This window comes from Polaromonas sp. P1_A2, assembly GCF_056406895.1.
The window spans coordinates 165,052-278,227 of sequence record NZ_JBFTZI010000005.1 but is presented as its reverse complement, the minus strand read 5'-3'; the positions used below and the strand labels follow the sequence as shown (position 1 = coordinate 278,227).

The following is a 113,176-nucleotide window of genomic DNA, read 5'->3' as shown; positions in this document are numbered from 1 at the left end:
AGCAGCGGTGCCCGGGCGCCGCGCCGCGTGGCCGGGCGCATACTGCCGGCCAGCCGCGAAGACCGGGTGCTCAGGCTGCTGCTGACCGAGGCCCAGACCTGGGACAGGCTCAGCACCGAAGAACACCATTTGCTGGTCGAGCTGCCCGAGCCCCATGGCCCCCTGTTTGTCTGGCTGGAGAGCCAGTTGCATGAACACGGCCCCCAGCCCTGGGCGGCCCTGCGCGAGGGACTGCGCGGCCATGCCTATGAAAGGCATGCCACCGCCCAGATCGCGCAGATTCCCGAAGGCATAGAAAGCGACTGGACCGAGGTTCGCAGCATCCTGGACCAGCTGCTGCGCCTGCGCCGCCAGCAGGAGATGAGCGAGCTGGCCGTCCGCGCCGCCACCGACCCGGACGCCCGCCAGCGTTACCTGGAACTGCTTGCCAGCCTCAAAACCCCGGTCGATACGGCCCGCTAGGCCGGCCCGGGACCTGAAAAATAGCTGTTTTGGCGGGTAAAAAACCGCCCAAAAAACAGGCAACAGGGTATAATCCGATTTTCGACGGCAAGCGCGACAGCAGCACCTCCGGCCCGGCCACCCCGCAACTTCGGGGAACTCACAGATGAGACGGCCACTTCCCCCAGGGAATACCGCAAGGACTGCACACCAAATGTTCGCCCAAACAGCTTGCCCGGAAAAATAAACCGAAACGCGCCCTGGCGCTGACCGGCCTGTTTTTCCGTCCTCTTGTTCCTGACTCTGAATCCTTGCCACCGTGCCTGTGCTTTGCGCAGGCGCCAAGGCGCATTTTTGTTTACTGGTAGCCGATAGATATTTAGAACAATTTTTCCGACAACTGGAGGTCCCATGCCTACTGCCAAGCCGAAGAAGCCGAGCACGTCCAAGAAGCCGCAAAGCGCGCAGCCTAAAGCCGCCGCCAAGCCCAAAGCCAAGACAGCGCCCAAAGCCGCTGCCCGGCCCGCAGGCAAGCCTCCAGTCAAAGCAGCCGCAAAGCCTGCCGCCAAGAGCGGCAAGGTTGAAAAGCCCGGAAAAACCACCATATCTGTCAAACCCAGCAAACCCAATGCCCCGGTGAGCAAAGCCCCCCTGAAAACCGCGAAATCCGCGATTTCCGATTTGCCCCTGAAGAAAGCTCCTGCCGTGCCGACCAAGTCCAGCCCTGAATCCAAGCCTCTCGCCGCACCCGCCGATGTGCCCGTGAAAAAGAAACCCGGCCGCCCGCCGAAGAACCCGGCGGCCGACGGCAGCGCGCCTGCCGCCACCACCGGCGCCAAGCGCGGCCGCAAGCCCAAGAGCGCCACCGCCGCGCCCAAGGACGGCGAAGACCTGGACCTCTCCGACATTGAGGACGACCTGGTCGGTGAACCCGTGGCGGAAACGACCGAGAAGGTCAAACCGCTGCGCATGAAGATCAGCAAGGCGAAGGAACGCGCCCTGATGAAGGAATTCGGCCTGGACGAAACCGTCCTCTCCGAAGAAGACATGCTCAAGCGGCGCCTGCGCCTGAAGACCCTGATCAAGCTCGGCAAGACGCGCGGCTACCTCACGCACGGCGAAATCTCCGACCACCTTCCCGACAAGCTGGTCGACGCTGAAACGCTGGAAGTCGTGGTCAACATGCTCAACGACATGGGCGTGGCCGTGTACGAGCAGGCCCCCGATGCCGAAACCCTGCTGCTGAACAACACCGGCCCCACGGTCGCGACCGAAGAGGAAGCCGAGGAAGAAGCCGAAGCGGCGCTGTCCACCGTCGACAGCGAATTCGGCCGCACCACCGACCCGGTCCGCATGTACATGCGTGAAATGGGCACGGTCGAGCTGCTCACGCGCGAAGGCGAAATCGAGATCGCCAAGCGCATCGAAGGCGGCCTCATGAAGATGATGGAAGCCATCTCGGAAAGCCCGGCCACCATCGCTGAAATCATGCGCCTGGGCGAGGAAATCCGCGAAGGCAAGATCGTCATCTCCACCGTGGTCGACGGCTTCTCCAACCCCAACGAGGCCGACGACTATGTGGCCGAGGAAGACTTCGACGAATTCGACGAGGAAGACGACGACGACGGCAAGGGCGGCTCCAAGGCCCTGACCAAAAAACTCGAGGAACTCAAGAAAGAAGCGCTCAGCCGCTTCGACAAAATCGCCGCCCTGTTCGAGAAGGTCCACAAGACCTACGACAAGGAAGGCTACGGCACGCCCACCTATGTGAAGGCGCAAAAAGCCCTGAGCGACGAGCTGATGACCGTGCGCTTCACCGCCAAGACCATCGAAAAGCTCTGCGACATGCTGCGCGGCCAGGTGCTGGACGTGCGCAAGAAGGAGCGCGAGCTGCGCCGCATCATCGTCGAGAAGTGCGGCATGCCCCAGGAAGTCTTCATCAAGGACTTCCCGCCCAACCTGCTGAACCTGAAGTGGGTCGAGAAGCAGGTCGCCGCCGGCAAGCCCTGGTCGGTGGTGATGGCCCGCAACGTGCCGCCCATCCAGGAACTGCAAACCAAGCTGGCCGAACTGCAGGCCCGCGTGGTGGTGCCGCTGGCCCAGCTCAAGGACATCAACAAGCGCATGAACGAAGGCGAGTCCAACTCGCGCGACGCCAAGAAAGAGATGATCGAGGCCAATTTGCGCCTGGTGATCTCGATCGCGAAGAAGTACACCAACCGCGGCCTGCAGTTCCTCGATTTGATCCAGGAAGGCAACATCGGCCTGATGAAGGCCGTGGACAAGTTCGAATACCGCCGCGGCTACAAGTTCTCGACCTACGCCACCTGGTGGATTCGCCAGGCGATCACTCGCTCCATCGCCGACCAGGCGCGGACCATCCGCATCCCGGTGCACATGATCGAGACCATCAACAAGATGAACCGCCTGTCGCGCCAGCACTTGCAGGAATTCGGCTTCGAGCCGGACGCCAGCATCCTGGCCGCCAAGATGGAGATCCCGGAAGACAAGATCCGCAAGATCATGAAGATCGCCAAGGAGCCCATCTCGATGGAAACGCCGATCGGTGACGACGACGATTCGCACCTGGGCGACTTCATCGAGGACAGCGCCAACACGGCGCCGCTGGAAGCCGCGATGCAGGCCGGCCTGCGCGATGTGGTGAAAGACATCCTCGACAGCCTGACGCCGCGCGAAGCCAAGGTGCTGCGCATGCGCTTCGGTATCGAAATGTCCACCGACCACACGCTCGAAGAAGTCGGCAAGCAGTTCGACGTGACGCGCGAGCGCATCCGCCAGATCGAAGCCAAGGCGCTGCGCAAGCTCAAGCACCCTTCGCGTTCGGACAAGCTGCGCAGCTTTATCGACACGCTGTAAACGCGCTTTCTCCCAAAAGCCCGGCCCCGCAAGGCGCCGGGCTTTTTTATGCCTGCGAGGATCTCAGGGCGCTGTCAGCCCTATCTTGCGCACAAATGCATCCAGCGGAACCGACCACATCTTGCCGCCATAGGTCAGCAATGAATGCCCGTCGTGCCCCGCAAGCGCCCCGGTCTGGACGAACTGCGTGTCACTGCCACCTGCCTTGAAGGCCTCGTGCCACTGGCGCGGCGCCTCGGCGCCCCAGAACTGGTCGTTTTCTGCATAGAGCCACAGATTGGGAACCTTGACCAGCTTGCCGAGCTCGCCGTAGGTCTTGCGCATATTGTCCGGGCTGCAGCTTTTGGTGGGTGACGTTTCGGGATTGCCGCCCGAGCCACCCGCGAAATTGACAGCGCCGACAACGCCCGGCAGGTTGAGCGCGGCCACCGACACCGTGGTCATGCCACCCACCGACTGCCCTTCCAGCAGCAGCCTGTCCTTGCGCACCCAGGGTTGCTGCAGCGCCCAATGATGCAGCGCGACCACAGTCTGCCCGGCCCGACTGGCGACACCCGTGAAATCGGGGCTTCCGCTGCAGACGCTGCCGCTCCAGCGCGCACCTGAGTCTTCCCGGTCAAAGCCGCCCGTGTCACCGTAGCCGGGCCGCACCGGGGCAATCACGGCCACCCCTTTGCGCAGCCAGTAATTCGCGTGCCCCACCAGCACCGGGTATTCGAGCTTGGCCCTGTCGACGCGCGACGGCGCGCGCCCATGGGAAAAAATCACCAGCGGAAACGGGCCTTCGCCTTCGGGTTTGTAGAGATGGGTGACGACCTCAAGCTGCTTGCCGTCGACAAGCAATGGCAGCTTGACGATCTGCGGCGGCACACGTTCGGGCTGCTGCGCCCAAGCAGGCCAGGCGGCGAGCTGCGCCACCCACAAGACCCCCAGCATCCACCCCAGCTTCAACCACCGCATGTTCATGTTCGGCTCCCTGCTTGTTGCCGGAGCATTCTGACACGCGCAAGCCGTCTGCGGTTATGAAGTGCTGAAGCGGTACAAGGTGTGGCTCTGGCGGGGCTGGCCCGGCTGGTAGACCGCAGAAGGGAAAGCAGGTATGTTGGGCGCATTCGGGTAGCCCTGCGGTTCAAAGCACAGGCTTTGCTGCTGCACGTAGCGCCTGCCGCCCTTGCCCGGGCCGCCGGCCAGGGGTTCGCCGGCCAGCATGCCGGTGTAGAACTGCATGGTGGGCTCGCTCGACCAGACTTCCATCACGCGGCCGCTGGCAGGCGCGCTCACCCGCGCGCAGAGCGCCAGTTCACCAGCCGTGGCCGCATCGCGGTCTATCGCAAAGCAGTCGTCGTAGCCGGCGACCCCGCCCTCGGCTGGCGATTTGCCCACGCGTGTATCGAGCGCCGCGGGCTGGCGCAGGTCAAACGGCGTGCCTTCCACCGGCAGCAACTTGCCCGTGGCGATCAGTTCGGGCGTCATCTCGAAATAGCGGCTCGCGCAAATCGTGACTTCATGCCCCAGCGCGCTGGCGCTGCGCGTGCTGTTCACGCCCTCGAGGTTAAAAAAAGCATGGGTGGTGAAGTTGGCCACGGTGGGCACATCCAGCGCCACGGCCTCGTAATCGAGCGCCAGCTCGTTGGCCTCGGTCACGCGGTACAGCAGGCACAAGGCCAGCGCCCCGGGAAAGCCCTCCTCGCCGTCGGCAAACACATAACGCATTTCCACGCTGGAGGCATCATGTTGCACCGCATCGAAAACCTGGAAGCGCGAACCCCGCAGCCCGCCATGCAGGCAGTGCGGGCCGTTGTTGGCCGCCAGCTGGTGCTCTATGCCGCTCAGCATGAAGCGCGCGTTTTCTATGCGCCCCGCATAGCGCCCGACAAAAGCGCCCACGGAGGGCGCGCCGCCCACCACACCTTCAATGCTGTCGTAACCCAGCACCACGTCGTCCCACTGGCCATCGCGGTCCGGCACCAGCAGCTGCTCTATCTTGGCGCCGTAGTTGGTCACGCAGACCGCCATGCCGCGCTGGTTGCGCAGGGTGAACAGCCTGACGGGCTTGCCGTCGATCTCGCGCGCGAAACGCGCGGGATCGAGCAAAAGGCTAGGGTCCGGGCCGCTCACTTGGCAATAATCGTCAGCAGTTCTTCGCGCGTGGTCGGGTCGGCCATGTACTTGCCGTACAACGGCCCCATGCGCCTGACCATGGGCGATACGTCCTTGACCTTGACGAACTGCGAGCCCTGCTTGGTCGTGGCCTCCAGGGCAGCGGCGACGCGCTTGTTCCACAGCTCGCGCATCAGGATCGCGGATTTGGCGCCGGCCTCGGCGAAGGCGGCCTTGTCTTCCTTGCTGAGCTTGTCCCAGAGTTTGGTGGACACCACCAGCGCCTCGGGCGAGATCACGTGGTTGGTCACATAGACGTTTTTGGCCACCTTGTAATGCCCCGTGGACTCATAGGAAGGCAGGTTGTTCTCGGCGCAATCGACCTTGCCCTGCTCCAGCGCGCCTAGCACGTCCTTGAAGGGCAAGGCCACCGGCTTGGCTTCCATGAGCTTGACCATCTCGATGTAGACCTCGGACTGCTGCACGCGGATGTTCATGCCGGCCAGGTCGCGCAGGTTGTTGACGGGCTTGACGCAGTAAAACGAACGGCCGCCGCCGTCGTACCAGCCCAGCACCACAAAGCCGGCGGCTTTCAGGTTGGCGGAAAACCGCTCGCCCAGCTTGCCGTCCAGGTGGCGGAACATATGGGCCGAATCGGTGAACAGGAAAGGCAGGTTCAGCACCTTGATGCCCGGCACCGCGTCCGACAAGGGACCCGAGCTGAACTCGGCCACGTCGATCTCGCCGCTCTTGAGCATCTGCACCGCCTTGGGCTGGTCGCCGAGCGTGCCGCCGTTAAAAAGCTCAATGTTGTAGCGTCCACCGGTGCTTTTGGCGACCTGCTCCACGAAACTCTTCATGGCTTCGGAAACCGGGTAGCCCTCGGGGTGGATGTTCCAGGCCCTCAGCTTGGCCTGGGCCATCGCGGCGCTCGCGCACAGCGCGAAAGAGAGGCATAAAAGCCCCTTGAAAGATCTACGCATTTTTTGTCTCCTGGATGTAAGGCTCTACGGCTACCTCTGGCGGGCAGTCTCGTGTTTTTTGGTGGTCAATCCCTGAGGGGATGTTCGCACGGATGACTCGCCCTCATCAGAAGATATAGAGCGATATCACCACTAATTCACGCAAGCCGTTTTCAATCGAGCTTGATGTTGCCTTCCGTCACGACCTTGGCCCAGCGGCTGCGCTCCTGGTTGAAGAAGCCGTCCTGCTGCGCCGGCGTCATGGTCACGACTTCCGCGCCCTGCCCCGCGAGCTTGGCGCGTATGTCGGGGCTGCGGATGATCTTGATGAGTTCGGTGTTCAGGCGGTTGATGATGGCCGGCGGCGTGCCGTTGGCCACCAGCAGGCCTTGCCAGGTGCCGGATTCGAAGTTGGCCAGGCCTTGCTCCGCAAGCGTCGGCACATTGCCGATCAGCGGCATGCGCGTGCTCTTGGAAACGCCCAGAACCTTGAGCTTGCCGCTTTGCACATGCGGCAAGGTGGCCAGCATGCCGTTCATCAGAATCTGCGTTTGCCCCGCGATGGTGTCGCTGACGGCCTGGGAGCCGCCCTTGTAGGGGATGTACTGCCACTTGGCCTTGCTGGCCCGCTCGACCGCCACGCCGGCCAGGTGCGGCGCGCTGCCCATGGCTGTCACCGCGAAGTTCAGCTCGGTCTTGTGCGACAAGGCCACGAGTTCCTTGAGGTTGCTCGCGGGCACCGAGGGATGGACCACCAGCAAGTGCGGCGAATAAGCGAGCATGGTGACGCCGCGCAAGTCCTTGGACGGGTCGAACCCCAGCTTGGGATAGACCGAGGGGCTGATGGCCAGCGCGCCGGTGTCGCACAGCAGCAGCGTGTAGCCGTCGGGCGCGGACTTGGCCACGATGTCTGCGCCCAGGTTGCCGTTGGCGCCGGCCTTGTTGTCCACGATGACCGACTGCTTGAGCGCCTCGGCGAGCGGCTGCGATATGGCGCGCGCGATGATGTCCGAAGAGCCGCCCGGCGGATAAGGCACCACCAGGCGTATCGGTTTGGACGGCCATCCGGCCTGGGCATTTGCGGCGCCGCTTGCGGCACCCACGCCCATAGCCAATGAAGCCGCGATAAGTTCTCGTCGATTGATCGTCATGTCTGTCTCCTGAATGTTCTCAAAAACGGGGTTAGCCCTCCGCCGCGCCGGGAGCCTCTTTCGGGCTCCTCGAACGCGCCTGTTTGCTTTATGCCGATTTCGCGACTTCGTGATTGCCCAGCAATTCCAGCGCCCGCACCAGGGCGGAATGGTCCAGGTCCTGCATGCCGTTGGCGGCGCAGGCCTGCATCAGCTGGGCGGCGCCCGCCGTTTGCGGCAAGGCCAGACCCAGGGTGCGCGCGCCGCTGAGCGCGAGGTTCAGGTCCTTCTGGTGCAGGCCGATGCGAAAACCCGGCGCGAAAGTGCGCTTGATCATGCGCTCGCCATGCACTTCCAGGATGCGCGAGGAGGCAAAGCCGCCCATCAGCGCCTGGCGCACCTTGGCCGGGTCGGCGCCGGCCTTGCTGGCGAACAGCAGGGCTTCGCCCACGGCCGCGATGTTCAGCGCCACGATGATCTGGTTGGCCACCTTGCAGGTCTGGCCGTCGCCGTTGCCGCCCACCAGCGTGATGTTCTTGCCCATCAGCTCAAACAGCGGCTTGACGAGATCGAAGGCCGCCTGCGGGCCGCCCACCATGATGGTGAGGCTGGCCGCCTTGGCGCCGACTTCACCGCCCGACACCGGGGCGTCCAGGTAGTCGCAGCCCAGGGCGTTGATCTTTTTAGCGAACTCCTTGGTGTCCATGGGCGAGATGGAACTCATGTCCACCACCGTCTTGCCCTTGGTCAGCGCGCCGGCCACGCCGCCTTCGCCGAACAGCACCTTGGCCACGTCGGGCGTGTCGGGCAACATCAGGAAGATGATGTCCGCCTGCTTGACGACGTCGGTGATGGAATCGCAGGCCTTGCCCTTGCCGGTCAACAGTTCCGCGGGCACCTTGCCCAGCGTGTTCATGAAAACTTCATGCCCTGCCGCGATCAAGTGCGCCGCCATGGGGCTGCCCATGATGCCCAGGCCGATAAATCCAAGCTTGCTCATTCAAATACTCCAGTCAAAAATTCAGTCAGAAAAATACTTCGCCCATCAGGCGCGGTAACGGTCGTGCAGGGCTTGCGTGGCGGAGCGGAACACGCCCAGGTCGCTGCCCACGGCCACAAAGGTGGCACCCATCTCCATGTAGCGCCGCGCATCGGCTTCCACCGGCGCGAGGATGCCTGTGGGCTTGCCGCAGGCTTTGGCATCGGCGAACACGCCGACGATGGCTTTCTGCACATCGGCATGGCCCGCGTTGCCCAGGTGGCCCAGGCCGGCGGCCAGGTCCGAGGGGCCGACAAAAATGCAGTCCACACCCTCTGTTTCGGCAATCGCGCGCGCGGCCGCGACACCGGCGCTGCTTTCAATCTGAACCGCCACGCAGATCTGGTCGTTGATGCCTTTGAAATAGTCAGGCACGGTCCCGTAGCGGTTGCTGCGCTGCGAGACCGACACGCCGCGCACGCCCTGCGGCGGGTAGCGCGTGGCAGCCACCGCGCGCCGCGCTTCGTCGGCGCTTTCGACAAAGGGCACCAGGAAGTTGTAGAAGCCGGCATCGAGCAGGCGCTTGATCTCGACCTCGTTGTTGCTGGTGGGGCGCACAAAGGGCGCGCTCGGGCTGTCCTTGAGCGCCATCAGCTGGGGAATGAAGGTGCCCACGTCGTTGGGCGAATGTTCTCCGTCCAGCAAAATCCAGTCGAAGCCGGCCACGCCCAGCACCTCGGTGGTGATGGCGTTGGCCAGCGAGGACCAGCAGCCTATCAGTTTTTTGCCGGCCAGCAGGTCTCGCTTGAAGCTGTTGGGAAAGGATTGGTAGGGAGTTGCTTGTGTCATGGTGGTTTGCTTCTACGATGTCTGTTGCTTCGGTTTGCGGTCAGCCGGGCTTTATTCGGCCTTGATGTTCGCGGCCTTGATGACCTGCGCCCACTTGGCCACTTCCGCGCGCTGGAACGCGGCGATCTGGGCCGTCGTCATGTTGGCCGGCTCCATGCCGAAGCCCTTGAGTTTTCCCTGCATCTCGGGTTCCGCCAGGATGCGGCCGATTTCCTTGTGCAGGCGATCAACCATGAGAGCGGGCGTTCCCGCCGGCGCAAAAATCGCCTGCCAGGACAGCACCTCGAAATTGGCCAGGCCCGGCAGGCCGGATTCGGCCACCGTCGGCACGTCCGGCATGGATGGCAACCGGCTGGCGGACGTCACCGCAATCGCACGCAGCTTGCCGCTTTGCACATGCGGCGCCGCCACGACGCTGGTGTCGAACATCATGTCGACCTGCCCGCCTATCACGTCCTGGATGGCCGGGCCGCTGCCCTTGTAAGGCACGTGCGTGAACTTCACGCCGGAACGGAAGGCCAGCAGCTCCAGCGAAAGGTGCTGCGAAGTGCCGGTGCCGGCCGAGGCCGACGACAGGCCGCCGCTTTTGCCCTTGCTGGCCTCAATCACGTCCTTCAGGGTTTTGTAGGGGCTGGCCTGGTTGACCACCAGCACCAGCGGGTTGGTGCCTATGAGCGTGACGGGCACAAAGGACTTGATCGGGTCGTAGCCGATCTTGGGATACAGGCTCACGTTGATCGCATGCGAGCTGACCGTGCCGCCCACCAGGGTGTAGCCGTCCGGCGCGGCGCGCGAGCCGACTTCCGAACCGACGCTGCCGCCGGCCCCGGGCTTGTTGTCGACGATGATGGTGGTGCCAAGCGCGGTGCCCAGCTTCTGCCCGATCAGCCGGCCCAGCACGTCGGTGGTGCCGCCCGCGGCAAATGGCACCAGGTAAGTGATGGGCTTGCCGGTCGGCCAGTTGCCCTGCGCGAATGCGGGAAGCGTTGAAAAACCGCCGGCCATGGCGGCCAGCGCGGTATTGAGCAGGGTACGGCGTTGCATCATGATGAGTCCTTAATATGTGTCAGAAAAAATTGCCCGGCGCTTCGCGCGCTCAGGGCATCTCGACAATTTCAATCCAGTTCGGGTTCTTGCCGACGGGCAGGCGCTTGGGCGCGCCCAGCGCGCCGGTGGCGGCATCAATGGCGTACACGGACACACTGTGCGAATCCTGGCCCGCCGCGATCAGGTAGCGTCCCTGCGCATCGATGGCGAAACCGCGCGGGGTCTTTTCAGTGGGCGTCTGTCCTAGAGGCTCCAGCAGGCCGGTGGCGGCGTCGACGCGAAAGGCCGACAGCGTGCTGGAGGTCCGCTCCGATGCATACAGGTAGCGGCCGTCTGGCGTGAGGTGCAGGTCGGCGGCCCAGGGTTTTTCGGTAAAGCCGGCCGGCAGCGTGGTCCGGGTCTGCAGCAGCTTGAGCGTGCCGCGCGCGCCGTCCCAGGCGAAGACCTGAAGTTGCGCGTCCAGCTCATTGAGCAGGTAGGCAAAACGCTGCGCCTTGTCCCAGACAAAATGGCGCGGGCCGGATTTCGCCGCGCTGGCAGTCAGCGCGGGGTCGTTGGGCGAGAGCACGCCGGTGGCGGCATCAAAGCGCCAGCTCGAGACGTTGTCGTTGCCCAGGCTCGTGGCCAGCACAAAGCGGTTGGCCGAGTCCGCATGAATGGCGTGCGCATTCGCGATCCCGGGAATCAGTTGCTGGATGGCGCCGACCTTGCCTTCCTTGTCGATGCCATTGACGGTGATCTTGTGGCCGGGATAGGACGCCGCGAAGAGCCAGCGGCCCGTCAGGTCGGTGTCGATGTTGGCCATGCTGTCGGCCAGGGGCGCCTCGCCCAGCTTGCGCAACTTGCCGCTGGCGCCGTCGATGGCGAAGCTCACGGCGCGAAAAGGCTGCGAGCGCAGCGCCGCATAGAGAAAACGCTTGTCCGGGCTCACGGCCATGGGCATCACGGTGCCGCCCACGTTCACGGTCTCCACCGGCCTGAGCGTGCCCTGGGCGCGGTCCAGCTCGAGCACCGAAATCTCCTGGCTGTCGGCATTCGACACATAGACCCAGGTAGCGGCCGAAGCCGCGCCGGCAGCTAGCGTAAAACCGGCCGCCGCCGTCAATTGCAAGGCCAGGCGCAGCGCGCGCAGGCCGGATGGAACGATGGTCATGCTCTGTCTCCTTCTGTTTGTGTTGTGGATGCGGTTCAGGCTCAGGTGACGGGCGCCGGGTTGAACAGCACCAGCGCGTTGTGCAGCTTCCAGTGCTCGGCCCAGGTTTTTTTGCGTCCACTGGCCACGTCCAGCATGAAGCGGAACAGCTCCCAGCCGACCTCTTCAATCGTGGCGTCGCCGTCGGCGATGCGCCCGGCGTTGATGTCCATCAGGTCGTGCCAGCGCCGCGCCAGGTCGCTGCGCGTGGCCACCTTGATGACCGGCACTTCGGCCAGGCCGTAAGGCGTGCCGCGGCCGGTGGTGAACACATGGATGTTGATGCCCGCGGCCAGCTGCAGCGTGCCGCAAATAAAGTCGCTGGCGGGCGTCGCGGCGTAGATCAGGCCTTTCTGTTTGACCTTCTCGCCGGGCGAGAGCACGCCGCTGATGGGCGCGCTGCCCGATTTCACGATGGAGCCCATGGCCTTTTCCACAATGTTGGAAAGGCCGCCTTTTTTGTTGCCCGGCGTGGTGTTGGCGCTGCGGTCCACCTGCCCTTTTTTGAGGTAGGCGTCGTACCAGGCCATTTCGCGGATCATGGCCTCGGCCACCTCCGGCGTACTGGCCCGCGAGGTCAGCTGGTCTATACCGTCGCGCACTTCGGTGGTTTCGGAGAACATCACCGTCGCGCCGGCGCGCACCAGCAGGTCGGTGGCAAAGCCCACCGCCGGGTTCGCCGTCACGCCGGAAAACGCGTCGCTGCCGCCGCACTGCACGCCCACCACCAGCTCGCTGGCAGGGACCGTCTCGCGCTTGCGCGCATTGAGCCGCTCCAGGTGCAGCAAGGCGGTCTGCATGATGGAGTCGATCATGGACATGAAACCGACGTGGTTCTCGGACTGCAGGCAGACCACGTCCAGCACGGCTTCGGCGCTGGTGCCCACGTCGGCCACATTGCGTTCGTCGATGATCTGTATGCTGCCAGGCGGCAGCAGGCGCTCGGGTTGCAGCTTCTCGCAGCCCAGGCTCACCACCATGACCTCGCCGCCGAAGTTGGGGTTCAGGCTGATGTTGCGCAGGGTGCGAATGGGGATGATGGCGTCGGGCGCGTCAATCGCCACGCCGCAGCCGTAGGTGTGCTCCAGCCCCACCACGTCGTCGACATTGGGAAAACGCGGCAGCAGCTCGGCCTTGATGCGCTGGACGGCGAAGTCCACCACGCCGGCCACGCATTGCACCGTGGTGGTGACGGCCAGGATGTTGCGGCTGCCGACCGAGCCGTCCGGGTTGCGAAAGCCTTCGAAGGTATAGCCTTCCAGCGCCGGCAGCGGCTCGGGCCGCACCGTGGCCTTGGGCAGGTTGTCCAGCGTGCGCGCGTCGGGCATCTCCAGCAGCCGCTCATGCACCCAGCTGCCTGCCGGGATGTCTTTCAGCGCGTAGCCAATAGGCACGTTATAGCGCAGCACCGCCGTGCCCTTGGGCAGGTCCACCAGCGCCACCTTGTGGCCCTGGGGCACACGCTCCACCAGCCGCAAGCCGCCCTCAAAAACGCTGCCCTCGGGCAGTCCTCCGTCGTTGGCGACGATCGCGACGTTGTCGCGAGGATGCATGCGGATGTGAAGGGGTGCGGCCATGGCGTGCGATTTCCTTATTGACCGACCGTCATGTAGAGGCTGGGCAGCCACATGGAGAAAGCCGGAATGAACGTGACCAGTGCCAGCGCGAAAATCAGCGCGCCGTAGAAAGGCCAGATGGTGCGCATCACCGTGCCCACGGACACCCCGCCTATGGCGCAGCCCACGAACTGGGTGGTGCCCACGGGCGGCGTGTTCAGGCCCAGCGCGCAGTTGATCAGCAGCACGATGCCGAACTGCACCGAGCTCATGCCGTAATGCTGGGCAATCGGCAGGAAGATAGGGGTGCACAGCAGGATGGTGGCCGCCATGTCCAGGAAGGTGCCCAGCACGAACAGGATGATGTTGATCAGCAGGAAGATCACCCACGGCGTGGTGGTGACCTGCGACAGCATTTGCCCCGTCAGTTCCGCGACACCGTACAGGCTGATGAGGTAGCCGAAGGTGCTGGAAATGCCGATCAGCAGCAGGATGACGCCGGTCGTCTTGACGGCCTTGGAGGCAGCCTTGATGAAGTGCTCCCACTTGAGCGTGCGGTAGACGAAGATGGTCAGCGCCAGCGCATACAGAACCGCCACGGCGGCCGATTCGGTGGCAGTGAAGATGCCCGACAGAATGCCGCCGAGAATCAGCACCACAATCATCAGGCCCGGCAGCGCCGCGGCGAGCGAACGCGCCACGATCGCCCACCCCGGGAAGCTGCCGGCCGGATAGCCGCGTTTCACGGCGACCAGGTAGGCAGCCGCCAGGTTGCAGACGGTCAGGATGGCGGCAGGCAGCAGCGCCGCCAGGATCAGCGCGGCAATGGAAACCTTGCCGCCGGCAGCCAGCGAATAAATGATCAGGTTGTGGCTGGTCGGCATCAGGGCGCCCACCAGTGCGGCATGCGTCGTCACGTTGACGGCGTAGTCGGCGTGGTAGCCCTCTTTCTTCATCATCGGGATCATCACGGCGCCCATGGCCGACACATCCGCCACGGGAGAGCCGGAAACGCCGCCGAACAAGGTGCAGGCCACCACGTTGGACATGCCCAGGCCGCCGCGCACATGGCCGACCAGGTTGCGGGCCAGGTTCACGATGCGGTCGGCGATACCGCCGTACAACATCAGCTCACCGGCGAAGATGAAAAACGGGATCGCGAGAAAGGAAAAAATCCCCATGCCCGAGGTCATCTGCTGGAAACCGACCGCCAGCGGCAAACCTTCATAGAGCAGTGTGGCGAGCGCCGACAGGCCGATGGAAAACGCCACCGGCACGCCCAGCAAAAGAAAGAGCGTGAAGGAAATACAAAGTATCAACAATGGGATAGTCATGATTTTTTTAGCCCCAGGCGGGTTCGACTTCTTGGCCCTTGGCGAGCGCGATGATGTGTTCGATGGAGAACATCACAATGAGAACGCCCGCAATGGTTGCGGGAACATAGCGCCATCCCTCGGAAATCCACAGGGTGGGCAAACGATAGCTCCACACGGACTGGGCCAGTGAGGCGCAGTTGTAGGCCATGGCAGCGCCGAACAGCAACACCAGCGCGTGGATCAGGTATTCCATCTTCAGGCGAATGCTTTCCGGCGCGAGAACCAGAAAGGATTCCAGCCCGATGTGGCCGGCGTCGCGAACGCCCACGGCCGTGCCGAACATCGTGACATACAGCACCAGCAGCAAGGCCAGGCTCTCCGCCCAGGTGGGGGTGTTATTCAGGACATAACGGCCGAAGACCTGCCAGCTGACGGCGCAAATCACCGCCACAAGGCCGAAAATGCCCAGCCACATGCAAGTCCGGGCGAGCCCACGACAAATTTTTGTGTACATAAATAAAGTGCGGAGGTGAAGGCCGCCCCAGAGAAGTTTTTCCAAGCGGCAGGAATGCCGTAAAACGCGCCGGCCGCAAACAGGCCGGCGCGGGATCAGGACTTACTTGGTGTCCTGGATGCGTTTGACGAGGCTCTTGAGCGCCGCGTCGGTGATGAACTTGTCATAAACGGGCTTCATGGCGTTCTGGAAAGACACCTTGTCAACCTGGATAATTTCTGCGCCGCCAGCTTTGACGGTAGCCAGCGATTTTTCCTCGCGCTCATCCCACAGCTTGCGCATGTAAGGCACCGACTCCTTGGCCGCCTGGCGAATCGCCTTCTGGTCGTCAGCGCTCAGGCCGTCCCAGGTGCGCTTGGAGAACAGCAGCATCTCGGGCGCCATCGAATGCTCGGTGATCGAGTAGAACTTGGCCACTTCAAAGTGGCGCGAGCTTTCATACGATGGGTAGTTGTTTTCGGCGGCGTCGACCAGGCCGGTCTTCAGCGCGGTGTAGACCTCGCCGAAGGGCATGGGCGTCGCGTTGGCGCCCATGGCTTCGAGCAGCGAGACCCAGAGGTCCGACTGCTGGACGCGCACTTTCAGGCCTTTCGCATCGGCAAGCGAGCGAACCGGCTTTTTGACCGTGTACAGGTTGCGCGCGCCGCTGTCGTAGTACGCCAGGCCGATAAAGCCCTGGGGCGCGCACGAAGCCAGGATCTGCTCGCCGATCGGGCCGTCAAGCACGTGACGCATGTGATCCTTGGAGCGGAACAGGAAAGGCATGGTCGGGACCTGCGTTTCGGGGCAGATGTTGTTCATAGGCGCGATGTTCACGCGCGTCATCGCCAGGGCGCCGATCTTGGTCTGCTCGATCGTGTCTTTCTCGCTGCCGAGCGCGCTGTTGTTGAACACCTTGATGCTGTGCTTGCCGTTGGTCAGCACCTTCAGGCGCTCACCCATGAACTTGACGGCCTCAACCGTGGGGTAGCCGTCGGGGTGAATATCCGACGAACGGAATTCCGTGGCAAAACCGGCCAGCGGCATTACCGCCAGGGCGGCAGCGACGGCGAACAGTGTTTTTTTAATCTTCATGTCTCATCCTCTAGGTTGGTGGTGGAAACGGGAACGGAAACTTTTTTGGTGCTTTTAATACAGGCACGCCGGCTCGGGCAGCCCACGCACGCCGGGGCGCAACGCGAACACACCACCGGCCAGCGGCTGGTCAGATAAATCGACACCTTCGGGGCGTATCGACGTCACGAACAGGGTATCCAGCCCGGCGCCGCCGAAGGCGCACATGGCGGGCTTCTTCACAGGAACGGCCAGGGAGCGATCCAGCTTGCCGGCGGGCGTGAAGCGGTGAATGAGGCCGGCGTCATTGCCGCAGATCCAGTAGCAGCCGTCGGCGTCGACGGCCGCGCCGTCGGGCCGCCCGGGCAGCGGGTTCATGTCGATGAAAAGGCGGCGGTTCGACGGCGTGCCGGTTGTGGTGTCGTAGTCGAAGGCCCAGACCGACTGCACCGAAGGATGCGAGTCGGACAGGTACATGGTGCGGCCGTCGGGGCTGAAGGCCATGCCGTTGGGCGTGATGAAACCCTCCAGCAGCACCTTGAGGCTGTCGCCCTGGTAGCTGTAGATGCTGCCGACGCGCGCGCCGGCCGCCATGTTCATCTGCATGGTGCCGGCCAGGAAGCGCCCCTGCCGGTCGCAGCGGCCGTCGTTAAAACGCATGCCGGCCTGCGCATGGCTCACGCCGGCAAGCCGCTGAAAACCCAGCTGGCCGCCTGCCCCGGGGCTCAGGCGAAAGACACCGCTCTCGGCGCCGGCGATCCAGTCCCGCGTATTACCCAGGCGGGCGATGCAGGCGGGCATTTCAGGGGCCAGCCACTCGGTCAGCGCGGCGTTCGCCACGTTCCAGCGGCACAAACGGCGCGCCGGGATATCGACCCAATACAGCGCCTGCTCGGCAGCGTCCCAGACCGGGCTTTCGCCCACGCCGTTGCGCGCATCCAGAACCAGTTCGGCCTGCAATTCGTTCATGCCGTGCCTGCCGCTTAGTCGCCGAAAGGGCCGGCCACGACAAAGCCGCCGCCCTGGTACTGGGCCACCGGGTCCTTCAGGTCGGGCGCGGGTGTGCGGGCGTAGATGGCCTCGCGAAAGATGTCGGAGCTGTCCTTGGGCACATAGCCGATGTGGCGGGCGCGGCTGTTGTCCCACCAGGTCACGGCGTTGTCGGACATGCCGAACACAATGCTGTGGCCCAGCACCGGCGTGGTGAGGCAGGCGGTGATCAGGCGGTGCAGGTCGTCAAAGCTCAGCCAGGTGGCCAGCATGCGGCGGTCCTTGGGCTCGGCAAAGGAGGATCCTATGCGCACGCAGGCGGTTTCAATGCCGTAGCGGTCGAAATACAGGCGCGAGAGGTCTTCGCCGAAGGCCTTGCTCAGGCCGTACAGGCCGTCGGGGCGCGGCGGGTGGTCGGCATTGATGGTCTGGTCCTGCCGGTAAAAGCCGGTGACGTGGTTGGAGCTGGCAAAAACAATGCGCTTGACGCCGTGCTTGCGCGCCGCCTCATATAAGTTATAGGCACCCAGGATGTTGGCCTGCAGGATGGGGCCGAAAGGCCCCTCCACCGAGACGCCGCCCAGGTGGACGATGGCGTCCACGCCCTGGACCATGGTGTGCACCGCGGCGGAGTCCGCCAGGTCGGCCAGGACGACCTCTTCGCCGGCCGCGGCGGCGCCGAAGGGCTGGACGTCCGACAGGCGCAGCACCGAGCAGTTGGCCTTCAGGCGCTCGCGCAGGGCCTTGCCCAAACCGCCGGCCGCGCCGGTCAGCAACAGCTTTTCATGAACTTTGATGGTCATTTTTTACGTCCGGGTCCGGTGCCGCGATAAACGCCGACAAACACTGGACTTTTTTTCGGAGTTTGTTAAAGTCAAGCTACAAATGCATCAGTCATAGGTTGTCTGATGACTCGGAATTCTCGGTTTCGCCCCCTAGCTTGTCAATGGTTTTTTAATGGACTCAAGGAAAACCCCTAGTCGCCCGGAAGCAGGCCTTACGCCTGCCTTTCACGAGGAGCTGCCGCGCGTGCGCCGGCCCCGCGGGCTGGTGGGCGAGATCGTTGAAAGCCTGGCCAGCAGCATCCGCGAGGGCCGCCTGCAGCCCGGCGAGAAACTCCCCACCGAAGCCGAAATCATGGCCCGCTTCGACGTCAGCCGCACCGTGGTGCGCGAGTCGCTGTCCAAGCTGCAGGCCTCGGGCCTGGTGGAAACCCGCCACGGCATCGGCACTTTTGTGCTGCAGCCGCAGAACGCCGGCAACTTCAAGATCACCGCCGAGGACTTCGCCACCGTGGCCGACGTGATCTCGGTGCTGGAGCTGCGCATCAGCCTGGAAACCGAGGCCGCGGGCCTGGCCGCCCAGAGGCGGACGCCGGAAAATCTCAAGGCCATGGAGGCCGCCCTGCGCGCCTTCCACGACTCCATCAGCCTGGACTCCGACGCGGTGCCGCCCGACTTCCAGTTCCACATGGAAGTGGCCCGCTCGACCGGCAACCGGCACTTCGCCGACCTGATGACCTACCTGGGCACCATGATCATCCCGCGCACCCGCGTGAACACGGCGCACAGCGCGCCCGAGGGCCGCTTCAACTACCTGCAGCGCGTCAACAGCGAGCACGAAAGCATTTACAACGCCATCCGCAACCAGGACGCCGAGGCGGCGCGCGCCGCCATGCGCACCCACCTGTCCAACAGCCGCGAGCGGCTGCGCCGGGGCAATAACGCGCACACCATGCAGCCGCCCGGGGAGCCCGCGGACACACCGGCCGCCCAGACCCTGGGTACAAACCTGGTTGCATAAATAATCAGCGAGTTGTACGATAACTGATAAATCAGCTTTATCAACCCACTACAACACGCCCGGTATGCCCGCTTCCCAAGCCACCCAAGCCTCTCCCGTTTCCCCACCCGCCGCTTCACAAACGCCCCGCATCACCCGCGTCCAGGTGATTCCCGTGGCCGGCCAGGACAGCATGCTGCTGAACCTGAGCGGTGCGCACGGCCCCTTCTTCACCCGCAACATCCTGATCCTGACCGACAGCTCCGGCCGCACCGGCGTGGGCGAGGTTCCGGGCGGCGAGAAGATACGCAAGACCCTCAACGATGCCGCCCCCCTCATCGAAGGCCAGTCCATAGGCGACTGGAACCGCATCCTCAACACGCTGCGCACCGCCTTCGCCGACCGCGACAGCGGCGGCCGCGGCAACCAGACCTTTGACCTGCGCGTGGCCATCCACGCCGTGACCGCCGTGGAAAGCGCCCTGCTCGACCTGCTGGGCCAGTTCCTGGGTGTGCCGGTCGCGGCCCTGCTGGGCGAAGGCCAGCAACGCGACTCGGTGGCCATGCTGGGCTACCTGTTTTATGTCGCCGACCGCAAGAAGACCGACCTGGCCTACGCGTCGGCGCCCGACGCCCAGGACGACTGGCTGCGCTTGCGCCATGAGGCCGCCATGGACGCCAAGGGCATCGTCGCGCTGGCCGAAGCCGCCTACCAACGCTACGGTTTCAAGGACTTCAAGCTCAAGGGCGGCGTGCTGCGCGGCGAGGAAGAAATGGAAGCCATCGTCGCGCTGTCCGAGCGTTTTCCCGAGGCGCGCATCACGCTGGACCCGAACGGCGGCTGGCTGCTCAAGGACGCCATCCGCATCTGCAAGGACCGCCACAAGGAACTGGCTTACGCCGAAGACCCCTGCGGCGCCGAAGGCGTATTCTCGGGCCGTGAAGTGATGGCGGAATTCCGCCGCGCCACCGGCCTTCCTACCGCCACCAACATGATCGCCACCGACTGGCGTGAGCTCTCGCACACCATCCACCTGCAGTCGGTGGACATCCCCCTGGCCGACCCGCACTTCTGGACCATGCAGGGTTCGGTGCGCGTGGCGCAGGTCTGCCAGACCTGGGGGCTGACCTGGGGCTCGCACTCCAACAACCACTTCGACATTTCGCTGGCCATGTTCACCCACGTGGCCGCAGCCGCGCCGGGCAAGGTCACTGCGATCGACACGCACTGGATCTGGCAGGACGGCCAGCGCCTGACCAAGGCGCCGCTGCAAATCGTCAATGGCGAGGTCGCCGTGCCCAAGCAGCCCGGCCTGGGCGTGGAGCTGGACATGGCCGAGGTCGAAAAAGCCCACCAGCTCTACCTCAAGCACGGCCTGGGCGCGCGCGACGATGCCGTGGCCATGCAATACCTGATCCCGGGCTGGGCCTTCAACAACAAGATGCCCTGCATGGTGCGCTAAACACAGCGGGCTTGCGGGAAGTTAGAGGCTCCTGCAGGTCTTTTTTTGTTTTTGCCATTGGGCGTGGACGTAGCCCAGTCGGGCACCGGGGGCGGTATACCCCGGCGCCTTTTCCACCAGCGATACCCACCCACAACCATAGCAATATCAGGAGACAAGACATGAAACGCAGAACCCTCTGCAGCCTTGCGGGCGCGACCTTGCTGGCCCTGGCCGGCACGCTGGGCGCGGGCAGCGCGGCGGCACAGACCAAACTCAAATGGGCACACGTCTACGAGACGTCCGAGTCCTTTCACAAGCAGGCCGTCTGGGCCGCCGATGAAATCAAGAAGAAAACCAATGGCCGCTATGTGGTCGAGGTCTTCCCGGCCTCATCGCTGGGCAAGGAAACCGAGATCAACCAGGGCCTGACACTGGGCACGGTGGACATCATCTACACCGGCGCCGCCTTTGCCGGCCGCGCCTACCCGCCGCTGTCGATTGCCGCCGCGCCTTTTGTGTTCCGCGACTACAACCACTTCCAGGCTTTCCGCAACGGCCCCATCTTCCAGGAACTGGCCCAGGGTTATGCAAGCAAGACCGGCGGCCAGCACATCGCGGGCTACACCTATTACGGCCTGCGCCACATGACCTCTAACAAGGTCATCTTCAAGCCCGAGGACATGAAGGGCCTCAAGCTGCGTGTGCCCGATGCGCCGCTGTTCGTGATGTTCCCCAAGGCGGTCGGCGCCAACCCCACGCCCATCGCCTTTGCCGAGGTCTACCTGGCACTGCAGAACGGCACCGTCGATGCGCAGGAAAACCCGTTGCCGACCATCGAGGCCAAGAAGTTTTATGAAGTGCAGAAGTACATCACGCTGACGGGCCACATCACCGAATCGCTGGTGACCGCCGTCTCGGGCTCGGTCTGGTCCAAGCTCAGCGACGCCGACAAGAAGATATTCGACCAAGTGCTGTGGGAAGCGTCCAGCCGCGCCAGCCAGGACATCGTCGACGCGGAAAACCGCTTGGTTGCCGAGTTCGAGAAAAAGGGCAAGACCGTCAACAAGGTGGACCGCGCGCCTTTCGCGGCCGCCGTGCTGCCTTCGCTGACCGCCGCCGACGCACCTTGGCCCAAGAGCCTGTACGAGCGCATCCAGGCCATCAAGTAGGCGGGAAGGAAGCCCCATGAAACGCCGTTCCCTTATCCAGTCCATGCTGGCCGGCGCCGCCCTGCCCGCCTGGGCCCAAGGCGCATGGCCTTCGGCCAAGCCCGTGGTCATCGTCGTGCCCTTTCCCGCGGGCGGCTCCACCGACATGGTGGCGCGTGCACTCGCGCTGCAGCTGCAGGCCAGGCTGGGCGGTAGCTTCGTCGTCGACAACCGGCCGGGCGCTACCGGCACCATAGGCGCCGGCCAGGTCAAGCGCGCGCCCGCCGACGGCTACACGCTGCTGGTGTCCTCGCTGGGCGCTTTTGTCGTCGCGCCGCACCTGCTCAAGGGCGTGCCCTATGACGCCACCAAGGACTTCGACTACATCAGCGTGCCGGTGCAGGCGCCCAATGTGCTGGTCGCCAATGCCGCGCGGCCCGAACGCAGCCTGGACGATGTGCTGGCGCTGCTGCGCAAAACGCCGGGCAAGGTCTCGTTCGCGAGTTCGGGCAACGGTTCGTCCGACCACCTGTCGGCCGAGCTCTTCTGGCAGCAGTCCAAAACCGAAGGCGTGCACGTGCCCTACAAGGGCGGCGCCCCGGCGGTCAACAACCTGCTGGGCAACCAGGTCGACTTCTCGTTCCAGAACGTCAATGCCGTGCTGCCGCACATACGCGCGGGCAAGCTGCGCGCCATCGCCGTCACCGGCGACAAACGCTCGCCCGTGCTGCCCGACGTGCCGACCCTGGCCGAGGCCGGCGTGAAGGGTGCCGAGGTGTATTCGTGGCAAGGCATGGCCGCGCCCAAAGGCTTGCCTGCCGCTACCAAGAAGGCACTTAGCGACGCGGTGGTTGCCGCCATGCAGGACCCTGAACTCAAAAAACGCATGCTGGACCAGGGACTGGAAGTCGTCGCCAGCACGCCCGAAGAATTCACCGCCTTCCAGCTGCGCGAATGGGCGCGCTGGAAGACCTTGATAGAGACCCGCCGCATCACCGCCGATTGAGGCGCCGGGCCCTGGCCCCAAAAACCATGTCCTCACCTTCTCCCCGGCGGCTGCGCATCGCCGCCATAGGCGCGGGCCTCGGGTCCGCGCCGCATTTCCACAGCCTGCGGGACCTGGCCGGCGAAGCCGAGCTGGTTTATGTTTATGGCCGCAGCGCCGAACGGCTGGTGGGTGTGCAAGTGCCCACCGGCACGCGCAAGACCACGCGGCTGGAAGACATCCTCGAAGATTCCGACCTTGAAGCCGTGCTGGTGCTGACGCCGCCCAACACGCATCTTGAGATCGTGCGGCGCGCCGCGCGCGCGGGCAAACATGTGCTGGTCGAAAAGCCGCTGGAGATAGACCTGAACCGCGCCAACGCACTGGTCGAGTGCTGCGAGCAGGCCGGCGTCACGCTGGCCGTGATGCTGCAGCACCGCCTGCGCGAAGCGGCGGTAGCGCTGCGCGCCTTGATGGCTTCGGGCGAGCTGGGACAGCTCGTGAGCGCCAGCGCAACTGTGCGCTGGTGGCGGCCGCAAAGTTACTACGACGAACCCGGGCGCGGCACGCTGGCGCGTGACGGCGGCGGCGTGCTGATCACGCAGGCCATACACACGCTGGATCTGCTGCTGGATTTGATCGGCATGCCGGCACGCGTGACCGGCACAGCGAGCACCAGTGCCGTGCACCGCATGGAAGGCGAGGACACGGCCGCCGCGCTGCTGCATTACCAAAGCGGCGCGGTGGCGGTGCTGCAAGCCACGACGGCGGCCTACCCGGGCTTTCCCGAGCGCATCGAACTCAACTTCACGCGCGGCACGGCGACGCTCGAAGGTGGCGAAATGCGGGCCGCTTTCCAGGACGGCAGGAGCGTGAGCGCCGGCGGTCGCCAGGCTTCGGGCGGCGGCGCGGACCCCATGGCCTTCGACCACGCCGCGCACAAAACCGTGCTGCAGGATTTCATACGCGCGGTGAAAACCGGCACGACGCCCGCCGTCAGCGGACGCTCCGCACTGGGTGTGCAACAAGTGATAGAAGCCGTCATGGCATCGTCACGATCCGGCGCCGCGGAGGCCTTGCATTCGCAAGCAATTCTTCCCATGATGTAGCTGCGGGGCCGTCGTCCAGACGTGGCGGGCATGTGCAGCTATAAAACTCGTAGCAGTCAGGAAATTGCGTTATATTTGGTCCCGACGATAGAAGCTTTTTGCTTAACGACTACCTGTGACCGGATTGTGACCGAGGAGATGAGCTGATGAGCGCCAAAGAAAATGCAGCGGTAGGCCAGCTACTTGAATTGCTGGAAGCACGCTACGCATTGCGCGTGTTGTGGGCGCTCAAAGACGGCCATCCCCAGACCTTTCGCCTGCTGCAGGACAGCGTCGGCAACATCACGCCCAACACCTTGAACACCCGCATCAAGGAATTGCGCGCGGCCGGCCTGATCGGCCACGGCAATGAAGGCTACATCGTCACCACGCTGGGCGCCGACCTGCTCAAGCGCCTGAATGACCTGCAGGCCTTCGCCGGCAAATGGGTGCTCAGCCAGGCCAAAAAACCCAAGCCCTGAACTTCGCCGGTTCCACAAAAAAGCGGCCACCTGGTCGCTTTTTTCATGGCGGGCTGCGCCCTCCCCCTAGTCCACCGCGGCGCCCGACCGCCTCACCGCATCGCCCCACAGCGTCATATTGCTCGCGATGTGTTTGGCCAATTCTTCCGGCGTGCCGGGCGCGACCTCGGCGCCGCGCGACTGCAATTGCGCGCGCAACTCGGGATCGGCCAGTGCCTTGTGGATCGCGTCATTCAGCCGGTTGACGATGGGGCGCGGCGTTCCGGCCGGCACAAAAATCGCGTCCCATGCGCTGACGTCGAAGCCTGGCAGGCCCGACTCCGCGATGGTGGGCAGCTCGGGCCAGCCCGCGACGCGCGTGGCCGTGGTCACCGCCAGCGGCTTGACGCGCCCGCCCTTGGCCTGGGGCGCGGCATTGGGCATCACCTCGATCATCATGTCGACCTGCCCGCCCATCAGGTCGGTCATGGCCTGCGCGCCGCCGCGGTAGGGAATGTGCACCACCGCCAGGCCCGCGCGCGACTTGTAGATCTCGCCGGCCAGGTGCGAAGTCGTGCCGTTGCCGGCCGAGCCGAAGGTGTATTTGCCCGGATTGGCCTTGAGCAGTTTGGTGAGCTCGGCCATGGAGTTGACCTGCAGCGTGGGCCGCACCACCACCATGGCCGCGATGCGCGTGAGCTGGCTCACCGGTTCGAAGTCGCGCACGCTGAAACCCGGCGACTTGTAGATCGCATGGTTGATGGCATGCGTGCCGTTGGTGCCGTAGAGCAAGGTGTAGCCGTCGGCCGGCGCCTTGGCCGCGGCCGCGCTGCCCACGTTGCCGCCGGCACCGCCCAGGTTTTCCACCACGATGGGCTGGCCCAGTTCCTTGGCCGCGCGCAGCATCACCAGGCGCGCCAGTGTGTCGCCACCGCCGCCGGCCGGAAAGGGCACGACCAGCTTGATGGGTTTGTTGGGATAAGTCACTGCCGGCTGGGCCTGGGCGGCAGGTGCCATCAGGGCCAGCGCGGCCACTACGGCGGCATGAGCCAGCAGCAGGCGGCGAAGCCAAAAAGCCGACGGCGGCGAGCAATGGGGCATATGGCAGAGCAGCAAATTCATCGTGTCTCCTGGGAAATATGTACGCCGGGACAAGGCATAAAATTCTTAGTTATCTTATTTTATTGCACGCAATGACATCAACAAATAGCTAGTTAACCCTAATTAACGCAACTTTTGCATGCAATAATTTGAAAACCATTCCACCAGAATCCCCGCATGTCCTCACAGATTGACTACACCACCCACGAATTGAGGCGAAGAATCCTCAGCGGCCAGGCAGCGCCCGGCGAACGCATGGTGGAACTCGAGCTTTCCGCCCAGCTGGCAGTGTCTCGCACCCCCATACGCATCGCACTCGGCGAACTTGAAAAAGAAGGCCTGCTGGAGCGCCTGCCGACGCGCGGTTTCCGCGTGCGGCAGTTCAGTGTGGACGAGATCGCCAACGCTGTCGATGTGCGCGGCGTGCTCGAAGGCATGGCGGCGCGGCAGGCGGCCGAGCGCGGCATCGGCGCCGAGACCCGGGCCGAACTGCAGGCCTGCATAGATGAGGGCCGGCTGTTGCTGGAAAAAGCCGCAGCCGCCGGCCATGTGATCGACGCGGCCCGCTGGGTACCCATGAATGCGCGCTTTCACGCCGCGCTGGTGGACGCCGCCGGCAACAGCACGCTGGTCTCGGCCCTCGCGCATGTCAGCAAAACACCCATGGCCGGCGCCGGCGCGCTAAGCCTGAACGGCTCGCTGCCGCTACTGGAGTTCGGCTTCATCCAGCGCGCCCAGAGCGACCATGAAGACGTGCTGGCCGCCCTGCTGGCCGGCGAAGGCGCGCGCGCCGAGGCGCTGATGCGCGAACACGCCCACCGCAGCCGGGACAACAAGCGCGAACTCATGGCGCGCCTGCAAAAACGCGCGGCAGCGTAAGTCATCCCCTCGCCGGCCAGCGTGCCGCCCAGGGCTCCAGCGGCACGCGTGCCGCATTGCACACATAGCTGATCGCGTGGTACCAGCCGGCCAGCATCAGCAGTTCTATGAGCTGGGGCGGCGACCACAGGCCTGCCAGCTCCTGCCATAGCGCATCGCTCACCGTGCTGCTGTCGTGCAACTCATCGACCAGTTGCAGCAAGAGCCTGTCGCGCTGCGCCAGGCCCCGGCCACCGGAGGCCGGATCGGCAATCGCGGCCGTGTCCGCGTCGCTGAAGCCCGCCGTCCGGCCGAAGGCGCTGACATGCACACCCCATTCATACTCGGCCCCGCAGCGCGCGCAGACGCGGTTGATCACCAGCTCGCGGTCGCGCAGGGACAGGCTGGCGCTGGTGCCGAGCAGATACCCGCCCCATGAAGGCATGCGCTCCAGCAGTTTGGGGTTGACGGCCAGCACACGAAACAACGCCAGCACGTTGGGCGCGGCGGGCGGCGTGATTTTCTTGAGCAGCGCGTCCTGCTCCGGGGTGTAAGGCGGCTCCAGCGGCGCGATGCGCGGCGGGGCTGCGGTGGCGTTTGTCATTTGGGCCATGGTGATAGGTTTCCTGTTGTGTAGAGGGATCAGGGCTTCAATTCGCTACGGATTTCGTAGCGTGTGACAACTATATCGCTACGCATTCCGTAGCAACCGTCGCGAACACGACAGGTGCAGCCCCTACAATCCGGGGCATGACTTCCACGCTACCCCTTCCCGGCAAACCGGTCCGCGGCTCCGCCACGGGCCGGCCCGTGATGGCGCTGCTGGACCTGCTGGGCCGCCGCGGCACGCTGCGGCTGCTGTGGGAGCTGCGCGACGGGCAGGCGCAAAATTTCCGGCAATTGGCAGCAAGCGCCGGAAACATGTCGCCTTCGGTCATGAACGACCGGCTCAAGGAGTTGCGCGAAGCGCGGCTGGTCGAACTCGGGAGCGGCGGCTACGGCCTCACCGCCACGGGCAGCGGCCTGCTGCACAAGCTCAAACCGCTCCACCAGTGGGCAGAAGAATGGGCCGCCCAGGACGCATAAGCCAAGCCGGCCGCCCTGCCCCCCGGCGGCCAAAACTTTCGTAGCCAAAACTGAAGCCCTTGTCTTGAAAAGGGCTTTGCCATCCCCAGTTGGGAACCTTACCAACACCAACCCTGTTGCCTCGCATGTCTGAAAACACACAACCCGAACAAAATCAAAACCTTAGCGGTGAACCCAGCCCTGAAGAACTGGAAGCGGCGCAGGCCGCCAACGAGTTTGACGCGCTGACCGTGGCCCAGGCCGAAGTCGCCACGCTGCAGGCCAAAAACACCGAGCTGGCCGACAGCTACCTGCGCGCCAAGGCCGAGACCGAAAACGCCCGCCGCCGTGCCGACGAGGACGTGGCCAAGGCCCGCAAGTTCGCGCTGGAGAGTTTTGCCGAAAGCCTGCTGCCGGTGGCCGACAGCCTGGAAGCCGGCCTGGCCATCAAGGAAGCCACGCCCGAGCAGATCCGCGAAGGCGCCGAAGCCACGCTCAAGCAGCTCAAGAGCGCGCTCGAGCGCAACAAGGTGGTGGCCATAGATCCCCCCGCCGGCACCAAGTTCGACCCCGCCCAGCACCAGGCCATCAGCATGGTGCCGGCCGACCAGGAAGCCAACACCGTGGTCAGCGTGCTGCAAAAAGGCTATCTAATCGCCGAGCGCGTGCTGCGCCCCGCGCTGGTCACGGTGGCAGCCCCCAAATAAACAAACGAATGCAAAAACATGTTGAGGCCCTTGAAGCCCATCAACTTACCCACAAGTTATCAACATAGTCATTCACAGCGGCCAGGAAGAAACCCCGGCCACACCACTTTTCATCTTCACGAATCAAAAAAGCAGGAGTAAATATCATGGGAAGAATCATCGGCATTGACCTGGGCACCACCAACAGCTGCGTGTCCATCATGGAGGGCAACACGCCCCGCGTGATCGAGAACTCGGAAGGCGTGCGCACCACCCCTTCCATCGTGGCTTACCAGGAAGACGGCGAAGTGCTGGTCGGTGCGTCCGCCAAGCGCCAGGCCGTGACCAACCCCAAGAACACGCTGTACGCCGTCAAGCGCCTGATCGGCCGCAAGTTCAGCGAAAAAGAAGTCCAGAAGGACATCTCCTTGATGCCTTATTCCATCGTGGCCGCCGACAACGGTGACGCCTGGGTGGAAGTACGCGGCAAGAAGATCTCGGCCCAGCAAGTCAGCGCCGATATCCTGCGCAAGATGAAGAAGACCGCCGAAGACTACCTCGGCGAACCGGTCACCGACGCCGTGATCACCGTCCCCGCCTACTTCAACGACGCGCAGCGCCAGGCCACCAAGGACGCCGGCCGCATCGCCGGCCTGGACGTCAAGCGCATCATTAACGAGCCCACCGCCGCTGCATTGGCCTTCGGCCTGGACAAGCAGGAAAAGGGCGACCGCAAGATCGCCGTGTATGACCTGGGCGGCGGTACCTTCGACATCTCCATCATCGAGATCGCAGACGTCGATGGTGAAAAGCAGTTCGAAGTGCTGTCCACCAACGGCGACACCTTCCTGGGCGGCGAGGACTTCGACCAGCGCGTCATCGACTACATCGTGGCCGAGTTCAAGAAAGACAGCGGCATCGACCTGTCCAAGGACGTGGTCGCCCTGCAGCGCCTGAAGGACTCCGCCGAAAAAGCCAAGATCGAGCTGTCCAACAGCCCGCAGACCGAAGTCAACATTCCCTACATCGCGCACGACCCCGCGACCGGCCCCAAGCACCTGCTGGTCAAGCTGACCCGCGCCAAGCTCGAAAGCCTGGTCGACGAGCTGATCGAGCGCACCATTGCCCCTTGCCGCGTGGCCATGAAGGATGCAGGCGTCAGCGCCTCCGACATCCATGACGTGATCCTGGTCGGCGGCCAGACCCGCATGCCCAAGGTGCAGGAAAAGGTCAAGGAGCTGTTCGGCAAGGAGCCGCGCAAGGACGTGAACCCCGACGAAGCCGTGGCCGTGGGCGCCGCCATCCAGGGCCAGGTGCTGTCCGGCGACCGCACCGACGTGCTGCTGCTCGACGTCACCCCGCTGTCCCTGGGCATTGAAACCATGGGCGGCGTGATGACCAAGATGATCAAGAAGAACACGACCATCCCGACCAAGTTCGCGCAGACCTTCTCGACCGCCGAGGACAACCAGCCAGCCGTGACCATCAAGGTGTTCCAGGGCGAACGCGAAATCGCCTCGGGCAACAAGGCGCTGGGCGAGTTCAACCTCGAGGGCATCCCGCCGGCCGCGCGCGGCACGCCGCAGATCGAAGTGTCTTTCGACATCGACGCCAACGGCATCCTGCACGTGGGCGCCAAGGACAAGGGCACCGGCAAGGAAAACAAGATCACCATCAAGGCCAACTCCGGTTTGTCCGAAGCTGAAATCCAGCAGATGGTGAAGGATGCCGAGCTCAACGCCGAAGAAGACAAGAAGAAGGTCGAGTTCGTGACCGCCAAGAACAACGCCGAAGCCATGGTGCACAGCGTGAAAAAATCGCTGGGCGAATACGGCGACAAGCTCGAAGCCGGCGAGAAGGAAAAGATCGAGACCGCCATCAAGGACATGGAAGAGGCGCTCAAGGGCGACGACAAGGCCGCCATCGACGCCAAGAACACGGCCCTGATGGAAGCCAGCCAGAAGCTCGGCGAAAAAATGTATGCCGACATGCAGGCTTCGCAAGCGGCCGCTGGTGGCGACGCGGGCGCGGCAGGCGCGGCGCAGGCGGAAGCCAAGCCGGCCGACGACAATGTCGTGGACGCTGAAGTCAAGGAAGTCAAAAAAGGCTGAGCGCCCTAAGGCAACAAGCCCCGCATTGGCGCGATAACTGCATGCAAAGGCAGGCGGCACAGGCGGATGCAAAAGGCGGAAACCAGGAGCAATCCCGGCTTTCCGCTTTTGCGCATCTGCCGCCACCCGCGAATGCCCGGATGGACCGCCTGCCTGACGAGACCGATCAACGAAGACCCTGAGCTGCCATGGCCACCAAAAAAGACTATTACGACGTACTGGGCGTTCCCAAGAACGCCAGTGACGAGGACATCAAGAAAGCGTATCGCAAGCTCGCGATGAAGCACCACCCCGACCGCAACCAGGGGGACGCATCCAAGGTCGCCGAGGAAAAATTCAAGGAGGCCAAAGAGGCCTACGAGATGCTCTCCGACGAGAACAAACGCGCGGCCTACGACCAGTACGGCCACGCGGGCGTGGACCCGAATATGCGCGGCGGCCCCGGGGCGGAAGGCTTCGGCGGTTTTGCCGAGGCCTTTGGCGACATCTTCGGCGACGTGTTCGGCGGCCAGCGCGGCGGCCAGCAGCGCGGCGGGCGCCAGGTCTACCGCGGCGGCGACCTCAGCTACGCCATGGAAATCACGCTCGAGGAAGCGGCCCACGGCAAGGAAGCGCAGATCCGCATCCCGAGCTGGGACGACTGCAACACCTGCCACGGCAGCGGCGCCAAGCCCGGCACCAAGGTGGTGACCTGCACCACCTGCCACGGCCACGGCGTGGTGCAGATGCGCCAGGGCTTTTTCAGCGTGCAGCAGACCTGCCCGCAGTGCAAGGGCACGGGCAAGCTGATCCCCGAACCCTGCGTGAGCTGCCACGGCGTGGGCAAGACCAAGAACAACAAGACGCTGGAAGTGAAAATTCCCGCGGGCATAGACGACGGCATGCGCATACGCTCGACCGGCAACGGCGAGCCCGGCACCAATGGCGGCCCGCCCGGCGACCTCTACATCGAGATCCGCCTGAAGAAGCACGACATCTTCGAGCGCGACGGCGACGACCTGCATTGTGCCGTGCCCATCAGCTTCACCACGGCCGCGCTGGGCGGCGAGATCGAAGTGCCGACCCTGGCCGGCAAGGCCGCCATCGACATCCCCGAAGGCACCCAGGCCGCCAAGCAGTTCCGCCTGCGCGGCAAGGGCATCAAGGGCGTGCGCTCCAGCTATCCCGGCGACCTGTACTGCCACATCACCGTGGAAACGCCGGTCAAGCTGACCGAGCACCAGCGCAAGCTGCTCAAGGAGCTCGACGAGTCGCTGAAAAAAGGCGGCGCCAAACATTCGCCCAGCGAAGAAGGCTGGGCCGACAAACTGAAGAGCTTCTTCAGCGCCTGAACTTTTTTTGCTCAACCCCCAAAATGCCGGACCTGTTCCGGCATTTTTTATGCCCGGCCGAAAAGACGCGGGTGTTGTTTTTGCCAACAAGACGCACACCCTGTCACAGGCCTGTCGTCATCACGCGCCTACGATCAGCCTTTTTAACTCAGGAAAATAAAATGACCGTCTCGACCCGCAAGGCCTTCAGCTTCAAGCAAGGTAGCTTGCTCGCCCTCGTCTGCAGCAGCGTGCTGCTGGCCGCCTGCTCCTCTTCGGGCACGCCCTCGCAAGCCGGCCTCGCCACACTCGACGGCAAGGCACCGCTGGTCATCGCCCACCGCGGCGCTTCAGGCTACATCCCTGAAGAAACGCTGGAAGCCTATGTGCGCGCCATCGAGCTCGGCGCCGACGTGATCGAGATGGACCTGATCGTGACCAAGGACGGCGTGCTGATGATGCGCCACGACCCCAACCTGGCCATCAGCACCGACGTGGCCAAACACCCCGAATTCGCCGCGCGCAAGAAGACCATCAAGGTCGACGGCGAGACCCAGACCGGCTGGTTCAGCGACGACTTCACGCTGGCTGAAATCCGCACCCTGGGCGCGGTCTCGACCGATGCCGAGCGCCCCCAGCAGTTCAACGGCCAGTACAAGGTGCCGACCTTCCAGGAAGTCGTGGACCTGGCCAAGGCGCAGTCCATCAAGACCGGCCGCACCATTGCCATCTACCCGGAAACCAAGAACCCGACCTACTTCCGCGAGCGCGGCCTGCCAATGGAAGACAAGCTGATCGCCATCATCAATGCCGCCGGCTGGAACAGCAAGACCGCACCCATCTACGTGCAGTCCTTTGAACCGGGCAGCCTCAAGTACATGAAGAGCAAGGGCCTGAACACACGCCTGATCCAGCTCATAGACGGCGACGGCATAGACCCCAAGACCGGCAATGTGACCTTTGCCCTGCCCAGCGACCGTCCCTATGACTGGACCCTGGCCGGCGACAAGCGCTTCTTCGACGCCATGGTCACACCCGCGGGCCTGGCCGAAATCAAGACTTATGCCGACGGCATTGGCCCCTGGAAGCGCTACATCATCAGCACCAAGGGCACGATAGGCGCCGACGGCAAGCAGGTCGACATCAACGGCGACGGCAAGCTCAACGACGCCGACTCGACCTCGCTGCCCGCGACCAGCCTGGTGGCTGACGCGCACAAGGCGGGCCTGTTTGTCCACCCCTTCACCTTCCGCAATGAGCGCCGCCGCCTGGCCGCCGACTACCAGGGCGACCCCAAGGCCGAGTACCTGGCCTTCTACCGCGCCGGCGTGGACGGCGTGTTCACCGACTTCACCGACACCGCCATCGCTGCGCGCACGCAGTACCTGAAGGAAGCCGGCCGCTAAGCCCCCCTTATACGACGCGAGCCGCCTGCGCTCCCTTTGGGGGCCGGGCGGCTTTTTCTTTGGGGCCGCACTACCCCGGGGTTCCCGGGGTTTTCTCAAAATGAAACATCTTGCGAGCCGGGGCCCAGGGTGACTGGCTTATAGTGCCTTACGCAGCGCAACGCGCCTTCGCCCACCTCCAACACAAGCCCTCTCACCATGAAAACCAAAGCCGCCGTCGCCTGGAAATCAGGCCAGCCCCTGACCATTGAAACCGTGGACCTGCAAGGCCCCAAGTTCGGCGAAGTGCTCGTCGAGATCAAGGCCACCGGCATCTGCCACACCGACTACTACACGCTCTCGGGCGCCGACCCCGAAGGCATCTTCCCGGCCATCCTGGGCCATGAAGGCGCGGGCATCGTGGTCGACGTCGGCCCCGGCGTGACCACGCTCAAAAAAGGCGACCACGTCATCCCGCTCTACACACCCGAATGCCGGCAGTGCAAGTTCTGCCTCTCGCGCAAGACCAATTTGTGCCAGCTGATACGCGGCACCCAGGGCAAGGGCCTGATGCCCGACGCCACCAGCCGCTTCAGCCTGGACGGCAAGCCCATCTTCCATTACATGGGCACATCCACCTTCAGCAACTACACGGTCGCGCCCGAAATCTCGCTGGCCAAAATCCGTGAAGATGCGCCCTTTGACAAGGTCTGCTACATCGGCTGCGGCGTCACCACCGGCATAGGCGCGGTGCTCTTCACCGCCAAGGTCGAAGCCGGCGCCAACGTGGTGGTGTTCGGCCTGGGCGGCATAGGCCTCAATGTGATCCAGGGCGCGAAGATGGTGGGCGCCGACAAGATCATTGGCGTCGACATCAACCCCGCGCGGCAAGAGATGGCGCGCAAATTCGGCATGACGCACTTCATCAACCCCAAGGACACCGAGAACGTCGTCGACGCCATCGTGCAGCTGACCGATGGCGGCGCCGACTACAGCTTTGAATGCATAGGCAACACCAAGGTCATGCGCCAGGCGCTGGAATGCACCCACAAGGGCTGGGGCCGCAGCATCATCATCGGCGTGGCCGAAGCCGGCGCCGAGATCAGCACCCGGCCCTTCCAGCTGGTCACCGGCCGCAAATGGGAAGGCTCGGCCTTCGGCGGCGCGCGCGGCCGCACCGATGTGCCCAAGATCGTCGACTGGTACATGGAAGGCAAGATCAACATCGACGACCTGATCACCCACACCATGCCGCTGGAGGACATCAACAAGGGCTTTGATTTGATGAAAAGCGGCGAGTCCATCCGCGGCGTGGTCCTGTATTAAGGTAAGCCCCCACGGTCGCTCACTTCGTGTAGCTCCCTGCCCCCCGAGGGGGCCGCTGCGCCTGCGGTCTGGCAAAGCCAGTCCCGCGGCCCCTGCTTGAAAAGAAGAAGATGACCACACAACCTGAACTCCTCAGCGAACACGGCAGCTTCGGCGGCCTGCAGCGCTTTTACCAGCACGGCTCGCGCGAGATCGGCCTGCCCATGCGCTTTTCGGTCTTCCTGCCGCCGCAGGCCCTGGCCGGCAACAAGGTGCCCTTCCTGGTCTACCTCGCCGGCCTGACCTGCACCGAAGAGACCTTCATGATCAAAGCGGGTGCCCAGCGCCTGGCGGCCGAACTGGGCCTGGCCCTGGTCGCGCCCGACACCAGCCCGCGCGGGGCAGGCATTGCCGGCGAGGCCGAGAGCTGGGACTTTGGCGTGGGCGCAGGCTTTTACCTCGATGCCACGCAAGCACCGTGGTCACGGCACTACCGCATGGAGAGCTATATCACGGCAGAGCTGCTGCCGCTGCTGGCCGACGCCCTGCCGCTGGATGCGGGCCGCGTCGGCCTCTTTGGCCATTCCATGGGCGGCCACGGCGCGCTGACACTCGCGCTCAGGTATCCCGACCTGTTCAAATCGGTCTCGGCCTTTGCGCCCATCTGCGCACCCAGCCAGTGCCCCTGGGGGCGCAAGGCCTTCACTGGCTATCTCGGCAGCGACGAATCAAACTGGATCGCGCATGACGCCACCGCCTTGATGAAGCTCATGCCCGCGACACCCTACCCTGGAGGCATACGCATAGACCAGGGCCTGGCCGACAAATTCCTCGCCGAACAGCTGTACCCCGAACTGTTTGAAGCCGCCTGCGCCAAGGCCGGCCAGCCGCTGGAACTGCACCGCCATGCGGGCTACGACCACGGCTATTACTTCATCGCGAGCTTCATGGCCGAACACCTGAACCACCATGCACGGCAGCTGGGTTTGGCTGCCCAGGCTTAAGGACCGCATAAGCCCACGACCCATACAATGCAGCGCTATGCCGCTGCAACCCGCGCCCACCTCCCAGCCTCTCGCATCTCCCAACCAGCACAGCCGCGGCATGCGACCGCTGTGGCTGGTGGTGCTGGCCAGCATCTGGATCGCCACCGTGTGCAACGTGGCGCTGTGGCGCGAGCTGTCCCGCCTGCCGGGCCTCAGCGGCGGCCAGGCCGCCGTCATCAGCATCGCGCTGGTGCTGGTGATCACGCTGGCCACCACCGCCCTGCTCAGCCTGCTGGCCTGGCGCTGGACGCTCAAGCCGGCCATCACCCTGTTCCTGCTCTCGGCGGCCTTTGGCGCCTACTTCATGATGGCCTACGGCGTGGTCATCGACAAGACCATGATGGTCAACACCTTGCAGACCGACCTGCGCGAAACCCGCGACCTGCTGAACTGGCGGCTGCTGGCCACGGTGCTGGTGCTGGCGGTGCTGCCGCTGGTGCTGCTGTGGCGGCAAAAAGTCAGGCGGGCCAGCGCCGCGCGGCAGCTGCTGGGCAACTTCGCCACGCTGGCCGGCGCCTCTGTGCTGTTGGTGCTGGTGGTGTTCCTGTTTTTCCAGAGCATTGCCTCGGTCATGCGCAACTACACCCATGTGCGCTACCTGATCAACCCGCTCAATTCCTTTTACGCGCTGGGCTCCATCGCGGCCAAGCCTTTCCAGCGCGATGAATCCGTGGTGTTGCCGCTGGGCGAAGACGCCAAACTGGGCGCCAGCTACAGCGCGCAAACCAGGCCGCCGCTGTTGCTGCTGGTGCTGGGCGAGACGGCGCGCAGTGGCAATTTTTCGCTCAACGGCTACAGCCGCCCCACCAACCCGCTGCTGGCCAAAGAGAACGTGGTGAGCCAGCGCAACGCCTGGTCCTGCGGCACCAGCACGGCCGCCTCCGTGCCCTGCATGTTTTCCCATTTCGGGCGCGAGGCCTATGACTCGCGGCCGGCCAACTACGAAGGCCTGCTCGACGTGCTGCAGCGCGCGGGCCTGGCCGTGCTCTGGATAGACAACCAGTCGGGTTGCAAGGGCGTGTGCGACCGGGTGCCCAACGTCAACACGGTGCAGCTCCAGATACCCGGCCTGTGCGACAGCGGCGAATGTTTTGACGAGGTGATGCTGCGAGGCATTGACGAGCGCATCGCCGCGCTGCCGGCCGAACGCCGCGCCAGGGGCGTGGTGGTGGTGATGCACCAGATGGGTGGCCACGGCCCGGCCTATTACAAACGCTCGCCGCAGGCCGTCAAAAAATTCCTGCCCGAGTGTGCCGACAACGCGCTGCAAAGCTGCAGCAAGGAAGGCCTCGTCAATGCCTACGACAACAGCGTCGTCTACACCGACCAGCTGCTGGCCTCGTCCATCCAGTGGCTCAAGGCGCAGGAAGCGCGCAGCGCGCCCGCCCTGCTCTACCTGGCCGACCACGGCGAATCGCTGGGCGAGAACAACCTCTACCTGCACGGCATGCCCTACGGCATCGCGCCCGACGTGCAAAAGCGCGTGCCCTGGATCACCTGGCTGTCGCCCGGCTTCGAGCAGCGCAGCAAGCTGAGCACGGCCTGCCTCAAGCAGCAACTCGATGCGCCTGTCAGCCACGACAACTACTTTCATTCGGTGCTGGGCCTGATGAACGTGCAAACCAGCGTCTACAAGCCCGCGCTCGACATCTACGCACACTGCACCAAACCCTGAGCACTTTCTCAGCACCGTTCAACCATCACCGGATGCCATGTAGGGCTTTAAAGGCCCGCCATGCAAGCGCTTGGTGACGGGCCTAATATTCACATTTCATCTCAATAACAATTCTCTTATGCAAGGGTTGAATATGAATATTCGCAAGGCCGTCGCCTCCGCACTCCTTCTCACACTCGCTTTCGGCGCCAGCGCCGCCGACCTGCTGGACACCGTCAAGCAGCGCGGCACGCTCAAGGTGGCCCTCGAAGGCACTTATCCTCCGTTCAACTTCAAGGAAGGCGGCCAGCTTGCCGGCTTTGAAGTCGAGCTGGCCAATGCCCTGGCGCAAAAGCTGGGCGTGAAGGCTGAGTTCTCGACCAGCGAATGGAGCGCCATCCTGGCCGGCCTGCAGGCCGGCAAGTACGACGTGGTGATCAACCAGGTCGGTATCACCGACAAACGCAAAGAGACTTTTGATTTCTCCGAGCCTTACACCATCTCCGCGCCGCAGCTGATCATCCGCAAGGATGAAAAGCGCGAGTTCAAGTCGCTGGCCGACCTCAAGGGCAAAAAGCTGGGCCTGGGCCAGGGCACCAACTACGCCGACATCGCCAAAAAGGTGGGCGGCATAGACGTCAAGACCTATCCCGGCGCGCAAGAGTATTTGCAGGACCTGGCACTGGGCCGCATCGACGCGGCGCTCAACGACAGCCTCTTGATCCCCTACATCGTCAAGCAAACCAAGCTGCCGCTCAAGCCCGGTGCGCCTGTGGGCGATCTGGAAAAATCCGGCATCCCCTTTGTCAAGAACAACCCCAAGTTCAAGGCCGCCATCGACAAGGCGCTGGCCGACCTGCAGGCCGACGGCAGCTTCGCCAAAATTTCGACGAAGTGGTTTGACCGCGACGTGAGCAAGCCGCCTGTCGCAAAGTAATCGAAGTAACATCGATCCAGCCGCGCGCCGCTATCGGCAGGCGCCTGACACCCCGGCTCGCGAGCCGGGGTTTTTATTTGTGGAGACTTCCCATGGATTTATCTGGCTTGACCGCCCTGCTGCGCGACGCCTTGCCGCTGATGCTCAAGGGCGCGGGATGGACGTTGCTGCTGGCTGTGGCTTCGATTTTTTTCGGCGCCATCGTCGGTACCTTTGTGGCCATCACGCGGCTGGCCAAGGTGCCGGGGCTGTCGCAGTTCGCGGCGCTGTATGTCAGCTGCATGCGCGGCACACCGCTGCTGGTGCAGCTCTTTGTCATTTACTTCGGCCTGCCCAGCATAGGCATACAGTTCGACCCCATCACGGCCGGCATCCTGGGCCTGAGCCTGAACGTAGGCGCCTACCTGTCGGAAACAATTCGCGGCGCGATCAACGGCGTGGAGCACGGCCAGTGGAACGCGGCCCGCAGCCTGGGCCTCACGCAGGTGCAAACCCTGCGTTACGTGATTGGCCCGCAGGCCTTGAGGCTGGCCGTGCCCAGCCTGTCCAACAGCTTGATCAGCCTGATCAAGGACACCTCCCTGGTCTCGGTGATCGCCGTCGGCGAACTGATGCTCGCGACCAAGGAAGTGATCGCCACCACCTTCCAGCCCTTTCCGCTCTACCTGGCGGCCGCGGGCATTTACTGGGCCATGAGCGCGTCATTTGAAAAGCTGCAGAGCAAACTTGAAGTGCGGCTGAACCGCAGTTATTTGCGCTAGACTCGTCCCCTCTCCCCCTGGGAGAGGGCTAGGGTGAGGGCCGGCTGCGTCAATCAAACCAGCGAACAATCCATCGCCGCCAGCCCCCATCCCTACCTTCCCCCAGAGGGGGAAGGAGCAAAACCAATTCAGCTCTCGCTGATCAGCCCGCTCTGCAGCGCCTGCTCCTGGTTCTTGAAGATCGCCATCGCCGTCAGCATGCGTCTGAAACCCAGCTTGCGGTAAAACGGCTCCTTGCCGGCCACCGCATAGAGGATGATCTTCTTGTGCCCCTTTGAGAGGCCGACCAGCGAGGCAACGATCTCCTTGCCCAGGCCAACCCCCTGGTGCTCCGGGTGCACCGCGATGTCGCAGATATACGAGCAGTCCATGCCGTCGGCCAGCGCCCGGCCGGCGCCAACCAGCTGGCCGCCCTCGTACACAAAACTTTTGAACAGGCTGTTGGAGAACACAACTTTCAGGTCCGCCGGTTTTTTCTCGCCCAAAGGGGCAATCCGGTAGAGATGCGAGAGCGCGTCCCAATCCACGTCCCCCGATGAATGCTTCCATTCGAATGCCAAGATGAACTCCTTCAATGTTGGGCTTGCACTATAGCCCTCGCGCCCCCAACCTGCCGGGCCGTCAGAACAGGCTGCCCTGCCCCGCAGCACCCGGCGGCCTGAAGCGGCTCAAGTCCAGCTCCATGCGCTGCCGGTTAAAGCCCAGGCGGTTGCAGCATTTCTCAAAGCGCTGCTTGATCAGGTCGGCCCACAGGCCGTAGCCCTTCATGCGCGAGGCGAAATCGCTGTCGTAGTCCTTGCCCCCGCGCATCTCCTGGATGCGCGCCATGATGCGCGCGGCGCGCTGCGGATAGTGCAGCTCCAGCCATTCCTTGAAAAGAGGCGCCACTTCCCAGGGCAGGCGGATCACCGTGTAAAACGCCGAACGCGCGCCGGCCTCCCAGGCCGCCTCCAGCACCTGCTCCATGTCCTCGTTCACAAAGGGAATCTGCGGCGCCACGCTCACGCCCACAGGAACGCCGTGCTCGGCCAGCGTGCGCAGGGTACGCAGGCGGCGGTGCGGCGCCGCGGCGCGCGGCTCCAGCTTGCGCGCGAGCTCGCCGTCCAACGTGGTGATGGTGATGTACACGGCGGCCAGCTTGTCGGCCGCCAGCGGGGCGATCAGGTCCAGGTCGCGCTCCACGCCGCTGGATTTGGTGATCAAGGAAAACGGGTGGCAGGTATCACGCATCACCTCGATCAGCCCGCGCGTGAGCCGCAGCTCGCGCTCGGCCGGCTGGTAACAGTCGGTGCCCGAGCCTATGTTGAGCAGTCGCGGCACATAGCTGCGCTTGCCCAGGTCGGCGCGCAAGGCCTCGGCGATATTGCGCTTGGCGATGATCTTGGTTTCAAAGTCCAGGCCCGGCGAAAGATTCAGGTAACTGTGCGTGGGCCGCGCATAACAGTACACACAGCCATGCTCGCAGCCCCGGTAGGGATTGATGCTGTAGTCAAAAAAGATGTCGGGCGAATCGTTGCGCACAATGGCGCTGCGAGCCTCTTCCAGGGTGACCGTGGTTTCCAGCCGCGGCGCCTCGCCCGCCAGCCCCTCTTCCAGCGTGCCCCAGCCATCGTCCCAGGCCGTGCGCACGTCCTTCTCAAACCGGTGCGCGATGCGCGTGGCGGTGCCGCGGCCTTTGATGGCGTGCAGGGGGATGATGGCGTCGGACACGGGATTCAACCTGGCCTTGAAAGGGGTGAATAAATACTGTACATAAATACAGTATATTGAGGCAAAACCCCTTTGGCAAACGCTTTCAGGACCAGCCGCAATAATGAGCACCCATGCCCGATACCATTCAGCGCCCCCGGAACATCCACAGCCACTACCACGCCCACATCTACTTCGGACCGGACACCGTGGAGCAGGCACGCGCCCTGGCAAGCCGGGCCGGTGAGTTGTTCCATGTGGGTGTGGGCCGCGTGCATGAGCGCGAAGTGGGGCCGCACCCGCGCTGGAGCTGCCAGCTCTCGTTCGACAGTGCGGAGTTCGACCGCATCATCCCCTGGCTGGAGAGCGAGCGCCAAGGCCTGGATGTGTTTGTGCACGGGGTTACGGGCGACGACCTCGCGGACCACACCACGCATGCCTCATGGCTGGGCGAGCCGGCCGAGCTGAAGCTGGAGATGTTCAGGCGCTGAGCTTGCGCGCCGGGGTAAACGGCAGGGGCACTGACTCCACCCAGCGGTACAGCGCCTGCCCCGCGAGCAAGGACAGCGCGAACGCCAGCAGCATGCCCAGCGCATTCGCGGCCAGTTGCGTGGGCCAGAAGTGGCTGACCATGGCATTGACCAGCAGGCACACCGGGAAGTGGATCAGGAACACCGAGTACGAGATACGGCCCAAGTGCACGAGTGAGCGCTTCTGCAGCCAGCGCAACGGCCAGTCATCTTGCGGCACGCGGCTGAGCCACACCAGGACCAGTGCAGTCACCACCGCCACCACCAGCCGCCCCCGGAAGTCCAGCGCCAGGGCCAGCGCGCCCAGGACGGCGATGGCAGCCAGCCAGAATCCGCGGCGCGCACCCGCCTCGCGCGAGGCCCAGAAAGCCAGCATGCCCAGCGCATAGGCGCCGAAGAAATACAGCGCGGTGATGTCAAAAGACGGTTGCCGGTTGAACACCAGCAAGGACAGCAGCGCGATCAGCAAGACGGCCATGGCGCCCGCCGACACCGCCATGCTGGCGCGCAAGCGCCGCGAGGCGGCAAACACCAGCACGGCCATCGCATACAGCTGCAGGTCCATCGCCACATACCAGACACCGGCCGACAGCGACTCCTGGCCCAGCAGGTCCTGCAGCAGCAGGCCATGGGCCAGCAACTGGAGCAGCGTGGGCGCCGCGGGCACCGAAGAATGGTCAAACCAGGGCCTGAGCAGTGCGGCCACCAGCACGCTGGCGGCCAGCGCCACCAGATAGGGCTTCACCAGGCGGCCATAACGGCGCAGGATCAACGGCCCGGCGGACTCAAAGACGGCCGTGCCCTTTGGCGCCAGCGATGCGGCGGCCAGGAAGCCACCCACCACCAGGAAGAGCTGCACCGCCATGCGGCCGTAGTCATAAAGCCAGTCCATGAGCCCGGGTGCATAGCCATACACCACGTCCGACATGGGCCCGTAAAAAGCCAGGTGGTGCCAGACGATGAGCACGCAGGCCAGGCCTTTGAGGGCATCAAGGCCCTGAAGGCGCTGGGGTGTCGTCATACAGTCGCTGCCAGCCTGCTAGGCGCAGACACGCTCACGCGCGGCAAAGTATTCGCGCTTGAGCTGCTCCACAAAGGCCGCGGCGCTTTGCACCTTGCTGACGGCGCCTATGCCCTGGCCGCAGCCCCAGATGTCTTTCCAGGCCTTGGACTTGCTGCCTTCGCCGCCGCTGAAGTTCATGGTCTTGACGTCGCCCTCGGGCAGGTTTTCGGGGTCCATGCCGGCCGCGCGTATCGAGGGCGCGAGGTAGTTGCCGTGCACGCCGGTGAACAGGCTGCTGTAGACGATGTCGTCGGAGCTGCCGTCGACGATGGCCTGCTTGTAAGCGTCGGCGGCGCGCGCTTCGTCGGTGGCGATAAAAGCCGAGCCTATGTAGGCAAAGTCGGCGCCCATGGCCTGCGCGGCCAGCACCGCGCCGCCGGTGGAGATCGCGCCCGACAGCGCCAGCGGGCCGTCGAACCACTGGCGGATTTCCTGGATCAGCGCGAAGGGGCTTTTGACACCCGCATGGCCGCCCGCGCCGGCGGCCACGGCCACCAGGCCGTCCGCGCCTTTTTCAATCGCCTTGCGCGCGAACTTGTTGTTGATGATGTCGTGCAGCACCACGCCGCCGTAGCTGTGCGCGGCCGCGTTGATGTCCTCGCGCGCGCCCAGGCTGGTGATGTAGATGGGCACCTTGTACTTCACGCACAGTTCCATGTCGTGCTCCAGCCTGTCGTTGGACTTGTGCACGATCTGGTTGATGGCAAAGGGCGCGGCCGGCTTGTCGGGGTTGGCCTTGTTGTGGGCGGCCAGCCCTTCGGTGATTTCAGCGAGCCACTCATCGAGCTGCGATGCCGGGCGCGCATTGAGCGCGGGCATGGCGCCCACCACGCCGGCCTTGCATTGCGCGATGACCAGCTTGGGGTTGCTGATGATGAAGAGCGGCGAGCCGATGATGGGCAAGGGCAGCTGGTTCAATGCGCCGGGCAGTCTGGACATGGTGGCTCCGTGGGTATCAAAGCAAAGACAGGGGGATTCAGGAAAACAGGCTGCCGCCAATGAGTGGCGGCCGCCCCGTCAGAACGCGTCCAGCGCCAGCGCGGTCACGCTGTCCGCACCTTCGACAATGCTGTCGCGCAGGCCGGGGGCCTTGGTCAGCAGGTGGTCGGCGTAAAAACGCGCGGTGGTGACCTTGGCCTGCATGAAGGCCACGTCGGTTCCCTGCGCGATCTGCTCCTGCGCGACCAGCAGCGAACGCGCCATCTGCCAGCCGGCGACCACATTGCCCGCCAGCATCAGGTAGGGCACGCTGCCCGCGAACACGGCATTGGGGCTGGCCTTGGTGTTGCCGGCCACAAAGTCGACCACATCGACAAAGGCTTCACGCGCGGCCTTCAGGCGCTTGGCCACGGCCACGGCATCCGCATTGCCCTGCTTCACAAGTTGTTTTTCGGTGGCCTCGATCTGGCCGGCGATGGCCTTGGCCACCTGGCCACCGTCGCGCGAGGTCTTGCGGCCTATCAGGTCGTTGGCCTGGATGGCGGTCGTGCCCTCGTAAATCGTCAGGATCTTGGCGTCGCGGTAATACTGGGCCGCGCCGGTTTCCTCGATAAAGCCCATGCCGCCGTGCACCTGCACGCCCAGCGAAGTGACTTCCAGGCTCATCTCGGTGCTGTAGCCCTTGACCAGCGGCACCATGAATTCATAAAAGGCCTGGTTCTGTTTGCGCACCTCGGCATCGGGATGGTGGTGGGCCGCGTCGTAAGCGGCGGCGGCCACGGAAGCCATGGCGCGGCAGCCTTCGGTGTAGGCACGCATGGTCATCAGCATGCGCTTGACGTCGGGGTGGTGAATGATGGGCGCGCTGGCCTTGATGGAGCCGTCGACGGGCCGGCTCTGCACGCGGTCTTTCGAAAAAGCCACGGCCTTCTGGTAAGCGCGCTCGGCAATCGCGATGCCCTGCATGCCGACGGCATAACGCGCCGAGTTCATCATGATGAACATGTATTCGAGGCCGCGGTTTTCCTCGCCGACGATGTAGCCTACAGCGCCGCCATGGTCGCCGTACTGCAGCACGGCGGTGGGCGAGGCCTTGATGCCCATCTTGTGTTCGATGCTCACGCAGTGCACGTCGTTGCGCGCGCCCAGGGCGCCGTCCTTGCCGACCATGAACTTGGGCACGACAAACAGGCTGATGCCCTTGACGCCTTCGGGCGCACCCGTCACGCGGGCCAGCACCAGGTGCACGATGTTCTCGGCCATGTCGTGTTCACCGTAGGTGATGAAGATCTTGGTGCCGAAAATCTTGTAGGTACCGTCGGGCTGCGGCTCGGCACGGCTGCGCACCATGGCCAGGTCCGACCCGGCCTGCGGCTCGGTCAGGTTCATGGTGCCTGTCCACTGGCCGCTCACGAGTTTTTCGAGGTAGACCGCCTTGAGCTCATCGGAGCCGGCCGTCAGCAGCGCCTCGATGGCGCCGTCGCTGAGCAGCGGGCACAGCGCGAAGCTCATGTTGGCCGAATTGAGCATTTCACCGCAGGCCGCGCCTATGGTCTTGGGCAGGCCCTGGCCGCCGAAATCGGCCGGGTGCTGCAGGCCCTGCCAGCCGCCTTGGACGTATTGCCTGAACGCTTCCTTGAAGCCCGGCGTGGTGGTGACTTCACCGTTCTTCCAGCTCGAGGGGTTGATGTCGCCGTCACGGTTCAGCGGCGCGAGCACGCCTTCGTTGAATTTGGCGCATTCCTCGAGCACCGCCTGCGCGGTGTCCAGGCCGGCTTCCTCAAAGCCCGGGATTTTTGCGATCTGTTCGATATTGGCCAGGTGCTGGATATCAAACAGCATGTCCTTGACGGGGGCGGTGTAGCTCATTTTTGTCTCCGGGGTACTTACTCCTTCCCCCTCTGGGGGAAGGTTGGGATGGGGGCCTGCGGCCATGGCAAAAGCGCTTGCTCAATCGCAGCCGGCCCCCACCCCTGCCCTCCCCCAAAGGGGGAGGGAGTTTTTACAGTGCCGCAACCAGCTCAGGCACAGCCGTGAACAGGTCGGCTTCCAGGCCGTAGTCGGCCACGCTGAAGATGGGCGCTTCGGGGTCCTTGTTGATCGCCACGATGACCTTGCTGTCCTTCATGCCGGCCAGGTGCTGGATCGCGCCGCTGATGCCGGCGGCGATGTAGAGCTGCGGCGCCACGATCTTGCCGGTCTGGCCCACCTGCCAGTCGTTGGGGGCGTAACCCGCATCGACGGCGGCACGAGAGGCGCCGAGTGCCGCGCCCAGCTTGTCGGCCAGCGGCGTGAGCACTTCGCTGAACTTCTCGCTGGAGCCCAGCGCGCGCCCGCCCGAGACGATGATCTTGGCGGCCGTCAGCTCGGGGCGGTCGCTCTTGGCGATCTCCGAACCCAGGAAGCTCGACTTGCCGCTGTCGGCCACGCCGGCCGGCGTTTCAGTCGCGGCCGAGCCACCGCTGGCGGCTGCCGCGTCAAAGCCCGTGGTGCGCACGGTGATGACTTTGGTCGCGTCCAGGCTTTGCACGATGGCAATCGCGTTGCCGGCGTAAATCGGGCGCTCGAAGGTGTCTGCGGCATCAACCTTGGTGATGTCGGAGATCTGGCCCACGTCCAGCGTCGCGGCCACGCGCGGGGCGATGTTCTTGCCCGAGGCGGTGGCCGGAAACAGGATGTGCGAGTAGTTGCCGGCAATGGCCACCACCTGGGCGGCCATGTTCTCGGCCAGGCCGTGGGCGAAGTGCTCGCCTTCGACGTGGATGACCTTGGCCACGCCGGCAATCGCGGCGGCGGCCTTGGCGGCGGCTTCGGCGCCCTTGCCGGCCACCAGCACGTGGACCTCACCGCCGCACTGGGCGGCAGCCGTCACGGTGTTGAGGGTCGCTGGCTTGATGCTGGCGTTGTCGTGTTCAGCAATAACGAGTGCGGTCATGTCATCGGTCCTTAAATTACTTTGGCTTCATTCTTGAGCTTGTCCACCAGGGCGGCCACGTCGGCCACCTTGACGCCGGCGCTGCGCTTGGGCGGCTCGCTGACCTTCAGGGTCTTGATGCGCGGCTTGACGTCGACACCGAGGTCTTCGGGCTTGAGGCTGTCGAGCTGCTTTTTCTTGGCCTTCATGATGTTGGGCAGGGTGACGTAGCGCGGCTCGTTGAGGCGCAGGTCGGTGGTGATGATGGCCGGCAGCGTGAGCGAGAGGGTTTCCAGGCCGCCGTCGACTTCGCGCGTGACCTTGGCGGTGCCGCCTTCGACTTCGACCTTGGAGGCAAAGGTGGCCTGGGGCCAGCCCAGCAGCGCGGCCAGCATCTGGCCGGTCTGGTTGCAGTCGTCGTCGATGGCCTGCTTGCCCAGGATGACGAGCTGGGGTTGTTCTTTCTCGACCAGGGCCTTGAGCAGCTTGGCCACGGCCAGGGGCTGCAGCTCCTCGGCGGTTTCGACCAGGATGGCGCGGTCGGCGCCTATGGCCATGGCGGTGCGCAGGGTTTCCTGGCACTGGGCGACGCCGCAGCTGACGGCGATGACTTCGGTGACCACGCCTTTTTCTTTCAGGCGGGTAGCCTCTTCGACGGCGATCTCGTCAAACGGGTTCATGCTCATCTTGACGTTGGCGATGTCGACACCGCTGCCATCGGATTTGACGCGGACTTTCACGTTGTAGTCGACTACACGTTTGACGGGGACCAAGACCTTCATGACAGGGCTCCAGAGTTGTTGATTGGCGGATATGACGTATCGATTGACGTTGACGTAAACGTAAGCTTTGCATTCTATGCTGCGGCATGCCGGGTGCGGGCTGCGTGGACGGCGGCCTGAGGGTATCCAGGGGTGCCGGGCAGAAAAAGAACGGTCGTTCTATTTTTCATTATAGAGGGAGGGACAGGGGGAATTAGAGCATCCTGCCCAACCGTTGTCCTAAAGGTGTCTTTCAGGCGTCAATTGGGTACCGGCCGGGGGACGGCGCGCCGGCTCAGGAGGGCTTGGCGGGGTTCTTTTCGTCCGCCACGACGCGGGTGTGCACCACGCGCTGCGGATAGGGAATGTCGATGTTGTGCGCGCGCAGGGATTCCAGGATGGACAGGTTGATACGGGAGCGCAGGTTTTGCTGGCCGTTTTCCGGGTCCGCCATCCAGTAGTTGAGCGTGAACTCCAGCCCGTCAGGGCCGAAGTTCGTCAGGTTGGTGCCGGGCCCCGGGTCGCGCAGCACGCGGTCCTGCTTGAGTGCCGCCTCGTTCAACAAGCGCATCACCAGTTCCACGTCGCTGTCGTAGCCCACCGAGACCACGGTGGACTGGAGCACCTGCGGGTCGCTCAGCGACAGGTTTTCGATGCGGGTGCTGATGAACATCTCGTTGGGCACGATGGACTCGCGCCCCGAGGGCGCGCGCACCACGGTGTAGCGCGCGTTGATGTCGGTGATACGGCCCTCGAAGGTGTCCACCCGCACGTTGTCACCTATGCGCACGCTGCGCTCGGCCAGCATGACAAAGCCGCTCACGTAGTTGGCGGCCAGTTTCTGCAAGCCGAAACCCACGCCCACGCCAACCGCACCGCCCAGCACCGACAGCGCCGTGAGGTCTATGCCCACCGAGGACAGCGCCAGCAGCAGGCCGACAAACATCAGCACGGCGCGCACCGCATTGGCCACCGCCTTGCGCAGGGACAACTCGTTGCCGGTGGCCGATCGCAGCAGGCGCGCCTCTATGGCCGAGGAGATCCACAGCGTGATCAACAGCACCACGCCGGCCGTCACCGCGCCTTCGAGCATGGTGCGCACCGACAGGTTGCTGTTGCCTATCTTCCACTTGATGCCGTCGAGCTCATCGAGCACCACGGGCAGCAGGCCGCTGACCCACAGCACCATGGCGATCCAGGCCAGCCAGGAAATCGTGCGCTCCAGCGCGCGCACCAGCGGCGCGTCCTTGAAGGCCACCTGCAGCACCTTGACGCCAAGGCGTATTGCGGCCAGTGACACCAGCACGGGAATCGCCACCTTGAAGAGCGCCAGCGGGAACAGGCGCTCCAGCAAGGCCTGGGCCGCGTAAGCCAGGAACAGCAGCAGCAGCGGAAACAGCACGCCGTCGATCACGCGGCGCCCGAACAGGATGGAAGTGTTGTCGACCGCCATGCGCGCGCGGCCCGCCACGCGCACCACCAGCCAGGCCAGCATCGCGCAGGCCACCAGCGCGGCGAGCTCCGTCAGGGCCGTGGGCTGGGTCAGCGCGGCAAACCAGGCGTCCAGGCTGTCGATACGGGCGGGGGGACGGGTCGTTACGGCGCCGGCCATTGGGGTTTCCTTTTCTCGATGAAGGCTTGCACGCCCTCCTGTGCAACGGCATGGGCCATGTTGCGGGCCATGGACTGGCCCGCGAGCTGGTAGGCGGCCTCTATGCCGGTTTCACGTTGTTGATAGAACAGCGCCTTGCCCATGGCCAGCGCCTCGCGCGGCTTGGACAGCAGCGACTGCAGCAATTTCTCGATCTCGGCGTCCAGCGCCTCAAGCGGCACGACGCGGTTGACCAGCCCGCGGGCACGCGCTTCATCAGCCGTGATGAACTCGCCGGTCAGCAGCATTTCCATGGCCTGCTTGGCCGGCATGTTGCGCACCAGCGGCACACTGGGCGTGGCGCAAAAGAGGCCTACATCAATGCCATTGACGCCGAAGCTCGCGCCCTCGGCCGCCACGGCCAGGTCGCACTGCGCCACCAGCTGGCAGCCGGCCGCGGTGGCCAGGCCCTGTACCCGCGCGATCACCGGCACCGGCAGCTTCTGGATGCCCAGCATCATGCGCGTGCACTGGGCAAACAGCTTCTGGTAATAGGCCAGATCAGGCTGCGCGCGCATTTCCTTGAGGTTGTGGCCGGCGCAAAAGGCCTTGCCCTCGGCCGCAATGACCAGCGCGCGTGCCGAGCCGTCAGCGGCGATGGCATCAAGCGCGGCCTGCAGCGCGGCCAGCACGTCCTCGCCCAGGGTGTTGAAAGTGTTCGGGCGGTTCAGCACCAGGCGGTGCACGCCGCGCACGTCCTGGCTGTGCAGCACGGGGGCCGAAAGGCCGGCGGCGGATGCGGCGCTCATCAACAAAACTCCTACAGGTCGGCCAGCACGCGGATGTGGGCCTCCACGCTGCGCGCCAGTGCGTTCAGGTTGTAGCCGCCTTCGAGCGAGGAGACGATGCGGCCCAGCGCATGGCGCCTGGCGACATCCTTGATGCGCTGGGTGATCCAGGCGTAGTCCTGCTCGACCAGGCCCATCTGGCCCAGGTCATCGTCGCGGTGGGCGTCGAAGCCGGCGCTGATAAAAATCATCTCGGGCCTGAATTCCTCCAGGCGCGGTATCCACATCATCTCGATCAGCTCGCGCACGTCCATACCCTTGGTATAGGCCGGCACCGGCAGATTGAGCATATTGCCGGCGTGGCCCTCGGTGCCGCTGTAGGGATAGAGCGGATGCTGGAAGAAGCTCACCATCAGTACGCGCTCGTCGCCGCTCAGGATGTCCTCGGTGCCGTTGCCGTGGTGCACGTCGAAGTCGACGATCGCCACGCGCTTCAAGCCGTGGCGCTCCAGCGCATAGCGGGCGGCGATGGCGATGTTGTTGAAAAAGCAGAAACCCATGGCCTTGTCGTGGCAGGCATGGTGGCCGGGCGGGCGCACGGCGCAAAACGCGTTTTCGAGTTCGCCCGACAGCACCGCATCGGTGGCGGCCAGCGCGGCGCCGGCGGCGCGCAAGGCGGCGTTCCAGGTGTGCACATTGAGGGCGGTGTCGGGGTCTATCTGGGCATAGGCCGGCCCGCCCGCCTTGATGTCGTCGGCCAGCCGGTCGCTCAGGCCGCGCAGCGCCGCCACCATCATGCGGTCGTGCGCGAGCTCGATGTCGCCCAGGGCCGCCCGCGGCGCCTCGCGGGTGTCCAGCGCGTCCTTGACGCCGGTCGCCAGCAGCCAGTCGTCGATGGCATCGAGCCGCTCGGGGCATTCCGGGTGCCCGGCGCCCATTTCGTGCCTGCGGCAGTCGGGATGGCTGAAATAACCAGTCGCGTTCATCGGGAAATCATCGGCAAATGTTTTACGAAAAATTACGGTATGGTTGGCGGCATGAATGCCACAGAAAAACTCCAAGCGCTCCTGAATCAGCTTAACACGGTCATTGTCGGCAAACCGGCCCAGGTGCAGGACTGCGTGGCCTGTCTGCTGGCCGGCGGCCACCTGCTGATCGAGGACGTTCCCGGCGTCGGCAAGACCACGCTGGCCCACGCGCTGTCGCGCTCCTTCGGCCTGCAATTCTCGCGGGTGCAGTTCACCGCCGACCTGATGCCCAGCGACCTGTCGGGCGTGTCGATTTACGAGCGGCAAAAGGAAAGTTTTGTGTTCCACCCCGGGCCGGTGTTCGCCCAGGTGCTGCTGGCTGACGAGATCAACCGCGCCAGCCCCAAGACCCAGAGCGCCCTGCTGGAAGCCATGGAAGAAAAACAGGTCACGGTCGAAGGCGAGACCCGCCCCCTGCCCCTGCCCTTTTTTGTGATCGCCACGCAAAACCCGCACGACCAGCTCGGCACCTACGCCCTGCCCGAATCGCAGCTGGACCGCTTTCACATGCGGATTTCCCTGGGCTACCCCGACCGCGCCGCCGAGCGCGAGCTGCTGCGCGGCGCCGACCGGCGCGAGATGGTCGAGCAGCTGCCGGCCCTGCTGGCGCCGCACGACCTGCTGGAGCTGCAGCAGCTGGTGGCCAATGTCCACGCCTCGGAAGCCCTGCTCAACTACCTGCAGGACCTGGTCGCCGCCACACGCTCCGGCCGCTGGTTTCTGCAGGGCCTGAGCCCGCGTGCCGGCATCGCCATCATGCGGGCCGCCAGGGCCCAGGCCTTTTTGAGCAAACGCGACTACGTGGCGCCCGACGACATCGCCGCCGTGCTGCCGCAGACCGCGGCGCACCGGCTGATTCCCGTCAGCGACGCGGGCCGCGGCGCGGTGGAGCAGGTGCGCGCCATGCTGGACGCCGTGCCCCTGCCCTGAACACGAGCCGAGCGAAACCGCTTTTCCCATGGCCGCGCTGATCGCCCTCCCCAATCCCGCGGCCCTTGTCCGCGCCCGCTTCCAGGCCTGGTGGCTCAGCAGGCTGTCCTTCACCGACAGCGTGACCCTGACCCAGGGCAACGTGTACATCCTTCCCACCCGCCCGGGCTGGATGATGGGCGTCACCCTGCTGGTGCTGCTGGTGGCCTCCATCAATTACCAGTTGAGCCTGGGCTACCTGCTGACCTTTTTGCTCGCCGGTAGCGCGCTGGTCGGCATGCATGTCTGCCACGGCACGCTGCGCGGCCTGTCCATGAACCTCGCCGCGCCGCATGCCCAGTACGTGGGGACCACCGCCGCCTTTGAGGTCAAGCTGACCAACACCCGGCGCTCCACGCGCCATGGCATAGGCCTGAGCGTGCTCAACCCGCAGGACGTGGACACCGAAAAAGGCCGCGAACGGCACTGGGCCTGGACCGACGTGCCCGCGCAGGGCAGCAGCACGGTGCAGGTGGCGTTCACCCCGCGGCGGCGCGGGCTGCACAGGCTGCCCACGCTGACCGCCGAAACCCGCTTTCCGCTGGGCACTTTTCGCGTCTGGACCATCTGGCGGCCCGCCGCGCAGGTCCTGGTCTATCCCGCCCCCGAAGCCCACCCGCCGCCCCTGCCGCCCGGCGAACCGCGCTCCGGCGGCGCCGCCGCCGCCCTGCGCGCGCAAAGCAGCGGCGAATTCGACGGCGTGCGCGGCTACCGCCGCGGCGACCCGATGAAACTGGTGATCTGGAAAAAAGCCGCCAAAGACGACGGCCAAGGCAACAGCCTGGTGGTGCGCGACACCCAGCAGGCCCAGCGGCACGAGCTCTGGCTGGATTTCGCCCAGGCCGGCTCGGCCGGCGCCGAACAGAAACTCTCCAGGCTGTGTGCGTGGGTTCTATTGGCTGACAAGCTGTCGCTGGACTATGGGTTGCGTTTGCCCTCTCTGGAGGTCAAGCCTGGCAGTGGGGAGGCACACAAGCGGCTGTGCCTGGAGGCGCTGGCGGTATGTTGAGGATTTCTGTTTCTGCGTCTTCCCGACGGGTGGGCTCTTTGCTGAGACCGCTGGCCGGGTCTCGCCCCGGCGGGCGAGGCACTTTTCTTTGCTTCGCCAAAGAAAAGTACCCAAAAGAAAGGCGACCCTGGTTCCTGCGTCCCTCCGCTTCGCTGCGGGCAACCTGCGGTGCTCGGTCCAGCCGGGGTCAAAAACAACTCGCTTCGCTCAAACAAGTTTTTGCCCTTATCCGTCTGGCCCTGCGCTCCTCGGCGCATCCACAAGGGGCAGTCAGGAGCGGGGACAAATACCAACAAGGACACGCCACGGCGTGTCCTTGTGGTTCTCGGGATTCGGGTTTCTATCTTCGGCTGTTTGGTCTTCCTATCCCCACCCCCTTGTGTATGCGCCGAGGAGCGGAGGTTCAGGCGGATCAGGGATCGCGTTGTCTGAGCGAAGCGCAGCGTAGCGAGTTTAGCGAGACCCCGCCTGAACCGAGCACCGCAGGTTGCCCCGGAGCGAAGCGCAGGGGACGCAGACACCAGGGTCGCCTTTTCTTTGCTTACTTTCTTTTGGCGAAGCAAAAGAAAGTGAGTTGCCGCCGGGCAACCCCGGCCAGCAAGCCTATGCAACGGGCAAGAGCGCGCAAGCCGGAGCAAGACCCGGCGGAGACATCATGCTGAGCCGCCTCCAATCCCTTCCTCGCGACGCCCGCGACACCCTCTTCCTGCTGGCGGTCATCGCCTGGGTATTGCTGCCGCAAGTGAACGAACTCCCCCTCTGGTGCAGCGCCGTGGCCGGCGCGGTACTGCTGTGGCGCGGCTGGCTGGCCGTGAAGGCGCGGCCGCTGCCGGGCAAGCGATGGCTGCTGCTGTTGATGGTGCTCACCCTGGCCGCGACCTGGCTCACGCACCGCACGCTGCTGGGACGCGACGCGGGGGTGACGCTGCTGGTGGTGTTGCTGACCCTCAAGACGCTGGAACTTCGCGCCAAGCGCGATGCCTTTGTGATTTTTTTCCTCGGCTTTTTTTGCATGCTGAGCAACTTCTTTTACTCGCAGTCCCTGCTGACGGCCTTCAGCATGCTGCTGGGCCTGCTGGGTTTGCTGACCATGCTGGTCAATGCGCACATGCCGGTGGGCAGGCCGCCGCTGTCGCAGGCCGCCAAAACCGCCGGCTGGATGGCCCTGCTGGGCACGCCCATCATGCTGGTGCTGTTCCTGCTGTTCCCGCGGCTGGCGCCCCTGTGGGGTGTGCCCAGCGACACGCCGGCCGGGCGCAGCGGCCTGAGTTCCAGCATGCAGGTCGGCACCATCGCCAGCCTGGCGCTGGACGAAAGCGTGGCCCTGCGCATCAAGTTTGATGGCGCGCCGCCGCGCAAGCAGGACATGTACTTTCGCGGCCCGGTGCTGGCCAGCTTCGACGGGCGTGAATGGCGGCCCTCGCGGCTGAACACTTCCGCGCGCTACGGCGTGACGGCCGACCTTGCCGTCTCCGGCACGCCGGTCAGCTACGAGGTCACGATGGAGCCCACCAACCGGCCCTGGCTGTTCGTGATGGAAGCGGCGGCCGAAAGCCCCGCGCTGCCGTCAGGCTTCCAGGGCGTAATGCAGCCCGACCTGCAATGGCTGGCGAACCGTCCCGTCACCGACCTGCTTCGCTACAAGGCCCAGAGCTACCCAAGCTTTCAGCACGGCCCGCTGCAAAGCGTGCCGGGCCTGCAGGAGTTCATCGACCTGCCGTCCGGCTCCAACCCGCGCACGCGGGCCCTTGCCAGCGAGATACGCAACACGCCCCGCCTGGCGCGCGCCGGCACCGCGGCGCTCGTGGAAGAGGTCATGAACCGCCTGCGCACGGGCGGCTACAGCTACACGCTGGAGCCCGGGGTTTACGGCCAGCACAGCGCCGACGAATTCTGGTTCGACCGCAAGCAGGGTTTTTGTGAACACATCGCCTCGGCCTTTGTCATCCTGATGCGCGCCATGGACGTCCCCGCGCGCATCGTCACCGGCTACCAGGGCGGCGAGCTCAATACCCTGGATGGCTTCTGGGTGGTACGCCAGAGCAGCGCCCATGCCTGGGCCGAAGTCTGGGAAGCCGGCCGCGGCTGGGTGCGCGTGGACCCGACCTCAGTGGTCGCCCCCTCGCGCATCGGCGAATTTGAACGGCTGGTGGTGCCACAAGGCGCGGTGGCGCGGGCACTCGGTGCGTTCAGCCCGACGCTCATGACCCAGTTGCGCCTGTTTTGGGAAGCGGCCAATAACAACTGGAACCAATGGGTGCTCAACTACACCCAGGGCAGCCAGCTCAACCTGCTGAAAAACCTCGGCTTTGAATCGCCGAGCTGGGAAGACCTCAGCTACATCCTGATCGCCATCCTGGTGGCGGCCGCGCTGCTGGGCGCGGGCTGGAGCTGGTGGGACCGCAGCCAGCACGACCCCTGGGTGCGCTTGCTCATGCGTGCGCGCCACCGCCTGGACAAGGCCGGCATTCCCAGCACACCGGCCACCTCGCCGCGCCAGCTCGCCCAGGAGGTGCTGGCCCGCTACGGCCGACAGCCGGGCAGCGCCGCGCAGGCCCTGGCCGACTGGCTGCTGCGCCTGGAGCAGCAGCGCTACGCAGCCGTGCCGGCCGGCGCGGGCAAAGCGGCCCCGCAACTGCATGCGCTCAAGCAAGAGTTCAGCCGCCTGAGCTGGCCTGCTTAAAATCGGGATTGGCTCCGCTGCCCCTTTCTCGTCTCTCCCACCTCACCCACCACCCCCGCTCATGCCCTTTCACCGTTCCGGATTTGCCGTTTGCCTGATTGCCGCGCTGGCCTGTTCCGCCTGGGCTGGTGACGCCAAACCCTTACGGAAAAAGGTGGCCGCGCCGGCGCAGACCCAGGGGCCGCTGTATTCGACCCGTCCCGAGGCCATGCAGTTTGCCGACGACCTGGCCGCGCGCCGCGACCTGGACCCGGACTGGGTGCGCGACGCCATAGGCCAGTCGCGCTACAACGCCACCGTCGTGCGCCTCATGCAGCCGCCCACCAAAACCTTTGTCAAGAACTGGCGCGTCTACCGCAGCCGCTTCATAGACCCGGTGCGCATAGAGGCCGGCCGGCGTTTCTGGCTGGAGAACCAGGCGGCGCTGGAGCGCGCCGAAAAGGAATATGGCGTGCCCGCCGAAATCATCGTCGGCATCATAGGCGTGGAAACCATTTACGGCCGCGACACCGGCAACTTTCGCGTGATGGACGCGCTCACCACACTGGCCTTCGACTTCCCCGCCAGCCACCCGCGCGCGAAAGAACGCAGCGAATTCTTCAAGGGCGAGATCGAGCAATTCCTGACCCTGCAGAACCGGCTGGCAGCCAACCCCTTCGACGCGCGCGGCAGTTTTGCCGGCGCCATGGGCATGCCGCAGTTCATGCCCTCGAGCTGGATCAAGTACGCCGTCGACTTCGACGGCGACGGAACGGTGGACCTCTGGAACAGCAAGGCCGACGTGATCGGCTCCGTCGCAAGTTATTTCAAGGCCTTCAACTGGCAGCCCGGCATGCCGACGCACTACCCCGTGAGCTTCGACAAAAGCCGCCTCGACATGGACGCGCTGATGGCGCCCGACATCCTGCCGACCTTCAGCGTGGCCAGCTTCACCGAAAAAGGCGCAGTGCTCGAAGGCCCGGCCCTTCAGCACCAGGGGCCGCTCGCCCTGGTCGAACTGTTGAACGGGCAGGACGCCCCGCAATACGTGGCCGGCACCGAGAACTTTTACGCTATCACGCGCTACAACTGGAGCAGCTACTACGCCATGGCCGTGATTGAGCTGGGACGGGAAGTGGCGGCGCGGGTAAGGCCGTAGGCGGAAGAACCGGCCGCCTAGCGGCAGGGCGCCCCCGCCAGCGTTCTGGCCGCCGTTAAAAAATCACCGGGCGCAACCCAGCTGACGTTCCAATTCCCCGCAACGGGGACCTGGCGCTTGTGGGCAATCACCATCTGGCGCTTGGGCACGACAAGAATGTACTGGCCATGCACGCCCCAGGCCATGTAGGCACCCTGGAGCGGGGAATCCGATGGCTCCTCGAGTACCCACCACAGGTAGCCATAGCCAAAGTGGCGCCTGGCCGTTCGGGGCGGATGCATCTCCACGGCAGGGGTCACGGCAGCAGTGGTCTCGGCAACCCAGCGCTGCGGAATGAGCGTCTGTCCGCGCCAGTTGCCTTGCTGAAGCATCAGATAGCCCAGGCGTGCCATGTCCCGGGTGGATAGAAAGAAGTGGTAGGCGGCGTGCTCCGACTTCGTGAGGTCGCCGGTGCGGCGATGGCGCTCCAGATGAAAGTCCTCAAGTTGCAAAGGGGCGGCGAGGTCATCGGCAAATGCACGGTAGATGCTCTTCCCCGTCAGCGATTCAAATGCCGTGCCGGCGGCATTGAAATCCCAGTTGTTGTAAAGAAAGTAAGCGCCGGGCACTTGCGAGCCCCGCGCCGGGGCGGACGCGAGGTCGTCGCCGCCGTTGGCGGCCGGATGGTACACACCGGAACGCGCCGTCAGCAAATGCCTGAGTCTGGCCTGCCGCTCAATGGGCAGGAGCCCACCTACATCGTCGATACCAAGATCGGCCAGGGTTTTCTCGAGATCAATCGTTCCGTCCGCCACATACTTGCCGTAAAGCATGGACAGAATGCTTTTGCGGGCCGAGAACAAAATGCTGACGAGCTCGGTCGGGCCATAGCTAAACAATACCTTCCCCTGCTGCACCGCCATCAGCGACGTTGTGTCCAGGGTCCGCAGGTAGCCGCGTGCCAGGTCGAGCTGCGTACGGCATTCGGAACTCAGGGACGAGGGGGCTATCGTCTCCCATGATTTTCCGGGGTAAACCGGAGCATCATCGGCTGGTGTTTGGGCCGCTCCCGCTGCCGACGGCATCAGCAGTGAGGCGCAGAGGAAAAGTGGGGCAAGGTGACTCAGCATTTTTTTAGGGGGGCAGACGATGACGGCGATTGAGTTGGAGAGGGAAATAGCAGCGCGAGTAAAACAATGATGCCAACAACCATCGTCGGCTTCCAAAACTCTAATCACGCGCCATCCACGGGTACACGCAACCAGTAGCACTCGCCGACACCCGCGACTTCACGAACGGCAAAACCCTTTCTTTCAAGAACACGGCGCAGCTTGAGATTCGGCACAGCGCAATGAACCGCGTGGACACGCCACTCCACGAATAAAAGGCCCTCGCGCCTCGCAAAACGGCTCGCCAGTGCCGCCAGGCTGGGCAAAGCGCCTTCGCCGCCTCCATCAACGTGCGCCAGTTCCATCAACAGCGAATCGCCCTGAACCTTGAATTTTCCGAGCATGTTGGCGCTGCCGGCCTTGAACACTATCGGTTCATCGCGAAGCACGATGGCCTGGAGCTCCTCGGTCGGCAGGTTCAGCACCTCATCGACCGTGTACCCCTCGAGCAGGACTTGTGGCATCGCAGTTCCTTGAATAATCCAGGTCGAAGTTATCCGCCGGCGTGGCAGCCTGGTTTGAGTGGCCCGTCAATTGTCATCGCAAACCCTGGATCTGAATATCGGCAACGCAAGCGGAACACCATCACCGGACTGGAGAATTCCAGCGAAAGTCTTCTTCGAGGACTGCCTCAAGCACAACGCCCAGATTCCACCCGGTCTTGCACCTGGAATTTGAGGCTGTCAAATTTTTTTGTTCTCTCTCTTCGATTTCGCGGTAATTTTTACTTGTTATGTGCGGGTCGCCTGGCTACCGTAGCTATTCAGGTGCCAAGGGCTGATAACAACACAAGATGGGGAGGGACCGCCATGCGCGTCAGGAATTTTCTATCAGGGACAAGTTTTGCCGTCATTTTTGCAAGTCTTGCAGGCTGCACCACCACGGGAGGTCTTATCACCTCGCTTGAGGACTTGACCACCGAGTCGACCGCTGAAGGGTTTTTCAAAATCCCTCAGGAAAGGGTGGCTTCGATCCCTGGGTGGCTCCCATTCGCCGACGTTGGCGGCTTGTATTTCTACAAAGCAAAAAGAAAACCTGCGGCTGCGATAGGGCTAAGCCCGGGCGACAGTTTCGAATTGGTCAGCGAAATTCCCGGCCAATGCAACGACGACTGCCTTCTAAAAATACGTGACAACATCACCGAGTTGGATATTGACGCTCAGACGCTAGTTCAAGCGCGGGTCGATCTATCCGCAAGGCAATCCAATGCTCACGCAGATGCCAAGACGGTAGAAGAAGCAAAAACCAACTACAAAAAAGCGCAAGACAACTTCAATGATTCCTATAAGAAAGTGGTTCTGGCGATCAGAAAAAATGGTGTACTTATTTATCGATGGGCCACAAATTCCAGTCAATCAGAAGAATTGAACGCGGGCAGTTTTTTGAACACTTCTTCCAAACAAGAGCAAAAGCGCAACGGCTTCGCCCTTGTTAACGGCATAAGAACCAAAACCCTTTTTATTGGCGAAGACATGAAGAAGGAGGGGTGGAAAAAACTTGACGCCAGCACACGTTTTGCCAACCGATTTTTAATCACGACTTACGTCATGCAGACAAAAAACATTCTGTATGGTTCAGTCGCGGATCTGAGTACCTTTGCCCATGCAAAAGTACAGGCTTCTTACCAGGACCTCAAGAATGCTCCCGAGCTTTTTAAGCTCACCCAAATTGAAATCGAAATGACACTGGCAAAGATATCCAATCTTTCCAATATCGGAATGATGGGAAACATGTCACGTAAAACCAACCCCGTGAAGTGGGATGAAGGGGCCGACCTGAGAAAAAGATTCGAGGAAGATACGTGGCTTACTTTTTACAGCGTTGAATCAGACTACACCGACCTGCTGGATCTTTTGAAACAAAAGCAGGCCCAGTAAAGCATTTACCCATTCAGATACGCGCTTGAGAACGCGCCCCTTCAGCAAGCTCGGCATGAACGGTAGTCGCTTGCTTGGGAAGCGACTCCACAAATCGGAACGGCCCTACTCAGGCTTGATATTCGCACTCTTGACCAGCTTGCCCCAGCGATCGGCCTCCGACTTGATCAAGGCGGCGAACTGCTCGGGTGTGCCGCCACCGAGTTCGTTGCCCTGGCCCAGCATCTGCTCCTTGATGGTCGGGTCGGCGAGTGCCTTGTTGACGGTTTCATTGAGCAGCTTAATGAGGGCCGCGGGTGTGCCGGCCGGCGCCACCAGGCCTTGCCAGTTCTGGACCTCGAAGCCCGGCACGCCGGCCTCGGCCATGGTGGGCAGATCGGGAAACAGCGGGGAACGCGTCTTGCTGGTGATGGCCAGCGCGCGCAGCTTTCCGGCGCGGATCGAGGGCGCGGCCGAATACATCTGCTCAAACATCATGTCCACCTGTCCGCCCATCAGGTCGGTCGTGGCGGGCGCGCCGCCCTTGTAGGGAATGTGGGTGATGGACAGGCCGGCCAGCGACTTGAACATCTCGCCCGACAAATGGTGCGAGCCGCCCAAACCACCCGAAGCGAAGGACAGCTTGCCGGGACTGGCCTTGGCGGCGGCGATGATGTCCTTGACGCTCTTGAACGGCGAGCTCGCGGGCACCATCAGCACCAGCGGCCCTTTCTCGATCAGGCAGACCGGCGCAAGATCCTTGGCCGGGTCGAAGTTCAGCTTCTTGAACATGGTGGGATTGACCGCCAGCGGCGCGAAATTTCCCATGCCGATGACATAGCCGTCCGGCTTGGCGTGGGCCACGGCGTCGGTGCCGATGTTGCCGCCCGCGCCCGGCTTGTTGTCCACGAGCACCGGCTGGCCCAGCGCCGTGGAGAGGAAACGGCCGATCTGGCGCGAGCGCTGGTCGGCATTGCCGCCCGCCGAATAAGGGCAGATGAAAGTGATGGGCTTGCTCGGGTATTTGTCCTGGGCCCAGGCCAGCGAGGGCAAAGCGATGGCAACCGAAGTGGCTTGCAGGAGGTGGCGGCGTTTCATGTCGGGTCCTTGTTGTGATGGGTGTCCCGCAACATTAATGCGCGTAGCTGTCAATCCGCTGGCACAGCGACCCGTGCTTTCCCCTACGCGGGTGGCCATCTGCGCCAGACATCGAAAGCAGAATGAAAGATATGGCCCAACACGGCCCTGAGGCGAAGAGTCAGGCTGTCTTTTGCGGAGGCCAGCGATAGGCCAGCACATTGGCCAACGGATAAAAATGCTCACGCACCTCATCGAGCTGGTTGCCGCCCCACAAATACACAAACTCCGTATCCGCGCGAAGAAAAAAACCGACATGGCCCTTCCAGCCGTCCGGGTCTTCGCGCGACAGCACGGCAATGCAGCCGGGCACGGGCTCATCGAGCGACTCACCCCAGTCCAGCCATGAACGCGCCAGCGCGGATCCGGTGCCGGGAATGCCGACCTGGGCCAGCGACCAGTTCACGAACGAAGAACACCACGAGGCTTTGTCGTCATAGCCGCGGATATTGGTGAGTGCGTGGTATTCGGTGACCCGGGGATTGCTCTGGCCCGGGGGGAATGTGCGAACGCCGGCTTCGGCGCGGGCGATGGGCATCCAGAGTGGTTGCGGCATGGGCATGGAAGATGGGTCAGCCGTCAGCCCACACGCGGGGCCCGGTCTTCATCGGGCTGGCTGCAAACAAACTTCACACCCGCTATGCCGCGAATGGTGGGGACGGCAATCAATGAAACCGGCGCCGCAAGCGCTGCCGCCTGGATTCCGGTCCAGGCACCGTTTTCCCAAATGGAAATCGCCTCCAGTTGGTCAAGCCCTGCGTTGTAGCTGGCGGAGCCAATCACGCCACTCCCCTCGACGCGAAGCGTAATGACCGGCTCGGTCATGGCATCTGTGACATCCGAGGTGTCCAAGACCGGGCACTGCCAGGTCTCATCTTCCACCTCGCCCTCCAGCCCGGCCTCCCAGGCCCACAACCAGATGGGATGGGCCTCAACGTCCTGCGCCGAGATATCGTCCAGCGCCTTGGGTGTTCCAACCTTGAATTTCATGAACTGCTTTCTTGCCGACTGGCCGGGGCATCAGGCGGGCTGCTTTTGGACGTGTACTTCAGGCGTGATGGGTTCCAGAAGGCGAATCGATTTCCGTTTCTGGCCATCTCCAGCGCAGGCGCTCCGCCCAGCTCTTCCATGACTTGCGACACCTCGTCCTCGTCATCCGGGTCGTCGAACTCGACGGCAAACGCCCTCTCGACCACGTCTTCGTAGTGCTTCATGGTGTTCTCCATGGCAACCTCCTCATCAACGCGGCCCGCAATGCAATGCGTATGGATGTCCTGGTCCACGGAAAAGGTCTTGATGCGCCAGGTCTCGTTGTCCGAGAACCACCACTGAACCGTGTCGAAGCGCTCATCATCGGCATCCCTCTCGATGTTGTCGATATAGGAGCTCTGAATCGAAAGCTGGAAGACAAGTAGTTTTTTCATGATGGTGTCCGACATTCGATGCAAGCGAATCGCTGCAGGCGAGGCCGCTTAAAGAAGAAAGGGTGAGGTCTTACTTTGGAAACAGGGCGTCATACCTGGCCTGGTCCCAGGCATTGGCAAGCGGGCTTGTTTTGGACACTGCTTTCGAATACCCGAATTTCTCCGCCATCGAGGCGAAGGCAAGAGGCGCGCCGTTTCGCAGGATTGCAACCGAGTTTCCGTCCGGTGACCATTTGAACGAGAACTCGCGTTCAACGGGCTTTTCTATCACCGCGGCCGGGCTGGCAAGGTCTTTCAGCAGCATCGGGGTTCCACGGGACTTCTTCGCGGCCTCCCACTCGGCACGGCTGATGGGCTGGATTCGCATGTACGCAATCGCGTCCCTCTCGGGCTGCGGAGTGCCCGGCCTGGTGAGATAAAGATAGGCAACACGCGCATCATCTTCGAACACTGCCAGGCGATTCGAGACGGGATTTCGCGACTGAAGAAAGAGTTCTTGAGCCATGGAGGGCGCGCCTGAGGCGAGAAAGAACAGTGCGATGAGCAAGCGCATGTAAGAACTGCCATCGAAGAACTGTTTGCGATTTTGCATATACGCGCTGGTGTTACGGATCTTCTGGAGCGTGAACATTTCGCTCGCCAGCATACCTGTACGGCTGTGATTTTTCGCTGAATCTCGAAGAAATTCACACCGGCTGTATCGTGATCTCCACAGTCATGGACTCTTTCCCACCGCCCTGGCGCACGCCCTTGATGGGCGGACAGGCGTTGTAGTCGGTGCCCATGGCCAGGCGCACATGGCGCTGGTCGATCAGGCAGCTGTGGGTCACGTCTATGCTGGCCCAGCGGCGCGTGGCGACGTCCAGGCAGACGTCGCACCAGGCATGGCTGGCCAGGTCGGGTTCGTTGGCGGCGTAGAAGTAGCCGCTGACATAACGCGCCGGGTAGCCCAGGCTGCGGCAGATGGCGACCATCACATGGGCCTGGTCCTGGCAGACGCCCGCGCCGGACTTGAAGGCCTCGAGCGCGGTGGTGGTCACGCTGGTGCTGTTCTTGCGGTAGCTCACCGCATCGGCCACGCCCCGGCTCAGGGCCAGCAAGGACTGCAGGCTGGCCGTGCCGTCCAGGCTTTGCGGGATAAAGCGGCGGCCGAACTCGGCGAGTTCCCAGTGCGGCTCGGCCAGGTGGGTGGCGCGCAGAAAAAAGTAGGGATGCGGCAGGGTTTCGTCATCGTTGAACTCGGCCACGCCCAAGGTTTCGACCTCGCCGGCCGCATTGACCAGGCTCCAGCGCACGTTGTCGGCCTCCTTGCCGACAAAGGTGTAGGCGCTCACGGTGTTGCCGAAAGCGTCGCGCTGGGTGAACAGCTTTTCGGGCGCGCCCAGGCTCCAGTAGTTCACGGTCTGCGCCGGGCCGGACTGCGGCGTGAGCCACAGCGTCTGCAGCGCGTAGCGCAGCGGCTCGGTGTACCGGTAGTCGGTGGTATGCCGGACGTGTAGTTTCATGGGTGGCCAATTCCCACGTACAACGCGGCGCCTGTGGTGCTCAGTGGGTGGCCGGCACAAGAAACTCGCGGCTGATGTGCGCGCCTATCTCGTTGACGCGGTCCAGGAACTGGGTCAGGAAGGCGTGCAGGCCGGTGGCGAGGATCTCGTCGATACGGGCGTACTGCAGGTCGGCGCGCAGCTTGCCGGCGCGGCGTTGCGTTTCGCTGGCCGCGTCGCTGGTCACCATGGCGAGGTTGCCCATGAGCTCGTTGAGGCAGGCGAGCAGAGAACGCGGCATGTCGGGCCGCAGGATCAGCAGCTCGGCCACGCGCTCGGGCTTGATCACGTCGCGATACACCTTGCGGTAGACCTCGAAGCCGGAGACGCTGCGCAGGATCGCGCTCCAGTGGTAGAAGTCGTACTCCTGGTCCTTCTCGCCGTCGCTGCCCAGGAAGTCGTTTTGCACCGCGTGGAATTTCACGTCCACCAGGCGGGCCGTGTTGTCGGCGCGCTCCAGGAAGGTGCCCAGGCGCAGAAAGTGGAAGGCCTCGTCCTGCAGCATGGTGCCGGCCGTGACGCCGCGCGAGAGGTGCGAGCGGAACTTGACCCATTCAAAAAACTGGCCGGGGTCGCGCTCGAAGTCGCCGTTGCGCAGCATGCGGACCACTTCGAGGTAGGTCTGGTTCTGGGTTTCCCAGACTTCGGTGGTCAGGGTGCCGCGAACGGCGCGCGCGTTCTCGCGGGCATTCTTCAGGCACGAGACGATGCTCGAGGAGTTCTGCTCGTCGCGCACCATGAAGTCCATGACTTCGCGCGGGTTGATGCTGTCGCCGTATTTGGCGGCATAGGAAGGCTTGAGCTCGCTGATGCTCAGCAGGCTTTGCCAGCCGCCCTGCACCACGGCAGCCGATTGCGGCAGCAGCGAGGTCTGGTAGTTGACGTCCAGCATCCGGGCTGTGTTTTCGGCGCGTTCGGTGTAGCGCGACATCCAGAAAAGGTGATCAGCAGTGCGAGATAACATTTTTTCTCCTTCCTAAGCCTCAAACACCGAAAGCGCTGACGCGCTTTGCGTGTTTTGGTGATGACATCACAAGCGCTTCGCGCAATTGATGAGTCATCCCCGCGAATGCCTGCGGCATGTCGCCCGCACGCTCGGTATAGCGCGACATCCAGAAAAGGTGATGGGCAGTACGAGACAACATGATTATTTCCCTCCCACTTGGACTTGGGTCTGCGACTGCAATTGAGACTGCGATTGAGACTGGAACCCCACGGGCGACGACGGCCCCTCCAGAATCCAGGTGTCCTTGGTGCCGCCGCCCTGCGAAGAGTTGACCACCAGCGAGCCGTCTTTCAGCGCCACGCGCGTGAGGCCGCCGGGCACCATCTGCACTTCCTTGCCGCTGAGCACAAAAGGCCGCAAATCGATGTGGCGCGGCGCGATGCCGCTTTCGACATAGGTCGGGCAGGTGGAAAGGCTGAGCGTGGGCTGGGCGATATAACCCGAGGGGTTGGCCAGCAAGGCGGCGCGGAACTCCTCGATCTCGGCCTTGGTGGCGGCCGGGCCGACCAGCATGCCGTAGCCGCCCGCGCCGTGCACTTCCTTGACGACCAGGTCCTTGAGGTTGGCCAGGGTGTACTGCAGGTCCTCGTTGTTGCGGCACATATAGGTGGGCACGTTCTTGAGGATGGGTTTTTCGCCGAGGTAGAACTCGATCATCTTGGGCACATAGGGGTAGATGGACTTGTCGTCGGCCACGCCCGTGCCTATGGCATTGCACAGCGAGACATTGCCGCTGCGGTAGACATTGAGCAGGCCCGCGCAGCCCAGCGTGGAATTGGGGCGGAAGGCCAGCGGGTCCAGGAAGTCGTCGTCGACGCGGCGGTAGATCACGTCGACGCGGCGCGGGCCGCGCGTGGTGCGCATGTAGACGAAGTTGTCCTTCACGAACAAGTCCTGGCCCTCGACCAGTTCCACGCCCATCTGCTGCGCGAGGAAGGCATGCTCGAAGTAGGCCGAGTTGTACATGCCGGGCGTGAGCACCACCACCGTGGGCTCGGCCGTGGCCGGCGGCGCCATGGCGCGCAGGGTTTCCAGCAGCAAATCGGGGTAGTGCGCGACCGGCGCGACGCGGTTTTCGCTGAAGAGCTCGGGGAACAGCCGCATCATCATCTTGCGGTCTTCCAGCATATAACTCACGCCGCTGGGCACGCGCAGGTTGTCTTCGAGCACGTAGTACTCACCCTCGCCCTGGGCATTGGGCGCGCGCACGATGTCGATGCCGCTGATGTGCGAATAGATGTTGCCGGGAACGTCCACGCCCATCATCTCGGGACGGAACTGCGCGTTCTGGAAAATCTGCTCCGACGGGATGACACCGGCCTTGATGATCTCCTGGCCGTGGTAAACGTCGTGGATGAAGCGGTTCAGCGCCGTGACACGCTGGACCAGGCCTTTTTCCATGCTGGCCCACTCGTGGGCGGGAATGATGCGGGGGATCAGGTCGAAGGGGATCAGGCGTTCGGTCCCGGCGCCGTCCTCGTCCTTGGCGCCGTAGACGGCAAAGGTGATGCCGACGCGGCGGAAAATCATCTCGGCTTCGGCGCGGCGCGCCTCCATCACGTCGGCCGGCTGTTTCGCCAGCCAGCGCTGGTAGCCCTGGTAGTGTTCACGGACGCTGGATCCCGTGGCATTCATTTCATCAAACATCGGTCGGCTCATTGGCTTGATCTCCAGCAAGTTATGCGCAGGGCACTGTTTTGACATAGCTTAGCAAGTTATGCGCCAAGGCGGCGCACACCCGCCTTATTTTTAACGTGCAGGCACATGATGCCAGTAGCGTTTGCCCTCCTCCCGCTGGCAGCGCACAGCCTCGGCATGCTGGCTGTCCCATGTCGCCGCCCCGCATGTCGCGGATTTGACAAGGCTGATGCCGCGCGCCTCGTAGCGCGCCACCACCGGCTCAGCCGGGTGGCCGAAGCGGTTGCGGTAGCCGGCCTGCGCCATGGCCAGTTGCGGCTGGACGGCGTCCAGGAAGGCCGCGCTTGAGGATGTCTTGCTGCCGTGGTGCGGCACCAGCAGAAAGTCGGCTTGGAGGCGTGTCGGATCGCCGGCGGCCAGGGCCGCTTCCTGCGGCGCTTCGATGTCGCCCACCAGCAGGGCCGTGCGGCTGCCGTTGGAGATACGCAGCACGCAGCTCATGGCATTGGGCTTGGCCACCGTGCCATAGGCCGCGGCAGGCGGGTGCAGCAGCTCGAACTGCACGCCGTCCCATTCCCAATGCTGGCCGGCCGTGCAGCGTTCGGCCTTGCGCAAGGCCTGCAGCGGATGCGTGTCCTCAATCGAGCTGAGCAGCCGCGCCCCAGGCTGCATGGCCAGCACCGCGGCCGCCCCGCCTATGTGGTCTATGTCGCGGTGGCTGACCATCAGGACATCCACCCGCTCGCCCAGCGCGCGCAGCAGCGGCACCAGCACACGGTGGCCGGCATCGCTTTCGCGCGAAAAACGCGGCCCCGCGTCGTAGAGCAGGCTGTGGCCCGCGGTGCGCACCAGTACTGCATTGCCCTGGCCGATGTCGGCCGCCAGCAGCTCAAACTGCCCGGGCGCGACCCGCGGGGGCTGCCACAGCAACACAGGCAGCACCAGCGGAACGCCCAGCAAGCGCCAGTGCCAGGGCAGTCGCGTGGCCAGCAAGCCGCCGCCCGCCACACCAGCGACGGCGCACCACAGCGGCGCCGCGGCCACGCTGACCGAAGCCAGCGGCCAGCTCGCCAGCCATTGCAGGAACAGCGCGAGCAGGCTGACGCAGCCGGCGGTCGCGGCCCAGGCCGGCGCCCACAGCACGCCCAGCAAGGCCAGCGGCGTGATCAGCAGGGTCACGGCGGGAATGGCCACGGCATTGGCCAGCAGGCCGACCAGCGAGACCTGGTTGAACAGCAGCAGCGACAGGGGCGTGAGCGCCAGCGTCACCACCCATTGCTCGCGCACGGCGCGGGCCAGGCCGGCCAGCCAGCGCGGCCCATGCCGCCGCCATCCGCCTGGCGAAACCGGCTCTTGAATGCCATGGTCAGGACGCACACCGGAATCCGTCGCGAACAACACACCGACCGCCACAAAAGACAGCCAGAAACCGGCCTGCATCAGGGCCCAGGGATCCACGGCCACCACCACGGCCATGGCCAGCAGCCAGGTCTGTGCCCAGGGCCATTGCCGGCCGCCCTGGCGCAGCAGGATCACGGTGGCCAGCATCAGGAGGGTGCGCTGCGCGGGCACACCCCAGCCTGAAAACAGCGCATACAGGGCGGCCAGCAGCAGGCCGCCCAGCGCGCCGGCACCGGCGGCCGGCAGCGCCAGGCACAGCCTGGGCGTGAGAAGCGCAGAGCGGCGCCAGAGGCCACCGACCAGCAGCGAGGCGGCCCAGGCAAACATGGTGATGTGCAGGCCGGAAATGCTCATCAGGTGGGCCACCCCCGTGGCGCGGAACACATCCCAGTCGGCGCGTTCTATGGCGTTCTGGTCACCCACCACCAGCGCGGCCATGATGCCGGCCCACTGGCGGTTCTCCACACGCACGAAAATTTTCTCGCGCACCGCCTGCCGGGCTTGCTCGATGGGGTGTTGCCAGCTGCCGGAGAGCTTTGCTGGCGGTGCGTCATGCGCGCCGGCACGCACATAACCGGTGGCCTGTATGCCCTGCTCCCACAGCCACAGCTCGTAATCAAAGCCATGCGGGTTGCTGTTGCCGTGCGGCGCCTTGAGCCGCACCGTCATGCGCCAGCGCTCGCCGGCGCGCAAGGGCTGCGGCTGGCGCTGCAGGGCCAGTGCCGCTTCAAAGGGGTCCGCATCCTGCGCCAGGAGGCGAGGCTCACGCCCGGCAAAGCCCGAATACCAGCCCAGCAGGATTTGTGGCGGCAGGCTGACCTTGCGGCCGTCCAGGCGCGCGGATTCCACATCGAGGCGAAACCGCAAGCCGTCCTCACCGGGCTGCGGCATGGCCGGCACGCTGCCTGCGACCTCGATGTCGCGGCCTTCCAGGGCCGGGTCCAGCGCGATGGACTGGAAAATACAGGCCCGCCAGCCGGTAGAAGCAAAACCCAGCAGCGCAGCCAGGCCCAATACCCGCAGGGCCCTGCTCCAGGATGGTTTGGCTTGACGGCGAGCCAGGCGCCCTGACAAGGCCGCCACGCAGGCCAGCCCGGCACACAGGGCATAGCCTTGCAGCGGCCATAACACGGGCTGCTGCAATTGCAGGGCCACGCCGGCGATAAAACCGGCCAGGGCGAGCCCTGGGCTCATGGCGCATGCCATGACACGATGATGAATACAGCTGGCCCCAAAGCCGCCTCCCCTGTTTTTTTGCTTTTTTAGAACTTGTTTAACGGGAGGGCGATGCAGCAAGCCGACAGCCCGCCATGCAAACTCCGCATGGCGCAGCTCTTGCTTTCAGAAATACCGCCAAATCCGGGTAAGCTGTTGAGAACCTGTTCACGGCCTAAACGGAGCCGCGTTGGGGTGCAATCGGGATGAGTGGGCCGACCGGGACCGCCGCATGGGCTAATGCCCATGCAAGGGCCTGGGTGGCTCAATCGCCCGATTTCACCCCAACCCGGAGGGCAAGCGCCTTCTCGGGCGGTCTGCGGCGTTGCGGCGCTAGCCCATAGCTATGCTATGGGCGTCGCACCGCGCCTTGCATCCCATCCCGATAAGGTGCTTGCGCGGCCCCGTTTAGGCCGTGAACAGGTTCTTAGTGTTTTCAAGACCGCATGATGTGGCGGTCCCCGCGCCCAGTTATTTTTTTAAGCGAGGTTGCCTTGTCCATCCACGTTGCCCTGAGCCACATCACCCATTACAAGTACGACCGCCTGGTGCGGCTGGGCCCCCAGGTGGTCCGCCTGCGGCCCGCGCCGCACAGCCGCACCCAGGTGCTGTCCTATTCCCTCAAGGTCGAGCCCGCCGGGCATTTCATCAACTGGCAGCAGGACCCTTTCGCCAACTACCAGGCCCGGCTGGTGTTTCCCGAGCCGACGCGCGAGTTCAAGGTCACGGTGGACCTGATCGTGGAAATGGCGGTGTTCAACCCCTTTGACTTCTTCCTGGAGCCGGCCGCCGAGGAGTTCCCCTTCAGCTACAACGCGCTGCAGGCCCGGGAACTGGCGCCCTACCTGGCCACCCAGCCGGCCACGCCGCTGTTCAAGCGCTACCTCGAGAAAATCGACCGCACGCCCAAACGCACCATTGACTTCCTGGTGGGCCTGAACCAGAGCCTGCAGTCGGACATCAAATATTCGATCCGCATGGAGCCCGGCGTACAGACGCCCGAGGAGACCCTGCGCCTGGCCTGCGGCTCCTGCCGCGACACCGGTTGGCTGCTGGTGCAGCTGCTGCGCCACATGGGCCTGGCCGCGCGCTTCGTCTCGGGCTATTTGATACAGCTCAAGGCCGACGTCAAGTCCATAGACGGCCCCAGCGGCGCCGAAGCCGATTTCACCGACCTGCACGCCTGGTGCGAGGTGTTCTTGCCGGGCGCTGGCTGGGTGGGCCTGGACCCGACCTCGGGCCTGATGGCCGGCGAAGGCCATATCCCGCTGGCCTGCACGCCCGAGCCCTCGAGCGCCGCGCCCGTCGAGGGCGGCGTCGACAAATCCGAAGTCGAGTTCGAGCACCACATGGCGGTGCAGCGCATCTACGAATCGCCGCGCGTGACCAAGCCCTATACCGAAGAGCAATGGCAGGAGGTGCTGGCGCTGGGCGAGAAAGTCGACCAGGACCTGGCGGCCGGAGACGTGCGCCTGACCATGGGCGGCGAGCCCACCTTTGTGGCCACCACCGACCGCGACGCGGCCGAATGGAATATCGCCGCGCTGGGCCCGACCAAACGCGGCTATGCGACCGAGCTCGTGCAAAAACTGCGCGCCGAATACGGCGAAGGCGGTTTCCTGCACTTCGGCCAGGGCAAGTGGTACCCGGGCGAGCAGCTGCCGCGCTGGGCGCTGAGCATTTTCTGGCGCAAGGACGGCCAGCCGATCTGGCAGAACCCGGCCCTGTTCGCCGACGAGCGCCAGCCCTGCAACTACACCAGCGCCGACGCGCAGCGTTTTGTGCAGACCCTGGCGGGCAAGCTGGGCCTGGCCACGACCTACATCACGCCGGGCTATGAAGACACCTGGTACTACCTCTGGCGCGAACGCCGGTTGCCGGTCAATGTCGACCCCTTTGACTCGCGGCTGGACGACGCCATGGAGCGCGAGCGCCTGCGCCGCGTCTTTATGCAGGGCCTGGATTCAGTGGTGGGCTATGTGCTGCCGCTGCAGACCAAGGAGCAGCTCCAACAAAGAAACGCCGGCGCCTCGCCCGCGCTGGCCGGCCCGAAATGGACCACGGGACCCTGGTTTTTCCGCGACGAGCGCATGTATTTGATGCCGGGCGATTCACCCATGGGCTACCGCCTGCCGCTGGATTCCGTGCCCTGGGTGTCCAAGACCGACTACCCCTACATGATCGAGTCCGACCCTTTCGCGCCGCGGCAGGACCTGCCGGATGCCTCGGCGCTGGCCGCGCGCTACAACGGCAGCTTCAGCGATGCCCGCGGTGCCACGGCGGCAAGCCCTTCCGCGGGCGGCAGCGCCAGTTCGCTGGCGCAGTACATGGCGCGCTACCTGAGCGGCAACACCGCGCTGTCGCAAGCCAGCCGCATCCTGCAGTTCCGTCCGACGGGCAACAACGGCACTGGCGGTGCGGGCGGCCAGCCGGCCGGCGCATCGCCCGAGGCGGCCGCGCCCGCCGACGACCGCGCGCCCAAACCTTTTGAGTCGGCCGCCTGGCTGACGCGCACCGCGCTGTGCGTGGAAGTGCGCGACCCGCAGCGCGCCAACGGCCCCAGGGACAAACCCAAGGCCGACCCGGACAGCCAGGCCAACAAATCGGGCCGGGGCGAAGTGGGTGCGATCTATGTCTTCATGCCGCCCATGGAGCGGCTCGAAGACTACCTGGACCTGCTGGCCGCGGTGGAAGCCACGGCCCAGGCGCTGGGCGTGAGCATCGTGCTCGAAGGTTACCCGCCGCCGCGCGACCCGCGCCTGAAAATGCTGCAGGTCACGCCCGACCCCGGCGTCATCGAGGTCAACATCCACCCGGCCTACAACTGGGGCGAGCTGGTGGAGCACACCGAGTTCCTCTACAAGATCGCGCACGAGACGCGCCTGTCGGCCGAGAAGTTCATGACCGACGGCCGCCACACCGGCACCGGTGGCGGCAACCACTTTGTGCTGGGCGGCGCCACGCCGGCCGACAGCCCCTTTCTGCGCAAGCCCGAGCTGCTGGGCAGCCTGATCGCCTACTGGCACAACCATCCCTCGCTGAGCTATTTGTTCTCGGGCATGTTCATAGGCCCGACCAGCCAGGCGCCGCGCGTGGACGAGGCCCGCAACGACCAGCTCTACGAACTCGAAATTGCCCTGCGCGAGATCGAGAACAACCGCAAGAAATACGGTGCCGACATGCCGCCCTGGCTGGTGGACCGCACCTTGCGCAACATCCTGGTCGACGTCACCGGCAACACCCACCGCAGCGAGTTCTGCATCGACAAGATGTACTCGCCCGACTCCACCACCGGCCGCCTGGGCCTGCTGGAGCTGCGCGCCTTTGAAATGCCGCCGCATGCGCGCATGAGCATCGCCCAGCAGCTGCTGCTGCGCGCGCTGGTGGCGCGCTTCTGGAACAAGCCCTACCACGGCCGCGTCACGCGCTGGGGCACCGAGCTGCACGACCGCTTCCTGCTGCCCGGCTTTGTGCGCATGGACTTCGAGGACGTGCTGACCGAGCTGCGCGAGGCCGGCTACGCCTTCGACATGGCCTGGTTCGAGCCGCATTTCGAGTTCCGCTTCCCCCTCATCGGCCAGGTCAAATCCAACAGCATCGAGCTGACGCTGCGCAGCGCGCTGGAGCCCTGGCATGTGATGGGCGAGGAAGGCTCGGCCGGCGGCACGGTGCGTTATGTCGACTCCTCGCTGGAGCGCATCGAAGTGCACGTCACGGGCCTGAACGACAACCGCTACGTCATCACCGTCAACGGCCGGGCCCTGCCGCTGCAAAGCACGGGCCGCGTCGGCGAATATGTGGCCGGCGTGCGCTACAAGGCCTGGAACCCGCCTTCGGCGCTGCACCCGTCCATAGGCGTGCATGCGCCGCTGACCTTCGACATCGTCGACACCTGGATGGAGCGCTCGCTGGGCGGCTGCCAATACCATGTGGCGCACCCGGGCGGGCGCAATTACGACACGCTGCCGGTCAATTCGTACGAGGCCGAAAGCCGCCGCCTCACGCGCTTTTTCCGCATGGGCCACACGCCCGGCAAGATGCGCGTGGCGCCGGCGCTGCCCAGCCGGGAGTTTCCGTTCACGCTGGACCTGCGCTGAGGGCGGCTGGGGGGCGCCTTCCCCGGCGCCCATCAGCCTGTCTTATGGCTGCAACAATTGCATGCGCAAGCGGCATAAATCGTCCATTTGGCGGGAAAGCCGCCCCTGATTGAGGCTTTGCGCCTGCGGGCCGCAGGCATACTTGCAGCACGTGGAAAATAACACCCAGTCCCTTTTTGCCGCCCAGGCGCTTGAATCTCCCTGCGCCCTGGCCGCCGCGCTGGCGCCGCATGCGGCAGCCGGCCATTTCGACGAGTTGCGGGGCCGTGTCTCCGAAGGCCCCGCGCCCGCGGAAACGGCCGCGCCCGCCCAGCCCGCGCTGCGCGCGGCCGGTGCCCCCGAAACCGCCGCGCCCCCGCCCGAAGCCGCCGCCACCGACGACAGCCTGTCGCCCGACTGGACGCGCTTTTTCAACTTCCTGGGCGCCGACGGGTTTTACGACCTGAACCACCGCACCGCCAACCTGCGCCGCCAGATCCGCGACAACGGCGTGACCTACAACGTCTACGCCGACGCCAACGGCCCGCAGCGTCCCTGGGCGCTGGACCTCTTCCCCATGATGGTGTCGGCCAGCGACTGGGCACAGATCGAGGCCGGCATCCAGCAGCGCGCCCGCCTGCTGGACCGGGTCATGGCCGACATCTACGGCCCGCAGGAGCTGCTCTCCAAAGGCCTCTTGCCCAGCGCGCTGGTGCATGCCCACCCGGGCTACCTGCGCGGCATGCAGGGCGTGCAGCCGGCCGGAGGCACCTATCTGCACATCGCCGCCTTCGACATCGCCCACGGCCCCGACGGCCGCTGGTCGGTGGTGTCGCAGCGCACGCAGGCACCCTCGGGCCTAGGCTACCTGCTGGAAAACCGCCTGACCATCTCGCTGCTGTTTCCCGAAGCCTTCCGCGAGATGAAGGTCGAGCGCCTGGCCGCCTCCTACAAGGCGCTGGTGGACGGCCTCAAGGCCATGAGCCCGGCCGACGGCAACGAGGAAAGCCGCGTGGTGCTGCTGACCCCGGGGCCTTACAACGAAACCTATTTTGAACACGCCTACCTCGCGCGCTTCCTGGGCCTGACCCTGGTCGAGGGCAGCGACTTGCTGGTACGCGACGACAAGCTCTACCTCAAGACCCTGCGCGGCCTGGAGCCGGTGCATGGCCTGCTCAAGCGCCTGGACGACGAATTCCTGGACCCGCTGGAGCTGCGCTCGGACTCCACGCTGGGCGTGCCCGGCTTGCTGCAGGTGATACGCGCGGGCAATGTGCTGGTGGTCAACACGCCGGGCTCGGCCTTCCTTGAATCGAGCGCGCTGCTGGGCTTTTTGCCCGCGCTGTCGGAACACCTGCTGGGCGAAACCCTGGCCCTGCCCTCGCTGGCGACCTGGTGGTGTGGCGAGCAGGCGGTGCTGCAGGATGTGCTGGGCCAGCTCAAGAACTGCGTGATCAAGCCAACCTACCCGGGCTCGGGCATGGAGTCGGTGATAGGCCACACGCTGTCGCGCCGCGCGCTCGACGAATGGGCCGGCCGCATCGTGCGCCGCGGCGAGGACTACACGGTGCAGGCCTATTTGCCGCTGCCGCAGACGCCAACCTGGCAGGGCGAGCGGATTTCCCCGCGCTCGGCCATGCTGCGCGTGTTTGCCGTGGCCGACGGCAAGGGCTCCTGGCAGGTGCTGCCCGGCGGACTGGCGCGGCTGGCCGGCAAGAACGAGAACATGTCCTCCATGCAGCACGGCGGCAGCAGCGCCGACGTCTGGGTGCTGGGCGATGCGTCGGCGGCCAAGGCGGCAGCCCCGCGTGCCGAACAGCCCTCGCCCGCCTGGGCCACCGCCCCGCTGCGGCACCGCCCGCCGGTCACCAGCCGCGCGGCCGAAAACCTTTTCTGGTTGGGCCGCTACACCGAGCGCGCCGAAAACTCGACGCGCCTGGCGCAGATCACCTTGCAATGCCTGGGCGGCGAAGACCAGAGCTCGCAGCCCTTGCTGGCCTGGCTGAGCAGCATGGCGGTTGGCAATGCGCTGGTGCTGGACACCGTGCCGCCGGCCACGCACGCGCGCCGCGTGTTTGAACGCGCGCTGATCGCCAACCTGGCCGACACCGAGCAGGCCGCCAGCGTGGGCTTTAACCTGCGCGCGCTCAAGAGCGCGGCCTCGGCCGTGCGCGAACGCCTGTCGCAGGAACAGTGGCACATGATCGTGCGCACCGAAGCCGATTTTTTCCAGCGCTGCGCGGTGTTCAGCAGCGTGGGCCAAAGCCAGTCGCAAAGCCAGGGCGGGCAAGGCCAGAGCCAGTATCTGCTTGAATACTCCTCCGTCGAGGCGCTGCGCGCGCTCGAATCGGCCAGCGGCTTCCTCTCGGCCATGACGGGCGCGCAAACCGACCGCATGACCCGCGACGACGGCTGGCGCCTGCTCAGCGTGGGCCGTCTCATCGAGCGGCTCAACACCCTGGCCGGCGCGCTGGCGCGCGGTTTTGAAACCGGCTCGGTCTTCGAGGAAGGCGGCTTCAACGCCATGGTGGCACTGTTCGACAGCACCATCACCTTTCACGCGCAATACCAGCAGCGCCGCGACATCCCGGCCCTGCTCGATCTGCTGGTGCTGGACCGCGACAACCCGCGCTCCCTGGGCTGGGTGGTGCAGACCTTGCGCGGGCGCCTGGCCAAGCTGGCCGGCAGCGCGCCGGGCGATATGCCCGAACTCGCGATGGAGCTGCCCGACCCCGGCAGCTGGGCGCTGGCCGATTTGTGCGCGGGCATGCAAGCCGATGACGGTGATGAAGGCGATGAAGATTGCCGGCAGCACGACGGCCGCCTGGTGCAGATGCTGGAGCAATGCTGCGACGCCGCGCTGGACCTGTCGGACACCCTGAGCCGCCGCTACTTCAGCCACGCGGCCTCCGGCAGCCAGAGCCTGGGCGCTTGAACACCGGACGCGGAACCCATGCTGCTGCACGTCGTCCATGAAACCCGCTACCGCTATGCGCCGGCGGTGGAAAACGCCCACCATGTGGTGCACCTCAAACCAGCCAGCCGCAACGGCCAGAGCCTGCTGAGCTACGCGCTGCGCGTCGACCCGGCGCCCGTGCAATTGCGCGAAACCGTGGATGTCTACGGCAACACACGCAGCTATTTTTCGCTGCAGGCCGCGCATGAAAGCCTGACCGTGGTGGCCGACAGCGTGGTCGCCACCACGGCCCTCAACCCGCTGCAGTCCGAAAGCGCCCTGTCCGCCGGCGCCGCGGTGTCGCAGCCCTGGGAGCAGGTGCGCGAGCAGTTCCGCTACCGCGCCGGCTCGGCCTATGACAGCGCCTCCGAATTCCTGTTCGCCTCGCCCTATGTGCCGCGCGACGAGGCCTTCGCCGAGTTCGCGCGACCCAGCTTCCTGCCCGGCCGGCCGCTGCCCGAGGCGGCGCGCGACCTGATGGAACGCATCCACGACACCATGACCTACGAGAGCGAAAGCACGGAGGTCAACACGCCGGCGCTCGAGGCGCTCAGGCAGGGCAAAGGCGTGTGCCAGGACTTCGCCCACATCATGGTGGCCTGCTGCCGCGCCATGGGCCTGCCGGCGCGTTATGTGAGCGGCTACCTGCTGACCAGCCCGCCGCCAGGCCAGCCGCGCCTGGTCGGCAGCGACGCCTCGCATGCCTGGGCCTCGGTCTACTGCCCGGGCCTGGGCACCTGGCTGGACTTCGATCCCACCAACAACCGCGCGCCGGGCGAAGACTATGTCACGCTGGCCACGGGGCGCGACTTCCTCGATGTCTCGCCCATGCGCGGCGTGATACGCGGCGGGGCGCAGCACATCCTCGACGTGGCGGTGACGGTGGAGCCCCTGGCCGAGACCGAGGCCCGGTCCCTGGCTACCGCGAACTGAGCGACTCTCCCAGCAGCGAACCCTCGGGCAGGCTGCCCACCAGGCGGCGCCTGCACAGGCCCACAAATTCCTGCGCCGCGCCCGACTGCGCCTGCTTGGGCTTGAAGGCCAGCAAGGCGCGGAACCATACCTCGGCCGCCAGCGGCACGCTGCGCAGGCCCAGCGCCAGGTATTCGCGCGCCACCAGCGGATTCGTCACGGCCAGCCCGGCGCCGGCCAGCACCAGCGCGCATTGCGTCGCGCTGTAAGGGGTTTCGATCACAAAACGCGGCTGCACGCCGGCCTGCGCGAGTGCCGCTTCCAGGCGCCGCTGCGCCGGATCGGACGCCGACAGGCCCACCAGCGGCACCTCCTGCAAATCCTGCGGCTGCAGCACCTGCCTGCGTGCCAGCGGATGGGCGGCCGGCATGATGCAGACCGCGGGTGCCTGGTAGAACAGCGAGGACACCAGGCCGCTGGTGTCGGCCTCGTCGCCCAGGAAAGCCAGGTCCACCGCCCCCTGGAACAAGGCCTCGCGCAGCACCTTGGAGCTGTCGACCAAAAGCAGGCAGCGCGTGCGCGGGTAGCTGCGCTGGAACTCGGCCAGGGCCCAGGGCATGACGCTGGCGGCCATGGCATGCAGCGAGCCGATGCGCAGCACCGTGTCTTCGTGCGACTGCAGGGCCACGATTTTTCGCTGCACGGCCTCCAGGCCTTCGTAGACCCGCTCGACCTCTTCCATCAGCGCATGGGCTTCGGGCGTGGGCGTGAGCTTGCCCTTGGGCCGGTCAAACAGCTTGAGGCCGGCACGCGCTTCGAGCTGCTGCAACAGCTGCGTGACCGCCGGCTGGCTCACATGCAGGGCCGCGGCCGCGCGGTTGGCCGTGCCCAGCCGCATGACCATGCGGAACACCTCGATCTGGCGCGCGCTTGCTTCGGCCATGGCCATCTCCTTATAAGTTTCACTTATTCTAAATTGCCAACAAAGCCTGCACGGCAAGCCCCGGCCTTCCTACCATTGGCCGCATGAATTCCCTTGTTTCCGAAGCCCCTGCAGCATCCCTCGCCGTGGCCCGCAACCCGCGGCTGTCCGGGCTACGCTGCATCCACTGCGCCCGCGAATACCCCCTCCAGGACCTGCCGGCCGGCTGCCCGCACTGCGCGGCGGCCGGCGCACCCGCGAGCCTGGAGGCGGTGTATGCCGAACTGCCCAAAACCCTCAAAACCGCCAGCACAGGTTATAAGTGGGGCGCCTGGCTGCCCTACACCCAGGGCATATCCCTGGGCGAAGGCGGCACGCCCTGCCTGGACTTGCCGCGCCTGGCGCGCGCCTTGGGCTTGCGCCAGCTTTCGGCCAAGCACGAGGGCATGAACCCCACAGGCTCGCACAAGGACCGCATGTCGGCCCAGGCCGTCAGCCGGGCGCTGGACGTGGGCGCACAAACCGTGGTGCTGGCCTCCAGCGGCAACGCGGCGGTGTCGGCGGCGGCCTATTGCGCGGCCGCGGGCCTGGCCTGCGAGGTCGCCACCTACCACGACATGCCGGAACCTTTCGCGCGCGCGCTGCACCGCCTGGGTGCCAGACGCCTCACCTTTGACCGCGGCTTCGGCCGCTGGGAATACCTGCGCCGTCGTGTCGAGCAGGACGGCGCGTTTGCGCTGACCAATTACAGTGTGCCCGCTGTCGGCAGCCCGGCTTTTGGCGTCGAAGGCTACCGCGCGGTGGCGCTCGAATGTGTGGCCGACGGTTGCATCCCCGACCATGTGCTGGTGCCCACCGCGCGCGGCGATTTGCTCTGGGGTGTTTACAGCGGCTTGCGCGACCTGCTGCAAGCCGGGCTGATCGCGCGCATGCCGCGCCTCTGGGCGGTCGAGCCCTTTCCCCGCCTGGCCCGCGCACTGGGCGGCGAGCCGCTGCAGGCCGACTTCGCCGGCCGGACCGCGCAGTTTTCCACCGGCGGCAGCACCGTCACGCTGCAGCAGGCGCTGGCCGTGCAGCGCTCGGGCGGCGGCGCGGTGGTGGTGGACGATGCCGGCGCCGCCGAAGGCAGCGCCCGGCTGGCCGCGCAAGGCCTGTGGGTGGAGCTGTGCGCGGGCGCCTGCCTCAGCGCGCTCGCGCAGCTGCGCGCGCGCGGCGAGGTCGCGCCTTCGGAGCATGCCCTGCTGCTGCTGACCGCCAAGGGCGACCGCGACACCTTTGACACTTTTTCCTGACTCCCTGAACCGATACCTGTAAAGGATTTCCCCATGAAGACCCGATTGCTTATCGCCCTGCTCCTGGCCGGCGCCACCTTGATCAGCACCGCCGCCCAGGCGGCCTACCCCGACAAACCGCTGCGCCTCATCGTGCCCTGGGCGCCCGGCGGCAGCACCGATGCGATTGCGCGCGCCGTCGCGCAGCGCATGGGCGAGACCATGGGCCAGAGCGTGGTGGTGGACAACCGCTCCGGCGCCTCGGGCCGCATAGGCACCGAGGCCGCGGCCAAAGCCGCGCCCGACGGCTACACCTTCGCCATCGTCGAGTTGCCGCATGCGATCGCGCCGGCCGTGTTCAACAAAATGCCTTATGACCTGCTGCGCGACTTCACGCCGATCTCCATGGTCGGCACCTCGCCGCTGATGCTGTTTGCCAGCGGCGGGCCCTACAAGAACGGCGACATCAAGGGTTTCCTCAAGCACTACCGCGCCAGCAAGGTGCCGCTGGCCCTGGCCAACAGCGGCAACGGCTCCATCAGCCATCTTTCGAGCGAGCTGTTCGCCACGGCTGCCGGCATCAAGGTCAACGCGATCCCCTACCGCGGCTCGGCGCCGGCGCTCACCGACGTCGCGGCCGGCCAGGTGGACGCCCATTTCGCGACGCTGGCCAGCGCCAGCGCGCTGCTGGGCGCGGGAAAAATCTCGGCCCTGATGGTGACCGGCAACACGCGCGTGGCCTCGCTGCCCGAGGTGCCCACCGCGCGCGAAGCCGGCATGGACGGCATGCAGTTCAACCAGTGGTGGGCCCTGGTGGCGCCGGCCACCACGCCCATCGACATCGTCGAGCGGCTGCGCAGCGAAGCCGTCGCGGCGCTGGCCCACCCGTCGACACGCGAGCGGCTCACCACGCTGGGCATAGACCTCAAGGGCTCTAGCCGCGACGAGCTGCGCGCCTTTATGCGCAGCGAAGTGGACCGCTGGGGCAGCGTGGTGCGCAAGGCCGGCATCAAACCCGAATAAGCGGGTGCGCCGGCCGGGGCTGCATCACTTCCTTTCATGGCGCCACAGGCCGGTGCATGGACGGGCCCGCCCTACAATTCCCCGAAACACCCGCCCCGGGAACTGTCATCAACCAAGGGAACACCATGAGCGCCTACGACAAGCTGAAAGCACTGAACATCACCCTGCCCCCCGTGGCAATCCCCGTCGCCGCCTACCTGCCTTTTGTGCGCACCGGCAACCTGGTCTTCCTGAGCGGCCATATCGCCAAGAAGGACGGCAAGCCCCTAGTCGGCCAGCTGGGCAAGAACATGACAACCGAAGAAGGCAAGGCCGCCGCGCGCTCGGTCGCCATCGACCTGATGGGCACGCTGGAAGCCGCCGTCGGCCTGGGCAAGGTCAAGCGCATCGTCAAGCTCATGAGCCTGGTCAACTCGACCGGCGACTACACCGAGCAGCACCTGGTGACCAACGGCGCCAGTGAACTGTTCGGCGAGATCTTCGGCGATGCGGGCAAGCATGCGCGCAGCGCGTTTGGTGTGTCGCAAGTCCCCATGGGCGCTTGTGTCGAGATCGACCTGGTCGCGGAAGTCGAATAATCCCCCGCCGCCGCGAGCACCCGCAATCACTGTGGGGCCGGCAAAGCGGCGGCAAGCAGCGGCTCACGCGAGCCCTTAAACTCATGAGGCCCCGGCCATTTTGCCGGGGCAGCGTTCTCAGGGCGGGGTGAAATTCCCCACCGGCGGTGTTTGCAGGCAACTGCATCAGCCCGCGAGCGCCCGGCCCTCCTCACGGTGGGACGGGGTCAGCAGATTTGGTTCAACTCCAAAGCCGACGGTCACAGTCCGGATGAAAGAGAGCGCGATGCCATCGGCTGTGCCGTGGGCGCCAGCGCGCCCCTGGCCGGCCGCAGGCTCGTGCGCCCTGATTCTGGTAACACCTAGTTAGAGGCCATCCATGAGTCAGACCCTTGTTTCTTCTCCTGCCGCCGCCCAGTCCGGCGGCACACCCAAGGCGCGTTTCGCCTTTATCCAGTCATCCTGGCACGAAGACATCGTGGACCAGGGGCGCGGCGCCTTCCTGGCCGAAATGGCCAGGCAGGGTGTGAGCCCCGAATCCATTGACACCTTTGAAGTGCCGGGCGCTTTCGAGATTCCGCTGCACGCGAAAAAACTCGCGCAGTCGGGCCGTTATGCGGGCGTAGCCTGCTGCGGGCTGGTGGTGGACGGCGGCATTTACCGCCACGAGTTCGTCGCCGACGCGGTGATCAGCGCGCTGATGGGCATACAGCTGGAAACCGGCGTGCCGGTGTTTTCCGCTGTGCTGACGCCGCAGCATTTCCATGAGCATGAGGAACACCGCCAGTTCTTCAGCGCCCACTTCCTGACCAAGGGCAAGGAAGTGGCGCAGGCCTGCCTGGAAACCGTGGCGGGCCTCAGGAAGCTCGAAACACTGCTCGCTGCCTGAGGCCGGATGCCCGCCCCTTTTCACAAGGCGGCGGGCGCCGAACTTCTTACTCGACGCGGGTGACACCGGTAGGCTTGAAGCCCAGGTCGGCCGCCTTGCCCTTGCGCGCGCGCGCCGCGCGGGCGTTGTTCAGCGTGCGGATTTCCAGGGTTTCCTCGCGCGCCTTGCCGCCGCGGCCTATGCCTTCAATTTTCACGCTGCGGGTGTAAGCCGCCGCGCCAGCCAGGGTGTCCTTGGCTTCAAGGTCTATCAGCATCAGGCCGCGGCCGCCGGCGGCCTGCATTTTCAGTTCACCGATTTCAAAGGTCAGGACGCGGCCGCCCGTGGAGGCGCAAGCCACGTGGGTGGCCGGCAGCATGGGCGTGGCGCCGCTGTTGAAGGCGGCATGCGAGGGCCTGCAGATGGTTTCACCCTCGGCACAGCTGATAAAGGCCTTGCCCGCCTTGAGGCGCGATGTCATGTTCTCGACCGTGGCGAGGAAACCGTAGCCGCCGCTGGCACTGAGCAACAGCGCCGCATTCGACGGGCCCGCGAAGTAGTGCACCAGCTGCGTGCCCGATTCGAGGTCGATCATCGTGGTCAGCGGCTGGCCGTCGCCGCGCGCGCCGGGCAGCGAGGACACCGGCACCGAATAAATCCGGCCGCGCGAGCCGAAGGCCAGCAGCGTGTCGACGGTGCGGCATTCAAAAGTGCCGTACAGTCCGTCGCCGGCCTTGAAGGCAAAACCCGCCGGGTCATGGCCATGGCCGCTGCGCGCGCGCACCCAGCCCTTGTCGCTGATGACCACGGTCACGGGTTCGTCGAGCACCTTGACTTCGAGCACGGCTTTTTTCTCGGCCTGGATCAGCGTGCGGCGCGCGTCGGCGAACTGCTTGGCGTCGGCCTCGATTTCCTTGACCAGCAGGCGCTTGAGCGCCGCCGGGCTGCCGAGGATTTCCTCGAGCCGGCCCTGCTCTTCGCGCAGGTTCTTGAGCTCCTGCTCGATCTTGATGGCTTCGAGCCGCGCCAGTTGGCGCAGGCGGATTTCCAGGATGTCCTCGGCCTGGCGGTCGCTGAGCCTGAAGCGCGCTATCAGCGCGGCCTTGGGCTCGTCCGACTGGCGGATGATGGCGATCACCTCGTCGATATTGAGCAGCACCAGTTGCCGCCCTTCGAGGATGTGGATGCGGTCCAGCACCTTGTCCAGGCGGTGCTGCGAACGCTTTTGCACCGTGGTCTGGCGAAATTCAATCCACTCGCCCAGCATCTGGCGCAGGTTTTTCTGCGTCGGCTTGCCGTCCAGCCCGACCATGGTCAGGTTGATGGGCGAGGAGCTTTCAAGGCTGGTGTTGGCCAGCAGGGTGTTGATGAGTTCGGACTGGCCGATCTTGCTGGTCTTGGGCTCGAACACCAGGCGCACCGGGGCGTCCTTGCTGGACTCGTCGCGCACCACGTCGAGCACGGCCAGCACGGTCTGCTTGAGCTGCACCTGGTCCTGGCTCAGGGCTTTTTTACCGGCCTTGATTTTCGGGTTGGTGAGTTCCTCGATCTCTTCGAGCACGCGCTGGGTGCTGACGCCGGGCGGCAGTTCCTGCACCACCAGCTGCCACTGGCCGCGCGCGAGCTCCTCGATTTTCCAGCGCGCGCGCACCTTGAGCGAGCCGCGGCCCGTGCTGTAGGCGGCCGCGATTTCCGCGCTGCTGGAGATGATCTGCCCGCCGCCCGGGTAGTCGGGCCCGGTGATCAGCGAGAACAGCTCGTCGTCGGAGAGCTTGGGCGTCTTGATCAGGGCCACGCAGGCGTCGGCGACTTCGCGCAGGTTGTGGCTGGGGATTTCGGTGGCCAGGCCGACGGCGATGCCGCTGGCGCCGTTGAGCAGCGCAAAAGGCAGGCGCGCGGGCAGCTGGCGCGGCTCCTCGAAGGAGCCGTCGTAGTTGGGCACGAAGTCGACCGTGCCTTCATCGAGCTCGTCGAGCAGCAAGGTCGTGATGCGCGCCAGCCGCGCCTCGGTGTAGCGCATGGCCGCCGCGCCGTCGCCGTCGCGCGAGCCGAAGTTGCCCTGGCCGTCGATCAGCGGGTAGCGCTGGCTGAAATCCTGGGCCATGCGCACCATGGCGTCGTAAGCCGCCTGGTCGCCGTGCGGGTGGTATTTGCCGAGCACGTCGCCGACCACACGGGCGCTTTTGACGGGCTTGGCCCCGCTGGCGCCGTTGGCGCCGCCAAAACCCAGGCCCATGCGCGACATGCTGAAAAGAATGCGGCGCTGCACCGGCTTCTGGCCGTCGCAGACGTCGGGCAAGGCCCGGCCTTTGACGACGCTGAGCGCGTATTCAAGATAGGCCCGCTGCGCGTACGCGGCCAGCGAGTCCTGGTCGGCGGGTTCGGGAATGGGGGCGACTGCGTCCGGTGTAAAGAGATCGTCCATCGTGAATTTGGCTTGAGGCTAAGTCGGTTGATACCGGGCCGGCATGCTTAAGCGCGGCCGGTACGGGATGATGAAAAAAAAGGGGGCGCCGCTTTGCAGCGCTGCCGGATGTTCCGGCGAAACGCCAGCTGCATGGGTCTCAGTTCCGCTCGGGTGGGGCCTCTGGCGTGGTGGTGGACGCGACCGTGGTCGGCACCATGTTGCCGCGGCCCGTGCTGCCGCCCATCATCTCCATGCGCACGCGGCCGCCGGGGGCCATCATGCTGGGAGGCTTGAGGTGGTTGTAGAGCTGCATCACGGTTTTCACGTAGTTTTTGGTCTCTGGGTAATTCGGAATCTTGTTGCCCGCGCGCTGCACCGCGCCTTCGCCGGCGTTGTAGGCGGCAATCGCCAGCTCGAGCTGGCCGGGGAACATGGCGATCAGGTCGCTGAGGTAGCTGGAGCCGGCCCGGATATTGGTCTTGGGGTCGGTCAGTTTTTTGTGGACCGTGGAATCCTTGCTGGCCCGCACGCCGTAGCGTTCCGCTGTCGGCGGGATCAGCTGCATCAGCCCGACCGCGCCCTTGGGCGAGACGGCCTGGGTGTTAAAGCCCGACTCGGTGGCGATCAGGGCCTGCAGCAGCTCGTAGTCAATGCCGTGCGTGGCCGAAGCCTCGCGCAGCAGGTGCTTGACGGCCTTGTAGTTGGGCGACACATCGAAGTAGGCCAGCAGCTTGGGCGGCGCGGCGGCCACGCCGGTGGCGAGGTTGGCGCCGTTGCCCACGGCCTTGCCGCTGCGCCCGGTGTTGCCGCCGGCGCTGAAGCTTTCGCTGCCGCGGAAAAAGAGTTCATAGCGGTCGTCCAGCCGCACGGCCGAGAAATGCGCAATGCCGTCCTTGTCCACGTAGCCCCAGATGTCGGCGTGGGCGGGCCGCTGCGACAGCAGCATCAGCGTGCCCAAAAGAAATCCAAGCCAGAGCCTGGACTTGCCATAAAAAATGTTCATAAAAAGAAACCCATTATTTCGTCACGCCTTCAGCGCGAACACAATTCTTGCAATAGCCCCGCCTATCGCGATCAACAGCAAAACCACGATGCCGCGGTAAAACCATTTCCAGGGCTTCAAGCGTTCGTCCATCACATCCATCTGGTGCTTGAACGCTTCGACCTGCGCATCCGAAGCCGAACTCATTTGTTCGAATTCCACCTGCAGCTGCCGGTCAATTTCCGTCAGCCTTTTTTCATCCAGAGAACCAGCGCGATCCATCTTTTGCAATTCAGCCAGCAGCAGGCTGGTCTTGCGCTCGGCTTCCTCGCGCAGCCCGGCAGCTTGCTCCCGCTGCAGCGCCGCGTCAATTCCTTCAAAGTGATGCCAATCCCGTGCCCTTGGCGCGCCGGCCTTATCCGCTACCACTTGAACCGCCCGGGCGACAAGCGCCGGCTCTTCCTTCAAAAAATCGCAGGCAATTTCCAGCAATCGCGACTTGGCCCTCAATTGAGGGCCGTTCCAGTGAAGAGCCCCGGGTACGCAGGCAGCTTTCAGCTGGTCAAACGTCGCCGGATCCAGTGCCAGCACCAAAACCGATTTCTTCCGCCCCTTGATTTCAAACTGCTTGAGGTCGACACCTCTTACGTGTTTCCAGGCGACGGCGGGCAAACCGCTGTACATAAAACCCGTCGAATCCACTTTCAGCGCACCGCCGGACCGCCACGCCGCATACGCGCAAGCCAGCAGACTGCACATGTGCACAAACACCAAAATACCAAGGCTGGCCAGAAAAGCGGCGGGGGCCAACTTCCCGCTCTGCCAGCTGGCCTTGGCCAGGAATCCGGCGCCCCACAAAACCAAGACAACCACCGTAAAGATGCAACTCCAGCGAAACCAGTGAAATGGAACCGCCAGGGAGTTCTCTTTAAAGCCGAGCGCCGCCCGGCTGGCCTCTTTCTCCGCATTCCGTTTGCGACTGTCAATCGCTTTTTCCGAAAAAACAGCCCAGCACAAGCCAGCGGCGGCTACCGCAAAACCCAAGGCAGCCCTTGCGAATTCGTGGGTCGCCAGCGCGATCGTGGCCCAGAATGCGGCAACGACCAGCACCACCATGCCTGCCACGCGGCTAACCGACAGCAAAAACCTCAAACATCCACCTCAACGCTGTCACCGTGCAACTCCATCAATTCGCGGCGTGCCGCGGCTTCGCCCTTGCCCATCAGCTTGGTGATCAGGGTCTCGGTTTGCAGGAAATCCTGGTTGCCCAGTTGCACGGGCAACAAACGGCGGGTATCCGGATTGAGCGTGGTCTCCCAGAGCTGTTCCGCGCTCATTTCACCCAGGCCCTTGAAGCGGCTGATGCTCCAGGCGCCTTCGCGCACGCCGTCCTTGCGCAATTTATCCAGAATGGCGGTCAACTCGCCCTCATCAAGGGCATAAAACTTGGATGCCGGCTTTTTGCCCCGGGCCGGCGCGTCCACCCGGAACAGCGGCGGCCGCGCGACATAGACATTACCCGATTCAATCAGCTTGGGGAAGTGGCGGAAAAACAGCGTGAGCAGCAGCACCTGGATGTGCGAGCCGTCCACGTCGGCGTCGCTCAGGATGCAGACCTTGCCATAGCGCAGGCCGCTGAGGTCGGGCGTGTCGTTGGGGCCGTGCGGGTCCACGCCGATGGCGACCGCGATGTCGTGGATTTCGGTGTTGGCGAACAGGCGGTCGCGCTCGACCTCCCAGGTGTTGAGCACCTTGCCGCGCAGCGGCAGGATGGCCTGGCTTTCCTTGTCGCGGCCCATTTTGGCGCTACCGCCGGCGGAGTCGCCCTCGACCAGGAAGACCTCGTTGTGCGCCAGGTCGCGGCTTTCGCAGTCGGTCAGCTTGCCGGGTAGCACGGCCACGCCCGAGCCCTTGCGTTTTTCGACCTTCTGGCCGGCCTTCTGGCGGGTTTGCGCGGCCTTGATGGCGAGTTCGGCCAGCTTGCGGCCGTAGTCGACGTGCTGGTTGAGCCACAGCTCCAGCGCCGGGCGCACAAAGCTGGAAACCAGGCGCACCGCGTCGCGCGAATTGAGGCGTTCCTTGATCTGGCCCTGGAACTGCGGGTCCAGCACCTTGGCGCTCAGCACATAGCTGGCGCGGGCAAAAACGTCTTCGGGCAGCAGCTTGACGCCCTTGGGCAGCAGCGAATGCAGGTCGATAAAGCTTTTGACGGCATTGAAGAGGCCGTCGCGCAGGCCGCTTTCATGGGTGCCGCCGGCGCTGGTCGGGATCAGGTTGACGTAGCTCTCGCGCATGGGCTGGCCGTCTTCGGTGAAGGCCACGCACCACTGGGCGCCCTCGCCTTCGGCAAAACTGTCGTGCTGGGTGTCGGCAAAACCCTCGCCTTCAAACATCGGGATCACCGGATCGCCGGTCAGGGTCTGCATCAGGTAGTCGCGCAGGCCGCCTTTGTAGAGCCAAGTCTGGGTGTCCTTGGTTTTCTCGTTGGTCAGCGTGACGGTGACGCCGGGCATGAGCACGGCCTTGCTGCGCAGCAGGTGGGTGAGTTCGGCCATGGGCAAGGCCGCCGACTCGAAGTACTTGGCGTCGGGCCAGGCCCGGACCGTGGTGCCGGTCTTGCGGTCGCCGTCGCCGTTTTTGCGCAGGTGCAGCTTTTCGGTGACGTCGCCGCCCGAAAACACCAGGTGGGCGACCATGCCTTCACGGTAGGAGGTGACCTCCAGGCGCTTGGACAGCGCGTTCGTTACGCTGACACCCACGCCGTGCAGGCCGCCCGAGAAGCTGTAGGCGCCGCCCTTGCCCTTGTCGAACTTGCCGCCGGCATGCAGCCGGGTGTATACGAGCTCGATCACGGGCGCTTTTTCTTCCGGGTGCATGCCGAAGGGGACGCCCCGGCCGTCGTCGTCCACGCTGACCGAGCCGTCGCTGTGCAGCGTGACCTTGATCTTCTTGCCGTAGCCGGCCAGGGCCTCGTCGGCGGAGTTGTCCAGCACTTCCTGGATGATGTGCAGGGGGTTGTCGGTGCGGGTGTACATGCCCGGGCGCTGCTTTACGGGCTCCAGGCCCTTGAGCACGCGGATCGAACCTTCGGAATATTCGGTGGGTAGTTTGTCGGCCATGGCAGTTGAAAGAATTGCCGCAATTGTAGTCCGGGCCGCAAAAGTCACTGTATGGACATACAGCCGACCCGATTCGGGCGTGGAAACCTGGCGCGGCGCGGCAGCGTTTTGCCATTTTCGTTACAGTCGGCGAATCGTCTCCTGGCCACCCGGGCCTTTTCCTTTTTTCGCCGCTTGCGGCGGCCACCCATGACCACCGACACCAAAAAACTCTCCATGCTGCAGGTGCTGATCTGCGGCGCCACCATCGTCACGCTGTCCATGGGCATACGCCACGGCTTCGGGCTGTGGCTGCAGCCCATCACCCAGGCCCAGGGCTGGACGCGCGAAACCTTTGCCTTCGCGCTGGCGGTGCAAAACCTGTCCTGGGGCGTGTTCGGCATCTTCGCCGGCATGGCGGCCGACCGCTTCGGCGCCTTCCGCGTGATCGTGGGCGGCTCCCTGCTGTACGGGCTGGGCCTGGTGGGCATGGCGCTGTCGCCCACGGGCTTTTTGTTCACCATGACGGCCGGGGTGCTGATAGGCGCCGCGCAGGCCGGCACCACCTATGCCGTGATCTACGGCGTGATAGGCCGCAACATCCCGGCGGAAAAGCGCTCCTGGGCCATGGGCGTGGCCGCGGCGGCCGGCTCTTTTGGCCAGTTCCTGATGGTGCCGGTCGAAGGCCTGCTGATCAGTGGCCTGGGCTGGAAGGAAGCGCTGCTGGTGCTCAGCGGCGCCGTGCTGCTGATCGCGCCGCTGGCGCTGGGCCTGCGCGAAGGCGGCTTTGCCGGCGGCCAGCCGGCCAAACGCGAGCAGACCATAGGCCAGGCGCTGCGCGAGGCCTTCAAGTACCCGAGCTTCCAGTTGCTGATGGCGGGCTATTTCGTCTGCGGCTTCCAGGTGGTGTTCATCGGCGTGCACATGCCCAGCTACCTCAAGGACAAGGGCCTGTCGCCCCAGGTGGCCAGCTACGCGCTGGCGCTGATAGGCCTGTTCAATGTTTTCGGCACCTATATCGCCGGCTCGCTGGGCCAGAAGATCGCCAAGCGGAAAATCCTGGCGACGATTTATTTCTCGCGTGCGGTGGTGATCGCCGTGTTCCTGGCGGCGCCGCTGAGCCCGCTGAGCGTGTATATCTTCGCCAGCCTGATGGGCCTGTTGTGGCTGTCGACCATCCCGCCGACCAACGCGGTGGTGGCGCAGATCTTCGGCATCCAGCATTTGTCCATGCTGGGCGGCTTTATTTTCTTCAGCCACCAGATCGGCTCCTTCCTGGGCGTGTGGCTGGGCGGCTATTTATATGACCGCACCGGCAGCTACGACATCGTCTGGTACATCGCCATCGCGCTGGGCGTGTTTGCCGCCCTGGTGAACCTGCCGGTACGCGAGGCGCCGATTGCACGCGCCGGCGTGCCGCAAGGGGCCTGAGATGGCCAAAAAAGCCGGCCTGTGGGCGCTCGCGGTCATCGCGTCGCTGGGGGTGTTTGCCCTCTACACACGGCCGGAATTCCTGGTCACACTCGCCAACCAGATCTGGGCTTGCTTTTAGGGCCTGCCCGGCGGTTTTGCGAGTGATGGGGGCCGCGCCCCCCAAAAAAGCGGGAAGAGGACATCATGAAAACCATCATCATCACCGGCGCCTCGGACGGCATAGGCGCGGAAATGGCGCGGCAGCTGGCCAAAACCCATGGCGCCGGCGTGGCGCTGGTGCTGGCCGCGCGCAATGAAACGCTGCTGGACGAGGTCGCGCACCAGTGCGCCGCGCACGGCGCGCAAACCCTGGCCGTCAAGACCGATGTGTCCATCGAGGCCCAATGCCGGCACCTGGTGGATGCCGCCGTCGGCCGCTTCGGCCATATCGACGCCCTCATCAACAACGCCGGCATGTCGGCGCAGGCGCTGCTGGAGGACGTCAAGGCCCAGGACCTGGGCTGGTACGAGCAGCTGATGCGCATCAACTTCTGGGGCAGCGTCTGGTGCACCCATGCCGCCCTGCCCTACCTGAGGCTGCGCCACGGCAGCATCGTCGCCGTTTCCAGCCTGGCCGGGCTGATAGGCGTGCCGGGCCGCACGGCCTACAGCGCCACCAAATTCGCCATGGTGGGATTTTTCGAGGCGCTGCGCGCCGAAATGAAGGGCGCCGGGGTCGGCGTGACCACCGCCTACCCGGGCGTGGTCGCCACCCACATCCGCCACCGCGGCTTCAACGCGGCGGGCGTGGCCGCGGGCTCCAGCGGGCTCAAGGAAGACAAGGCCATGAGCGTGGAGGAATGCGCCCGGCTGATCCTGCAGGGCATGGAGCGCCGGGACCGCGAGGTGGTCATGACGGCCAAGGGCAAGCTGGGCCGCTGGCTCAAGCTGATCGCGCCCGGCCGGGTCGAGGCGATGGCGCTGGCGGCGCTCAAGGATGAGGTGAAACCACTTTGACGGACCCCAGGCCGCACGGAACGGAGCCGCCCTCCGCCTGGGTTCGGCGCTGGTCGCACCTGGTGCGCGAAGGCGGCGTGGTGCTGGACGTCGCCTGCGGTTATGGCCGCCATGCCCGCTGGTTTCACGGGCGAAGCCACCCCCTGGTGCTGGTGGACCGGTCGCGGGAAGCCCTGGAGGCCGCTACAAGCACCCTCCCGGCCGCGGCTTACGAGGCCGTGGTGGCCGATATTGAAGCCGGCCCCTGGCCTTTTGCGGGCCGCCAGTTTGACGCGGTCGTCGTCACCAACTACCTCTGGCGCCCGCTGTTGCCGACCCTGCTGGCCGGCCTGGCACCGGGTGGCGTGCTGATTTACGAAACTTTTACGCAGGGCAACGAGACCGTGGGCAAGCCCTCGCGGCCCGATTTTTTGCTGCGCAGCGGCGAATTGCTGGAAATCTGCGCGGGCCTGCGGGTAGTGGCTTTCGAGGAAGGTTTCCATGAAAACCCGCAGCGCTTCATCCAGCGCATCGCCGCCGTCCGCGAAACCGCCGCGACTGCGGGTTTGCCCGCACCGCCGCGCTATTTCCTGCCCTAGGCTCTGGGTAGAATGCAGGATTGGCTTTTCGGGGCCGGCCCGGCGGTATTTCGGCCAGGCCCTATCCGGCCGCGAACGTTTTTAAGTAAAGCATGAAACCCATTACTGGCAGCATCGTTGCATTGGCAACGCCCTTGCATGATGACGGCAGCGTAGATTACCCCACCCTGCGCAAACTGGTGGACTGGCACATCGCCGAAGGCACCGACTGCATAGGCGTGGTCGGCACCACCGGCGAATCCCCGACCGTCAACGTCGAGGAGCACTGCGAAATCATCCGCGTCTCGGTGGAGCAGGCCAAAAAGCGCGTGCCCATCATGGCCGGCTGCGGCGCCAACTCCACCGCCGAGGCGATCGAACTCGCCAAATTCGCCAAGCAGGTGGGCGCCGACTGCCAGCTGCAGGTCGTCCCCTATTACAACAAGCCCACGCAGGAAGGCCAGTACCGGCACTTCAAGGCGATTGCCGAAGCCGTCGGCGACCTGCCCACCGTGCTCTACAACGTGCCTGGCCGCACCGTGGCCGATATGGCGCATGCCACCGTGCTGCGCCTGGCCCAGGTGCCCGGCATTGTCGGCATCAAGGAAGCCACCGGCAACATCGAGCGCGCGCAGTGGCTGATCAAGGAAGTGCCCAAGGGCTTTGCCGTGTATTCGGGCGACGACCCGACGGCCGTGGCGCTCATGCTCTGCGGCGGCCAGGGCAACGTCAGCGTGACGGCCAACGTGGCACCCCGGCTCATGCACGAGCTGTGCGTGGCCGCCGTGGCGGGCGACACGCGCCGCGCCATGGAACTGCAGCTCAAGCTCCTGCCGCTGCACAGAAACCTGTTTATTGAAGCCAACCCGATTCCCGTCAAATGGGCCATGGCCCGGATGGGTCTTTGCGGCGGCACCTTGCGCCTGCCCATGACGCCGCTGGAAACATCGAACGAAGCGGCCGTGGAAAACGCCTTGCGCGCCTGCGGCCTGATTTGATTTGCCTGATCTGATTTTTAAGGGAACCCAAGTGAAGATATCGCCAACACGTCCTGCATTTTCAAAAGCCCGGAGCGCCGCAGCCGTGTCCGCGCTGGTCGCCCTCGGCCTGCTCGCCGGCTGCTCCTCCCTGCGCGAAGTGATGGACGGTGAACGCGTCGATTACAAGAGCAGCGGCACCAAAGGCCCCTCGCTGGACATTCCCCCGGACCTGACCCAGCTCAGCCGCGACACCCGTTACGTGGTGCCCGGCACGGCGGTGTCCGCCAGCAGCTACCAGGTGGGCCAGCCCACGCAGGCCGTGCAGACGGCCGCCACCGCCGTCGGCGACGTGCGTATCGAGCGCGCGGGCAGCCAGCGCTGGCTGGTCGTGAACCGGCCCGCCGACAAGCTCTGGGGCCCTGTGCGCGACTTCTGGCTGGAAAGCGGCTTCCTGCTCGCGCAGGACCAGGAAAACCTGGGCATCATGGAAACCGACTTCGCCGAGAACCGGGCCAAGCTGCCGCAGGACTTCATCCGCAGCGCGCTGGGCAAGGTGTTCGACGGCCTCTATTCGACCGGCGAGCGCGACAAGTTCCGCACGCGCCTGGAGCGCCGCCCTGATGGCGGCACCGAAATTTACGTCAGCCACCGCGGCATGGTTGAAGTGATTACCGGCGCAAAATCCGGCAGTTCCTCCGGCGACAGCACGGTCTGGCAGCCCCGTCCCGCCGATCCGGAACTCGAAGCCGAATTCCTGCGCCGCCTGATGGTCAAGCTGGGCGTGTCGCAAGAGCAGTCCAAGGCCCTGGTGGCCGCGGGCGCCACCAAGCAGACTTCGCGCATCGCCACGGTCAACAACCTGCCTGTCGTGCAGATCGACGAAGGTTTTGACCGCGCCTGGCGCCGGGTCGGCCTCGCGCTGGACCGCACCGGCTTTACCGTTGAAGACCGCGACCGCAGCCAGGGCACCTACTTCGTGCGCTACGTCGAGCCCGTCGCGAACAAGACCGAGCCCGGCTTCTTCAGCAAGCTGTTCAGCGGATCGCCGGCCGCCACGCCGCCCCTGAAGTACCGTATCGCCGTCAAGAGCCAGGGCGAGAGCACCACGGTTTCCGTCCTCAATGCACAAGGCGCCGCCGAATCGTCGGCCAATGCCCAGCGCATCGTGCAGGTGATCGCCGACGACCTCAAATAATCCGGGCTTGCCGCCCGACCGCCCCGGCCACGGATTGCGACGCCCATGTTGAGGTTTAAAAGCCTGGGCAGTGGCAGTTCGGGCAATGCCACCGTGGTCGAAGCGGCGGGAATCGCACCATCGCGGGTTCTTGTCGACTGCGGGCTGGGCCTCAAACACCTGCTTTACCGGCTTGGTGAAGCCGGCTTGCAGCCCGAGGACATCCATGCCGTGTTCATCACGCATGAACACGGCGACCATATCGGCTGCGCGCGCTCACTGGCCCTGCGCTATCGCATCCCGGTCTGGATGAGCCACGGCACGCATGCCGCCATAGGAGCTCCGGATTTCGACGGGTTGCTGCACACCGCGCGTGACGGCAAAGCCATAGAACTGGGAGGCCTGCAGCTCACGCCCTTTACCGTGCCGCACGACGCCAGGGAGCCCTTGCAGCTCAGTTGCACCGACGGCTCGGCCAAGCTCGGCATCCTGACCGACCTGGGCCACGCCACCACCCATGTCATGTCGCATCTCATGGCTTGCGACGCCCTGATGCTGGAGTGCAACCACGACACCGACATGCTGGCGCGGTCGTCGTATCCGCCCTTTTTAAAGCGGCGCGTGGGCGGCCAGTACGGCCATCTCTCCAATGCCGCGGCGGTGGAGATTGCCCGTACCCTGGTTCATGGGCGTTTCAGGCACCTGGTGGCCGCGCACCTGAGCGTGCAGAACAACCGGCCCGCGCTGGTGCAGGCGCTGATGGCCGAAACCCTGGGTTGCGGGGCGGACGACATCGTCGTGGCCGCGCCCGACACCGGAACGCCCTGGCTTTCGGTTTGAGGCCGGGGTACCCGCCGAGAACACGATGGGGCGAAAAAAAGGGCAAAAAAAAGCCGCCTTGCGGCGGCTTTTTCAATTCACTGAAGAATTACTTGGCGGCGCTTGCAGGAGCTGCGGTAGCGGTAGCAGCAGCGGCAGCGGCGGCAGCATCAGCAGCCGGAGCAGCGGACGTGGCAGCGGCGGGTGCGGATGCAGCGGCGGCAGGTGCGGAAGCTTCAGCAGCAGGTGCAGGAGCTGCAGCGGCTGGTGCAGGTGCTGCGGCTTCTTCTTTCTTGCCGCAAGCAGCCAGTGCAACAGCGGCAACGATAGCTGCCAAAACGAGGGACTTGTTCATTTTTTCGATCCTTGATGATATTTAAGAAAACAATTTCCGGAAATTGTCAAAAGAAACCCAAACCGGAATTCAAGTTATTTTTGACCGGGGAAAGGACTCGAGCTCTTTCTACCCAGCTTTAAATTATATGCTGGATATTACAAGTCCGGAAACCCTTAGTCGACGAATCGTGACCGTATGACGGGCCCCATGCGATGCTTGCGCAATCCTTGCGTTTAAAGGCCCAGGGTGGTGGCCGGGAAGGCCGGCGAACTTTTCAGCAGCCTTTCATTGAGCCGCTCCCTGAGCGCAACCCGGCGCGCCGGCTCGGACCCGGCCATGCCCGTGCAGCGCTGCAGGTCCAGGCGCTCAAAGACCCAGCCCGGCCCCAGCAAGGCGCTGGGTAGGTCATCGGCCGGGGCCGACGCGTTGGCCCGGCATTCCACGATATGGGCCCAGGTTCGCCGCCAGGTGACGAAGCGCGCATGCCGGCGCAGCACCTCGTCGTAGTTCCTGGCCAGCATGGTGAAGGTCCGGCCGGTTTTGGACCAGTCGTTCAAGGCCTGCACCACCGCGCGCTCCCCCAGGGGCCAGTCTTCAAAATCCGGGTCGCAGACGATGATTTCACGCCAGCCCTGCTGGGCCGCCGCGGAAAAAGCCTGGCGGATCATCTCGGTGAAGTCGGTGCGCCCGCTGAAACGGCCTTCCGGCAAGGCCTGCGGCGGGGTGGGTGTCGTGTCGGTTTCCATGGAGCATCTCCTTGGCAAAGGTGGCAAACAGTTGCTGGGCCGATCAGGAATCCGCGCACGGCTCCTGCCGCAGCCAGCCGGCATCGTGCCAGTCGCCCAGCAAGGCCATCGCGGAGGCGCCGGCCTTGCGCAGTTCATGCGGCGCCAGGCCTCGGCCGTCAGCCAGCCGGCGCATCAGCGTCGCATCGGCGCCTTTGGCGCGGTAGCTCTCCCCGTTGATGAACACATGGTCGGCGTCATACATCATCCGGGTGCGGGCATCCAGCCTGACTCCCGCGCGGCCGGCCCGCGCGGCCTCGGCATCCCATTCATAGTCGGCTTCGTCAAACCACACGGAAGGCTTGGGTTCGGTCATGTACTCGCCCAGGGCGCAGGTCAGCGCGAGGGGGTCTTTCAGCGCCTCCTGCACGGCCTGGCTGGCAAAGGTGGCCAGCTCTGCCGGCAAGGCCGCCGGGGTGGCCGTGGCGTCCTGCCCGGGATCACGGTAGATCTCGGAGGCTTTGGCTGCGCGGCGCCCCACAGGGGCATCCGCCTGCCTGTCGTCCTCGCTGAATTCCGCCAGGCGCTGCAGCAGCTCTGCCGCCAGTTCGCCGCGCCCCGGCGACCTGAAGCCGATTGAATAGGTCATGCAGTCGGCCGCCTTGCCGTCACCCGACACCGCTGCTTCGGCAATGCCGTCATGGGCATAACGCGGGGGCAGGTAAAGCATGTCGCCGGCTTCCAGCACAAACTCCTGCTCGGGCTCGAAGTTCCGCAGAATCTTCAGCGGCACGCCCTCCTGCAGGCTCAGGTCTTTTTGCCGCCCTATCTTCCAGCGCCGCCGCCCGCTGGCCTGCAGCAGGAACACGTCATAGCTGTCAAAGTGCGGCCCCACGCCGCCACCCGCCGTGGCGAACGAGATCATCAAGTCGTCAAGCCGCGCATCGGGAACAAAACGAAACTGCTGCAGAAGCTCGTGCGCCCCGGCGTCATGCAGGTCCACGCCCTGCACCAGCAGGGTCCAGGCCTTCTGGCTCAGCGGCGGCAGGCCGCGCGGCGCAAAAGGCCCCTGCTTCATGCGCCAGCCCTTGGCTTGCTGGACGATCAGGCGCGACTCCACCTGTTCGCTCGCGGCCAGTTTGAACAAGGCCACGCGGCTCAGCAAAGGCTGGAATCCGGGCAGGGCCTGGCGCACGAGCAGCGGCTTTTTTTGCCAGTGGCGGCGCATGAATTGCGCCGGGCTCAGGCCGGCAAGGAGCGCTAGAGATTGGTTTACATCCATGGGACAATTGTCGGATGAAAATCACCCCGCAATGCGTCGTAGCCCTGACATGGACGCTGAAAGACACCCTGGGCGATGTGCTGGACGAACTGGATGAGCCCATCGAGTTCCTGATGGGCGGTGACGACCTGCTGGCCAAGATCGAGCAGGCCCTGCAAGGCCGTGAAGCCGGCGACAAGCTTGAGCTGCACCTGGAGCCCGAAGACGCCTTTGGTGACTATGACGAGAACCTGGTGTTTCTCGAGCCCCGCAAGGTTTTCCCTGCCGAACTCGAAGAAGGCATGACCTTCGACGGCGCGGCCCTGCCCAAAGGTGTCAGCGGAGCGGCACCGCACGACCATATCTACACGGTCACCGAAATCTATCCCGAGCACGTGGTGCTGGACGGCAACCATCCACTGGCGGGCATCGCCATCCGGCTGGCGGTCAAGGTCGAGTCGGTGCGTGAAGCAAGCGAAGAGGAAATCGGCCAGGGCTCGCTGGGCACCGGCTTCTTCAAGCTCGAGCCCCTCACGCCCGGAAGCGGCACCCTGCACTAAGGTCAAGGCGGCGGCATGCCGCCGCCTTTTGACAACCCCGGCTGCTTACATCCGGTACAGCAGGCCGTTCTCAATCCTCACGCGATCGCCTATGCGCAGGTCGCCGGTGGAAGGCACGTCATAGGCACGGCCGGTGCCATTGTCGAGCTGGACAGATACGCGGTAGGTTTCGCGAACCGCACCAGGATTGCGGTTTTTCTCAATCGCATTACCAGCCACGGCGCCGCCCACTGCGCCGACAACCGTCGCCACGTCCTTGCCCGTACCGCCGCCGATCTGGTGGCCCACCACCGCGCCGGCCACACCGCCGAGGATGGCACCTACGCCCGAGCTCCTGGCCTGTTCCTGGGTGCGAAACACTTCGACATTGCTGACGCGTCCGTATTCGACATAGCGGTTCTGCTGGTTGGCGGGATAGGTCCCTGCCGGGTAGGTTCCAGCCGGATAGGTCTGGTTGGGGTAGCTGGCGGTATTGGGATAGGCGGGTGGGTAATTCGCGTCGGAGGTCGGCGGCGGGTTCATGGGTGCGCAGGCCGCAAGGGCGGCCAGCGCCAGCACCACGGACGCAGATGAAATAAAGCGGGATGTGTTTCGCATGAGTCTCTCCTGTTGGTAAGTCATGAGATCCCGGCACCACAGGCGCATGGACTCTCATGGCTTATTAAGGATGCGGCCCGCGCCTTCCCAGGTGGGGATTGGGCCTGTGGTGGCGTGGGAGCCTTGTTGCAGGGGTTGTAGGAAAACCCCCACCCCTGCGCACGGCGGCCCGGAGTGCCGGGCTCAGGCCTTGCCGGTGGAGCCGTAGCCGCCTTCCCCGCGCTCACTGGCGGGAAATTCGGACACCACATTGAACTGCGCCTGCACCACGGGCACGATCATCAGCTGCGCGATCCGCTCCATGGGTTCAATCGTGAAGGGCACGTCGCTGCGGTTCCAGGCACTGACCATCAGCTGGCCCTGGTAATCGCTGTCGATCAGGCCCACCAGGTTGCCCAGCACGATGCCGTGTTTGTGGCCCAGGCCCGAGCGCGGCAAGATCAGCGCGGCATAGCCCGGGTTGTGCAGGTAGATGGCGATGCCGGTGGGCACCAGTTGCCAGGCGTTGGCAGCCAGCGTGAGCGGCGCATCCAGGCAGGCGCGCAGGTCCAGGCCGGCGCTGCCGGGCGTGGCGTAGGTGGGAAGGTTGTTCTGAAGGCGCGGGTCGAGAATCTTGACGTCGATGTGCATGAACTATTTTTTCTTCGGAGGTTGATTTTTTTGAGCCTTTTGGGCCTCTTCGGCCGCTTGCTGCGCCAGTTCACGCAGGCGCTGGAGCAGCGCCCCGGATGACCGGCGGTTGGCCTGGAACACCGCCCACGCGCCGTACACCAGCAGCGCGGGCAGGAACAGGAAACCGGCGCCGGGCACCACCTCGGACAAGACCTGGGTGGCGATCCACAGGATAACCACCCATTTGACGTGGGTGGCAAAGGCGGCGACCGTGGCGGCGACTGGCGCGGGCTTGTCGGATGGCGCAGCGATGTTTGCCGGAGATGGCGTGCGCGGCGCGGTTTTGTCCTGGGGCTTGAGCCGGTCTTCACGGGCTTCGGCCGGCGCATGCGTATTCGCATGGGTCAGGCGCTCCACGTAAGCCACAAAATCGCCGTCCGGCGGCGTGTTGGAAGGAAGGTTCACGGTGCAGCCGTTTTCCCTTTGGGGGTATCCGCCATCCTGGCCGCGATCTCGCCCACCAGCCGCCGCGCCAACGAGAGCTTGGAGGCCCGGGGCAAGGCTTTGCTGCCCTGCGCATCCACCAGCAGCAGCGCGTTATGGTCCTGGCCGAAGGTGTCGGGGCCGATGTTGCCGACCAGCAGCGGCACTTTTTTGCGCAGGCGTTTGGCCTCGGCGTTTTCCGCGAGGTCCTGGCTTTCCGCCGCGAAACCCACGCAGAAAAGCCGGCCGGCCTGCGCTTGGGCGGACTGGGCCACGGTGGCCAGGATGTCCGGGTTCTCGGTGAACGCAAGTTGCGGCGCCTGGCCGGAGCCGTCTTTTTTGATCTTCTGGGCCGACGGCGCGGCGGGCCGCCAGTCGGCCACCGCCGCCGTGGCGATGAAGACGCTGGCGGCCTGGGCGCGCGCCGCCACGGCGTCCAGCATTTGCTGCGCGGACCTCACGTCGATGCGGGTCACACCGCGCGGCGTGGGCTGGCTCACCGGGCCGGCGACCAGCGTGACCTCGGCGCCCGCCTCGCGCGCCGCGCGCGCGATGGCAAAACCCATCTTGCCGCTGGACAGGTTGGTGATGCCGCGCACCGGGTCTATGGCTTCATAGGTGGGGCCGGCGGTGACCAGCACGCGCTGGCCGGCCAGCACTTTGGGCGCAAAAAAGGCCACCAGGTCCTCGAGGATCTGCTCGGGCTCCAGCATGCGCCCGTCGCCGGTCTCGCCGCAGGCCTGGAAGCCGCTGCCCACGCCCAGCACCGTGGCGCCGTCGGCATCCAGCTGCACAAAATTGCGCTGCGTGGCCGGGTGGGCGTACATCTCGCGGTTCATGGCCGGCGCCACCAGCAGCGGCACCTTGTCGATGGGGCGGGCCAGGCACATCAGGCTGAGCAGGTCGTCGGCGCGGCCGTGCAGCAGCTTGGCCATGAAGTCGGCGCTCATGGGCGCGACCAGGATGGCGTCGGACTCGCGCGACAGGTTGATGTGCGCCATGTTGTTGTCTTCGCGGCTGTCCCACTGGCTGGTGTAGACCGGCCGGCCGCTCAGGGCCTGCAGCGTGACGGGCGTGATGAACTGCTCGGCCGCCTCGGTCATGACCACCTGCACCGTGGCGCCGGCCTTGATCAGGGCCCGGCACAGCTCGGCCGCCTTGTAACAGGCGATCCCGCCCGACAGGCCCAGCACGATGTGTTTGCCGGCCAGGTCCAGGGCCTCTTCTGGCTGCATACCGTTCTCCGCAGCTTGCGCTTGATGTGTCATGTTCCGCAATGTATCTCAGTTGAACAAGGCCCCCACGCTTTTCGCTTCGAGCCTACGGCGCGCTGCCCCTTTCACTGGGATTGGGGCGCTGCGCCTGCGCCCCGGCAAAGCCGGAAACGGCTTTGGGCTGAAATTCAGTATCCCCTGCAAGGGGTAACCCGGCGGGCAACCCGTATAATCTCCGTTTACCACCTCTACGAACTTGCGGTTCGTACCTGACATGACCAAATTTGTCTTCGTCACCGGCGGTGTGGTGTCTTCCCTGGGCAAGGGAATCGCCTCAGCCTCCTTAGCTGCGATCCTGGAATCGCGAGGCCTCAAAGTCACTTTAATCAAGCTCGATCCCTACCTCAATGTGGATCCGGGCACGATGTCGCCCTTCCAGCACGGCGAGGTTTTTGTGACCGACGACGGCGCCGAAACCGACCTGGACCTGGGCCACTACGAGCGTTTCATCGAAACGCGCATGCGCAAGGCCAACAACTTCACCACCGGCCAGATCTACAAAAGCGTGCTCGAAAAGGAACGCCGCGGCGACTACCTCGGCAAGACCGTGCAGGTCATCCCGCACGTCACCAATGAAATCCAGGAGTTCGTCAAGCGCGGCGCCGGCTATGAAACACCTGATGCCGTCGACGTGGCCATTGTCGAAATCGGCGGCACCGTCGGCGACATCGAGTCCCTGCCCTTCCTGGAAGCCGTGCGCCAGATGAGCCTGCGCCTGGGCGCCAACAACACCGCTTTTGTGCACCTGAGCTACCTGCCCTGGATCGCCGCCGCCGGCGAACTCAAGACCAAGCCGACCCAGCACACCGCCAAGCAGCTGCGCGAAATCGGTATCCAGGCCGACGTGCTGCTGTGCCGCGCGGACCGCCCCATCCCCAGCGAAGAGCGCGAGAAGATCTCGCTGTTCTCCAACGTTCCTGAATGGGGCGTGATCTCCATGTGGGACGTGGACACGATTTACAAGGTGCCGCGCATGCTGCACGAGCAGGGCCTGGACGGCCTGATCTGCGACAAGCTGCGCCTGAACACGCCGCCGGCCAACCTCCGGCGCTGGGACGACCTGGTCTACGAGACCGAGCACCCGCAGACGGAAGTCCACATCGCCATGGTCGGCAAGTACGTCGACCTCTCCGACAGCTACAAGTCGCTCAATGAAGCCTTGCGCCACGCCGGCATGAAAAACCATGCCAAGGTGGTCATCGAGTACGTCGACTCCGAAACCATCACGCCGGACAACGTTTCGCGCCTGGCACGCTTTGACGGCGTGCTGGTGCCGGGCGGCTTCGGCGTGCGCGGTGTCGAAGGCAAGATTTGCGCGGCCCGCTTCGCGCGCGAGAACAAGATGCCTTACCTCGGCATCTGCCTGGGCATGCAGGTCGCCACCATCGAGTTCGCGCGCCATGTCGCCGGCCTGAAGGACGCCAACAGCACCGAGTTCGACCCCGCGACGCCGCACCCCGTCATCGCGCTGATCACCGAATGGAAAGACGCCGACGGCACCATCAAGACGCGCGACGCCAAGTCCGACCTGGGCGGCACCATGCGCCTGGGCGCACAGAGTTCCGACGTCGCACCCGGCACGCTGGCCCACAAGATCTACGGCGACGTGGTCACCGAACGCCACCGCCACCGCTACGAAGCCAACGTCAACTACCTCGACGCCCTGCGCGCCTCGGGCCTGGTCATCTCCGCGCTGACCCAGCGCGAGCAGCTCACCGAAATCGTCGAGCTGCCGCAGGACGTCCACCCCTGGTTTGTCGGCGTGCAATTCCACCCCGAATTCAAATCCACGCCCTGGGCCGGCCACCCGCTGTTCAATGCCTACATCGCGGCCGTGCTCCAGCTGCGGGCCAGCGCGGGCCAGGGCGGCAAACCCGCGGCCAAGCCGTTGAAGGCGGTGGCTTGACATGAAACTCTGTGGATTCGACATCGGCCTTGACCAACCGTTTTTCCTGATCGCCGGCCCCTGCGTGGTGGAATCAGAGCAATTGCAGATGGACGCCGCCGGCACGCTCAAGGAAATCACCGCCTCACTGGGCATCCCCTTCATCTTCAAAAGCAGTTTCGACAAGGCCAACCGCACCAGCGAGACGGCCTTTCGCGGACTGGGCACTGAGAAAGGACTGGAGATTCTGGCCAAGGTCAAAAAGGACATTGGCGTGCCGGTGCTGACCGACATCCACTCCGAAGACCAGATCGCCCAGGTTGCCAAGGTCGTCGATGTGCTGCAAACACCGGCCCTGCTGTGCCGCCAGACCGACTTCATCCACGCCGTCGCGCTGTCCGGCCTGCCGGTCAATATCAAGAAAGGCCAGTTCATGGCCCCGGGCGACATGAAGAACGTCATCACCAAGGCGCGCGCGGCCGTCAAGGCGGCCGGCCTGCCGGAAGACAACTTTATGGCCTGCGAACGCGGCGCCAGCTTTGGCTACAACAACCTGGTCAGCGACATGCGTAGCCTGGCCATCATGCGTGAAACCAACGCACCGGTCGTGTTTGACGCGACCCACTCGGTGCAGCTGCCCGGCGGCCAAGGCACCAGCAGCGGCGGCGTGCGCGAGATGGTGCCGGTGCTCGCGCGTGCCGCGGTGGCCGTCGGCGTCTCTGGCCTGTTCATGGAAACCCACCCGGACCCGGCCAAGGCCTTGTGCGACGGCCCCAATGCCGTGCCGCTCAAACACATGAAGGCCTTGCTGGAAACGCTGCTTGAGCTGGACCGGGTCACCAAACGCAACGGCTTCCTTGAAAACAATTTTGCTGCCTGAACAGGCGCAAGCCCCATACCGGCAGGTGCACGTCATCCCGCGCCCTGCCCCGCTGACCCCGCAGTGGCAACAGCACTGTTCAAGATAGCAAGCGTCCCCAACCTGTTTCCGGAGCCCACATGCCCAGCGCCTACATCATCGCCAACGTGACGGTTACGAACCCCGAACAATACGAACAGTACAAAAAGCTGTCTAGCATTGCCATGCAGGCGCACGGCGCCGAAGTTTGCGTGCGCGGCGGCAAGATCGAAGTACTGGAAGGCGACTGGACGCCCAGCCGCATCGTAGTGCTGAAGTTCCCCAGCGTGGAGCAGGCCCGCACCTTCAATGAATCCGCCGAATACGAAGCGGCGCGCCAGTCACGCCAGGGCATTGCCGTCATGCGCATGGTGCTGGTCGAAGGTGTGTAACCGTTTTTGTTTTTTTATCTTTGTTTTTCCGATTTTTGAAAGAGCCTAAATGAGCGCAATTGTTGATATCGTCGGCCGCGAAATTCTCGACAGCCGTGGCAACCCTACCGTTGAATGCGACGTGCTGCTGGAGTCCGGCGTCATGGGCCGCGCGGCCGTTCCGTCCGGTGCCTCCACCGGTTCGCGCGAAGCGATTGAGCTGCGCGACGGCGACAAGTCGCGCTACCTGGGCAAGGGCGTGCTCAAGGCGGTCGAGCACATCAACACCGAAATCTCCGAAGCCGTGCTGGGCCTGGACGCGAGCGAACAGGCCTTCCTGGACCGCACGCTGATCGACCTGGACGGCACCGACAACAAATCGCGCCTGGGCGCCAACGCCACGCTGGCCGTCAGCATGGCCGTGGCCCGCGCCGCCGCCGAAGAAGCCGGCCTGCCCCTGTACCGCTATTTCGGCGGCAGCGGCGCCATGCAGATGCCCGTACCCATGATGAACGTGGTCAACGGCGGCGCGCACGCCAACAACAACCTGGACCTGCAGGAACTGATGATCATCCCCGTGGGCGCACCGAGCTTTCGCGAAGCCGTGCGTTACGGCGCCGAAGTCTTCCACGCGCTCAAGAAAATCCTGCACGACAAGGGCATGAGCGTGGCCGTCGGCGACGAGGGCGGCTTCGCCCCCAACGTGCCCAGCCACGAGGCGGCCATCCAGATGATCCTGGAAGCCATTTCCGCGGCCGGTTATGTGGCCGGCGAGCAGATCGCCCTGGGCCTGGACTGCGCGGCTTCCGAGTTCTACAAGGACGGCAAGTACGTGCTGTCCGGCGAAGGCCTGAGCCTCTCGGCCGAAGAGTGGACCAACATCCTGGCCACCTGGGTCGACAAATACCCCATCATCAGCATCGAGGACGGCATGGCCGAGGGCGACTGGGACGGCTGGAAGATCCTCACCGAGAAGCTCGGCAAAAAAGTGCAGCTGGTCGGCGACGACCTGTTCGTCACCAACACCAAGATCCTCAAGGAAGGCATCGACAAGCACATCGCCAACTCCATCCTGATCAAGATCAACCAGATCGGTACCCTGACCGAGACCTTCGCCGCCATCGAGATGGCCAAACGCGCCGGCTACACCGCCGTGATCTCGCACCGCTCCGGCGAAACCGAGGACTCGACCATCGCCGATATCGCCGTGGGCACCAACGCCGGCCAGATCAAGACCGGCTCGCTCTCGCGCTCGGACCGCATGGCCAAGTACAACCAGCTGCTGCGCATCGAGGAAGACCTCGGTGACGTTGCGTCCTACCCAGGGCGCGCCGCCTTTTACAACCTGCGCTAAGCACTGAACCGCACGTGGGAAACCGACTCGTCCCTGCCGTCCTGATTGCGCTGCTGGTCATCTTCCATGCGCAACTCTGGGTGGGCCGGGGCAGCGTTCCCAGCGTGCGCGAGATGCAGCACCGGCTGACCGAGCAGCAAGCCAAGAACGCCCAGGCCCAGGCCGCCAACGACCAGCTCACGGCGGAAGTCAGGGACTTGAAGGAAGGCCTGGAAATGGTCGAGGAAAAAGCCCGCAGCGAGCTGGGCATGGTCAAGCCCAATGAAATCTTCGTGCAGGTCACCAAGTAGGCTTGGGGCAGGCCTGCCGGCGCGCTTGACGGATTGACCGTGCTGAAAATCGCCGTGACCGGCGCCCCTTCGACCGGAAAACAGCAGCTGGCCTCCGACTTGGAGCGCGCCCTCCAGGACGCGGGCCGGGATGCGCAGGTGGCCGTGACGGACCCGTCCGCGCCTTCAGGCGGCGCAGCCGGCCATGCCGACCATGCCGGCTATGGCCTGACGCTGCTGTGCGGGCTGGAGTCGGCCGAAGCGGCCCGGCAGGCCGCCGACCAGTCCATACGGTCGGCCCTGGCCGCCGCCGGCACGGCTTACTGCGTGCTCTATGGAAACGCCCCGCAGCGCCTGGACCAGGCGCTGGCCGCCGTTGAGCGCCTGCTGCCGGGATCGCTGCCGCGGAAACAGGCACCGGCCGGCCGGAGCAAGGCCTGGGTGTGGGTTTGCGACAAATGCAGCGACCCGGCCTGCGAACACCGCCTGCTGAGTGACCTGCTGGCGCAGCGCGCCGCTTATTGAACCGTCGAGGTCGGCGGCTGCTGGTTGGTCTGGCTGGTGAAGAGCTGCGCCGCATCCACCGGGTCGAATTCATACTGCGCGCCGCAAAACTCGCAGTCGACCGCCACCTTGCCGCGCTCGGAAATAATGCTCTCGATTTCGTCGGCGCCCAGGCTGCGCAGCATGCCGCCCACGCGCTCGCGCGAGCAGCTGCAGGCAAAGCTGGGCGTCACCGGCTCAAAACGCGTGACCTGCTCTTCCCAGAACAGGCGGCGCAAAATGGTGTCGGCATCCAGGCCCAGCAGCTCTTCGCGCTTGAGCGTGCCGGCCAGCATCGCAATGCGCTTGTAGTCCTCGTTGACGCCTATCTGGTCTTCGTTGGCGTCGCGGTCTATCTGGCCTTCGAGGTTGCCCTGGCCCTTGACCGGCAGGCGCTGGATCAGCAGGCCCGCGGCCACATTGCCGTCGGCCGCCAGGATCAGCTTGGTGTCCAGCTGCTCGCTCTGCAGCATGTAGTGCTCCAGCACCTCGGCGAGGTTTTCGATCTTCTCGCGCTGGTCGCCGTACAGCGGCACCACGCCCTGGTAGGCCTGCTGGCCCGGCAGCTTGCCTTTCGGGTCCAGGGTGATCGCGCAGCGCCCCTGGTTGTTCACATTGACCAGCTGGCTCAGCGAACTGCCCGGGTCCACCGTGCCGGTCACCGTGGCGGTGGCGCGCAGGCTCAGGTCGGGCTGCACCTCGGCCACGGCCAGCTTGACCGGTCCGTCGCCGAAAATCTGCAGGATCAGCGAGCCGTTGAACTTGATGTTGCTCTGCATCAGGGCGCCGGCCGCCGTCATTTCCCCCAGCAGGTTCGTAACCTCGGCCGGATAGCCGCCTGCCGCTTCCCGGCGCTTGAGGATTTCCTGCCAGGAGCCGGTCAAGCGCACCAGCATGCCGCGCACGGGCAAACCGTCAAAGATGAATTTATGGAGTTCAGACACTAATTAAGCCCCCACGCTTTTCGCTTCGCGTAATGCGCTGCCCCCCGAGGGGGCGCTGCGCCTGCCGCCCGGCAAAGCCGGTTCCGCGGCCCCTGCTGGAATAAGAGTGCAGGCGTTAGCGCTCAGCGTGTATTTGATGGTTTTGGTCATTCAGGCAATTTTCTTGAGCCCGGTCTTATAGCGCCGGGCATTGTCTACATAGTGCTTCGCGCTCATTTTTAAACCCTCTATCTGCTCCGGGGACAGCTGTCTGACAGCTTTGGCCGGGCTGCCGAGGATCATGGAGCCGTCGGGGAACTCCTTGCCTTCGGTGACCAGGGAGCCGGCGCCGACCAGGCAGTTCTTGCCGATTTTCGCGCCGTTGAGCACCACCGCCTGGATGCCTATCAGCGAGCCGTCGCCTATGGTGCAGCCGTGCAGCATGACCTGGTGGCCGACGGTGACGTTTTCGCCTATGTTGAGCGGCAGCCCCATGTCGGCATGCAGCACGCTGTTGTCCTGGATGTTGGAGCCCCGGCCCACGGAAATGGTCTCGGTGTCGCCCCGTATCACCACCCCAAACCAGACGCTGCTGTCCTCAGCCAGTTTCACATTGCCCATCACCTGGGCGTTGTCGGCCACCCAGGCGGATTCGTGAACGTCAGGGGCCAGGTTGTCCAGTTGGTAGAGGGCCATGGGTTTTGCACTTGGTGAGGGGATGGGGTCAAAAAAGCAGGGCCAGCACCCAGCCGGCCCCGATACCCCCCGATTGTAAGAGCCTGTTCAATGCCTAAACGGGGCCGCGCAAGCGCCTTCTCGGGATGGAATGCAAGGCGCGGTGCGACGCCCATAGCATGGCTATGGGCTAGCGCCGCAACGCCGCAGACCGCCCGAGAAGGGGCTTGCCCTCCGGGTTGGGGTGACGCAAACGCGGTCGCGTTTGCATCCCCGTTGGGGCAGCCGCACGACGCCCAGCCGGCCGGCTGGGCGGTCGGGCGATTGAGCCACCCAGGCCCTTGCATGGGCATTAGCCCATGCGGCGTGCCCGGTTGGCCCACTCATCCCGATTGCACCCCAACGCGGCCCCGTTTAGACATTGAACAGGCTCTTAGGAGCCACTGCCGTATCGCCGACAATCCCCCCATGACAAGCGAGTCTCCTCCCGCGGAACTGCGCCAGCTGGCGCTGCGGGCGCTGCTGGAAGCCGATCCCGCGCAAAAAGTGCTGATGGCACAGCAGGCCATGGCGCAGGCGGGCACGCTGGCGGTCGAGGCCGGGCTGGAACTCGAGGCCCCGGCCGGCCTGCCCGGCTGCCCGGAGCGTCCCGAGCTGCGCTCCCACCTGGATGTGCCCAAGCGCTCGCCCTTCACGCGCGAAGGCCTGGCCGCCCTGCTCCACGCCGTGACGCACATCGAATTCAACGCGATCAACCTGGCCCTGGACGCAGTCTGGCGCTTTTCCGGCATGCCGCGCGCCTACTACCTGGACTGGCTCAAGGTCGCCGCCGAGGAAGCCCAGCACTTCAGCCTGCTGCGCGCCCACCTGCAAGCTATGGGCTATGACTATGGCGACTTTCCGGCCCACACCGGCCTCTGGGACATGACACGCAAGACCGAGGGCGACCTGCTGGCGCGCATGGCCCTGGTGCCGCGCACCCTGGAAGCCCGGGGCCTGGATGCCACCCCGCCCATGCAGGCCAAGCTGCGCAAGGTCGGCACACCGGACGCGCTGCGGGCCGTGGACATCCTGGACGTGATCCTGCGCGACGAGATCGGCCATGTCGCCATCGGCAACCACTGGTACCGCCACCTGTGCGCCCAGCGCGGGCTGGAGCCGGTCGCGACCTATGCCCTGCTGGCCCGGCAATACGAGGCGCCCCGGCTCAAGGGTCCGCTGAACCTGGACGCGCGACGCCGGGCCGGGTTTGAAGAGGCGGAACTGGCGCTCCTGGGTTAGTCACGGCGTCCAAAACGCGGCAAATTCCTACATACACGGTTGCGGCAGGGATTTTCGAACGGCGCTAGACTGGAAATCTCTTGAAAAGGAGTTTGCGCATGATCCGGCACCTGGTTCCAGACATCCCATCGCAAATGCCGCGCCTGCCGGCGGACATCGCTCTTCAGCTGCCCCAGGGCCAGCGCCTGGGCTCGGCCAACGCGCCCGTCAAGCTCGCGTTTTCCCATTGGTCCAGCATTGCCCGCCTCAAGGCCGGCCAGATAGGCGCCCTGGCCGAAGACTATGTCGAAGGCAAGCTCCAGCTCGAGGGCGCCATGCGCGACGTGATGCGCGCGGTGACCAAGCTGCTGCCCGGCAACCCGGTGCAAAGCGACACAAGCTGGTGGTCCAGCCTGCTGCACCACGCCAAGTCCCTGGCGGCCCACACCCATGCCCGCGATGCGGCGCAGATCCAGTTCCACTACGACGTGTCGGATGCCTTTTACGCGCTCTGGCTGGATCCGCGGCGCGTCTACTCCTGCGCCTATTACCGCGATGCGTCCATGAGCCTGGCCCAGGCGCAGGAAGCCAAGCTGGACCACATCTGCCGCAAGCTCATGCTCAAGCCCGGGGAGCGTTTCCTCGACATAGGCGCCGGCTGGGGCGGCCTGCTGATGTGGGCCGCCGAGCACTACGGCGTCGACGCCACCGGCATCACCCTGTCGAAAAACCAGCATGCGCACGTGCAGCGGCTGATCGAAGAAAAAGGCCTGGGCGGGCGCGTGCGCATGGAGCTGCGCGACTACCGCGACCTGCCGGAGGACCAGGCCTTTGACAAAATTTCCTCGGTCGGCATGTTCGAGCATGTGGGCAAGGCCAAGATGACCGGCTACTTCCAGAAAATCATGCGCCTGCTGGTACCCGGCGGCCTGGTCATGAACCACGGCATCACGGCCGGCGGCCTGGAAAACCGTCAGCTGGGCGCCGGCATGGGCGACTTCATCGAAAAATACATCTTCCCGGGCGGCGAGCTGATGCACGTCAGCGCCGTGCTGGAGCACATGTCGCGCGCCGGCCTGGAAATGGTGGACACCGAAAACCTGCGCCCGCACTACGCGCGCACGCTCTGGAACTGGTCCGATGGGCTGGAAGCCAGGCTGGACGAAGCACGCCAGGTGCTGGCCCAGGACGGCGGCACCGAGCGCGCCGAAAAAACCCTGAGGGCCTACCGGCTCTACCTGGCCGGCAGCGCCATGAGCTTCGAGCAGGGCTGGATCTCGCTGCACCAGATGCTGGCGACGCGGCCTTCAGGCGATGTGCACAACACGGTCGTCACCGGGGCCCAGTCCGGCTACCCCTTCCACCGAGATTACATGTACACCCCCATCAAAGCTCACTCCGTGTAGCCTGTTCCCCCTCAAGGGGGCGGCGCCTGGGGCCGGCAAAGCCGGACCCTCGGCCCCCACTGATGAAATACCGCCATCACTGCTCGGCCTTGATGTTCGCGGCTTTGATGATGCGGGCATTGCCGGCCGACTCGGTGGCGATCTGGCGGGCAAAGTCCGCTGCGCTGCCGCCGGTCGGGACATTGTCGGCATCAAGCAGCTTCTTGCGCAGCTCGGGCGTGCGTAAAGCCAGGTTGATCTCGGTGTTGAGCCGCTGCAGCAGCTCCGTCGGTGTCTTCGCCGGGGCGAACACCCCAAACAGCGAGCTCAGGTTGGCGGGCGCCAGGCCCAGTTCAGCAAAGGTCGGCACCTGCGGCAAGGCCTCCACGCGCGCCGGCGCGCCCACCGCGAGCGGGTGCAGTTTGCCCGACTGGATATGCTGCATCACGGTGCCGCTGAGGTTGGTGGAGACCAGCTCGACCTGCCCGCCCAGCGCATCGGTGAGCTGCTGGCCGCCGCCCTTGTAAGGGACATGGGTAAATTCGACTTTTGCCCCGTGGCTAACCTGCTCGAGCACCAGATGTCCCACCGTGGCCAGCCCCGAGGTTGACCAACGCACACTGCCTGGTTTGGCCCTGGCCATCGCCAGCACGTCCTTGAAGTCTCTGCCCGCGAAAGCCGGTGTGGCCAGCAGTACCACGGGCGAATACATCACACTGGCGACCGGCGCGATGTCGCGGGCAGGGTCATAGGCCTGTTTGCCCAGGTGCGGGTTCAGGGCCAGCGGGCTGATGGACGAAAACCCGAGGGTGTAGCCGTCGGGCGCGGCCTTGGCCACCGCATCCATGCCTATGCTGCCGCCCGCGCCGGCGCGGTTTTCCACCACCACCGGCGTGCCGAGCTGGGTAGCCAGCTTGTCGGCCAGGGCGCGCGCCACCGCATCGCTGATGCCGCCCGGCGGATAGGCCACCACAATGCGCAGCGGGCGCGCCGGCCATGCCGGAGCCGGCTGGGCCAGGGCAGCGCCAAGAGGCGATAAAAAAACCAGCAGCGCGGCCGCGCGGCGCCGTCGAATCAATCCTGGCATAAGGCGTTCCAAGGGTGAAGTGCGGGAAAAATTGCTAGCCCCGGGGGTGGTGCTGCGCATGCAGCGCCTTGAGCCGCTCACGCGCCACATGGGTGTAAATCGTGGTGGTGGAAATATCGGCGTGGCCCAGCAGCATCTGCACCGCGCGCAGGTCGGCGCCGTGGTTCAGCAAATGGGTGGCGAAGGCGTGGCGCAGGGTGTGGGGCGACAGCGGCGAATGGATGCCGGCCAGCCCAGCGTACTTCTTGACCAACATCCAGAACATCACGCGGCTCATGCCCTTGCCGTGGCCGGTGACGAACAGGTCGTCGGTCTGCTGCCCGCCAAGGATGGCCGGCCGCGACTCGGCCAGGTAGTTCACGACCCATTCCCGCGCCACCTGGCCGAATGGCACCAGGCGCTCCTTGCTGCCCTTGCCCATGACGCGCAGCACGCCTTCGTTGAGGCTCAGGTGAAAAGTCTTCAGGCCCACCAGCTCGCTCACACGCAGGCCGCTGGCATACAGCAGCTCCAGCATGGCGCGGTCGCGCAGCCCCAGCGACGTAGCTTCATCGGGCGCGGCCAGCAGCGCTTCGACCTGGGCTTCGCTCAGCGTCTTGGGAACCCGCAGCGCCTGTTTGGCCGACTGCAGCTTGAGCGTCGGGTCCGCGTCTATCAGGCGCTCGCGCAGCGCCCAGCGGAAGTAGCGCTTGAACACCGTGAGGCGCCGGTTGGCCGAGGTCGCCTTGGTCGCGGCGTGCCGGGCGGAAAAATAGCGGTTGAGATCGCTCTCGGCCGTAGCGTCCAGCGCGCGCGCGCCCTGCTCCTTCGCGCCCAGCCAGCCGGCGAACAAGGACAGGTCCCGGCGGTAGGCCGCCAGCGTGTTTTTCGAGAGGCCGTCCTCCAGCCACAGCGCATCGATGAACGCGTCTATGCTGGACTGGCTTTGTGCTTGCATGGAGGCAACCATAACAAAAAAAGCCGCCGCGCAATCTCTTGCGCGGCGGCTTATGGTACTAAGACCCGATCGGGCTCAGTCAAGCTTGAGCTTGGCTCCGTCCACCACTTTTTTGTAGACCTCGTATTCGGCCTTGATCTGGGCCGTGAACTGCTCGGGCGTGTTGGCGATGATCAGCGAACCCGTGTCCTCGATGCGTTTGCGCACCGCCGGGTCTTCCAGCGACTTCTTCACGCCGGCACTGACCTTGTCGACCACTTCCTTGGGCAGTCCCTTGGGGCCCAGGATGCCGTAGTAGGCCATGCGGTTCACCGGCTCCAGGCCGACTTCCTTGAAGGTCGGAACGTCAGGCAACACGGCCAGGCGCTGCGGCGCGGCCACCACGATGGGGATCAGGCGCTTTTGCTGGATGAAGGGCAGCGCGGAAGGAATATTGTCAAAGATCATGGGGACCTGGCCGGCCACCGTGTCGTTGAGGGCCGGTCCCGCGCCGCGGTAGGGGATGTGGGTCACAAAAGTGCCCGACATGCTTTTGAACAGCTCCATCTGCAGGTGGCCTATGCCGCCCGTGCCCGAAGATGAATAGGAGTACTTGCCGGGGTTCTTCTTGAGCTCGGCCAGGAACTCCTTGTAGTTGCGGGCCGGAAAGCTCGGGTGCACGGCGATGATGTTGGGCGTGGCCGCGATGTTGATGATGGGCGTGAAGTCCGTCAGCGTGTTGTACGGGATCTTGGGGTTGATGGCCGGGTTGGCCGCGGTGGTGGACACCGTGGCCACGCCCAGCGTATAGCCGTCGGGAACGGAACGGGCGATTTCCAGCGCGCCGACCACACCGCCGCCGCCGGCCTTGTTCTCGACGATGACGCTTTGGCCCAGGGCCTTGCCCAGCGGCTCGGCGATCACGCGGGCGACGATGTCGGTGGTGCCGCCGGGCGCGAAGGGCACCTGCAGCTTGACCACCTTGTTGGGATAACCCTGCGCCAGTGCGGGGCCCGCGGCGGCGCCCAGCACAAGCGCGGACAGCACGGAGTAGGCAAAGAGATAACGACGTTGCATGTTCAGGTCCTTACGGTAAAAACTAACTGCTGAAATGGTAATCGCAAGAACCAATACCGCCAGTTGTGGATTACGCATAAGGGCAAACCCGAAGGGATTGCGGTTATTCTTGGGCCGGTGAACTACGCCCAGCTTCTTTTCCCCGACTTTTCCCTCATCGTCTGCGGCTACCTGGTGTGCCGCTACACCGCTCTCAACCGCACAGTCTGGGAGAAGGTGGAAAGCCTGGTCTATTACTTTCTGTTTCCGGTCCTGCTGTTTCACTCCATCGTGAAAAGCCCGCTGGACCTGGGTGCCGCCTCCAGCCTGATAGGTGCCGGCCTGCTGATGGGCGTGGCCGGCATCGCCATGGCCTACAGCCTGCCGCACCTGCCCTGGCTGCGCCGCCATATCGACACGCGCGAGCACGCGGCCAGCGCGCAGGTGGCCTTTCGCTTCAACTCCTTCATCGCCCTGGCATTGGCCGACCGCCTCGCAGGCGCCCAGGGCCTGCAGCTGATCGCGGTGCTGATCGGCGTCTGCGTGCCGCTCTTCAACGTCGCCGCGGTATGGCCCATGGCAAGGCATGCGCAACGCGGCTTCATGGGCGAGCTGGTGCGCAACCCGCTGATCGTGGCAACGGCCACGGGCCTTGTCGCCAACCTGCTGGGCTTCAACATCCCCTTCTGGCTGGAACCCACCGTCAACCGCATAGGAGCCGCCTCCCTGGCCCTGGGCTTGATGTCGGCCGGGGCCGGCATGCAGTTCGTCCACCTGGCGCAGTCCAGGACCCTGACGGTGGCCGTGCTGTCGATACGCCACCTGCTGCTGCCCGTCGTGGCCCTGGGCCTGGCCAAGGCCTTTGGCCTGTCGCCGGTGCAGACCACCATACTGCTGGCCTTCTCGGCGCTGCCGACGGCCTCCAGCGCTTATGTGCTGGCCGCGCGCATGGGCTACAACGGCGGCTATGTGGCGGGCTTGGTGACCTTGTCGACCATGCTGGGGGTGGTGAGCTTGCCCTTTGCCCTGGCGGTGTTGCGCTAAGGTACTCGTTCCCGCTCTCGTTTTTTTCGTTTCCCTGGGGCTGTGCCAGCCAGGTCCCGTCTTTCACCGCTGCTGGGTATACTAATGTAATAATTTGTAGCCAACAGGGCCAGGCAATAACAAGGGGATCGGGGATGGAAATTCGAAGCTCAATTGCGGCCTTGATTGTCATGGGCGCGGCGTGTTCGGGCGCCAGCGGCGGCCAGAACCTGTACAAATGCGGCGCGACTTTCCAGGACAAACCCTGCGACACGGAAGTCCAGAAAAAGTACTCCTCGCTGACCGGTTCTTTCAGCAAGGAGCAGGTCAATGCGACGGCCGACGCGCAGTGCGCCGACAGGGGCGTGCGTGCCCTGCCCTTCATCCAGGCGCGGACCCGCCAGGAAACCCTGGAAAGCCTGCACGCAGGCATTGACGCCAAACCCATCGCAAGGCTGGAAAAAATCAAGGAAAAGGATTTGGCGTCCGCGGTTTTCGCCAAAAAAGGCAACCCCGTGGAAATCCGGGCCGCCATTGAGACGGAGTGCATGGACAACAAACAGGCCTCCACCAGGACCCGCGCCCCGTCCGCATACGCGGCATACCCCGCCTATCCGGTTTACCCCGAAAGCAACGCACGGCAGGCCGCAGCCGAAAGGCGTGCCGAGGCTGCCGCGGCAAGAGCGGCCGCCGCGGCCGATCGCGCGTCGCGCCGCTATTGAACCCAGCTCCCCTGCCGCAGGGGCAACAACAACGCCAAATCAACAGGAAGCCCATGAAGTCCGCCTATCTAGTTCTGGGAGTGCCGGGAAACGCCAGCCGGGAAGACATCGAAGCGGCTTTTGAAAAAGCCAAGAGTTTTTACTCTCCCGCCAGGCTTGCGGAAGACCCGAAAGCCGTCGACAAATTCCTTGAGGTCAAAACCGCGCACCAGATCCTGCGCGACCCGGAGTCCAGGGCCGCGCACGACCGCAAATTGAGCAGTGCGCAAGCCAGCACGCCAGCCGCGCGTGTGGACAGGTCGCTCAGCGTGAAGCCGGAGGCTT

The 113,176-nt window shown here is 64.7% G+C and carries 106 protein-coding genes and 1 riboswitch (2 of these 107 running past the window's edge); of the genes, 50 read left to right on the top strand and 56 right to left on the bottom strand.

Annotated features, from left to right (window positions below):
• Positions 1-462, top strand: the 3' portion of a protein-coding gene (dnaG, locus tag AC1D09_RS19885; RefSeq protein WP_477701190.1) for a DNA primase. It extends 1,536 nt beyond the left edge of the window; 462 of the gene's 1,998 nt are visible here — the last part of the coding sequence; its start codon lies off the left edge, out of view; its stop codon occupies positions 460-462.
• Here the strand turns inward: dnaG and AC1D09_RS19880 are convergent.
• Complete coding sequence (locus AC1D09_RS19880) at positions 459-1,175, bottom strand: hypothetical protein (protein ID WP_477663970.1); 717 nt, start codon at positions 1,173-1,175, stop codon at positions 459-461. The genes dnaG and AC1D09_RS19880 overlap by 4 nt on opposite strands.
• Here AC1D09_RS19880 and rpoD point away from each other — a divergent pair.
• Positions 1,147-3,318, top strand: a complete 2,172-nt coding sequence (rpoD, locus tag AC1D09_RS19875) for an RNA polymerase sigma factor RpoD (RefSeq protein WP_477663971.1) — start codon at positions 1,147-1,149, stop codon at positions 3,316-3,318. The genes AC1D09_RS19880 and rpoD overlap by 29 nt on opposite strands.
• A 63-nt stretch (positions 3,319-3,381) precedes the next feature.
• On the opposite strand, the gene AC1D09_RS19870 is transcribed toward rpoD, so the two are convergent.
• The 14 genes from AC1D09_RS19870 to AC1D09_RS19805 all read right to left on the bottom strand — a co-directional run bounded on the left by AC1D09_RS19870 (position 3,382) and on the right by AC1D09_RS19805 (position 17,809).
• On the bottom strand, positions 3,382-4,284 hold the full coding sequence (locus AC1D09_RS19870) for a dienelactone hydrolase family protein (RefSeq protein WP_477663972.1): 903 nt from the start codon (positions 4,282-4,284) through the stop codon (positions 3,382-3,384).
• Between the two features lie 54 nt (positions 4,285-4,338).
• Positions 4,339-5,412: an aldose epimerase family protein gene (locus tag AC1D09_RS19865; protein ID WP_477663973.1), complete on the bottom strand. Its 1,074-nt coding sequence runs from the start codon at positions 5,410-5,412 to the stop codon at positions 4,339-4,341.
• Positions 5,413-5,432: 20 nt separating this feature from the next.
• Positions 5,433-6,401, bottom strand: coding sequence for a TRAP transporter substrate-binding protein (locus AC1D09_RS19860; protein WP_477663974.1), 969 nt, complete (start codon positions 6,399-6,401; stop codon positions 5,433-5,435).
• A gap of 152 nt (positions 6,402-6,553) precedes the next feature.
• Positions 6,554-7,531, bottom strand: coding sequence for a Bug family tripartite tricarboxylate transporter substrate binding protein (locus AC1D09_RS19855; protein ID WP_477663975.1), 978 nt, complete (start codon positions 7,529-7,531; stop codon positions 6,554-6,556).
• An 88-nt stretch (positions 7,532-7,619) separates the two neighbouring features.
• Complete coding sequence (gene glxR, locus AC1D09_RS19850; protein ID WP_477663976.1) at positions 7,620-8,510, bottom strand: 2-hydroxy-3-oxopropionate reductase; 891 nt, start codon at positions 8,508-8,510, stop codon at positions 7,620-7,622.
• 45 nt (positions 8,511-8,555) lie between these two features.
• A complete protein-coding gene (gene garL / locus AC1D09_RS19845; RefSeq protein ID WP_477663977.1) occupies positions 8,556-9,338 on the bottom strand; it encodes a 2-dehydro-3-deoxyglucarate aldolase in 783 nt (260 codons plus the stop codon).
• Positions 9,339-9,389: 51 nt separating this feature from the next.
• Positions 9,390-10,382 (bottom strand): Bug family tripartite tricarboxylate transporter substrate binding protein, encoded by a 993-nt coding sequence (locus tag AC1D09_RS19840; RefSeq protein ID WP_477664012.1) that lies wholly within the window; start codon positions 10,380-10,382, stop codon positions 9,390-9,392.
• 52 nt (positions 10,383-10,434) lie between these two features.
• Positions 10,435-11,538, bottom strand: coding sequence for a lactonase family protein (locus AC1D09_RS19835; RefSeq protein ID WP_477663978.1), 1,104 nt, complete (start codon positions 11,536-11,538; stop codon positions 10,435-10,437).
• A 41-nt stretch (positions 11,539-11,579) separates the two neighbouring features.
• Positions 11,580-13,154 carry a galactarate dehydratase gene (gene garD, locus AC1D09_RS19830; protein ID WP_477663979.1) on the bottom strand — a complete coding sequence of 525 codons (1,575 nt, stop codon included), beginning with the start codon at positions 13,152-13,154 and terminating at the stop codon, positions 11,580-11,582.
• A gap of 14 nt (positions 13,155-13,168) precedes the next feature.
• Positions 13,169-14,467 carry a TRAP transporter large permease gene (locus AC1D09_RS19825; protein WP_477663980.1) on the bottom strand — a complete coding sequence of 433 codons (1,299 nt, stop codon included), beginning with the start codon at positions 14,465-14,467 and terminating at the stop codon, positions 13,169-13,171.
• A gap of 7 nt (positions 14,468-14,474) precedes the next feature.
• On the bottom strand, positions 14,475-14,963 hold the full coding sequence (locus AC1D09_RS19820) for a TRAP transporter small permease (protein WP_477664013.1): 489 nt from the start codon (positions 14,961-14,963) through the stop codon (positions 14,475-14,477).
• Positions 14,964-15,065: 102 nt separating this feature from the next.
• Positions 15,066-16,037 carry a TRAP transporter substrate-binding protein gene (locus AC1D09_RS19815; RefSeq protein WP_477663981.1) on the bottom strand — a complete coding sequence of 324 codons (972 nt, stop codon included), beginning with the start codon at positions 16,035-16,037 and terminating at the stop codon, positions 15,066-15,068.
• A 54-nt stretch (positions 16,038-16,091) separates the two neighbouring features.
• A complete protein-coding gene (locus AC1D09_RS19810; protein ID WP_477663982.1) occupies positions 16,092-16,985 on the bottom strand; it encodes an SMP-30/gluconolactonase/LRE family protein in 894 nt (297 codons plus the stop codon).
• Positions 16,986-16,999: 14 nt separating this feature from the next.
• Positions 17,000-17,809, bottom strand: a complete 810-nt coding sequence (locus AC1D09_RS19805) for an NAD-dependent epimerase/dehydratase family protein (protein WP_477663983.1) — start codon at positions 17,807-17,809, stop codon at positions 17,000-17,002.
• A gap of 154 nt (positions 17,810-17,963) precedes the next feature.
• Between AC1D09_RS19805 and AC1D09_RS19800 the strand changes: the two genes are divergently transcribed.
• The 6 genes from AC1D09_RS19800 (at position 17,964) to AC1D09_RS19775 (ending at position 23,935) form a co-directional block, all read left to right on the top strand.
• The gene (locus AC1D09_RS19800; protein WP_477663984.1) at positions 17,964-18,809 is read left to right on the top strand and encodes a FadR/GntR family transcriptional regulator; all 846 of its coding nucleotides are present in this window, start codon (positions 17,964-17,966) and stop codon (positions 18,807-18,809) included.
• A gap of 64 nt (positions 18,810-18,873) precedes the next feature.
• Positions 18,874-20,250, top strand: coding sequence for a glucarate dehydratase (gudD, locus tag AC1D09_RS19795; protein ID WP_477663985.1), 1,377 nt, complete (start codon positions 18,874-18,876; stop codon positions 20,248-20,250).
• A 161-nt stretch (positions 20,251-20,411) separates the two neighbouring features.
• On the top strand, positions 20,412-21,401 hold the full coding sequence (locus tag AC1D09_RS19790) for a sialic acid TRAP transporter substrate-binding protein SiaP (RefSeq protein WP_007868596.1): 990 nt from the start codon (positions 20,412-20,414) through the stop codon (positions 21,399-21,401).
• A 16-nt stretch (positions 21,402-21,417) separates the two neighbouring features.
• Positions 21,418-22,386: a Bug family tripartite tricarboxylate transporter substrate binding protein gene (locus AC1D09_RS19785; RefSeq protein ID WP_477663986.1), complete on the top strand. Its 969-nt coding sequence runs from the start codon at positions 21,418-21,420 to the stop codon at positions 22,384-22,386.
• 26 nt (positions 22,387-22,412) lie between these two features.
• Positions 22,413-23,474, top strand: coding sequence for a Gfo/Idh/MocA family protein (locus AC1D09_RS19780; protein WP_477663987.1), 1,062 nt, complete (start codon positions 22,413-22,415; stop codon positions 23,472-23,474).
• Between the two features lie 146 nt (positions 23,475-23,620).
• Complete coding sequence (locus AC1D09_RS19775) at positions 23,621-23,935, top strand: winged helix-turn-helix transcriptional regulator (RefSeq protein ID WP_477663988.1); 315 nt, start codon at positions 23,621-23,623, stop codon at positions 23,933-23,935.
• A gap of 66 nt (positions 23,936-24,001) precedes the next feature.
• Here AC1D09_RS19775 and AC1D09_RS19770 read toward each other — a convergent pair whose 3' ends face one another.
• Positions 24,002-25,036, bottom strand: a complete 1,035-nt coding sequence (locus AC1D09_RS19770; RefSeq protein WP_477663989.1) for a Bug family tripartite tricarboxylate transporter substrate binding protein — start codon at positions 25,034-25,036, stop codon at positions 24,002-24,004.
• 156 nt (positions 25,037-25,192) lie between these two features.
• Between AC1D09_RS19770 and AC1D09_RS19765 the strand changes: the two genes are divergently transcribed.
• Entirely contained in the window at positions 25,193-25,894 is a 702-nt protein-coding gene (locus tag AC1D09_RS19765) for a GntR family transcriptional regulator (RefSeq protein WP_477663990.1), read from the top strand.
• 1 nt (position 25,895) lies between these two features.
• On the opposite strand, the gene AC1D09_RS19760 is transcribed toward AC1D09_RS19765, so the two are convergent.
• The gene (locus AC1D09_RS19760) at positions 25,896-26,486 is read right to left on the bottom strand and encodes a carboxymuconolactone decarboxylase family protein (protein WP_477663991.1); all 591 of its coding nucleotides are present in this window, start codon (positions 26,484-26,486) and stop codon (positions 25,896-25,898) included.
• Positions 26,487-26,623: 137 nt separating this feature from the next.
• Here AC1D09_RS19760 and AC1D09_RS19755 point away from each other — a divergent pair, with 137 nt between their 5' ends.
• The 10 genes from AC1D09_RS19755 to AC1D09_RS19710 all read left to right on the top strand — a co-directional run bounded on the left by AC1D09_RS19755 (position 26,624) and on the right by AC1D09_RS19710 (position 38,133).
• Positions 26,624-26,959, top strand: a complete 336-nt coding sequence (locus AC1D09_RS19755) for a winged helix-turn-helix transcriptional regulator (RefSeq protein WP_074575048.1) — start codon at positions 26,624-26,626, stop codon at positions 26,957-26,959.
• 125 nt (positions 26,960-27,084) lie between these two features.
• Entirely contained in the window at positions 27,085-27,645 is a 561-nt protein-coding gene (gene grpE / locus AC1D09_RS19750; RefSeq protein ID WP_477663992.1) for a nucleotide exchange factor GrpE, read from the top strand.
• 146 nt (positions 27,646-27,791) lie between these two features.
• On the top strand, positions 27,792-29,735 hold the full coding sequence (dnaK, locus tag AC1D09_RS19745; RefSeq protein ID WP_477663993.1) for a molecular chaperone DnaK: 1,944 nt from the start codon (positions 27,792-27,794) through the stop codon (positions 29,733-29,735).
• Between the two features lie 188 nt (positions 29,736-29,923).
• The gene (dnaJ, locus tag AC1D09_RS19740) at positions 29,924-31,066 is read left to right on the top strand and encodes a molecular chaperone DnaJ (protein ID WP_477663994.1); all 1,143 of its coding nucleotides are present in this window, start codon (positions 29,924-29,926) and stop codon (positions 31,064-31,066) included.
• 161 nt (positions 31,067-31,227) lie between these two features.
• Positions 31,228-32,451: a glycerophosphodiester phosphodiesterase gene (locus tag AC1D09_RS19735; RefSeq protein ID WP_477701189.1), complete on the top strand. Its 1,224-nt coding sequence runs from the start codon at positions 31,228-31,230 to the stop codon at positions 32,449-32,451.
• A gap of 198 nt (positions 32,452-32,649) precedes the next feature.
• The gene (locus AC1D09_RS19730; protein ID WP_007868626.1) at positions 32,650-33,756 is read left to right on the top strand and encodes an S-(hydroxymethyl)glutathione dehydrogenase/class III alcohol dehydrogenase; all 1,107 of its coding nucleotides are present in this window, start codon (positions 32,650-32,652) and stop codon (positions 33,754-33,756) included.
• Between the two features lie 110 nt (positions 33,757-33,866).
• The gene (gene fghA, locus AC1D09_RS19725) at positions 33,867-34,739 is read left to right on the top strand and encodes an S-formylglutathione hydrolase (protein ID WP_477663996.1); all 873 of its coding nucleotides are present in this window, start codon (positions 33,867-33,869) and stop codon (positions 34,737-34,739) included.
• 37 nt (positions 34,740-34,776) lie between these two features.
• Entirely contained in the window at positions 34,777-36,456 is a 1,680-nt protein-coding gene (locus AC1D09_RS19720) for a phosphoethanolamine transferase (RefSeq protein ID WP_477663997.1), read from the top strand.
• Positions 36,457-36,589: 133 nt separating this feature from the next.
• Positions 36,590-37,372 (top strand): transporter substrate-binding domain-containing protein, encoded by a 783-nt coding sequence (locus tag AC1D09_RS19715; RefSeq protein ID WP_477663998.1) that lies wholly within the window; start codon positions 36,590-36,592, stop codon positions 37,370-37,372.
• Between the two features lie 92 nt (positions 37,373-37,464).
• Entirely contained in the window at positions 37,465-38,133 is a 669-nt protein-coding gene (locus tag AC1D09_RS19710; RefSeq protein WP_477663999.1) for an amino acid ABC transporter permease, read from the top strand.
• A 128-nt stretch (positions 38,134-38,261) separates the two neighbouring features.
• On the opposite strand, the gene AC1D09_RS19705 is transcribed toward AC1D09_RS19710, so the two are convergent.
• Together AC1D09_RS19705 and AC1D09_RS19700 are read right to left on the bottom strand one after the other, a co-directional pair.
• Complete coding sequence (locus tag AC1D09_RS19705) at positions 38,262-38,693, bottom strand: GNAT family N-acetyltransferase (protein WP_477664000.1); 432 nt, start codon at positions 38,691-38,693, stop codon at positions 38,262-38,264.
• A gap of 61 nt (positions 38,694-38,754) precedes the next feature.
• Positions 38,755-39,843, bottom strand: a complete 1,089-nt coding sequence (locus AC1D09_RS19700; RefSeq protein WP_477664001.1) for a PA0069 family radical SAM protein — start codon at positions 39,841-39,843, stop codon at positions 38,755-38,757.
• Between the two features lie 113 nt (positions 39,844-39,956).
• Between AC1D09_RS19700 and AC1D09_RS19695 the strand changes: the two genes are divergently transcribed.
• Positions 39,957-40,313 carry a DOPA 4,5-dioxygenase family protein gene (locus AC1D09_RS19695; RefSeq protein ID WP_477664002.1) on the top strand — a complete coding sequence of 119 codons (357 nt, stop codon included), beginning with the start codon at positions 39,957-39,959 and terminating at the stop codon, positions 40,311-40,313.
• On the opposite strand, the gene AC1D09_RS19690 is transcribed toward AC1D09_RS19695, so the two are convergent.
• The 8 genes from AC1D09_RS19690 to AC1D09_RS19655 all read right to left on the bottom strand — a co-directional run bounded on the left by AC1D09_RS19690 (position 40,303) and on the right by AC1D09_RS19655 (position 49,394).
• Positions 40,303-41,373: an acyltransferase family protein gene (locus AC1D09_RS19690; RefSeq protein ID WP_477664003.1), complete on the bottom strand. Its 1,071-nt coding sequence runs from the start codon at positions 41,371-41,373 to the stop codon at positions 40,303-40,305. The two genes, AC1D09_RS19695 and AC1D09_RS19690, sit on opposite strands and share 11 nt — an antisense overlap.
• An 18-nt stretch (positions 41,374-41,391) precedes the next feature.
• The gene (locus AC1D09_RS19685) at positions 41,392-42,354 is read right to left on the bottom strand and encodes an NAD(P)H-dependent flavin oxidoreductase (protein WP_477664004.1); all 963 of its coding nucleotides are present in this window, start codon (positions 42,352-42,354) and stop codon (positions 41,392-41,394) included.
• A gap of 78 nt (positions 42,355-42,432) precedes the next feature.
• Positions 42,433-44,223: an acyl-CoA dehydrogenase gene (locus tag AC1D09_RS19680; protein ID WP_477664005.1), complete on the bottom strand. Its 1,791-nt coding sequence runs from the start codon at positions 44,221-44,223 to the stop codon at positions 42,433-42,435.
• 133 nt (positions 44,224-44,356) lie between these two features.
• On the bottom strand, positions 44,357-45,289 hold the full coding sequence (locus AC1D09_RS19675; protein WP_477701188.1) for an electron transfer flavoprotein subunit alpha/FixB family protein: 933 nt from the start codon (positions 45,287-45,289) through the stop codon (positions 44,357-44,359).
• Positions 45,290-45,300: 11 nt separating this feature from the next.
• Entirely contained in the window at positions 45,301-46,050 is a 750-nt protein-coding gene (locus tag AC1D09_RS19670) for an electron transfer flavoprotein subunit beta/FixA family protein (protein WP_413331111.1), read from the bottom strand.
• 274 nt (positions 46,051-46,324) lie between these two features.
• The gene (locus tag AC1D09_RS19665; protein WP_477664652.1) at positions 46,325-47,641 is read right to left on the bottom strand and encodes a mechanosensitive ion channel family protein; all 1,317 of its coding nucleotides are present in this window, start codon (positions 47,639-47,641) and stop codon (positions 46,325-46,327) included.
• A complete protein-coding gene (locus AC1D09_RS19660) occupies positions 47,626-48,429 on the bottom strand; it encodes an enoyl-CoA hydratase (RefSeq protein ID WP_477664653.1) in 804 nt (267 codons plus the stop codon). The genes AC1D09_RS19665 and AC1D09_RS19660 overlap by 16 nt, the downstream gene beginning before the upstream one ends.
• Before the next feature lie 11 nt (positions 48,430-48,440).
• Positions 48,441-49,394 carry a histone deacetylase family protein gene (locus AC1D09_RS19655; protein WP_477664654.1) on the bottom strand — a complete coding sequence of 318 codons (954 nt, stop codon included), beginning with the start codon at positions 49,392-49,394 and terminating at the stop codon, positions 48,441-48,443.
• Between the two features lie 51 nt (positions 49,395-49,445).
• Here AC1D09_RS19655 and AC1D09_RS19650 point away from each other — a divergent pair, with 51 nt between their 5' ends.
• The 4 genes from AC1D09_RS19650 (at position 49,446) to mltB (ending at position 55,235) form a co-directional block, all read left to right on the top strand.
• Entirely contained in the window at positions 49,446-50,366 is a 921-nt protein-coding gene (locus AC1D09_RS19650; RefSeq protein ID WP_477701187.1) for an AAA family ATPase, read from the top strand.
• A gap of 28 nt (positions 50,367-50,394) precedes the next feature.
• Positions 50,395-51,414 carry a DUF58 domain-containing protein gene (locus AC1D09_RS19645; RefSeq protein WP_477664656.1) on the top strand — a complete coding sequence of 340 codons (1,020 nt, stop codon included), beginning with the start codon at positions 50,395-50,397 and terminating at the stop codon, positions 51,412-51,414.
• Between the two features lie 655 nt (positions 51,415-52,069).
• Positions 52,070-54,097, top strand: a complete 2,028-nt coding sequence (locus AC1D09_RS19640) for a transglutaminase TgpA family protein (protein WP_477701186.1) — start codon at positions 52,070-52,072, stop codon at positions 54,095-54,097.
• Positions 54,098-54,158: 61 nt separating this feature from the next.
• The gene (mltB, locus tag AC1D09_RS19635; RefSeq protein ID WP_477664658.1) at positions 54,159-55,235 is read left to right on the top strand and encodes a lytic murein transglycosylase B; all 1,077 of its coding nucleotides are present in this window, start codon (positions 54,159-54,161) and stop codon (positions 55,233-55,235) included.
• Positions 55,236-55,252: 17 nt separating this feature from the next.
• Here the strand turns inward: mltB and AC1D09_RS19630 are convergent, their stop codons facing one another.
• Both AC1D09_RS19630 and AC1D09_RS19625 read right to left on the bottom strand, forming a co-directional pair.
• Positions 55,253-56,440 carry a serine hydrolase domain-containing protein gene (locus AC1D09_RS19630; RefSeq protein WP_477664659.1) on the bottom strand — a complete coding sequence of 396 codons (1,188 nt, stop codon included), beginning with the start codon at positions 56,438-56,440 and terminating at the stop codon, positions 55,253-55,255.
• A gap of 8 nt (positions 56,441-56,448) precedes the next feature.
• Entirely contained in the window at positions 56,449-56,847 is a 399-nt protein-coding gene (locus AC1D09_RS19625) for a hypothetical protein (protein ID WP_477664660.1), read from the bottom strand.
• A gap of 345 nt (positions 56,848-57,192) precedes the next feature.
• Here AC1D09_RS19625 and AC1D09_RS19620 point away from each other — a divergent pair, with 345 nt between their 5' ends.
• Positions 57,193-58,260: a hypothetical protein gene (locus tag AC1D09_RS19620; protein ID WP_477664661.1), complete on the top strand. Its 1,068-nt coding sequence runs from the start codon at positions 57,193-57,195 to the stop codon at positions 58,258-58,260.
• A gap of 105 nt (positions 58,261-58,365) precedes the next feature.
• On the opposite strand, the gene AC1D09_RS19615 is transcribed toward AC1D09_RS19620, so the two are convergent.
• The 10 genes from AC1D09_RS19615 to AC1D09_RS19570 form a co-directional block, all read right to left on the bottom strand.
• A complete protein-coding gene (locus tag AC1D09_RS19615) occupies positions 58,366-59,337 on the bottom strand; it encodes a Bug family tripartite tricarboxylate transporter substrate binding protein (RefSeq protein WP_477664662.1) in 972 nt (323 codons plus the stop codon).
• A 160-nt stretch (positions 59,338-59,497) separates the two neighbouring features.
• Positions 59,498-59,932, bottom strand: coding sequence for a TIGR02594 family protein (locus AC1D09_RS19610; protein ID WP_477664663.1), 435 nt, complete (start codon positions 59,930-59,932; stop codon positions 59,498-59,500).
• Between the two features lie 23 nt (positions 59,933-59,955).
• Positions 59,956-60,366 (bottom strand): hypothetical protein, encoded by a 411-nt coding sequence (locus AC1D09_RS19605; RefSeq protein ID WP_477664664.1) that lies wholly within the window; start codon positions 60,364-60,366, stop codon positions 59,956-59,958.
• The gene (locus tag AC1D09_RS19600) at positions 60,363-60,800 is read right to left on the bottom strand and encodes a hypothetical protein (RefSeq protein WP_477664665.1); all 438 of its coding nucleotides are present in this window, start codon (positions 60,798-60,800) and stop codon (positions 60,363-60,365) included. Before AC1D09_RS19600 ends, AC1D09_RS19605 begins: the two co-directional genes overlap by 4 nt.
• A gap of 70 nt (positions 60,801-60,870) precedes the next feature.
• Entirely contained in the window at positions 60,871-61,431 is a 561-nt protein-coding gene (locus AC1D09_RS19595) for a hypothetical protein (protein ID WP_477664666.1), read from the bottom strand.
• Between the two features lie 55 nt (positions 61,432-61,486).
• Complete coding sequence (locus tag AC1D09_RS19590) at positions 61,487-62,305, bottom strand: transglutaminase family protein (protein ID WP_477701185.1); 819 nt, start codon at positions 62,303-62,305, stop codon at positions 61,487-61,489.
• 40 nt (positions 62,306-62,345) lie between these two features.
• Positions 62,346-63,308 carry an alpha-E domain-containing protein gene (locus AC1D09_RS19585; protein ID WP_477664668.1) on the bottom strand — a complete coding sequence of 321 codons (963 nt, stop codon included), beginning with the start codon at positions 63,306-63,308 and terminating at the stop codon, positions 62,346-62,348.
• 19 nt (positions 63,309-63,327) lie between these two features.
• Positions 63,328-63,489 (bottom strand): alpha-E domain-containing protein, encoded by a 162-nt coding sequence (locus tag AC1D09_RS19580; RefSeq protein ID WP_477664669.1) that lies wholly within the window; start codon positions 63,487-63,489, stop codon positions 63,328-63,330.
• A gap of 2 nt (positions 63,490-63,491) precedes the next feature.
• On the bottom strand, positions 63,492-65,009 hold the full coding sequence (locus AC1D09_RS19575) for a circularly permuted type 2 ATP-grasp protein (protein ID WP_477664670.1): 1,518 nt from the start codon (positions 65,007-65,009) through the stop codon (positions 63,492-63,494).
• Between the two features lie 90 nt (positions 65,010-65,099).
• Positions 65,100-67,583 carry a DNA internalization-related competence protein ComEC/Rec2 gene (locus AC1D09_RS19570; protein ID WP_477664671.1) on the bottom strand — a complete coding sequence of 828 codons (2,484 nt, stop codon included), beginning with the start codon at positions 67,581-67,583 and terminating at the stop codon, positions 65,100-65,102.
• 515 nt (positions 67,584-68,098) lie between these two features.
• Between AC1D09_RS19570 and AC1D09_RS19565 the strand changes: the two genes are divergently transcribed.
• The 3 genes from AC1D09_RS19565 (at position 68,099) to AC1D09_RS19555 (ending at position 75,569) form a co-directional block, all read left to right on the top strand.
• Positions 68,099-71,701 (top strand): transglutaminase family protein, encoded by a 3,603-nt coding sequence (locus tag AC1D09_RS19565; RefSeq protein WP_477664370.1) that lies wholly within the window; start codon positions 68,099-68,101, stop codon positions 71,699-71,701.
• A 151-nt stretch (positions 71,702-71,852) separates the two neighbouring features.
• On the top strand, positions 71,853-74,615 hold the full coding sequence (locus tag AC1D09_RS19560; protein ID WP_477664371.1) for a circularly permuted type 2 ATP-grasp protein: 2,763 nt from the start codon (positions 71,853-71,855) through the stop codon (positions 74,613-74,615).
• 18 nt (positions 74,616-74,633) lie between these two features.
• Entirely contained in the window at positions 74,634-75,569 is a 936-nt protein-coding gene (locus AC1D09_RS19555; protein WP_477664372.1) for a transglutaminase family protein, read from the top strand.
• Here the strand turns inward: AC1D09_RS19555 and AC1D09_RS19550 are convergent.
• Positions 75,556-76,491 (bottom strand): LysR family transcriptional regulator, encoded by a 936-nt coding sequence (locus tag AC1D09_RS19550; RefSeq protein WP_477664373.1) that lies wholly within the window; start codon positions 76,489-76,491, stop codon positions 75,556-75,558. The genes AC1D09_RS19555 and AC1D09_RS19550 overlap by 14 nt on opposite strands.
• A gap of 83 nt (positions 76,492-76,574) precedes the next feature.
• Here AC1D09_RS19550 and AC1D09_RS19545 point away from each other — a divergent pair, with 83 nt between their 5' ends.
• The 4 genes from AC1D09_RS19545 to AC1D09_RS19530 all read left to right on the top strand — a co-directional run bounded on the left by AC1D09_RS19545 (position 76,575) and on the right by AC1D09_RS19530 (position 80,210).
• A complete protein-coding gene (locus AC1D09_RS19545) occupies positions 76,575-77,762 on the top strand; it encodes a threonine synthase (RefSeq protein WP_477664374.1) in 1,188 nt (395 codons plus the stop codon).
• A gap of 33 nt (positions 77,763-77,795) precedes the next feature.
• Positions 77,796-78,764, top strand: a complete 969-nt coding sequence (locus AC1D09_RS19540) for a tripartite tricarboxylate transporter substrate binding protein (protein WP_477664375.1) — start codon at positions 77,796-77,798, stop codon at positions 78,762-78,764.
• A 125-nt stretch (positions 78,765-78,889) separates the two neighbouring features.
• Complete coding sequence (locus tag AC1D09_RS19535; protein WP_477664376.1) at positions 78,890-79,342, top strand: RidA family protein; 453 nt, start codon at positions 78,890-78,892, stop codon at positions 79,340-79,342.
• A gap of 109 nt (positions 79,343-79,451) precedes the next feature.
• A riboswitch (FMN riboswitch) is annotated at positions 79,452-79,608 on the top strand.
• Between the two features lie 92 nt (positions 79,609-79,700).
• Positions 79,701-80,210 (top strand): 6,7-dimethyl-8-ribityllumazine synthase, encoded by a 510-nt coding sequence (locus AC1D09_RS19530; protein WP_477664377.1) that lies wholly within the window; start codon positions 79,701-79,703, stop codon positions 80,208-80,210.
• A gap of 46 nt (positions 80,211-80,256) precedes the next feature.
• Here the strand turns inward: AC1D09_RS19530 and parC are convergent, their stop codons facing one another.
• From parC to AC1D09_RS19510, 4 genes are all read right to left on the bottom strand, one after another.
• On the bottom strand, positions 80,257-82,614 hold the full coding sequence (gene parC, locus AC1D09_RS19525; RefSeq protein WP_477664378.1) for a DNA topoisomerase IV subunit A: 2,358 nt from the start codon (positions 82,612-82,614) through the stop codon (positions 80,257-80,259).
• Positions 82,615-82,753: 139 nt separating this feature from the next.
• Complete coding sequence (locus AC1D09_RS19520) at positions 82,754-83,599, bottom strand: lytic transglycosylase domain-containing protein (protein ID WP_477664379.1); 846 nt, start codon at positions 83,597-83,599, stop codon at positions 82,754-82,756.
• A gap of 21 nt (positions 83,600-83,620) precedes the next feature.
• Complete coding sequence (locus AC1D09_RS19515; protein WP_477701184.1) at positions 83,621-84,730, bottom strand: hypothetical protein; 1,110 nt, start codon at positions 84,728-84,730, stop codon at positions 83,621-83,623.
• Positions 84,727-86,697, bottom strand: a complete 1,971-nt coding sequence (locus tag AC1D09_RS19510; protein WP_477664381.1) for a DNA topoisomerase IV subunit B — start codon at positions 86,695-86,697, stop codon at positions 84,727-84,729. The genes AC1D09_RS19515 and AC1D09_RS19510 overlap by 4 nt, the downstream gene beginning before the upstream one ends.
• A 189-nt stretch (positions 86,698-86,886) precedes the next feature.
• Here AC1D09_RS19510 and AC1D09_RS19505 point away from each other — a divergent pair, with 189 nt between their 5' ends.
• The 6 genes from AC1D09_RS19505 to AC1D09_RS19480 all read left to right on the top strand — a co-directional run bounded on the left by AC1D09_RS19505 (position 86,887) and on the right by AC1D09_RS19480 (position 92,657).
• Positions 86,887-88,107 (top strand): MFS transporter, encoded by a 1,221-nt coding sequence (locus AC1D09_RS19505; RefSeq protein ID WP_477664382.1) that lies wholly within the window; start codon positions 86,887-86,889, stop codon positions 88,105-88,107.
• 186 nt (positions 88,108-88,293) lie between these two features.
• Positions 88,294-89,106 carry an SDR family oxidoreductase gene (locus AC1D09_RS19500; RefSeq protein WP_074577733.1) on the top strand — a complete coding sequence of 271 codons (813 nt, stop codon included), beginning with the start codon at positions 88,294-88,296 and terminating at the stop codon, positions 89,104-89,106.
• On the top strand, positions 89,103-89,684 hold the full coding sequence (locus tag AC1D09_RS19495) for a class I SAM-dependent methyltransferase (RefSeq protein ID WP_477664384.1): 582 nt from the start codon (positions 89,103-89,105) through the stop codon (positions 89,682-89,684). Before AC1D09_RS19500 ends, AC1D09_RS19495 begins: the two co-directional genes overlap by 4 nt.
• A 92-nt stretch (positions 89,685-89,776) precedes the next feature.
• Positions 89,777-90,661, top strand: coding sequence for a 4-hydroxy-tetrahydrodipicolinate synthase (gene dapA / locus AC1D09_RS19490; RefSeq protein WP_074577734.1), 885 nt, complete (start codon positions 89,777-89,779; stop codon positions 90,659-90,661).
• Between the two features lie 85 nt (positions 90,662-90,746).
• Positions 90,747-91,838 carry an outer membrane protein assembly factor BamC gene (bamC, locus tag AC1D09_RS19485; protein ID WP_477664385.1) on the top strand — a complete coding sequence of 364 codons (1,092 nt, stop codon included), beginning with the start codon at positions 90,747-90,749 and terminating at the stop codon, positions 91,836-91,838.
• A 45-nt stretch (positions 91,839-91,883) separates the two neighbouring features.
• Entirely contained in the window at positions 91,884-92,657 is a 774-nt protein-coding gene (locus AC1D09_RS19480) for an MBL fold metallo-hydrolase (RefSeq protein ID WP_477664386.1), read from the top strand.
• Between the two features lie 72 nt (positions 92,658-92,729).
• Here AC1D09_RS19480 and AC1D09_RS19475 read toward each other — a convergent pair whose 3' ends face one another.
• From AC1D09_RS19475 to AC1D09_RS19465, 3 genes are all read right to left on the bottom strand, one after another.
• Complete coding sequence (locus AC1D09_RS19475) at positions 92,730-92,960, bottom strand: hypothetical protein (protein WP_477664387.1); 231 nt, start codon at positions 92,958-92,960, stop codon at positions 92,730-92,732.
• A 246-nt stretch (positions 92,961-93,206) separates the two neighbouring features.
• The gene (locus tag AC1D09_RS19470; protein ID WP_477664388.1) at positions 93,207-93,719 is read right to left on the bottom strand and encodes a hypothetical protein; all 513 of its coding nucleotides are present in this window, start codon (positions 93,717-93,719) and stop codon (positions 93,207-93,209) included.
• Between the two features lie 43 nt (positions 93,720-93,762).
• Positions 93,763-94,980, bottom strand: a complete 1,218-nt coding sequence (locus AC1D09_RS19465; RefSeq protein ID WP_477701183.1) for a cupin domain-containing protein — start codon at positions 94,978-94,980, stop codon at positions 93,763-93,765.
• A 14-nt stretch (positions 94,981-94,994) separates the two neighbouring features.
• Between AC1D09_RS19465 and AC1D09_RS19460 the strand changes: the two genes are divergently transcribed.
• A complete protein-coding gene (locus AC1D09_RS19460) occupies positions 94,995-95,519 on the top strand; it encodes an FKBP-type peptidyl-prolyl cis-trans isomerase (protein WP_477664390.1) in 525 nt (174 codons plus the stop codon).
• Between the two features lie 45 nt (positions 95,520-95,564).
• On the opposite strand, the gene AC1D09_RS19455 is transcribed toward AC1D09_RS19460, so the two are convergent.
• From AC1D09_RS19455 to coaBC, 4 genes are all read right to left on the bottom strand, one after another.
• Positions 95,565-96,116, bottom strand: a complete 552-nt coding sequence (locus tag AC1D09_RS19455) for an outer membrane lipoprotein (RefSeq protein WP_477664391.1) — start codon at positions 96,114-96,116, stop codon at positions 95,565-95,567.
• 183 nt (positions 96,117-96,299) lie between these two features.
• The gene (gene dut, locus AC1D09_RS19450; RefSeq protein WP_074576942.1) at positions 96,300-96,746 is read right to left on the bottom strand and encodes a dUTP diphosphatase; all 447 of its coding nucleotides are present in this window, start codon (positions 96,744-96,746) and stop codon (positions 96,300-96,302) included.
• A gap of 3 nt (positions 96,747-96,749) precedes the next feature.
• Positions 96,750-97,154, bottom strand: a complete 405-nt coding sequence (locus AC1D09_RS19445) for a hypothetical protein (protein ID WP_477664392.1) — start codon at positions 97,152-97,154, stop codon at positions 96,750-96,752.
• A gap of 35 nt (positions 97,155-97,189) precedes the next feature.
• Positions 97,190-98,446 carry a bifunctional phosphopantothenoylcysteine decarboxylase/phosphopantothenate--cysteine ligase CoaBC gene (gene coaBC, locus AC1D09_RS19440; RefSeq protein WP_477664393.1) on the bottom strand — a complete coding sequence of 419 codons (1,257 nt, stop codon included), beginning with the start codon at positions 98,444-98,446 and terminating at the stop codon, positions 97,190-97,192.
• A gap of 253 nt (positions 98,447-98,699) precedes the next feature.
• Here coaBC and AC1D09_RS19435 point away from each other — a divergent pair, with 253 nt between their 5' ends.
• From AC1D09_RS19435 to AC1D09_RS19410, 6 genes are all read left to right on the top strand, one after another.
• Positions 98,700-100,391, top strand: coding sequence for a CTP synthase (locus AC1D09_RS19435; protein WP_477664394.1), 1,692 nt, complete (start codon positions 98,700-98,702; stop codon positions 100,389-100,391).
• Position 100,392: 1 nt separating this feature from the next.
• On the top strand, positions 100,393-101,250 hold the full coding sequence (gene kdsA / locus AC1D09_RS19430; protein WP_477664395.1) for a 3-deoxy-8-phosphooctulonate synthase: 858 nt from the start codon (positions 100,393-100,395) through the stop codon (positions 101,248-101,250).
• A gap of 119 nt (positions 101,251-101,369) precedes the next feature.
• The gene (locus tag AC1D09_RS19425; RefSeq protein WP_477664396.1) at positions 101,370-101,660 is read left to right on the top strand and encodes a DUF1330 domain-containing protein; all 291 of its coding nucleotides are present in this window, start codon (positions 101,370-101,372) and stop codon (positions 101,658-101,660) included.
• A 49-nt stretch (positions 101,661-101,709) separates the two neighbouring features.
• Positions 101,710-102,993 (top strand): phosphopyruvate hydratase, encoded by a 1,284-nt coding sequence (gene eno, locus AC1D09_RS19420; RefSeq protein ID WP_007873230.1) that lies wholly within the window; start codon positions 101,710-101,712, stop codon positions 102,991-102,993.
• Positions 102,994-103,007: 14 nt separating this feature from the next.
• Entirely contained in the window at positions 103,008-103,283 is a 276-nt protein-coding gene (locus AC1D09_RS19415; protein ID WP_074576952.1) for a septum formation initiator family protein, read from the top strand.
• A 39-nt stretch (positions 103,284-103,322) separates the two neighbouring features.
• Complete coding sequence (locus AC1D09_RS19410; protein WP_477701182.1) at positions 103,323-103,787, top strand: hypothetical protein; 465 nt, start codon at positions 103,323-103,325, stop codon at positions 103,785-103,787.
• On the opposite strand, the gene hslO is transcribed toward AC1D09_RS19410, so the two are convergent.
• Positions 103,781-104,749: an Hsp33 family molecular chaperone HslO gene (hslO, locus tag AC1D09_RS19405; RefSeq protein ID WP_007873224.1), complete on the bottom strand. Its 969-nt coding sequence runs from the start codon at positions 104,747-104,749 to the stop codon at positions 103,781-103,783. The two genes, AC1D09_RS19410 and hslO, sit on opposite strands and share 7 nt — an antisense overlap.
• Positions 104,750-104,899: 150 nt before the next feature.
• Positions 104,900-105,424 carry a gamma carbonic anhydrase family protein gene (locus AC1D09_RS19400; protein WP_477662481.1) on the bottom strand — a complete coding sequence of 175 codons (525 nt, stop codon included), beginning with the start codon at positions 105,422-105,424 and terminating at the stop codon, positions 104,900-104,902.
• A 447-nt stretch (positions 105,425-105,871) separates the two neighbouring features.
• On the opposite strand from AC1D09_RS19400, the gene AC1D09_RS19395 reads away from it, so the two are divergent.
• Both AC1D09_RS19395 and AC1D09_RS19390 read left to right on the top strand, forming a co-directional pair.
• Positions 105,872-106,684: a ferritin-like domain-containing protein gene (locus AC1D09_RS19395; protein WP_477662482.1), complete on the top strand. Its 813-nt coding sequence runs from the start codon at positions 105,872-105,874 to the stop codon at positions 106,682-106,684.
• Between the two features lie 98 nt (positions 106,685-106,782).
• Positions 106,783-108,069 (top strand): class I SAM-dependent methyltransferase, encoded by a 1,287-nt coding sequence (locus AC1D09_RS19390; protein ID WP_477662483.1) that lies wholly within the window; start codon positions 106,783-106,785, stop codon positions 108,067-108,069.
• 76 nt (positions 108,070-108,145) lie between these two features.
• Here AC1D09_RS19390 and AC1D09_RS19385 read toward each other — a convergent pair whose 3' ends face one another.
• From AC1D09_RS19385 to AC1D09_RS19375, 3 genes are all read right to left on the bottom strand, one after another.
• Entirely contained in the window at positions 108,146-109,135 is a 990-nt protein-coding gene (locus AC1D09_RS19385) for a Bug family tripartite tricarboxylate transporter substrate binding protein (protein WP_477662484.1), read from the bottom strand.
• Between the two features lie 34 nt (positions 109,136-109,169).
• The gene (gene xerD, locus AC1D09_RS19380) at positions 109,170-110,072 is read right to left on the bottom strand and encodes a site-specific tyrosine recombinase XerD (RefSeq protein ID WP_477662485.1); all 903 of its coding nucleotides are present in this window, start codon (positions 110,070-110,072) and stop codon (positions 109,170-109,172) included.
• Between the two features lie 75 nt (positions 110,073-110,147).
• Positions 110,148-111,128 carry a tripartite tricarboxylate transporter substrate binding protein BugE gene (locus AC1D09_RS19375; RefSeq protein WP_477662486.1) on the bottom strand — a complete coding sequence of 327 codons (981 nt, stop codon included), beginning with the start codon at positions 111,126-111,128 and terminating at the stop codon, positions 110,148-110,150.
• Positions 111,129-111,245: 117 nt separating this feature from the next.
• Here AC1D09_RS19375 and AC1D09_RS19370 point away from each other — a divergent pair, with 117 nt between their 5' ends.
• The 3 genes from AC1D09_RS19370 to AC1D09_RS19360 form a co-directional block, all read left to right on the top strand.
• Complete coding sequence (locus AC1D09_RS19370) at positions 111,246-112,151, top strand: AEC family transporter (protein WP_477662487.1); 906 nt, start codon at positions 111,246-111,248, stop codon at positions 112,149-112,151.
• Between the two features lie 134 nt (positions 112,152-112,285).
• Positions 112,286-112,852 (top strand): hypothetical protein, encoded by a 567-nt coding sequence (locus AC1D09_RS19365; protein WP_477701181.1) that lies wholly within the window; start codon positions 112,286-112,288, stop codon positions 112,850-112,852.
• A gap of 53 nt (positions 112,853-112,905) precedes the next feature.
• Positions 112,906-113,176 carry the 5' end (the start) of a J domain-containing protein gene (locus tag AC1D09_RS19360; protein ID WP_477662489.1) on the top strand. It continues 461 nt past the right edge of the window, so the window shows 271 of its 732 coding nt (coding positions 1-271); it begins with the start codon at positions 112,906-112,908; the stop codon falls past the right edge of the window.

Bases quoted from the DNA above. Each gene is read 5' to 3' on its own strand.
- AC1D09_RS19470 (WP_477664388.1), bottom strand. From the start codon at position 93,719: ATGGAAACCGACACGACACCCACCCCGCCGCAGGCCTTGCCGGAAGGC.
- AC1D09_RS19365 (WP_477701181.1), top strand. From the start codon at position 112,286: ATGGAAATTCGAAGCTCAATTGCGGCCTTGATTGTCATGGGCGCGGCG.
- AC1D09_RS19590 (WP_477701185.1), bottom strand. From the start codon at position 62,305: ATGAAACTACACGTCCGGCATACCACCGACTACCGGTACACCGAGCCG.
- dnaJ (WP_477663994.1), top strand. From the start codon at position 29,924: ATGGCCACCAAAAAAGACTATTACGACGTACTGGGCGTTCCCAAGAAC.
- AC1D09_RS19825 (WP_477663980.1), bottom strand. From the start codon at position 14,467: ATGACTATCCCATTGTTGATACTTTGTATTTCCTTCACGCTCTTTCTT.
- AC1D09_RS19855 (WP_477663975.1), bottom strand. From the start codon at position 7,531: ATGACGATCAATCGACGAGAACTTATCGCGGCTTCATTGGCTATGGGC.
- AC1D09_RS19785 (WP_477663986.1), top strand. From the start codon at position 21,418: ATGAAACGCCGTTCCCTTATCCAGTCCATGCTGGCCGGCGCCGCCCTG.
- AC1D09_RS19610 (WP_477664663.1), bottom strand. From the start codon at position 59,932: ATGCCGCAACCACTCTGGATGCCCATCGCCCGCGCCGAAGCCGGCGTT.
- AC1D09_RS19455 (WP_477664391.1), bottom strand. From the start codon at position 96,116: ATGCGAAACACATCCCGCTTTATTTCATCTGCGTCCGTGGTGCTGGCG.
- AC1D09_RS19675 (WP_477701188.1), bottom strand. From the start codon at position 45,289: ATGACCGCACTCGTTATTGCTGAACACGACAACGCCAGCATCAAGCCA.
- AC1D09_RS19400 (WP_477662481.1), bottom strand. From the start codon at position 105,424: ATGGCCCTCTACCAACTGGACAACCTGGCCCCTGACGTTCACGAATCC.
- AC1D09_RS19770 (WP_477663989.1), bottom strand. From the start codon at position 25,036: ATGAATTTGCTGCTCTGCCATATGCCCCATTGCTCGCCGCCGTCGGCT.
- AC1D09_RS19535 (WP_477664376.1), top strand. From the start codon at position 78,890: ATGAGCGCCTACGACAAGCTGAAAGCACTGAACATCACCCTGCCCCCC.
- AC1D09_RS19435 (WP_477664394.1), top strand. From the start codon at position 98,700: ATGACCAAATTTGTCTTCGTCACCGGCGGTGTGGTGTCTTCCCTGGGC.
- AC1D09_RS19735 (WP_477701189.1), top strand. From the start codon at position 31,228: ATGACCGTCTCGACCCGCAAGGCCTTCAGCTTCAAGCAAGGTAGCTTG.
- AC1D09_RS19775 (WP_477663988.1), top strand. From the start codon at position 23,621: ATGAGCGCCAAAGAAAATGCAGCGGTAGGCCAGCTACTTGAATTGCTG.
- AC1D09_RS19655 (WP_477664654.1), bottom strand. From the start codon at position 49,394: ATGAACGCGACTGGTTATTTCAGCCATCCCGACTGCCGCAGGCACGAA.
- dut (WP_074576942.1), bottom strand. From the start codon at position 96,746: ATGCACATCGACGTCAAGATTCTCGACCCGCGCCTTCAGAACAACCTT.
- AC1D09_RS19585 (WP_477664668.1), bottom strand. From the start codon at position 63,308: ATGTTATCTCGCACTGCTGATCACCTTTTCTGGATGTCGCGCTACACC.
- dapA (WP_074577734.1), top strand. From the start codon at position 89,777: ATGAAACCCATTACTGGCAGCATCGTTGCATTGGCAACGCCCTTGCAT.
- garL (WP_477663977.1), bottom strand. From the start codon at position 9,338: ATGACACAAGCAACTCCCTACCAATCCTTTCCCAACAGCTTCAAGCGA.
- AC1D09_RS19595 (WP_477664666.1), bottom strand. From the start codon at position 61,431: ATGTTCACGCTCCAGAAGATCCGTAACACCAGCGCGTATATGCAAAAT.
- AC1D09_RS19790 (WP_007868596.1), top strand. From the start codon at position 20,412: ATGAAACGCAGAACCCTCTGCAGCCTTGCGGGCGCGACCTTGCTGGCC.
- garD (WP_477663979.1), bottom strand. From the start codon at position 13,154: ATGGCCGCACCCCTTCACATCCGCATGCATCCTCGCGACAACGTCGCG.
- AC1D09_RS19480 (WP_477664386.1), top strand. From the start codon at position 91,884: ATGTTGAGGTTTAAAAGCCTGGGCAGTGGCAGTTCGGGCAATGCCACC.
- AC1D09_RS19670 (WP_413331111.1), bottom strand. From the start codon at position 46,050: ATGAAGGTCTTGGTCCCCGTCAAACGTGTAGTCGACTACAACGTGAAA.
- coaBC (WP_477664393.1), bottom strand. From the start codon at position 98,446: ATGCAGCCAGAAGAGGCCCTGGACCTGGCCGGCAAACACATCGTGCTG.
- AC1D09_RS19780 (WP_477663987.1), top strand. From the start codon at position 22,413: ATGTCCTCACCTTCTCCCCGGCGGCTGCGCATCGCCGCCATAGGCGCG.
- AC1D09_RS19765 (WP_477663990.1), top strand. From the start codon at position 25,193: ATGTCCTCACAGATTGACTACACCACCCACGAATTGAGGCGAAGAATC.
- AC1D09_RS19685 (WP_477664004.1), bottom strand. From the start codon at position 42,354: ATGTCCAGACTGCCCGGCGCATTGAACCAGCTGCCCTTGCCCATCATC.
- AC1D09_RS19650 (WP_477701187.1), top strand. From the start codon at position 49,446: ATGAATGCCACAGAAAAACTCCAAGCGCTCCTGAATCAGCTTAACACG.
- AC1D09_RS19390 (WP_477662483.1), top strand. From the start codon at position 106,783: ATGATCCGGCACCTGGTTCCAGACATCCCATCGCAAATGCCGCGCCTG.
- AC1D09_RS19615 (WP_477664662.1), bottom strand. From the start codon at position 59,337: ATGAAACGCCGCCACCTCCTGCAAGCCACTTCGGTTGCCATCGCTTTG.
- AC1D09_RS19645 (WP_477664656.1), top strand. From the start codon at position 50,395: ATGGCCGCGCTGATCGCCCTCCCCAATCCCGCGGCCCTTGTCCGCGCC.
- AC1D09_RS19810 (WP_477663982.1), bottom strand. From the start codon at position 16,985: ATGAACGAATTGCAGGCCGAACTGGTTCTGGATGCGCGCAACGGCGTG.
- mltB (WP_477664658.1), top strand. From the start codon at position 54,159: ATGCCCTTTCACCGTTCCGGATTTGCCGTTTGCCTGATTGCCGCGCTG.
- AC1D09_RS19760 (WP_477663991.1), bottom strand. From the start codon at position 26,486: ATGGCCCAAATGACAAACGCCACCGCAGCCCCGCCGCGCATCGCGCCG.
- AC1D09_RS19570 (WP_477664671.1), bottom strand. From the start codon at position 67,583: ATGAGCCCAGGGCTCGCCCTGGCCGGTTTTATCGCCGGCGTGGCCCTG.
- AC1D09_RS19695 (WP_477664002.1), top strand. From the start codon at position 39,957: ATGCCCGATACCATTCAGCGCCCCCGGAACATCCACAGCCACTACCAC.
- parC (WP_477664378.1), bottom strand. From the start codon at position 82,614: ATGGACGATCTCTTTACACCGGACGCAGTCGCCCCCATTCCCGAACCC.
- AC1D09_RS19500 (WP_074577733.1), top strand. From the start codon at position 88,294: ATGAAAACCATCATCATCACCGGCGCCTCGGACGGCATAGGCGCGGAA.
- xerD (WP_477662485.1), bottom strand. From the start codon at position 110,072: ATGCAAGCACAAAGCCAGTCCAGCATAGACGCGTTCATCGATGCGCTG.
- AC1D09_RS19730 (WP_007868626.1), top strand. From the start codon at position 32,650: ATGAAAACCAAAGCCGCCGTCGCCTGGAAATCAGGCCAGCCCCTGACC.
- AC1D09_RS19835 (WP_477663978.1), bottom strand. From the start codon at position 11,538: ATGACCATCGTTCCATCCGGCCTGCGCGCGCTGCGCCTGGCCTTGCAA.
- glxR (WP_477663976.1), bottom strand. From the start codon at position 8,510: ATGAGCAAGCTTGGATTTATCGGCCTGGGCATCATGGGCAGCCCCATG.
- AC1D09_RS19385 (WP_477662484.1), bottom strand. From the start codon at position 109,135: ATGCCAGGATTGATTCGACGGCGCCGCGCGGCCGCGCTGCTGGTTTTT.
- AC1D09_RS19820 (WP_477664013.1), bottom strand. From the start codon at position 14,963: ATGTACACAAAAATTTGTCGTGGGCTCGCCCGGACTTGCATGTGGCTG.
- AC1D09_RS19665 (WP_477664652.1), bottom strand. From the start codon at position 47,641: ATGGCCGGCGCCGTAACGACCCGTCCCCCCGCCCGTATCGACAGCCTG.
- AC1D09_RS19660 (WP_477664653.1), bottom strand. From the start codon at position 48,429: ATGAGCGCCGCATCCGCCGCCGGCCTTTCGGCCCCCGTGCTGCACAGC.
- AC1D09_RS19575 (WP_477664670.1), bottom strand. From the start codon at position 65,009: ATGAGCCGACCGATGTTTGATGAAATGAATGCCACGGGATCCAGCGTC.
- AC1D09_RS19510 (WP_477664381.1), bottom strand. From the start codon at position 86,697: ATGGCCGACAAACTACCCACCGAATATTCCGAAGGTTCGATCCGCGTG.
- AC1D09_RS19800 (WP_477663984.1), top strand. From the start codon at position 17,964: ATGGACTCAAGGAAAACCCCTAGTCGCCCGGAAGCAGGCCTTACGCCT.
- AC1D09_RS19425 (WP_477664396.1), top strand. From the start codon at position 101,370: ATGCCCAGCGCCTACATCATCGCCAACGTGACGGTTACGAACCCCGAA.
- AC1D09_RS19860 (WP_477663974.1), bottom strand. From the start codon at position 6,401: ATGCGTAGATCTTTCAAGGGGCTTTTATGCCTCTCTTTCGCGCTGTGC.
- kdsA (WP_477664395.1), top strand. From the start codon at position 100,393: ATGAAACTCTGTGGATTCGACATCGGCCTTGACCAACCGTTTTTCCTG.
- AC1D09_RS19465 (WP_477701183.1), bottom strand. From the start codon at position 94,980: ATGGATGTAAACCAATCTCTAGCGCTCCTTGCCGGCCTGAGCCCGGCG.
- AC1D09_RS19555 (WP_477664372.1), top strand. From the start codon at position 74,634: ATGCTGCTGCACGTCGTCCATGAAACCCGCTACCGCTATGCGCCGGCG.
- AC1D09_RS19755 (WP_074575048.1), top strand. From the start codon at position 26,624: ATGACTTCCACGCTACCCCTTCCCGGCAAACCGGTCCGCGGCTCCGCC.
- AC1D09_RS19715 (WP_477663998.1), top strand. From the start codon at position 36,590: ATGAATATTCGCAAGGCCGTCGCCTCCGCACTCCTTCTCACACTCGCT.
- AC1D09_RS19710 (WP_477663999.1), top strand. From the start codon at position 37,465: ATGGATTTATCTGGCTTGACCGCCCTGCTGCGCGACGCCTTGCCGCTG.
- gudD (WP_477663985.1), top strand. From the start codon at position 18,874: ATGCCCGCTTCCCAAGCCACCCAAGCCTCTCCCGTTTCCCCACCCGCC.
- AC1D09_RS19805 (WP_477663983.1), bottom strand. From the start codon at position 17,809: ATGACCATCAAAGTTCATGAAAAGCTGTTGCTGACCGGCGCGGCCGGC.
- AC1D09_RS19640 (WP_477701186.1), top strand. From the start codon at position 52,070: ATGCTGAGCCGCCTCCAATCCCTTCCTCGCGACGCCCGCGACACCCTC.
- AC1D09_RS19395 (WP_477662482.1), top strand. From the start codon at position 105,872: ATGACAAGCGAGTCTCCTCCCGCGGAACTGCGCCAGCTGGCGCTGCGG.
- AC1D09_RS19625 (WP_477664660.1), bottom strand. From the start codon at position 56,847: ATGCCACAAGTCCTGCTCGAGGGGTACACGGTCGATGAGGTGCTGAAC.
- eno (WP_007873230.1), top strand. From the start codon at position 101,710: ATGAGCGCAATTGTTGATATCGTCGGCCGCGAAATTCTCGACAGCCGT.
- AC1D09_RS19550 (WP_477664373.1), bottom strand. From the start codon at position 76,491: ATGGCCGAAGCAAGCGCGCGCCAGATCGAGGTGTTCCGCATGGTCATG.
- dnaK (WP_477663993.1), top strand. From the start codon at position 27,792: ATGGGAAGAATCATCGGCATTGACCTGGGCACCACCAACAGCTGCGTG.
- AC1D09_RS19680 (WP_477664005.1), bottom strand. From the start codon at position 44,223: ATGAGCTACACCGCCCCCGTCAAGGACATGCTGTTTGATATCCAGCAC.
- AC1D09_RS19600 (WP_477664665.1), bottom strand. From the start codon at position 60,800: ATGAAAAAACTACTTGTCTTCCAGCTTTCGATTCAGAGCTCCTATATC.
- AC1D09_RS19690 (WP_477664003.1), bottom strand. From the start codon at position 41,373: ATGACGACACCCCAGCGCCTTCAGGGCCTTGATGCCCTCAAAGGCCTG.
- AC1D09_RS19540 (WP_477664375.1), top strand. From the start codon at position 77,796: ATGAAGACCCGATTGCTTATCGCCCTGCTCCTGGCCGGCGCCACCTTG.
- fghA (WP_477663996.1), top strand. From the start codon at position 33,867: ATGACCACACAACCTGAACTCCTCAGCGAACACGGCAGCTTCGGCGGC.
- AC1D09_RS19620 (WP_477664661.1), top strand. From the start codon at position 57,193: ATGCGCGTCAGGAATTTTCTATCAGGGACAAGTTTTGCCGTCATTTTT.
- AC1D09_RS19840 (WP_477664012.1), bottom strand. From the start codon at position 10,382: ATGCAACGCCGTACCCTGCTCAATACCGCGCTGGCCGCCATGGCCGGC.
- AC1D09_RS19545 (WP_477664374.1), top strand. From the start codon at position 76,575: ATGAATTCCCTTGTTTCCGAAGCCCCTGCAGCATCCCTCGCCGTGGCC.
- AC1D09_RS19580 (WP_477664669.1), bottom strand. From the start codon at position 63,489: ATGTTGTCTCGTACTGCCCATCACCTTTTCTGGATGTCGCGCTATACC.
- AC1D09_RS19605 (WP_477664664.1), bottom strand. From the start codon at position 60,366: ATGAAATTCAAGGTTGGAACACCCAAGGCGCTGGACGATATCTCGGCG.
- AC1D09_RS19520 (WP_477664379.1), bottom strand. From the start codon at position 83,599: ATGAACATTTTTTATGGCAAGTCCAGGCTCTGGCTTGGATTTCTTTTG.
- AC1D09_RS19720 (WP_477663997.1), top strand. From the start codon at position 34,777: ATGCCGCTGCAACCCGCGCCCACCTCCCAGCCTCTCGCATCTCCCAAC.
- AC1D09_RS19460 (WP_477664390.1), top strand. From the start codon at position 94,995: ATGAAAATCACCCCGCAATGCGTCGTAGCCCTGACATGGACGCTGAAA.
- AC1D09_RS19870 (WP_477663972.1), bottom strand. From the start codon at position 4,284: ATGAACATGCGGTGGTTGAAGCTGGGGTGGATGCTGGGGGTCTTGTGG.
- AC1D09_RS19530 (WP_477664377.1), top strand. From the start codon at position 79,701: ATGAGTCAGACCCTTGTTTCTTCTCCTGCCGCCGCCCAGTCCGGCGGC.
- AC1D09_RS19375 (WP_477662486.1), bottom strand. From the start codon at position 111,128: ATGCAACGTCGTTATCTCTTTGCCTACTCCGTGCTGTCCGCGCTTGTG.
- AC1D09_RS19505 (WP_477664382.1), top strand. From the start codon at position 86,887: ATGACCACCGACACCAAAAAACTCTCCATGCTGCAGGTGCTGATCTGC.
- grpE (WP_477663992.1), top strand. From the start codon at position 27,085: ATGTCTGAAAACACACAACCCGAACAAAATCAAAACCTTAGCGGTGAA.
- AC1D09_RS19815 (WP_477663981.1), bottom strand. From the start codon at position 16,037: ATGAAGATTAAAAAAACACTGTTCGCCGTCGCTGCCGCCCTGGCGGTA.